The 115,343-nt window shown below is 50.2% G+C and carries 106 protein-coding genes (2 of these 106 cut by a window edge); 28 read left to right on the forward strand and 78 right to left on the reverse strand.

Translation table 11 applies throughout. From position 1 onward, the window contains the following. The 9 genes from ACFVSO_RS26680 to coxB all read right to left on the reverse strand — a co-directional run. Positions 1–860 carry the 5' portion of an ABC transporter ATP-binding protein gene (locus ACFVSO_RS26680; RefSeq protein ID WP_387479770.1) on the reverse strand. 85 nt of this gene lie to the left of the window's left edge, so the window shows 860 of its 945 coding nt (coding positions 1–860); its start codon is at positions 858–860; its stop codon lies off the left edge, out of view. Beyond that, complete coding sequence (locus ACFVSO_RS26685) at positions 857–1,261, reverse strand: GntR family transcriptional regulator (RefSeq protein ID WP_387479771.1); 405 nt, start codon at positions 1,259–1,261, stop codon at positions 857–859. Before ACFVSO_RS26685 ends, ACFVSO_RS26680 begins: the two co-directional genes overlap by 4 nt. Positions 1,262–1,281: 20 nt before the next feature. Next, positions 1,282–2,004, reverse strand: a complete 723-nt coding sequence (locus ACFVSO_RS26690; RefSeq protein WP_387479772.1) for a hypothetical protein — start codon at positions 2,002–2,004, stop codon at positions 1,282–1,284. A 364-nt stretch (positions 2,005–2,368) separates the two neighbouring features. Next, positions 2,369–2,830, reverse strand: a complete 462-nt coding sequence (locus ACFVSO_RS26695) for a DUF420 domain-containing protein (RefSeq protein ID WP_387479773.1) — start codon at positions 2,828–2,830, stop codon at positions 2,369–2,371. 48 nt (positions 2,831–2,878) lie between these two features. Further along, positions 2,879–3,799, reverse strand: a complete 921-nt coding sequence (ctaG, locus tag ACFVSO_RS26700) for a cytochrome c oxidase assembly factor CtaG (RefSeq protein WP_387479774.1) — start codon at positions 3,797–3,799, stop codon at positions 2,879–2,881. A gap of 100 nt (positions 3,800–3,899) precedes the next feature. Further along, the gene (locus ACFVSO_RS26705; RefSeq protein WP_387479775.1) at positions 3,900–4,217 is read right to left on the reverse strand and encodes a cytochrome C oxidase subunit IV family protein; all 318 of its coding nucleotides are present in this window, start codon (positions 4,215–4,217) and stop codon (positions 3,900–3,902) included. Between the two features lie 3 nt (positions 4,218–4,220). Beyond that, positions 4,221–4,838, reverse strand: a complete 618-nt coding sequence (locus ACFVSO_RS26710; protein ID WP_387479776.1) for a cytochrome (ubi)quinol oxidase subunit III — start codon at positions 4,836–4,838, stop codon at positions 4,221–4,223. Beyond that, on the reverse strand, positions 4,835–6,685 hold the full coding sequence (gene ctaD / locus ACFVSO_RS26715) for a cytochrome c oxidase subunit I (protein ID WP_387479882.1): 1,851 nt from the start codon (positions 6,683–6,685) through the stop codon (positions 4,835–4,837). The genes ACFVSO_RS26710 and ctaD overlap by 4 nt, the downstream gene beginning before the upstream one ends. 78 nt (positions 6,686–6,763) lie before the next feature. Continuing rightward, complete coding sequence (gene coxB, locus ACFVSO_RS26720; RefSeq protein WP_387479777.1) at positions 6,764–7,819, reverse strand: cytochrome c oxidase subunit II; 1,056 nt, start codon at positions 7,817–7,819, stop codon at positions 6,764–6,766. Between the two features lie 394 nt (positions 7,820–8,213). Here coxB and ACFVSO_RS26725 point away from each other — a divergent pair, with 394 nt between their 5' ends. Next, the gene (locus ACFVSO_RS26725) at positions 8,214–8,948 is read left to right on the forward strand and encodes a hypothetical protein (protein ID WP_387479778.1); all 735 of its coding nucleotides are present in this window, start codon (positions 8,214–8,216) and stop codon (positions 8,946–8,948) included. 83 nt (positions 8,949–9,031) lie between these two features. Here ACFVSO_RS26725 and ACFVSO_RS26730 read toward each other — a convergent pair whose 3' ends face one another. From ACFVSO_RS26730 to ACFVSO_RS26745, 4 genes are all read right to left on the reverse strand, one after another. Further along, positions 9,032–9,904, reverse strand: coding sequence for a DUF421 domain-containing protein (locus ACFVSO_RS26730; protein WP_387479779.1), 873 nt, complete (start codon positions 9,902–9,904; stop codon positions 9,032–9,034). Positions 9,905–10,336: 432 nt separating this feature from the next. Then, complete coding sequence (locus tag ACFVSO_RS26735) at positions 10,337–11,272, reverse strand: hypothetical protein (RefSeq protein WP_387479780.1); 936 nt, start codon at positions 11,270–11,272, stop codon at positions 10,337–10,339. A 22-nt stretch (positions 11,273–11,294) separates the two neighbouring features. Next, positions 11,295–11,495, reverse strand: a complete 201-nt coding sequence (locus tag ACFVSO_RS26740; RefSeq protein WP_387479781.1) for a copper ion binding protein — start codon at positions 11,493–11,495, stop codon at positions 11,295–11,297. 18 nt (positions 11,496–11,513) lie between these two features. Next, positions 11,514–11,849 (reverse strand): metal-sensitive transcriptional regulator, encoded by a 336-nt coding sequence (locus ACFVSO_RS26745; RefSeq protein WP_387479782.1) that lies wholly within the window; start codon positions 11,847–11,849, stop codon positions 11,514–11,516. A gap of 272 nt (positions 11,850–12,121) precedes the next feature. On the opposite strand from ACFVSO_RS26745, the gene ACFVSO_RS26750 reads away from it, so the two are divergent. After that, on the forward strand, positions 12,122–12,862 hold the full coding sequence (locus ACFVSO_RS26750; RefSeq protein WP_387479883.1) for a glycerophosphodiester phosphodiesterase: 741 nt from the start codon (positions 12,122–12,124) through the stop codon (positions 12,860–12,862). Positions 12,863–12,868: 6 nt separating this feature from the next. Continuing rightward, complete coding sequence (locus tag ACFVSO_RS26755) at positions 12,869–14,071, forward strand: MFS transporter (protein WP_387479783.1); 1,203 nt, start codon at positions 12,869–12,871, stop codon at positions 14,069–14,071. A gap of 66 nt (positions 14,072–14,137) precedes the next feature. Here the strand turns inward: ACFVSO_RS26755 and ACFVSO_RS26760 are convergent, their stop codons facing one another. The 8 genes from ACFVSO_RS26760 to ACFVSO_RS26795 form a co-directional block, all read right to left on the reverse strand. Beyond that, the gene (locus ACFVSO_RS26760) at positions 14,138–15,052 is read right to left on the reverse strand and encodes a YitT family protein (RefSeq protein ID WP_387479784.1); all 915 of its coding nucleotides are present in this window, start codon (positions 15,050–15,052) and stop codon (positions 14,138–14,140) included. Positions 15,053–15,079: 27 nt separating this feature from the next. After that, positions 15,080–15,358, reverse strand: a complete 279-nt coding sequence (locus ACFVSO_RS26765) for a hypothetical protein (protein WP_387479785.1) — start codon at positions 15,356–15,358, stop codon at positions 15,080–15,082. Between the two features lie 209 nt (positions 15,359–15,567). Next, positions 15,568–16,047 carry a glutathione peroxidase gene (locus ACFVSO_RS26770; protein WP_387479786.1) on the reverse strand — a complete coding sequence of 160 codons (480 nt, stop codon included), beginning with the start codon at positions 16,045–16,047 and terminating at the stop codon, positions 15,568–15,570. A gap of 137 nt (positions 16,048–16,184) precedes the next feature. Further along, the gene (locus ACFVSO_RS26775) at positions 16,185–16,646 is read right to left on the reverse strand and encodes a divergent PAP2 family protein (protein WP_387479787.1); all 462 of its coding nucleotides are present in this window, start codon (positions 16,644–16,646) and stop codon (positions 16,185–16,187) included. A gap of 185 nt (positions 16,647–16,831) precedes the next feature. Next, the gene (locus ACFVSO_RS26780) at positions 16,832–17,812 is read right to left on the reverse strand and encodes a siderophore ABC transporter substrate-binding protein (protein ID WP_387479884.1); all 981 of its coding nucleotides are present in this window, start codon (positions 17,810–17,812) and stop codon (positions 16,832–16,834) included. A 25-nt stretch (positions 17,813–17,837) separates the two neighbouring features. After that, positions 17,838–18,596: an iron ABC transporter ATP-binding protein gene (locus ACFVSO_RS26785; protein ID WP_387479788.1), complete on the reverse strand. Its 759-nt coding sequence runs from the start codon at positions 18,594–18,596 to the stop codon at positions 17,838–17,840. After that, complete coding sequence (locus ACFVSO_RS26790) at positions 18,593–19,537, reverse strand: iron chelate uptake ABC transporter family permease subunit (protein ID WP_387479789.1); 945 nt, start codon at positions 19,535–19,537, stop codon at positions 18,593–18,595. The genes ACFVSO_RS26785 and ACFVSO_RS26790 overlap by 4 nt, the downstream gene beginning before the upstream one ends. Further along, positions 19,527–20,480 (reverse strand): ABC transporter permease, encoded by a 954-nt coding sequence (locus tag ACFVSO_RS26795; RefSeq protein WP_387479790.1) that lies wholly within the window; start codon positions 20,478–20,480, stop codon positions 19,527–19,529. The genes ACFVSO_RS26790 and ACFVSO_RS26795 overlap by 11 nt, the downstream gene beginning before the upstream one ends. Before the next feature lie 322 nt (positions 20,481–20,802). Here ACFVSO_RS26795 and ACFVSO_RS26800 point away from each other — a divergent pair, with 322 nt between their 5' ends. Further along, complete coding sequence (locus ACFVSO_RS26800; protein ID WP_387479791.1) at positions 20,803–20,928, forward strand: DUF6254 family protein; 126 nt, start codon at positions 20,803–20,805, stop codon at positions 20,926–20,928. 67 nt (positions 20,929–20,995) lie between these two features. On the opposite strand, the gene ACFVSO_RS26805 is transcribed toward ACFVSO_RS26800, so the two are convergent. From ACFVSO_RS26805 to ACFVSO_RS26915, 23 genes are all read right to left on the reverse strand, one after another. Continuing rightward, positions 20,996–21,283 carry a HesB/YadR/YfhF family protein gene (locus tag ACFVSO_RS26805; RefSeq protein WP_387479792.1) on the reverse strand — a complete coding sequence of 96 codons (288 nt, stop codon included), beginning with the start codon at positions 21,281–21,283 and terminating at the stop codon, positions 20,996–20,998. Positions 21,284–21,402: 119 nt separating this feature from the next. Then, entirely contained in the window at positions 21,403–22,269 is an 867-nt protein-coding gene (locus ACFVSO_RS26810; protein ID WP_387479793.1) for an ABC transporter permease, read from the reverse strand. Then, complete coding sequence (locus ACFVSO_RS26815) at positions 22,266–23,210, reverse strand: ABC transporter ATP-binding protein (protein WP_387479794.1); 945 nt, start codon at positions 23,208–23,210, stop codon at positions 22,266–22,268. Before ACFVSO_RS26815 ends, ACFVSO_RS26810 begins: the two co-directional genes overlap by 4 nt. Continuing rightward, a complete protein-coding gene (locus tag ACFVSO_RS26820) occupies positions 23,210–23,416 on the reverse strand; it encodes a PLD nuclease N-terminal domain-containing protein (RefSeq protein ID WP_387479795.1) in 207 nt (68 codons plus the stop codon). Before ACFVSO_RS26820 ends, ACFVSO_RS26815 begins: the two co-directional genes overlap by 1 nt. 13 nt (positions 23,417–23,429) lie before the next feature. After that, positions 23,430–23,657 (reverse strand): sigmaY antisigma factor component, encoded by a 228-nt coding sequence (locus tag ACFVSO_RS26825; RefSeq protein WP_387479796.1) that lies wholly within the window; start codon positions 23,655–23,657, stop codon positions 23,430–23,432. Beyond that, complete coding sequence (locus ACFVSO_RS26830; RefSeq protein ID WP_387479797.1) at positions 23,642–23,983, reverse strand: YxlC family protein; 342 nt, start codon at positions 23,981–23,983, stop codon at positions 23,642–23,644. The genes ACFVSO_RS26825 and ACFVSO_RS26830 overlap by 16 nt, the downstream gene beginning before the upstream one ends. Then, a complete protein-coding gene (gene sigY / locus ACFVSO_RS26835) occupies positions 23,961–24,503 on the reverse strand; it encodes an RNA polymerase sigma factor SigY (RefSeq protein ID WP_387479798.1) in 543 nt (180 codons plus the stop codon). Before sigY ends, ACFVSO_RS26830 begins: the two co-directional genes overlap by 23 nt. Positions 24,504–24,689: 186 nt before the next feature. Continuing rightward, positions 24,690–26,300, reverse strand: coding sequence for a PH domain-containing protein (locus ACFVSO_RS26840; RefSeq protein ID WP_387479799.1), 1,611 nt, complete (start codon positions 26,298–26,300; stop codon positions 24,690–24,692). Further along, positions 26,293–26,772: a PH domain-containing protein gene (locus tag ACFVSO_RS26845; RefSeq protein ID WP_387479800.1), complete on the reverse strand. Its 480-nt coding sequence runs from the start codon at positions 26,770–26,772 to the stop codon at positions 26,293–26,295. Before ACFVSO_RS26845 ends, ACFVSO_RS26840 begins: the two co-directional genes overlap by 8 nt. A 57-nt stretch (positions 26,773–26,829) precedes the next feature. Further along, positions 26,830–27,315, reverse strand: a complete 486-nt coding sequence (locus ACFVSO_RS26850; RefSeq protein WP_387479801.1) for a hypothetical protein — start codon at positions 27,313–27,315, stop codon at positions 26,830–26,832. A gap of 17 nt (positions 27,316–27,332) precedes the next feature. Next, entirely contained in the window at positions 27,333–27,758 is a 426-nt protein-coding gene (locus ACFVSO_RS26855; RefSeq protein ID WP_387479802.1) for a hypothetical protein, read from the reverse strand. Continuing rightward, a complete protein-coding gene (locus ACFVSO_RS26860) occupies positions 27,755–27,901 on the reverse strand; it encodes a hypothetical protein (RefSeq protein ID WP_387479803.1) in 147 nt (48 codons plus the stop codon). Before ACFVSO_RS26860 ends, ACFVSO_RS26855 begins: the two co-directional genes overlap by 4 nt. Before the next feature lie 46 nt (positions 27,902–27,947). Next, positions 27,948–28,097, reverse strand: coding sequence for a hypothetical protein (locus ACFVSO_RS26865; RefSeq protein ID WP_387479804.1), 150 nt, complete (start codon positions 28,095–28,097; stop codon positions 27,948–27,950). A 51-nt stretch (positions 28,098–28,148) separates the two neighbouring features. Next, positions 28,149–29,045, reverse strand: coding sequence for a hypothetical protein (locus ACFVSO_RS26870; RefSeq protein ID WP_387479805.1), 897 nt, complete (start codon positions 29,043–29,045; stop codon positions 28,149–28,151). A gap of 5 nt (positions 29,046–29,050) precedes the next feature. Further along, positions 29,051–29,986, reverse strand: a complete 936-nt coding sequence (locus ACFVSO_RS26875; protein WP_387479806.1) for a type II secretion system F family protein — start codon at positions 29,984–29,986, stop codon at positions 29,051–29,053. Further along, a complete protein-coding gene (locus tag ACFVSO_RS26880; RefSeq protein WP_387479807.1) occupies positions 29,979–31,346 on the reverse strand; it encodes an ATPase, T2SS/T4P/T4SS family in 1,368 nt (455 codons plus the stop codon). The genes ACFVSO_RS26875 and ACFVSO_RS26880 overlap by 8 nt, the downstream gene beginning before the upstream one ends. Continuing rightward, complete coding sequence (locus tag ACFVSO_RS26885) at positions 31,343–32,203, reverse strand: P-loop NTPase family protein (protein ID WP_387479808.1); 861 nt, start codon at positions 32,201–32,203, stop codon at positions 31,343–31,345. Before ACFVSO_RS26885 ends, ACFVSO_RS26880 begins: the two co-directional genes overlap by 4 nt. After that, positions 32,187–32,936 carry an SAF domain-containing protein gene (locus ACFVSO_RS26890; RefSeq protein WP_387479809.1) on the reverse strand — a complete coding sequence of 250 codons (750 nt, stop codon included), beginning with the start codon at positions 32,934–32,936 and terminating at the stop codon, positions 32,187–32,189. The genes ACFVSO_RS26885 and ACFVSO_RS26890 overlap by 17 nt, the downstream gene beginning before the upstream one ends. Before the next feature lie 227 nt (positions 32,937–33,163). Next, positions 33,164–33,514: a type II toxin-antitoxin system PemK/MazF family toxin gene (locus ACFVSO_RS26895; RefSeq protein WP_087569551.1), complete on the reverse strand. Its 351-nt coding sequence runs from the start codon at positions 33,512–33,514 to the stop codon at positions 33,164–33,166. 3 nt (positions 33,515–33,517) lie between these two features. Further along, entirely contained in the window at positions 33,518–33,799 is a 282-nt protein-coding gene (locus tag ACFVSO_RS26900; protein WP_116048851.1) for a CopG family ribbon-helix-helix protein, read from the reverse strand. A 220-nt stretch (positions 33,800–34,019) separates the two neighbouring features. Further along, positions 34,020–35,207: an alanine racemase gene (gene alr / locus ACFVSO_RS26905; protein ID WP_387479810.1), complete on the reverse strand. Its 1,188-nt coding sequence runs from the start codon at positions 35,205–35,207 to the stop codon at positions 34,020–34,022. 158 nt (positions 35,208–35,365) lie between these two features. Next, on the reverse strand, positions 35,366–36,538 hold the full coding sequence (locus tag ACFVSO_RS26910) for a LolA family protein (RefSeq protein ID WP_387479811.1): 1,173 nt from the start codon (positions 36,536–36,538) through the stop codon (positions 35,366–35,368). Positions 36,539–36,656: 118 nt separating this feature from the next. Next, a complete protein-coding gene (locus ACFVSO_RS26915; protein ID WP_387479812.1) occupies positions 36,657–37,586 on the reverse strand; it encodes an AraC family transcriptional regulator in 930 nt (309 codons plus the stop codon). 133 nt (positions 37,587–37,719) lie between these two features. On the opposite strand from ACFVSO_RS26915, the gene ACFVSO_RS26920 reads away from it, so the two are divergent. After that, positions 37,720–38,811: a serine hydrolase domain-containing protein gene (locus ACFVSO_RS26920; protein ID WP_387479813.1), complete on the forward strand. Its 1,092-nt coding sequence runs from the start codon at positions 37,720–37,722 to the stop codon at positions 38,809–38,811. Positions 38,812–39,127: 316 nt separating this feature from the next. On the opposite strand, the gene ACFVSO_RS26925 is transcribed toward ACFVSO_RS26920, so the two are convergent. The 17 genes from ACFVSO_RS26925 to ACFVSO_RS27005 all read right to left on the reverse strand — a co-directional run bounded on the left by ACFVSO_RS26925 (position 39,128) and on the right by ACFVSO_RS27005 (position 72,791). Next, positions 39,128–40,525, reverse strand: coding sequence for a sulfatase family protein (locus ACFVSO_RS26925; RefSeq protein WP_387479814.1), 1,398 nt, complete (start codon positions 40,523–40,525; stop codon positions 39,128–39,130). A 29-nt stretch (positions 40,526–40,554) separates the two neighbouring features. Further along, positions 40,555–42,114, reverse strand: a complete 1,560-nt coding sequence (locus ACFVSO_RS26930) for an extracellular solute-binding protein (RefSeq protein ID WP_387479815.1) — start codon at positions 42,112–42,114, stop codon at positions 40,555–40,557. Positions 42,115–42,156: 42 nt separating this feature from the next. Then, positions 42,157–43,023, reverse strand: a complete 867-nt coding sequence (locus tag ACFVSO_RS26935) for a carbohydrate ABC transporter permease (protein ID WP_387479816.1) — start codon at positions 43,021–43,023, stop codon at positions 42,157–42,159. Positions 43,024–43,071: 48 nt separating this feature from the next. Further along, positions 43,072–44,022: an ABC transporter permease gene (locus ACFVSO_RS26940; protein WP_387479817.1), complete on the reverse strand. Its 951-nt coding sequence runs from the start codon at positions 44,020–44,022 to the stop codon at positions 43,072–43,074. Positions 44,023–44,260: 238 nt separating this feature from the next. Beyond that, positions 44,261–46,453 carry a helix-turn-helix domain-containing protein gene (locus ACFVSO_RS26945; RefSeq protein WP_387479818.1) on the reverse strand — a complete coding sequence of 731 codons (2,193 nt, stop codon included), beginning with the start codon at positions 46,451–46,453 and terminating at the stop codon, positions 44,261–44,263. Positions 46,454–46,946: 493 nt separating this feature from the next. Beyond that, a complete protein-coding gene (locus ACFVSO_RS26950; RefSeq protein ID WP_387479819.1) occupies positions 46,947–56,744 on the reverse strand; it encodes an S-layer homology domain-containing protein in 9,798 nt (3,265 codons plus the stop codon). Positions 56,745–56,974: 230 nt separating this feature from the next. Further along, complete coding sequence (locus ACFVSO_RS26955) at positions 56,975–57,163, reverse strand: S-layer homology domain-containing protein (RefSeq protein WP_387479820.1); 189 nt, start codon at positions 57,161–57,163, stop codon at positions 56,975–56,977. Between the two features lie 327 nt (positions 57,164–57,490). Further along, positions 57,491–58,165 (reverse strand): stalk domain-containing protein, encoded by a 675-nt coding sequence (locus ACFVSO_RS26960; RefSeq protein ID WP_387479821.1) that lies wholly within the window; start codon positions 58,163–58,165, stop codon positions 57,491–57,493. A 205-nt stretch (positions 58,166–58,370) separates the two neighbouring features. Next, a complete protein-coding gene (locus ACFVSO_RS26965) occupies positions 58,371–60,335 on the reverse strand; it encodes a beta-N-acetylhexosaminidase (protein ID WP_387479822.1) in 1,965 nt (654 codons plus the stop codon). Between the two features lie 29 nt (positions 60,336–60,364). After that, positions 60,365–62,641, reverse strand: a complete 2,277-nt coding sequence (locus tag ACFVSO_RS26970) for a beta-glucosidase family protein (protein ID WP_387479823.1) — start codon at positions 62,639–62,641, stop codon at positions 60,365–60,367. 31 nt (positions 62,642–62,672) lie between these two features. Next, entirely contained in the window at positions 62,673–65,207 is a 2,535-nt protein-coding gene (locus ACFVSO_RS26975) for a glycoside hydrolase family 3 N-terminal domain-containing protein (RefSeq protein WP_387479824.1), read from the reverse strand. Positions 65,208–65,222: 15 nt separating this feature from the next. Next, complete coding sequence (locus ACFVSO_RS26980) at positions 65,223–66,107, reverse strand: carbohydrate ABC transporter permease (RefSeq protein WP_387479825.1); 885 nt, start codon at positions 66,105–66,107, stop codon at positions 65,223–65,225. 14 nt (positions 66,108–66,121) lie between these two features. Further along, on the reverse strand, positions 66,122–66,991 hold the full coding sequence (locus ACFVSO_RS26985) for an ABC transporter permease (protein ID WP_387479885.1): 870 nt from the start codon (positions 66,989–66,991) through the stop codon (positions 66,122–66,124). A gap of 153 nt (positions 66,992–67,144) precedes the next feature. Further along, positions 67,145–68,746, reverse strand: coding sequence for an ABC transporter substrate-binding protein (locus ACFVSO_RS26990; protein WP_387479826.1), 1,602 nt, complete (start codon positions 68,744–68,746; stop codon positions 67,145–67,147). Positions 68,747–68,759: 13 nt separating this feature from the next. Further along, a complete protein-coding gene (locus ACFVSO_RS26995) occupies positions 68,760–70,397 on the reverse strand; it encodes a response regulator transcription factor (protein WP_387479827.1) in 1,638 nt (545 codons plus the stop codon). Further along, on the reverse strand, positions 70,372–72,156 hold the full coding sequence (locus tag ACFVSO_RS27000; protein WP_387479828.1) for a sensor histidine kinase: 1,785 nt from the start codon (positions 72,154–72,156) through the stop codon (positions 70,372–70,374). The genes ACFVSO_RS26995 and ACFVSO_RS27000 overlap by 26 nt, the downstream gene beginning before the upstream one ends. Positions 72,157–72,440: 284 nt before the next feature. Next, positions 72,441–72,791 (reverse strand): ArsR/SmtB family transcription factor, encoded by a 351-nt coding sequence (locus ACFVSO_RS27005; RefSeq protein ID WP_387479829.1) that lies wholly within the window; start codon positions 72,789–72,791, stop codon positions 72,441–72,443. Positions 72,792–72,903: 112 nt separating this feature from the next. On the opposite strand from ACFVSO_RS27005, the gene ACFVSO_RS27010 reads away from it, so the two are divergent. Continuing rightward, the gene (locus tag ACFVSO_RS27010; protein WP_387479830.1) at positions 72,904–74,271 is read left to right on the forward strand and encodes an MFS transporter; all 1,368 of its coding nucleotides are present in this window, start codon (positions 72,904–72,906) and stop codon (positions 74,269–74,271) included. Between the two features lie 85 nt (positions 74,272–74,356). Here the strand turns inward: ACFVSO_RS27010 and ACFVSO_RS27015 are convergent, their stop codons facing one another. Then, positions 74,357–74,899, reverse strand: coding sequence for a hypothetical protein (locus ACFVSO_RS27015; RefSeq protein ID WP_387479831.1), 543 nt, complete (start codon positions 74,897–74,899; stop codon positions 74,357–74,359). Between the two features lie 348 nt (positions 74,900–75,247). Here ACFVSO_RS27015 and ACFVSO_RS27020 point away from each other — a divergent pair, with 348 nt between their 5' ends. The 3 genes from ACFVSO_RS27020 (at position 75,248) to ACFVSO_RS27030 (ending at position 77,234) form a co-directional block, all read left to right on the forward strand. Then, positions 75,248–76,360, forward strand: coding sequence for a metallophosphoesterase (locus tag ACFVSO_RS27020; protein ID WP_387479832.1), 1,113 nt, complete (start codon positions 75,248–75,250; stop codon positions 76,358–76,360). Positions 76,361–76,532: 172 nt separating this feature from the next. Then, positions 76,533–76,739 (forward strand): helix-turn-helix transcriptional regulator, encoded by a 207-nt coding sequence (locus ACFVSO_RS27025; RefSeq protein WP_387479886.1) that lies wholly within the window; start codon positions 76,533–76,535, stop codon positions 76,737–76,739. After that, positions 76,740–77,234: a hypothetical protein gene (locus ACFVSO_RS27030; protein ID WP_387479833.1), complete on the forward strand. Its 495-nt coding sequence runs from the start codon at positions 76,740–76,742 to the stop codon at positions 77,232–77,234. A gap of 180 nt (positions 77,235–77,414) precedes the next feature. Here the strand turns inward: ACFVSO_RS27030 and ACFVSO_RS27035 are convergent, their stop codons facing one another. The 3 genes from ACFVSO_RS27035 to ACFVSO_RS27045 form a co-directional block, all read right to left on the reverse strand. Continuing rightward, the gene (locus tag ACFVSO_RS27035; RefSeq protein ID WP_387479834.1) at positions 77,415–79,694 is read right to left on the reverse strand and encodes a beta-glucosidase family protein; all 2,280 of its coding nucleotides are present in this window, start codon (positions 79,692–79,694) and stop codon (positions 77,415–77,417) included. A gap of 72 nt (positions 79,695–79,766) precedes the next feature. After that, on the reverse strand, positions 79,767–81,005 hold the full coding sequence (locus tag ACFVSO_RS27040; RefSeq protein ID WP_387479835.1) for a PTS sugar transporter subunit IIC: 1,239 nt from the start codon (positions 81,003–81,005) through the stop codon (positions 79,767–79,769). 243 nt (positions 81,006–81,248) lie between these two features. Continuing rightward, positions 81,249–83,756 (reverse strand): GH39 family glycosyl hydrolase, encoded by a 2,508-nt coding sequence (locus tag ACFVSO_RS27045; protein WP_387479836.1) that lies wholly within the window; start codon positions 83,754–83,756, stop codon positions 81,249–81,251. Here ACFVSO_RS27045 and ACFVSO_RS27050 point away from each other — a divergent pair. After that, on the forward strand, positions 83,727–83,996 hold the full coding sequence (locus ACFVSO_RS27050; RefSeq protein ID WP_387479837.1) for a hypothetical protein: 270 nt from the start codon (positions 83,727–83,729) through the stop codon (positions 83,994–83,996). The two genes, ACFVSO_RS27045 and ACFVSO_RS27050, sit on opposite strands and share 30 nt — an antisense overlap. 244 nt (positions 83,997–84,240) lie before the next feature. On the opposite strand, the gene ACFVSO_RS27055 is transcribed toward ACFVSO_RS27050, so the two are convergent. From ACFVSO_RS27055 to ACFVSO_RS27065, 3 genes are all read right to left on the reverse strand, one after another. After that, the gene (locus ACFVSO_RS27055; protein ID WP_387479838.1) at positions 84,241–85,896 is read right to left on the reverse strand and encodes an FAD-binding dehydrogenase; all 1,656 of its coding nucleotides are present in this window, start codon (positions 85,894–85,896) and stop codon (positions 84,241–84,243) included. 307 nt (positions 85,897–86,203) lie between these two features. Next, positions 86,204–86,503: a hypothetical protein gene (locus ACFVSO_RS27060; protein WP_387479839.1), complete on the reverse strand. Its 300-nt coding sequence runs from the start codon at positions 86,501–86,503 to the stop codon at positions 86,204–86,206. 53 nt (positions 86,504–86,556) lie between these two features. Beyond that, a complete protein-coding gene (locus ACFVSO_RS27065; RefSeq protein ID WP_387479840.1) occupies positions 86,557–87,981 on the reverse strand; it encodes a hypothetical protein in 1,425 nt (474 codons plus the stop codon). Between the two features lie 754 nt (positions 87,982–88,735). On the opposite strand from ACFVSO_RS27065, the gene ACFVSO_RS27070 reads away from it, so the two are divergent. After that, entirely contained in the window at positions 88,736–88,966 is a 231-nt protein-coding gene (locus tag ACFVSO_RS27070; protein ID WP_119801129.1) for a PspC domain-containing protein, read from the forward strand. A 53-nt stretch (positions 88,967–89,019) separates the two neighbouring features. Then, the gene (locus tag ACFVSO_RS27075) at positions 89,020–89,694 is read left to right on the forward strand and encodes a PspA/IM30 family protein (RefSeq protein WP_387479841.1); all 675 of its coding nucleotides are present in this window, start codon (positions 89,020–89,022) and stop codon (positions 89,692–89,694) included. A 53-nt stretch (positions 89,695–89,747) separates the two neighbouring features. On the opposite strand, the gene ACFVSO_RS27080 is transcribed toward ACFVSO_RS27075, so the two are convergent. Together ACFVSO_RS27080 and ACFVSO_RS27085 are read right to left on the reverse strand one after the other, a co-directional pair. Beyond that, positions 89,748–91,484: a sensor histidine kinase gene (locus tag ACFVSO_RS27080; protein WP_387479842.1), complete on the reverse strand. Its 1,737-nt coding sequence runs from the start codon at positions 91,482–91,484 to the stop codon at positions 89,748–89,750. Positions 91,485–91,501: 17 nt separating this feature from the next. Further along, positions 91,502–92,251 (reverse strand): response regulator transcription factor, encoded by a 750-nt coding sequence (locus ACFVSO_RS27085; protein ID WP_387479843.1) that lies wholly within the window; start codon positions 92,249–92,251, stop codon positions 91,502–91,504. A 219-nt stretch (positions 92,252–92,470) separates the two neighbouring features. On the opposite strand from ACFVSO_RS27085, the gene ACFVSO_RS27090 reads away from it, so the two are divergent. Continuing rightward, positions 92,471–93,493 carry a M23 family metallopeptidase gene (locus ACFVSO_RS27090; protein WP_387479844.1) on the forward strand — a complete coding sequence of 341 codons (1,023 nt, stop codon included), beginning with the start codon at positions 92,471–92,473 and terminating at the stop codon, positions 93,491–93,493. Between the two features lie 137 nt (positions 93,494–93,630). Here the strand turns inward: ACFVSO_RS27090 and ACFVSO_RS27095 are convergent, their stop codons facing one another. Then, a complete protein-coding gene (locus ACFVSO_RS27095; protein ID WP_387479845.1) occupies positions 93,631–94,401 on the reverse strand; it encodes an SDR family NAD(P)-dependent oxidoreductase in 771 nt (256 codons plus the stop codon). A gap of 177 nt (positions 94,402–94,578) precedes the next feature. Between ACFVSO_RS27095 and ACFVSO_RS27100 the strand changes: the two genes are divergently transcribed. Next, positions 94,579–95,355, forward strand: a complete 777-nt coding sequence (locus ACFVSO_RS27100; protein WP_387479846.1) for a TSUP family transporter — start codon at positions 94,579–94,581, stop codon at positions 95,353–95,355. Positions 95,356–95,570: 215 nt separating this feature from the next. Continuing rightward, positions 95,571–96,902 (forward strand): FAD-dependent oxidoreductase, encoded by a 1,332-nt coding sequence (locus tag ACFVSO_RS27105; protein ID WP_387479887.1) that lies wholly within the window; start codon positions 95,571–95,573, stop codon positions 96,900–96,902. A 494-nt stretch (positions 96,903–97,396) separates the two neighbouring features. Here ACFVSO_RS27105 and ACFVSO_RS27110 read toward each other — a convergent pair whose 3' ends face one another. Beyond that, positions 97,397–97,927, reverse strand: coding sequence for a type 1 glutamine amidotransferase domain-containing protein (locus ACFVSO_RS27110; RefSeq protein WP_387479847.1), 531 nt, complete (start codon positions 97,925–97,927; stop codon positions 97,397–97,399). Between the two features lie 223 nt (positions 97,928–98,150). On the opposite strand from ACFVSO_RS27110, the gene ACFVSO_RS27115 reads away from it, so the two are divergent. The 6 genes from ACFVSO_RS27115 to ACFVSO_RS27140 all read left to right on the forward strand — a co-directional run bounded on the left by ACFVSO_RS27115 (position 98,151) and on the right by ACFVSO_RS27140 (position 102,123). Next, complete coding sequence (locus ACFVSO_RS27115) at positions 98,151–99,389, forward strand: SPFH domain-containing protein (RefSeq protein WP_387479848.1); 1,239 nt, start codon at positions 98,151–98,153, stop codon at positions 99,387–99,389. Positions 99,390–99,396: 7 nt separating this feature from the next. Next, entirely contained in the window at positions 99,397–100,119 is a 723-nt protein-coding gene (locus tag ACFVSO_RS27120; RefSeq protein WP_387479849.1) for a hypothetical protein, read from the forward strand. A gap of 137 nt (positions 100,120–100,256) precedes the next feature. Next, entirely contained in the window at positions 100,257–100,613 is a 357-nt protein-coding gene (locus ACFVSO_RS27125) for a hypothetical protein (protein ID WP_387479850.1), read from the forward strand. A 44-nt stretch (positions 100,614–100,657) separates the two neighbouring features. Next, positions 100,658–101,089, forward strand: a complete 432-nt coding sequence (locus ACFVSO_RS27130) for a hypothetical protein (RefSeq protein WP_387479851.1) — start codon at positions 100,658–100,660, stop codon at positions 101,087–101,089. 67 nt (positions 101,090–101,156) lie between these two features. Next, positions 101,157–101,570 carry a hypothetical protein gene (locus ACFVSO_RS27135; protein WP_387479852.1) on the forward strand — a complete coding sequence of 138 codons (414 nt, stop codon included), beginning with the start codon at positions 101,157–101,159 and terminating at the stop codon, positions 101,568–101,570. A gap of 100 nt (positions 101,571–101,670) precedes the next feature. Continuing rightward, on the forward strand, positions 101,671–102,123 hold the full coding sequence (locus ACFVSO_RS27140) for a hypothetical protein (RefSeq protein ID WP_387479853.1): 453 nt from the start codon (positions 101,671–101,673) through the stop codon (positions 102,121–102,123). Between the two features lie 73 nt (positions 102,124–102,196). On the opposite strand, the gene ACFVSO_RS27145 is transcribed toward ACFVSO_RS27140, so the two are convergent. Continuing rightward, positions 102,197–102,886, reverse strand: a complete 690-nt coding sequence (locus ACFVSO_RS27145) for a M50 family metallopeptidase (RefSeq protein ID WP_387479854.1) — start codon at positions 102,884–102,886, stop codon at positions 102,197–102,199. Between the two features lie 108 nt (positions 102,887–102,994). Then, on the reverse strand, positions 102,995–103,891 hold the full coding sequence (locus tag ACFVSO_RS27150) for a LysR family transcriptional regulator (protein ID WP_387479855.1): 897 nt from the start codon (positions 103,889–103,891) through the stop codon (positions 102,995–102,997). A 108-nt stretch (positions 103,892–103,999) separates the two neighbouring features. Between ACFVSO_RS27150 and ACFVSO_RS27155 the strand changes: the two genes are divergently transcribed. The 6 genes from ACFVSO_RS27155 to ACFVSO_RS27180 all read left to right on the forward strand — a co-directional run bounded on the left by ACFVSO_RS27155 (position 104,000) and on the right by ACFVSO_RS27180 (position 110,528). After that, entirely contained in the window at positions 104,000–104,791 is a 792-nt protein-coding gene (locus ACFVSO_RS27155; RefSeq protein WP_387479856.1) for an ABC transporter ATP-binding protein, read from the forward strand. A gap of 53 nt (positions 104,792–104,844) precedes the next feature. After that, positions 104,845–105,648, forward strand: a complete 804-nt coding sequence (locus ACFVSO_RS27160; protein WP_387479857.1) for an ABC transporter permease — start codon at positions 104,845–104,847, stop codon at positions 105,646–105,648. A gap of 98 nt (positions 105,649–105,746) precedes the next feature. Next, a complete protein-coding gene (locus tag ACFVSO_RS27165; RefSeq protein WP_387479858.1) occupies positions 105,747–106,958 on the forward strand; it encodes an aminotransferase-like domain-containing protein in 1,212 nt (403 codons plus the stop codon). Positions 106,959–107,013: 55 nt separating this feature from the next. Beyond that, the gene (locus ACFVSO_RS27170) at positions 107,014–108,360 is read left to right on the forward strand and encodes an LLM class flavin-dependent oxidoreductase (RefSeq protein ID WP_387479859.1); all 1,347 of its coding nucleotides are present in this window, start codon (positions 107,014–107,016) and stop codon (positions 108,358–108,360) included. Between the two features lie 47 nt (positions 108,361–108,407). Beyond that, positions 108,408–109,448, forward strand: a complete 1,041-nt coding sequence (locus ACFVSO_RS27175; protein WP_387479860.1) for an aliphatic sulfonate ABC transporter substrate-binding protein — start codon at positions 108,408–108,410, stop codon at positions 109,446–109,448. Between the two features lie 189 nt (positions 109,449–109,637). Then, positions 109,638–110,528 carry a DUF4358 domain-containing protein gene (locus ACFVSO_RS27180; protein WP_387479861.1) on the forward strand — a complete coding sequence of 297 codons (891 nt, stop codon included), beginning with the start codon at positions 109,638–109,640 and terminating at the stop codon, positions 110,526–110,528. Positions 110,529–110,601: 73 nt separating this feature from the next. Here ACFVSO_RS27180 and ACFVSO_RS27185 read toward each other — a convergent pair whose 3' ends face one another. Together ACFVSO_RS27185 and ACFVSO_RS27190 are read right to left on the reverse strand one after the other, a co-directional pair. Continuing rightward, a complete protein-coding gene (locus ACFVSO_RS27185) occupies positions 110,602–112,347 on the reverse strand; it encodes an ABC transporter ATP-binding protein (RefSeq protein WP_387479862.1) in 1,746 nt (581 codons plus the stop codon). Continuing rightward, complete coding sequence (locus ACFVSO_RS27190; protein WP_387479863.1) at positions 112,337–113,179, reverse strand: MerR family transcriptional regulator; 843 nt, start codon at positions 113,177–113,179, stop codon at positions 112,337–112,339. Before ACFVSO_RS27190 ends, ACFVSO_RS27185 begins: the two co-directional genes overlap by 11 nt. A gap of 218 nt (positions 113,180–113,397) precedes the next feature. Between ACFVSO_RS27190 and ACFVSO_RS27195 the strand changes: the two genes are divergently transcribed. Further along, positions 113,398–113,706: a hypothetical protein gene (locus ACFVSO_RS27195; protein WP_387479864.1), complete on the forward strand. Its 309-nt coding sequence runs from the start codon at positions 113,398–113,400 to the stop codon at positions 113,704–113,706. A gap of 116 nt (positions 113,707–113,822) precedes the next feature. On the opposite strand, the gene ACFVSO_RS27200 is transcribed toward ACFVSO_RS27195, so the two are convergent. Beyond that, positions 113,823–114,410, reverse strand: coding sequence for a hypothetical protein (locus tag ACFVSO_RS27200; RefSeq protein ID WP_387479865.1), 588 nt, complete (start codon positions 114,408–114,410; stop codon positions 113,823–113,825). 111 nt (positions 114,411–114,521) lie between these two features. Then, positions 114,522–115,343, reverse strand: the 3' portion of a protein-coding gene (locus ACFVSO_RS27205; RefSeq protein WP_387479866.1) for a CobW family GTP-binding protein. It continues 189 nt past the right edge of the window; only the last 822 of its 1,011 coding nucleotides appear in the window; the start codon falls outside the window, past its right edge — the gene reads right to left on this strand; its stop codon occupies positions 114,522–114,524.

Consider the following 115,343-nt stretch of genomic DNA (forward strand, 5'->3'; position numbering starts at 1 on the left):
AGCGCTTGCTTGCTTAAAATTGTAATGCCTTTCGTCTCGCACCACTGCTCCGCTTGATAGGCTTCGCTGGTCGTAATTCGGAATGATTGGCCACCGACCGATTCCATTCCGCATTGACCCGGCATCTGAGAAGCAATCTGGCTAGTCAATCCTTCGCCTGAGACGAAGAAGGTAAACCAACTGCTGAACAATTCATCTTTCTCATAGACCCCAAGCACCCGGCCCTGTGCCATAAATACGATGTAATCCGCCAGCCGTTTCACTTCCTCTACGATGTGAGAGGTCATGAGAATCGTACGATCGCCAGGCTCCATATACCGGTGGAGAATCTCGATCATGGACTTCCAGGCCAGTGGATCAAGCCCAGAGGATGGTTCATCGAGGAGCAGCAGATCTGGCGCGTGGGCCAAGGCAATCGCGAATTCGCACTTGCGCCTCATCCCCTTCGACATCTTCCCAAGTGGCAGATTATCGTTGACCTGCAAGGCGAGCAGCAGCTCCTGATAGCGGTTCACATCCCAATTCTTATACCAGTAGCTGTTGAATCTAGCTTTCTCGAATGCCTTAAGCTTGTCGTCATGCTGCAGCGACTCCTCCGGCAAATAACCAATTTGCTGCTTGATCGGAGCATCATCTCCAGTGCCGATGATATGGTCCAGCACTGTCACCGTTCCATCCTGCGGCTTCTCCAGATCCAGAATCATGCGGAACAGCGTACTCTTTCCGCTGCCGTTCGGACCGACAATAGCTGTAATAAATCCCTTGGGAATATCCAGCGTAATAGGCCCCATCTTGAAATTCGGCTTGCGCTGCGCAATATCCTTGAACTGAATCGCCTGCTCCTCTTGCCAGTCGCTCATGATGTATCCCCTCCTTGCCCGTAGTGTCTATGAATCACTTCGTTGAAGAGCTCTATCAATTCTTCTTCCGAACATTGCATTCGCTTGCCCGCCGTTACGGCTTGATCAAGGGCATCGATCACCGCCGAGAGCCGGTGCCGGTCACGTTCTTGTTCTCCGACTTTCGCCACGTAAGTTCCGGTACCTTGCCTTGTTCGGAGCAGTCCCTCGCTCTCAAGATCGCTATATACTCGTTTTACCGTAATGACACTGCATTTGACCGTCTGAGCCAGCTCGCGGATCGAAGGCAGCAGCGTGCCTTCCTCCAGCTGGCCGCTTACAATCAATGCCCTTAGCTGGACTTCGATCTGATGATAGAGCGGCTCTGCACTTTGTTCATTAATCTGTATAGGCAGCCGCATCGCTTCACCCGCTTTCTCCTTTAACTGGTATAGCTCCTTGTTCTCAGTTTCTTCTCCATGGCTCTCCGTACGATCATGAATGATGCTGCGCCTAACAGAACCCCGATCAGCGGCAGCCACCAGCCGCCTTGTTGAATGATCTCATAGCTCAGAATCACCAGACTGTCTCTAGTTGTGTAAGAGTAAAGCACCATCCCCGCGAGCAATAGCAGCGAAATTACCATGCAAACCCAGAAGTACTTTATTCCCGAATACCCTGTCTCGAAGTAGAGATAAATAATGCCGATTGCAACCGATAGGCTGATCCAGAACAACGCGTACAAGACAAAATCCATCAGTCTCATATTTGCTCCCAGCGATCTGGCGAATAAGTAGTAACTTGTGAAAAATACGATCTTAGCTATTAGGCCATTAGTAAGGTATAATACGATCCGTCCCAGTGCGATTTGCTTAATCGTTATAGGCATCGTGCGCCATGCCGCCAGCTTTCTCGTAAAGGAATCCATCTTCCAATAAATCCCTGAATTTTGTGTAGACATTAATCCCAGCATCGGGAGCAGCGAGACCGTAATGAAATCCATGGCCCAGAATGCGAATGTACTATTATCCTCTCTCGAATCAGCGAACATCGGTACAAGAAATATGAGCAAGTATCCGATAAAGATGAGGGTAACGATGTGCTTCCACCTGATTCGTCTTAATTCTTCCTTCGCCAGACACCAAGCTCCTTGCCATGTGTTCATCTGGCAGCCTCCCTTCGGCAACCGTATATACTTGCTAATCACTGTGTATACTGTGCTGTGTTTATATACTGTATATATCTATATACACAGTATATGCACACCTCGGATTGTTGTCAATACATCTGCATCATTTTTTCAACAACTTTTTCCAAAGTCCCTTCCATACAAAAAAACAGCCCTCCATCTGGAAAACTGTCTCATCAAGCACTAGCTATCAAATATACGATTCGGACATATACACCGTTTACAAGCGTTTCTCTCACTCTGGCTTTCAAACGCACCACTTGCTCAAACAAGGCAAATGCCGCTACAATGCGCTTAATAGAAAAAAGCCACCCTTCCCAGGATGACTTTCTTCAATCGGTTACCCGAATATAGCTTCAAATAATGGCTTGGCATCAGCTGCCGGATACAATACGTACAGGATCGAATATACCGCTACACCGGTTATAGCTGTAATAAACCAAATAATCGAGGTGAATCTGCCAAACTTGCGATGCTTCTTGAACTTCTTCTTATAACCCAGCGTGATCGTCGTAATGCCGAACACAGCCGCAACCGTAGCAAGCACAATATGGAACAATAAGAATACAAGATAATACGGCTTCAGTCCATCCGGACCATTATAAGGCGTGCTGCCGATGATGAACGTTCTGGACGCATAAATAATAAAGAACAAAATTGCTGCAACAGCCGCGTACACCATCACCTTTTGATGCTGCTCCAGCTTCCGCTGTATCGCGAGGCGCCATCCGAACGCAACCAGAATGGCGCTAAGCACGATGAAGAACGTGCTGACTGTAGGCATAAGAATATTCAAGTCCATGTTAATCCTCTCCAACTTCAATAATTTAAGCGTGGGTCCATCTAGCCGTTAGGCTGTACCGGGATTGGTCCCTGGCGTGCCCGGATTCGGCAATTCGTCATCAGCATGATGCTCCCGCTTAAACCATTGCTTGAAGATGTAAGCGAGAATAATGCCGTACATAAGCTCCTGTACCAGCTTCATAATAATACCGCCCAGCTGCTGATCATCTACAACCCCAAGTGTATTAAAGAATTGAGGGCCGCCGAACTGCGCGATCAAAAGACTGGTATCGCTGCCTGGCATACAATAGCCCATAGCCGTCGCCCATACTTGCGGATCATTGTACGTAGCGTACATGCCCGCTGGCGAGAAGATAATAAGCGCACATGCTGGCGTAAGCAACACACCGTTCGCGAATACATATGCCATCTTCTTCACATGGGTCAGCTTATTCCATTCCGCAACGGGACTGGCAATCTGCCACCACATCATGAATGCGGTAATGAAGAGGATCACATAATATAAGCGATGCACCGTGAAGTTGGTCATGACGTAATCATGCACCATCGGTACATGATAGATCGAGAACAACATATTAAACGCTACTAACGTAACGATAGGATGCATTAGAAATCGAAGCTTCCTCCAGAAGCTAGCCGAAAACGCTGCGCGCCAGATAAATGCCGGAATCCCTAGCAAAATCATCGGCGGAACGATGAGATAAGAGACCGACATATTCACCATATGGAACGTAAACATCAAGTGACCAAGCAAATTAAAAGGACCGCCATGACAGAGGTATACCAGCACGATTGCCGATACAAAAAGCGTTTTTTGCATAACAGTAGCCGGGACTGCCCCTGGATGGCGCTTTTCCCTCCATGGCCCGATCAGATAGAAATAGAGGATGACCACCGCGGTCATCGCAAATAAAAACATAGGCGTCCACAACTCAGTGAAGGAGAAGTACTTGTTTAAGTCTAACACTAGAGGAGGCTCCTTTCTCATGCACTCAAGCATTTGTTACGAAAGAAGAGGGACCCAAACCGGGACCCTCCTCTGTTCAGTTATATATGGCGGTATTCGATTACCACCAAACCCAATATTCAGCCATGATCACGCAGGTAAATACTACGAATACACCGGACAGAATACCGATTAAAGCGAACACATGACCGCGATCTTTCATGTGCATCCAGAACGCCATCTGTACGAATACTTGAAGAACAGCCGTTCCGAGAAGAATGATATAGATAAAGTCTTTGTTGATCTCGCCGCTAATTACCGTTGCAAACGCGATGAACGTAAGCAGAATGGAGAAGATAAAAGCGACAATATGTTTCTTTGGACCTTCTACCTTGTGACGTTTGGTGTTTTGCTCCGTGGCGGAATGATTGCTTGCCATACGTTAAACCACCTTTCCCATCAGGTATACAACCGTAAAGATGAATACCCATACAACGTCGATAAAGTGCCAATACATACCGGCTACATATACTTTCGGTGCGGTAACAACAGTCAGTCCTTTTCTCGACAGCTGGATAATCAGCAGCGTAATCCACAGAATACCGAACAATACGTGCGCTCCGTGGAAGCCAACCAGCGTATAGAAGGAGGAGCTGAATGCGCTCGTTGTGAAACCATGGCCTTCATGTACATAATGTACGAACTCGTAAATTTCAAGGCCAAGGAAACCTGCGCCGAGCAATACAGTAACGATTAGCCAGTTAATCAGGCTTTTTACCTTCTGCTGATGCATCGCTTGAATCGCGAATACGCTCGTCAAACTGGACGTCAGCAGGATTGCGGTAGCGAAAGCTACCAGCTTTAAGTCGAACAAATGATTGGCGGACGGTCCGTCAAGCACTTGGTGACGGAGGGCAAGGAACGCTGCGAACAGCGTACCGAACAATACCGTCTCGCCGCCTAGGAACAGCCAGAAGCCAAGGACTTTATTGCGTCCCTCAAGGGTCGCCTTTTCCGGCTCATGAGGCAGTTGGCCTTCTACATGCGTGTGCGCGCTCATGCTTTCCCCCCTAGATCCTTCAGAATTTCTTCTTCCTCGATATGGAAGCCATGATCCTCAATCACCGAACGAAGCATCATACAGATCAGTGTAATGCCAAGGCCCACGATACCGATGAAGTGACCCATCGTCAAGCTGGTTCCAAGGAAGTGTCCCCAATCCGGCGAATACATGAAGCCGAAGCCTGCGATGAACAAGCCAAGACCCATAAAGAACGGCAGGATTGATGGTGATGGCATATGGATCGGCCCAATCGGTTCAGCAGGCGTCATGCCGCTGTGGCCGTCTTGCTTTTCTTTCCAGTATGCGTCATATCCGCGTACAAGCGGAGTTTGTGCAAAGTTGTACTCTGGCGGCGGCGATGCAATCGTCCACTCCAGCGTACGTCCGTCTTCCCAAGGATCGTTAGCTACGCCTTTAGGTTTAACGGCAGTTACTACGATGTTGATCAAGAACATAACTGTACCAATACCCATCATAAGTGCGCCAATGGTACTGATCATGTTCATTTCGTTGAAGCCAAGACCGTCCAGGTACTGCCAAATACGTCGCGGCATACCCAATAGACCAAGGAAATGCTGTATGAAGAACGTCAGGTGGAAGCCGATATAGAACATCCAGAACGTCCATTTGCCAAGCGATTCATTCAGAATGCGACCGAACATTTTCGGCCACCAGTAATGAAGACCTGAGAATAAGCCAAGTACCAAGCCGCCTACGATAACGTAGTGAAAATGCGCAACGACAAAGTACGAGTCATGGTACTGAAAGTCAGCCGGTGCTGCAGCAAGCATGACGCCTGTTACGCCGCCCATGACGAATGTCGGAATAAAGCCGACTGCGAACAAGTTCGCCGCTGTAAATTTGATGGAACCGCCCCACATTGTGAACAGCCAGTTAAAGATTTTAATACCTGTCGGTACCGCGATCAGCATCGTTGCGATGGAGAACAGCGCGTTCGCTACCGGACCAAGGCCCGCTGTGAACATGTGATGCGCCCATACCATGAAGCCCAGGAAGCCGATCAGGATGGTAGCGAATACCATGGAGCTGTATCCGAACAAACGCTTACGCGAGAACGTACTGATAACTTCGGAGATAATACCGAAGGCCGGCAGGATGAGGATATAAACCTCAGGATGCCCGAAAATCCAGAAAATATGCTCCCACAGAACAGCGTTGCCGCCTGCGGATGGATCAAAGAAATTCGCATCGAACAGTCGGTCGAACATGAGTGCCGCCAGACCTACTGTAAGAGCAGGGAAAGCGAACAGAATCAAAGCCGAAGTAATGAAGACTGTCCAAGTGAACATTGGCATACGCATGAACGTCATGCCTGGTGCACGCATGTTAATAATGGTAACAAGGAAGTTGATACCGCCGACTAGCGTACCGATACCTGCAATCTGCAAGCCTAGAACATAATAATCGACACCATGGTCACCGCTGTAAGTCGTTCCTGCAAGAGGAGCGTAGGATGTCCAGCCTGCGTCAGGCACATCGCCTACAATCCAGCTCACGTTCAGCAGGAGTCCGCCGAAGAGGAACGTCCAGAAGCCAAGCGAGTTCAGGAAAGGAAAGGCAACGTCGCGTGCTCCGATTTGAAGCGGAATGACCGCATTCATTAACGCAAATATCAATGGCATCGCTGCCAAGAAGATCATAGTTGTACCGTGCATGGTAAGCAGTTCGTTGTATGTATCTGCTCCGACGAACAAGTTTTGCGGCTTCCAGAGCTGAATCCGGATCAGAATGGCTTCCAGACCGCCTACAAGGAAGAAAAAGCCCCCTGCAATCAAATACAAAATACCGATTTTTTTATGGTCAACCGTTGTCAGCCAGTCCATAATGCCGCTGTAACGTTTGACCGCATGCGCGTGTGCATGAGCCAAGGTAGGTACCTCCTTCAATCACTGATGATGGTATTATTCGTAATCAAGCGTTAATTCAGAAAGATACTTCGCAATACCTTCAATCTCTTCTTCCGTCAGATCGTATTGATTGGACATCAGATTGCCTGGTTTCACGGCTTCGGGGTCCTTGATCCATTTGTGGAGATTGTTGTATACCGTATCTTCATGATCGTACTTCTGATCATCAGCGTCTACATTCACCAGGATGCCGCCAACGCTCTCGCGGCTGCCGATGCCTGTAAGGTTAGGGAATGCAGGTCCACCCATGTCGCCCACTGCGTGGCAAGTCAGACATTTGCTTTCGAATGCAGCCGCAATAGCCGGGTCGCTTGGAAGCGCTACAGGCTCTTGCAATGCAGCAGCCCAACGATCGAAGGAATCTGGGTTAACCGATTTTACTTTAAAGTCCATTAGGCCATGGGAAGGTCCGCACAACTCGGCGCATTTGCCCAAGTAAACGCCTTCTTTCGGCGCGGAGAAGTACATGAAGTTTACGTTACCGCCCGGGTTTGTATCGATTTTGCCTGCAAGAGACGGAATCCAGAACGAGTGAAGCACGTCAGCCGTCTTCGCTTCGATGGAAATCGTCTTGCCTGTTGGAATAACCAGCTCTTGAGCCGTCTTGATTCCAAGCTCAGGATACTCGAATTCCCACCAGTACTGATGCGAGGTCACGATAACTTTAACCGCATCTGGATCATCGCGGTAGTCCTTGGCTAGATTGAAGACCGATTGCACCGTTGGCACGCCAAGAATAATAAGCAGGATAATTGGAATGACTGTCCAAATAATCTCCAGCTTATGGCTTCCTTCCACTTGCTTCGGAATCGTCTTGTCTCCAGGACGTCTGCGGAAACGGATAATTACGTACAAAGAAATTGCAAATACGACAACAACTACGAGACCCATGATGATAATTGCTGTCTTCATCAGCCCGAATTGCTCTTCCGCTACTGGACCCTGAGGATTCAGCGTGGACAAGTCTTCCCGTCCGCAAGCGGCTAGCACTAATACCATCATGGCCATTAGTGGCGCAAGCCGTTTTACAAATTGCCACCGTTTCATCATTAATCAACCCCACTTTTGACGTTTTCGCAGCTGCCTGATTTTCACGTGGCAAGCGGCTTTGCTGCGTGTTTCACAGATGTTTTGACAACTCCTGCAACTTAAATCACTTTATTAAATATAAAGTTGGGAACCCTATTTGTCAATGTTCCACAGAGAGTTCACAAATTGTTCTCAAAGCTGTCAAAAACGCATATTTTCGCCGTTTTCGGGCTCTTGCGTTTGCCGTTTGAAGACTTCTTATCCTGTCGAATCGCCTATTAACAGCTTGCCTTTCTCTCCTACATTGTGCACCAAACCCATGGTCAATTATGTATGTCCCGCATAACGTATATTTACTTCGTCCGAACCTACACTATAGACAAGTCAACTTCACCTGAAATGGGGTCCGCGATCGATGATGAAACGAATGGCCTTTATCCTTCTGTCCGTAGCGGTCATAGCCGCGATGTCGGGCTGCAACTACGAGCAGCTTGTGCAGCAAAGCGATTATGACTACGGCAGCCGGCAGCCTGGCGATCCCAAGATGATTGGCGCCAAGGCTTACGGTGGCATGACGGGCAACACCCATCAGCATGACAATGCCTTCTTCGAATACAGTTCCATTCTATCCAATAAGATTAGCTCGTTAAACGGGGTTGCATCATCTATCGTGATGCTTACTGACAAAAACGCCTACGTCGCCCTGATGCTGGACTGGACGGCTGTAGGTACAAAGGGGTCAAGCGGTACAGAGGAACAGAACAATACGGGTACCAATACCGGCGTATACAATGCCGACAACGGCAGTCCTTATGGCAATGGCCGTGTCTTAGTCTCGCCGTATAATTCCTACTTCTCCGTCAATGACCATCATGACTTGTCTCCAGAACTGAAACAAACCATAGCTAAGCTCGTACGCGGCTACGTGCCTAGCGTTCAGGAAGTTCATATTTCGGCCAATATGGAATTCGTGAACTATTTCAATGAATACGCCAAGGAAGCATGGGGCGGACGTTCGCTTACGCCTTGGATTGATTCCTTCAATACGGTTGTGAAATACCACTTTGCTGGCGGCAAGGTGATGCCGGAGCCGATTACCAATCCTGGGCAGCAGCAGTTCCTCCCAGACTCCAATCAAGTGCGCAGATAATTTTTTTCTTCTATAATATATGCGTTTTGTTTGTATGCAGGGGCAGGCAATCGGATTTGCAACCGGATGCCTGCCCTCGCTCTTTAGTTTTCGGTACCTTTCTTGAGCCGCATGGCATCAATGCCCTGATTCAAATGATACAACGCCGATTCATATGCCTTGCGGTCCTTTTCGCTTTGTGACAATTGCCCGAGTCGTCTGAGCTCTTCCTGAAGCTGCCCCGTCAGTGATATAACCCGGTCCTTCGGCTTAGTGGCTGAAGGCTCAGGATACGTTCTGCCGTCAGCCGTCTGGAAAGTCACTTGTCCATCGCCTTCCAGCTGCGCCAGAAACACATCCTCAAGCTTCAGCTTGTAGCGCTTCAACTCGTGATTCAGCCAGTCCTCGGAATGTCCCGACACCTGCAGCTCCTCAGGAATGATATGTCCGTCCATAATGATTGAATACGGCTGGCTTTCCTTGCTCATCGTCCATCCTAGCATGGCGGGCGTTATCGGCTGATGCTCCTTTTTCAACTGAACGTTCAATTCTCCGCTGGATTCCATTACCGCAAATTCAACGTCCGCGACGCGATACACATCTTTCTGCCGCAGCTGCTCCAGCAGTTCATCCAGCGTGATACGCTCTTTCCGCATTTTTTTCTTGGAGAGCTGGCCGTTATGGATCAGTACCGTTCCTTTGCCGTCCACGACATTGCGAAGCCTCCTGCTCTTCAGGGTCCAAAGCTCGATACCAACCGAGAAGCTTACCCATACGACTAACGACACGATGCCCAAATACCAGAGGTTGTCCAAATCCAGAGAGATGTACGCGGCAATGTTACCGATGGAGATCCCCGTAATATATTCGAACAAAGACAACTCGGAAATTTGGCGTTTGCCCAGCACCTTCGTTAGGATGAATAAAATGACGATGGACGCCAATGTACGTAATATAATCTGCAGCCAGTCTGGCATATCGCATATCCCCCTTTTCCTCCTATAGGTTAACCAATAGCAGGAAAGTAATGCGCTTGTTGCAATTATCAAATCATTATGATATGATAGTAAGAATGTTATATTTAACCCCTATATATCCCCAGTAAGATTCAATTTTACCCTCTGAATTTTGATTTCTTGACTACAATTCCGGACTCATGTTTCACAAAGACGTAATTCTGATTCACACTGGCGCGGTCATTGGAGCCGCAAGGACGGAAAAGAGGTAGGGTTTCCGTTGTTTTGGGATACAACTAACACAGCTTGGCTTACATGTTGTTTGCAATTTGCAAGGGGATGTCACGTGCTGCTTTATTAGGAAGCGGACTGGTTAAATATAAATTATAAGGGCTGTCCAGCCAGCGACGCTTATCGTTGCCGGCAGGACAGCCCTGTCCAATTTCATGCACTTTATTGCACTTTGACAGTGAATGGAACGATAAAGGTTTCTCCCTCCCGTTGGAACTGCCCCCATATCCGGTACAGTCCTTCATCCGGAAAGCTGGTGACAAATCTGGCTTCCGGTCCGCTTCCGCGCTCATTCACAGGATGTACATGCAAATATTGCTCCAGATCCTCGCTAATGATGACCACGTGGCCGATTGCGCCCAGATAAGGCTGAAGATCAGTCAAAGGAACGCCAGTCTTTGGGTGCCGAAAATCAAAGACCAGCTCCGTTTCTTGTCCAGCCGCAAGTTCAGTTATTGCAAGTTCGACAACAGCTTTATCCGTTGACTTGATCCGCTCCTGATCGGCAATTAACCGTTCAAGCGTATACTCCCCGCTAACATGGAGTGTGGTGGACACCGTTGTATGGGCATAACCGGCAGGCTGGAAGTCAGCAAACAGCTTATACTTTCCTCCTGCTGGAAGAACGATATATTGTCTGAATAAGCCATTGCCCGCGTATTCGGGATGCACATGATCGAAGTAGCCGAGGTCTTCGCTAACGATAATCAAATGCAGCTTTCGCTCATGGTTGTCTTCGAACTTCTGGAGCGGCTCTCCCTCTGCATCGGCAATCTGCAAGTCAATTCCGATGGCTTGTCCAGCCACTGCTTCGCCAGGCTGAAAGCTCCACTCCGCATATAGCTGGCGATCTTCCGCTTCGTCGCTATGATGACCATGGTGATGCTCAGCCTGATCTGACCCAGGCTGTTTGCTTTTCTCGATTGTCCCGTGATGATGCTCATGTCCTTGATCTGACGCAATAATCGTCTGATTGTGACTGCTATAAGCTGCTCCTTGAACGCGATCGGCACTGAAGGCTCCCAGCGTTCCCGCCAAAATAAAAGCGAGGACCGCCACATAAGATTGGCGATCCCTTATCATCTTCTTTATTGTCATAGATGCTGCATACTCCCTCTAGTTAGACGACGTCGTAGCCCTGGTCTTCGATGGCTTCTTTAATTGCATCCAGGCTCAACTTCGACTCATCGTACTCAACTGTAACGTTCTTGCTAGCCAAATCCACTTTACCGCTTGCGCCTTTCTGAGATAACGCCTTCTCAATCGCGCTCACGCAATGTCCGCAGCTCATGCCTTCTACTTTCAATACTGTGTTTGCCATTATAGGATACCCTCTTTCTTATTTCATTAGTTTATTAATTGTAACTAGCAGTTCTTCAAGCACTTCCTGTTCACCCGCTTGAACCCGTTCGACAACGCAGCTCTTCATATGGCCTTCAAGCAGCAGCTTGGCCACGCTTCCCAAAGCGGACTGTGCAGCAGCGATCTGCGTCAGGACATCGTCGCAATAGGTGTCCTTTTCGATCATGCCCTTAATGCCGCGAATCTGTCCTTCGATCCGATTGAGTCTGGCGTTTAAGCCTTGCTTCATTTTATCGGAATGATGGCTCTTGCGCTCTTCCCCATGGGAGTGGCCACAGCCTTCTATTGCAATAGCCTCATCGATTTCTTCCATCCACGATACCTCCATAGGGTATTTTTCTTACACCTTTATCTTATCATACCCCTATAGGGTATGCAAATCTTTTTTTCGCACAGAAAATGGTACTATGACAAAGGTTCCGATTATGCTACGATCCAGATAATGGAGACGCACTCCTCTAGTATGTACACTTAGGCTGCTCTGCAGTCGCTTAACCTTATGATGACACGGGCATAACAACTTGCAAGCTATATTCATTACAGGTTCTTAAGGAACCAACTTTCTAACAGAGAGGAAGTGCTCTTATCCAACACACCATCAACTTTGCCCATCGGGGAGCAAGCGCTTATTGCCCGGAAAATACGATGGCCGCATTCCGCCATGCTATCGAGCTGGGCGCAACCGGTATTGAAACAGACGTCCAGCGCACGAAGGATGGACGACTCGTACTGATTCATGACGAATCATTGAAGCGCACAACAGGAGACGGCCGGCTGGTCAAGGATGTCGATTATAACGAACTGGCCGGTCTGGATGCCGGCAGCTGGTTCTCTGATTCTTATGCGGGCGAGCGAGTCCCTCTGCTGGACGAGCTGCTGGAGCTGGTGAAGAATACAGGACTGGTTATTAATCTGGAGCTCAAAAACGGTGTTGTCCCTTATAAAGGGATCGAAGCAGAAGTCATCGCTATGGTTCAGGAGCATGGCCTGGGCGATCGCATCATTCTATCAAGCTTCAATCACTATTCACTTGTATTATGCAAGAAGATAGCATCGGATATCAAGACGGGTATTCTCTATATGGAAGGACTGTATCAGCCATGGGAATACGCCAAGTCGATTCAGGCGAACGCTCTTCATGCCTACAAATTCGCAGTCCTGCCCGAATGGGTGCAGGAAGCCGCAGAGCATGGCATCGCTTATCATCCGTTCACCGTTAACGATGAAAATGAATTGGAGCGCCTGCTTGCCTTCGGAGTGTCTGGTATCATTACGGATTACCCGGATCGGCTGGATGCCATGATGAGACGAAGCGAGAGGAGCTAGCGCAGAATGAAAAAAACTTGGCTGCTTGGCTTAGGTATTTTCAGTATTAGCATTACATGGGCGTTGTACAACGCTTTTGTCCCGTTTTTCCTGGAAGAGTATATCTCAAGTCTAGCCTTGATCGGCTTCATGATGACGCTGGACAATTATTTTGCCATCTTCTTGCAGCCGATTATCGGCCGCAAGAGCGACAGCACCGACACGCGGTTCGGCAAGCGAATGCCGTTCCTTATCATCGGCATCCCGCTCGCTGCCGTATTCGGCGCGCTTATTCCATGGCACAACAGCCTGGTCATGCTGGTCGCCTTCATGATGCTGATGAATCTGTCCATGAGCTTATACCGCTCGCCTACGGTAGCGCTTATGCCGGATATTACCCCACCGTATAAGCGGTCGCAAGCGAGCGGCATTATTAACTTTATGGGCGGAGTAGGGTCGGTGCTCGCTTTCGCGGGCGGGGCTTATCTGTACAAGCAGCATAGCTCGCTGCCGTTCCTCTCTTCTTCTCTCTTGTCCTTGCTTTGTCTGGTTATCCTGCTCTGGGTGATTCGGGAGAAGAGAGACGCCCTTTCCTATCAGCCTGCGGAGCCGTTGGGAAAAACCTCGTTCCGGGGTGAATGGAACCGGCCAACTGTTATGCTGTTTTTCGCCCTCTTCTTCTGGTATTTCTCCTACCAAGGAGTGGAAGCACTCTTCTCTCTCTATGGGAAAAATCATCTCGGCATGACCAAGGACGAAGCAGTTCTCTCGCTTGCCTTCTTCTCGCTCTCCTTCGTTATAGCAGCTATCCCTGCAGGGCTGCTCGGCAAGCGATTCGGCAATAAACTTGTCATTATGGTCGGAATTATTGGGCTCATCGCTACATTCGGGTTCATTACACTGGTCGATTCCGTGCTGGCTTTGCGCATTTTGCTGATCTTCGGGGGTATCTTCTGGGCTTGCATCAACATTAATGCCTATCCTTTCATCGTGGCGCTTGGCAAAGAAAGCAGCATCGGGACCCGCACAGGCATCTATTACCTCGCTACCTCTCTTGCAGCCGTTTCCTCTCCGCCGCTAATGGGATCGCTTATCGATTGGTTCAGTTACTCCGCACTGTTCTATATCGCAGCCGGCGGCATGGTCTTTGCCCTGCTGTTCCTGCTCGGTGTGAAGGATGATGGCATAGCCAAGTCGCCTCCGTCAGAGACAACAGCTAACGCAGTCTAACCTATACGAACAAATAAGGGTTGCCTAGAACGGTCATGGAAGACCGATCAAGACAACCCTTAATCATTAGTGAATGCTGTTTTTACTGAAGTTGCCGCCCATTACATCGGATACATGCTCAACCGCGATAAACGCATTTTCGTCAACGGATTGCACGATTCCTTTCAGCTTGGCCAGCTCGAGACGAGATACGACACAATAGATAACCTTCGTATCCTCGCCGGAATATCCGCCTGTCGCTTGCAGCAGCGTCGTGCTGCGGCCAAGGCGATCGACGATGGATTGGGAGATTTCCTCGTATTCCTTCGAAATGATCGTCACCGACTTCGACTCCTCCAGACCTTCTACGACGATATCAATAACTTTAATCGCTATGTAGTAGGTGACCATGGAATACATGGCGGATGACCACTCGAATACAAATCCCGCAACAAGAAAGATGATGACATTGAATAACATAATGACTTGACCTACGGCCATCCGAAGCTTCTTCGAAATCAGGATGGAGACGACCTCAATTCCGTCCAGCGCGCCTCCATAACGTATAACGAGACCCACACCGGCACCCAGAATCATTCCGCCGAACAATACGGCAAGCAGCTTGTCATCCGGGAAGGCTTCCACATGATGCAGCATCGCCGTCGTCAGCGACATGACCGTAATGCCGTACAGTGTCGAGATGGCAAAGGTTTTGCCCAACTGCTTATAACCTAAGATTAGAAAAGGCACGTTGATTATAAACAAATACAAGCTCAGCGGCAGAGGCGTAAGGGCAGACAGCATGATTGACACGCCCGCAATGCCCCCGTCAATTATATCGAATGGAACCAGAAACAATTCTAACGCTACACCCATCATAACGGAGCCAATGGTTATGAAAATAAATCGTTTCACAATCTCCGCCATGGATAACTTTTTATGCTCTTTTATACTCGCCAATGGTGGCGCACCTCCATATCCTTGCGGCCCGGTCGATCCCATTCGATAACGCTATGCCTGAACGGCAGATTAATCGATGTATCCGGCTAAGCCCTTCTCCATAAAATAGTCCATCTCGCATTCTAAAATTTCTTCTACCTGAGGTTCTTCTAGCTGTACATCACGCTTGCTTACAATATAATCCGTCAGATCATCGATATCGATATCTACCTCGCCGTTCTTATCCGCTTTGGCATTCCCGATAAAGGCCTTTTCGTAACGCAGTACAAGTTCAATATATTTCCGCTCAACCTTGATGCGTTCCGCTATATAGGCAATCAATTCCTGCTCATTCACCTGTTCGCTCATGTCCACCCTCTCCTATCAGAATCCTCTTACTACTTAACCATTTTTTTATTATACACCCGAAAAGGCCTATTGCGCACCCTCCATATCATGACCGAATTTCATAGTCTCCATAACGGACTTTCGATTATTGCATATTGAATCTGCCCGAATGCGGGTCTGCGGACCAAAAAAGCCCTCTGCGTCTTATCGACTACAGAAGGCTTCCAGCACTAGGAGAGCAGGTTCACGATATCCTTTTCAATCTTGGCCGGCTCATCCGCCGAACCGTACCGCTTCACAACTCTCCCATCCCGGTCGACCAAAAACTTTGTGAAATTCCACTTGATCGCCTTTGATCCGAATACGCCGCGAGCCTCATTGGTCAGATGCTTGAATAAAGGATGCGCATCGCCGCCATTCACATTGATCTTGGAATAGAGCGGGAAGTTGACGCCAAAGTTCAATTCACAGGTTTGCGCGACTTCGCTGTCGGTCCCCTTCTCCTGATTGCCGAATTGCGAGCTAGGGAAACCAAGAACAGCGAAGCCTTGATCCTTATAATCATCATGCAGCTTCTGCAGGCCTTTGAACTGAGGTGCAAATCCGCATCCGGTCGCTGTATTCACAATAAGCATGACTTTGCCCTCATAAGGCGCTAACGTCTGCTGCTCGCCTCGAATCGACTTCACTTCAAAATCGTAAATGGACATATCCTATTCCTCCCTAACCGAATATCGATGATTTAATTAAATTGTATCCAATTTATTGGCCGCCGTCAATCTTTTCCGCCAGCGCACCAAAAAATCCCGACAGTCCTGTCGGGATTTACTATTATTTTAACCGTTTATTACCGTCGACCGAATGCCGCTCCGGCAAGTCCAATCAGCACGCCCAGCACCGCACCTGCCGCTACCTCTCCCGGCTGATGGCCCAGCGTCTCCTTCAGCTGTTCTTTGCGCCGCTTATGATAGATGCCGGGATGATGGCCCGCCAGCTTCTCTACATCGGCATCCAGATCATTAACTTGAATCGCGATTTCACCCGCATGACGGCGGATATTCATTGCATCATACATCACAATAATGCCTAACATAGAAGCAATGGCGAACTCAGGTGTTCGAATGCCGTGCTTGGATGCGGTATAGGCTGCCAGTGCGGCTACGCCGCTAGAGTGAGAGCTCGGCATTCCGCCGGAGCCGACGATCTTACGTACATCCCATTTCCCCGTTTTGCTGTAATGCCAAGGCAGCTTCAATAATTGCGCCGCTCCGACGGCTGCGAGAGCCGTCGTCAATCCTCGGTTGGACATGACCCCAATTACCTCCCGTTATAATGTCCATGTCAGTGTTCCCTGAAGTGATTACCTCCATTCGATCATAAGCGACACAGCTTATCCCGCTTGGTTTTTCACAGATTTGATTTCGCACGATACAACAAGGGCTGCTCCATTAGGTACGAAACCTATTGAAGCAGCCCTCATATGTTCAACTATTGTTATTTAATCGCTGCATTGATTTCATTCGCCATCTCGGCTACGGAGATCAGACCGCCGCCGGACAGGTACCAGAACTCAGGGTCCAGATACACGATGTTGCCTTCTTTGAAAGCTGTCGTGTTTTTCACCAAATCATTTTCAACCGTTTCTTTCGCGCCAGCTTCGCCGGCAATTGCTGCATTACGGTCTACGACGAACAGGTAATCCGGATTTTTCTCGGAAATGAACTCGAAGGAGATTTCATCGCCATGTGTGCTTACTTTAATGGATGGATCAACTGCGGCTACGCCAAAGACGTCATGGATGATGCCGAAGCGCGAGCCCGGACCATACGCGCTGATCTTGCCTTCGTTCGACAAGATGATCAGGCCGTTTTTGCCTGCAGCCGTTGCTTTGTCGTTTACAGCTTTCACTGTAGCATCAATGTCAGCCAGAGCCGCTTCAGCCTCGGCTTGCTTGCCGAAGATTTCAGCCAGCGTGTGTACGTTGGACTTGAACGATTCCATATAGTTCGACGTGTCTACGCCCATGTAGATCGTAGGAGCAATATCGCTCAGCTCTTCATAAGCGTCGGATTGACGACCGGAAATAATGATCAGGTCAGGGGAAATGCCATGAATCGTCTCGAAGTCAGGTTCTTTCAGCGAACCGGCATTTACATATTTCGAATCTTTATATTTTTCCAGATAGGAAGGAACGCCTGCTTGCGGAAGCGAAGCAACTTCAACGCCCAGCTTATCCAGCGTATCCAATGTACCGTAGTCGAATACAACCACTTTCGACGGACTCGCTTTCACCGTTGTTTCACCCAATTGATGTTTGACGACAATATCAGAAGCCGGAGCTTCTGCCGACGGGGATGGCGACGGCGAGCTGGAAGCATTGCCTCCTGTGTTTTTGCCGCCGTTATTGCCTCCGCATGCAGCAAGAGCCATAGCGAATACAAGCAGAATTGCGATTAGACCAAACCTTTTTTTCATCATGTTCACTCCTATTTATTCATCTTTATTTGAAATAGACGCCGATTCGGTTGCCGTTGACCAGCTCGATCGGAATGTCCATATCATAAATATCTTCTAATACGGCGTTGTCGATAATCGTTTCCGTAGGACCTTCCTTCACAACCTTGCCGTCCTTCAAAGCGACGATGTAATCGGAGTAGCAGGAAGCAAAGTTGATATCGTGAATGACGATGATCACCGTCTTGCCAAGCTCTTCGGCCAGCCTGCGCAGCACTTTCATAATTTGGACCGAATGCTTCATATCCAGATTGTTAAGCGGTTCGTCAAGAAGAATGTATTCGGTATTCTGCGCGATGACCATCGCGATGAAAGCACGCTGGTTTTGACCGCCGCTAAGCTGGTCCAAATACCTGTATTGCAGCTCCGTCAGATCCATATATGCGATCGCTTCATCAACCTTCTCCCAATCTTCCTTCTTCAGCTTCCCTTGCGAATAGGGGAAACGGCCGAAGCTGACCAGTTCTCTTACCGTCAGACGCAAATTCACCGTATTGGATTGTTTGAGGATAGAGATTTTTTTGGCAAGCTCGGTGCTTTTCCACTCCGAGATGTCCTTCCCGTCAATAAGCACCTTCCCGCTATCCTTTTGAAGCAGGCGGCTGATCATCGAGAGCAGCGTGCTCTTCCCCGCTCCGTTCGGACCGATAAAGGACGTGACGCTCCCTTGCCTGATCTTGAGCGATACTTTCTCGACTACCGGCTTGCCGGCGTAGGATTTGGATACCTCTTGAACCTCAATCATGATTTACTCTCCCTTAGAAGCAGATATAAGAAGTAAATTCCGCCGATAAAGTTGATAATGACGCTGACCGTCGTCTCGAAGGTAAAGACACGCTCGACAATCATCTGGCCTCCGACCAATGCGATAATGCTGATCAACATCGTGCTTGGCACAAGAATGCTGTGCCGGTAGGTTTTCATGAACTGATAGCCTACGTTGACAACAAGAAGGCCAAGGAATGTAATAGGGCCGACCAGCGCAGTCGATACTGCAATCAGAATGGCAACGATAACAAGCAGGTTCATCACCACGAAGTTGTACGGAATGCCGAGATTAACCGCATGCTCTCTGCCCAGCGACATCGCATCCAGATATTTCGAAAACCTTAGGGCATACAGAGCAACAAGCGCCAGGAGAATGATGGACAACACCAGCAAGTCGGAATTGACATTATTGAAGCTGGCGAACATCTTGCCTTGCACAACCAGGAAATCATTAGGGTCAATCAATACCTGCATGAAGGTGGTCATACTGCCGAACATCGTGCCCATGACAAGCCCGATCAGCAGCAGGAAAAACAAATTGCTGCGGCCTTCCCTTTTAAAGATCAACTTATAAAGGATGCCGACAAAAATCAGCATGATACCGACTGTAAATCCAAAGTTGAGCATTTTGTTCGTGCTAGGCAGACTGACGACGCCAAAGGCAAAAATAACGACGGTCTGGATAAGCATGTATAAAGAATCCAAGCCGATAACGTTCGGGGTCAATATCCGGTTATTCGTAATCGTCTGGAAAATTAATGTGGCATAAGCAATTGCGCCGCCAGTAAGCGTAATCGCAAGTACCTTCTTGATTCTGCGTTCCAGTGCGTAATCCCAGTTATGCGGCAGATCTACGAACAAGAAGGCGGCAATGACGCCAAGGGCCAAAGCGGCGAGCAATGTCAGTTTAAGCTTCATAGGCTCTTCTCCTCATCAGCAGATACAGGAATACGATACTTCCGATCACGCCGACAGTAAGCCCGATTGGTATTTCGTATGGATAGATGATCAGCCTGCCCACGATATCGCATACCAGCAAAAATACCGCCCCGAGTAAAGCTGTATGTACCAGGCTTTTCTTCAGATTGTCCCCTACATAAAGCGTTACGATATTCGGAATAATGAGGCCAAGGAACGGAATGATGCCGATCGTCAGAATGACGACAACCGATACCAGCGCCACGATAATGAGACCGACGTTGACCACGAATTTGTGATTGAGGCCCAGATTGACCGAAAACTCTTCCCCCATACCCGCAATTGTAAATTTGTTCGCGTACAGATAGGCGAAGATCAGCAGCGGAATGCTGATATACAAGAGCTCGTAGCGGCCTGTCATCATCGCCGACGTACTGCCTTGAAGCCAAGACGTCACATTCTGGATCATATCGTTTTTGTATGCAAAAAAAGTGGTGATCGAATTAATAATGCCGCCGAACATTAAGCCGACCAGCGGAATAAAAATGGTATCCTTGAATTTGATCCGGTCCAGAAACTTCATGAACACATAAGTGCCTGCCAGCGCAAAAGCAAAAGCGATCAGCATCTTCTGCATCGTCGTCGCAGAGGCGAAAACAAGAAGCGCCACCAATATCCCCAGCTTCGCAGCATCATCCGTGCCCGATGTTGTAGGCGATACGAATTTGTTGCGGCTAAGCTGCTGCATGATGAGACCGGCGATACTCATGCTAATCCCTGCAATAAGAAGACTGACCAGCCTTGGAATCCGGCTGATGGTGAACACCTGCCACTGCTTCTCCGTCATGCTGAACAGGTCTGTGATGGATAGATTTTCTGCTCCGATAAATAGCGATGTGACCGACAAGAGCACAAGCGCTGTGACTAACATCCATACTTTCATGTCTTATCCTCAGATCTGTCATCCGTTTATGAAATAAAATGAGATAGTGATTATCACGCTTAGTCATAAAAATAAGCTTCCGATAATCTCCGCTCACATGCGGTGATAATGATTATCATAAGCACAAAGCTATTATGCCATGCACCATTCCATACGTCAACCTTTTAGCGATAATAATTCTCAGTCTTAGCAAAATGGCTCCCTAATATGACAGAAAAGTGAACAATGGCTACTTGTTATTTCCAATTAGCCCTAGTCGGCAGCGCAGCGCATGAGATGAGGCGCTTTACGCCATTCTAACAAGAAGGAGGTGAATGCTCTTATGTCCACATCCAAAAACCGCAGAGAAAATGCTTGGCACCAGCGCAAGCACCAACAGCGTCCATCGCATGGGAAAGTCAAATCATTCGAGGAGTTAAGCGAGGAAGGCACTTCATCTAAATCCTAAACAAAAAAGCGGGCTCGCATACGGAAATCCGTTGCTTGCCCGCCATATATATCCCGCCGTTCAACCTTTAAGCGACGACCATTTTCACTTCTTCATACTTTTCGTCAAAGGAGATGCGAAGCTCCTTGTTCTCTACATACCAGACATTATCCTCTTCCATGTAAAAGAAGATACCCTCTACCTGCTGGCTAAGAACCGCATTTCTGGGTTCATCCTTCGTGATGCCAAGCGACAATCCTGGGTGCACGCTTCCGCAGCCTCCCAGCCGTACGAAGATACGTACACTATCCCCTTCGCTTAAATCCATCTGCTCTTTGTACCAACGTGCCGCATTCTGTTCCACAATCAGGTTCATCGCGTGCCAGCTCCTTTCATTCTGTCAGGATGCGCGCGGCATCCTTATTCCTCCATTATAACGCGAGATGCTTGTCTCTATCACGTTACATTTTACGGAATAATGACGTTTGCTAGCAGCTAGTCGCGTGCAGGCGCTCGCTTGAGAAGGACAACAGAAGCCGCCAGCAAAGCGGCAATCGCAATCAGTGAGGTTATGATCGCCCACCACGACGCAGGCTCCATCTGAAGCCAGCCCGAACTTGTCGCAGCCTGATAGGCCAGTCCAGTCAGAGCTCCCGGGCTCCATGCCATATACTTCGGAATCAAACCTGCCAGCACACTCAGCAGAATGGCTGCCCCAAGCGACGAAAAAGCAGCACCTGCCGCGCTCCGAAGTGCCGTGCTGAACAGTAGTGTCACAGTCAGTACAAAGGAAAACCAAAGGCCGTACAGGATAAAACTAAGCAAGAAAGGAACTACGTCCACATACTCAATTAAAAGCCATGTGTAGTACCATGCCGCCCCATAACCAAGGAGCAGCGATCCCCAAGCGAGCAGCATCATGCTCAGCCACTTGGACAGGATGTAAGAGGCATACGATACAGGTTTGACCAGCACAAGAGCGGACGCTCCGTTATTCCGCTCGCCGGAGACAATGCCCATGCAAGCCAACGCCAGAATCAAGATACCCATTACTCCGAATTGAGACAGCGTATCGGCAAGCACTTGAGAGCCGACGGCAGGGGGAATTTCGATCACCGTGCCTTCAGGCATGTTGCCCGCCTTTTCAATGATTATTGGCATATAGTAACTGAGCACTGGCTGCATAATACCGAGTACGGCAAAGACGATTGGCACCCATATCAGCTTAAAGCTTCTCAGCAGCTCCAGACATTCCTTGCCCAGCAGAGTCAAGAATATCGCTCCGCCTGAGCTTCGTTTGACGGATTTCAACACTCCCGTTCCGTGTTGTGTCCCGCTGTAAGTTTCGTTCATGCGGTTCATTCGCCCACCACCTTCATAAATAAATCCTCCAGAGACGAATAACCAACCTCAAGTCGGCTGAATGGAACCGAATGCCTTGTCAGTTCCTCTAGCAGTGCCTGCCGCGCCTCGTCCATATGAATGGCGGTCATATGAAGCCGGTTGCCGCGCATCTCCGCTTCACTTAGCCAGCTATAACGTACCTCTCCGTTTAGCGATTTCTCTACGAATGCTCTCGCCCAATCCATCCCTCGCGCATTGTCCTCATCCAGCTTCAGCTCGATAACCGGCTGGCGATGCTGGCTGCGAATCGACGACAGCGACCCTTGCAGGGCCACTTCGCCTGCGCGAATAATGACAACGTCATCGCATAGCTCTTCGGCATCATGCAGCACATGCGTGGAGAACAGAACAGTCATCTCCGACTTCAACTCCTTGAGCAGGCGCAGCACTTCCCGGCGTCCGAGCGGGTCCAGCGCTGATACCGGCTCATCCATGACTAGCAGCTTCGGTTGATGGACAAGCGCCTGCGCTAGTCCTAGCCGTTGCTTCATGCCGCCGGAATATCCGCCCAGCTTCCGCTTGGCTGCATCCGCAAGGCCTACCCGCTCCAGCATCTCAATTGCCCGCTTCTTGGCGTCGGAAGCGCTGAGTCCGCATAGACGGCCGGCATAGACCACATATTCCATGCCGCTCATCCAATTATGAAATGCGGGCATCTGAGGCAGGTAACCTATTAAGTTCCGCCGATCCTCTCCGGGCGCCAGCGAATGGAACCGCACTTCACCTGCCGTAGGAGCAAGCAGCCCTGTCAGCATTCGGATGGTCGTCGTCTTTCCTGCCCCATTGGGACCTAACAGCGCAATACATCTGCCCTCCTGTATGCTGAAATCGATCGATTTCACCGCTTGCATGGTGCCAAATGATTTGGTTAAGCCTTTGACTTGCATCAATTCTGCCATTATGAATTTCTCCTTCCGAACAGGAAGAACGCGATTGGGCCAATCAATTGGCCCAATATGATGATGAGCACCCACATCATCTTCGGACCTCTCGTCTCTTCTGTTTTTACGCAAAGCACAAGCGCAATGATCATTAATAGGAGCTGAAGAAGGATAAGCGGCACAATAAGTCCCATCAGTTGCGATAATTCCAATGTCTCTTTCATCAAACGCACCCCTTTATTTTTTATTTTGTGCAGAAGCCCGCAGCTTGTCCCAGACTCTGAGTCGAACGGTCAGCCAATAGAACAGGAGAGGGAACGGGCATTGAATCAATCCCCATAGCCCCCAAAACCATGGCATACTGCCTCTCTTGCGGGCATCCAGGAAGAGCCAGGTGGATTGTGTAATCATAAGAAGGGCAATGAGCAGCCAGAACAGCACCGAATGCTTCAGTTGTTCTTCCATTGCTTTCTCCCCTTCCACACATGAACGAAGCCGATATAACTGATTGCACTAATCGCCACAAGCAACTGCAGCGCTGCGAACCAGATCCAGTCGCGCTCAAGAATCCAGAGCATGCCCAGCAGAAGCATCGCCGCGATGAGCCAGAATAAAGCCAGATCGCGCCACAGCTTCTTGCGTAGCTCCTGCTTATGGGAAGCGACGAACGACTCGAACGGTCCAAGCTCGGGTTCGCTGCGCTCATACGCATCATCCATCTTTTGAAGCTCCGCTCCGATATGCTCCATGAACCATTGCTGATCCTCGTCATGAGCTTTGTTCTTCTTCATGGCCTGACAACTCCTTCCTGAGCTGTTTCATCCCTGCATGTATTCTCGACTTGACCGTACCCACAGGCGCATCCACCATCTCCGCAATCTCTTCCTGCGAATAACCGTAATAGTACTTCAGCAATACGGCCATCCGGAGCTTCTCATCCAGCTCGCCTATAGCCTGGAGCGCTTCTGGCCAATCGTTCATTCGGCTGAGTGTCTCATATCGAAGCGCCCTTAGCGCGCCTTCCTCTTCGATCCATTTGCGTTCCCTAGCGCTTCTTCTTCCCCGATCGATCGCAAGTCTGGATGCAATGGCAATTAGCCAGGTCGAAAATTTGGACTGCGCCCGGTACGTCCCTATTTTTTCAATCGCCTTCAGCATAGTGTCCTGTGTAATATCCTCCGCCCGGCTCTTATCCATCGTTAATTTAAGGGTGTATTGATAGAGAAAAGAATAGTGCTTGCGCAATAGCTCCGACAACGATCGGGTATCGCCTCTCACGGCTTGCTGTATCAGTCTGGTTTCATCGGTCACCGTGTGCACTCCCTTCCCACCTCCGCCCTTTAGTGATTAGACGACGGAGGTTCTCCATTCGTTCATTTGCTTCTCAAAAAAATATTTCCAATTATACAAAGCCTGTTATACACAGCAAAAAAGCAACGGCGGACATGCAGCGCATATCCTATTCGCCATTGCTTATGCTTGGAATAAGTATCTTTATTATAAGGTTTTGCCGCTTCGGCTATACCAGCTCCATACAGGCTGGACATCGCTATGATCCATTCCTGGCACCTTATAGCTGAAGGGGCTGCCCAGCACATGAACCGAGATTGCAGCGATTCCCTTCCGCCGCTGGGCATCAGACCGCTTCACGGACATCGTGACAATACGCGGCCGGCGGACATAATACGTGATGCGCTGCAGCGTTCGCCTTCTTAATGTCAGCTGACCGTCCTCCAGCAGCAAGCCGGCTGCCTTGTGGCAGCTGATCCGCCACCATAACACAATCGGAATCAGCAGAAGCGACCATGCGCCTATCGCACCAAAGTAGGCAATGCAAGCTCCGGTCAAAACAACCGCAAGCAGCAGCGGAATACGGATGTAATAGATCAACGCCTTCCGCGGCGATGGCGCAAGCTCCCTCGGCTCTGGCAGCTTCATGCCCGGTACGAATTGATCGATGAGCGCTTGGACCTCCGACACTTTAATGAACGGATGCAGCATCAGCTGCTCTTGCTTGTCGGACGATACCACTTGCAGCTTGACTTCCCCGTAGCCCCAAATCTGTCTGAGCCAGCTTTCGTTCACGATAACCGCCTGCACGTTTTTGGGATCGAACAGGATACTCTTCTTTTCCAGCAGCCCGTAGGTAAGTGACAGTTGCTTGCCGTCCCGGCGCATCGTAAAACCGCTGTACTTTAAAATATAAAGCAGGATCGACAGAACCCACGCAAACAAGATGACAAAAATGGCAAGCCCGGCAATAAAGAACGCATTCGACATTTGATTCACAGAGTCTTCCACGACCTGCTCGAAGAAGTGCTCCGGAAAAATCAGGTTCAGAAAGTCATCTGCGAAGGAATAAAGACCTGCGATGAACGCAATCGCAAGGCCGAAATTCAGTGACGTTGCAGCTGCTTGGAAAAGCTTGCCTGCGTCAAGCGTAACGGATGGCCCCGCTTCCTCTTGCCGATTCGCGTTACTTGCAGCTGCTCCAACCGATGGACCAGCTGTGCCTTCGTTTGACATGGACGACAGTGTAACCGATGGCGCTAGTTGCTGATCTACCGCTGCCGAAACAGTTGCAAAATCCTCTTGCCCATCACCCTCATTTCCAACGACCGCAACCTCTCGATCGATAACGTTCTTGGCTTGAACAGCGCCCGCCTCGGAATAACTTCGCAGCAATTGCTTGATACGGTTCGCTTCATCCTTGGACAGCGTCTCCAAAGTGCCGTCCGCCTTGTTATTCCCGCCCGGCGTCTCAATCTTGAGCTGCACGACGCCCAGAATGCGCTGAATAAGCGGCTGCTCGATATTGACGGAATGAATCCGCGTATAATAGATCGTCTTCTCTTGCCGGAAGAACAAACCCGAACGGATAATGATCCGATCCTCCTCCAGCCAGAAGCCGAATTTCTTCCATTGCAAAAACGCAATAAGCGCCATAAGCACAAGAAATCCGCCTACTCCCGCATACCAATACCAGCCCAAATTGGACCAATCCGGTTTGCGGAGCAGCACAATGACCATCACCGGCAGAAAACCTTTAATAACGGATAATACACCAAACAATATGTATGTAGGATGCAACATGCGGCGATCATTCATCGGCTTCTTCCACCCTTGCCAATTGTCCGATTCTCCGTTTCAGCGATTCCGCTTCCTCGCGTTTAATTCCGACGATCTGATGCGTCGTCGCCGCGGTCACAACTGACACAGAAGCAAGCCCGTACTTCCTCATAAGAGGTCCGCTGCCGATCTCGACATGCTGCACACGCACCATCGGCACAAGCACATTGCTAATAAAGATTAAACCCTTCTCAATCTCCAACTCTTCCTCGAACAGCTCATAACGGAATCTGGCATATTTCACCGATGGAATGAGCCAAGTAAACAGCACAAGGGACAATACCAATACACCGGCGCTAATCCATACCGGAATAAGCGTCCAATCCTTCCACAGCGCAATAATCAGATACGCCACGATCAACAGCAAAAAGATGCCATTGCCGATAAGCTCCGATATGCGATATACCTTCAAATAGTCACGATGGAGCCGATTTTTCAATTCACGATTCATACTGGATTCTTCCCTTCTTTAGTCCCCCTCCTATTACACCAATTTTCCATATTAACGTCAACCTGCAATCAGCTCCGCAGCCCCCCTTATTTCCCATTCGAGCGGCTCCATAACGGTGAATGCTCTGGGATAAACCACTTTTGCAATAATGACTACTCCTGGACTTCTTAGTTCTACTTCAAAGTTATAGTGTGGATTCCAATACTGATAGGGAAACGTCTCCTCTGAGTTAATTACATCAAATACCAGCACCTGCACCGGATGGCGGAGGAATGAATTTGGCAGCGGCTTGCCGCTGGCATCCAATTGCAAGTTTCGCTGCAAATATAACGCGGCTTCCCGGGAAGCTGCGGATTCGTCTATCCGTACGATTCCTTCGCTTAATGCCGTCTTATCCACTTGCTGCGCTGCCGCATGTGCCGCGCGGTTGATCGCGCGCTTGCCCTGGGACAACGTCTTCATCGCCATCTCTTCCTCGACCTGCATCAGATGAACCGTAATCCATAGCGACATCATCGCAAGAATAAGAACGAGCTTGTACAAGGATACGCCTCCTTCTGTTACGGAACGTACTCGCTCATTTTCATGCCGAATGCGCTCATCCGCTCATGGGGAGCTACGGGCTGAATACCGATTAGCGAATCAATAACAAATAAATTTTCATACGGATAGCTGATCGTAAGCGAGATGCCCGTTCCTCTCGGAACGGGATGGCTGGCATCAGTAGCCGACGCACCGGAAGTCGTCGCATACTGATAGCGAATATCCTGCTCCCGCAGGCCGAAGCTTGCCAGTCTCCGCATGGAATCCCGCTGCATGGCAGGACTAATATAGCCGTACGTCCCGCTTGCGCCGACCTCCAGCAAATAATCCACCTCTTGCTGAAGCACAGCCTGTCTCACAATAACAACATGCTTATAAATAGGGGAGAACATAATCCAACACAACATGGCGGCGAACAGAATAAATAGCAGCAATTGCTTCAAGGACTCATACCCTTGAGATACTCTCCCATTGCGTCGCCTGTCCGGCTGACGCCCTTATTCAATCCGTCGTCGCCCTCTGCAACGGCTGTATACACAACAACCGCCGTAATGATCAGAAGAAGCGTCATTAGTATCGCTCTCATTCTCCTCGCACCTCCACATTCGTCGCTATGCTGCGCCCACTACGCTCTACGGCAGCAAGGTATTGATTCTCGTATTTGCTGCGTTGCCCTGTGATTGGATTTGGCTTCTTGTACCCGTCGAATCCTGCGCGATAATCGTATTGAACAGAACAACTACAACAACAAGCATCATGACCGTCATCAAAATATTGCGCATCCCTGTCACCTCCTCCCGTTGCTAATCTTGAACTACCCTTGTCGCTTTCGCCTATCCCAACGACTGAAACAACTTCTGCCCTTCTCGTACCCATGGATAAATAAAGACCTGGAACGTATACAAGATTGGAATTCCTGCAATGATGAACAGCACGTAGGATGTCGATTCCTTACGGCTGTCCTTCGCAAGCTCAAGCTTTTCCTTGTAGTCCGATATCCGAATACGGAGCAGTTCATAATACTGGCTGCTCTCATGCTGCCGAATCGCATCGATCGTCTCGACGAAGCTCATCCCGTCATCCGTGCCGACCCTCAGCTTGAATTGCCGTAAGGCAAGGGCGGGATCGTGATACCATTCCGCAAGCAGGCGCTCCATATCTCCGCGCATCGCTTTTGTATAAGGCATGCATCTCATCAGCTTGGCATGGATATTCAGATGGGAATCCGCAAAATAAAGCAATTGATTGCTGACCACATAGATTTCCTTCGTAAATTGCAAGGATCTCATCTTCTGCGCAGCACGCAGCCAAGCCCCGTCCACATACAGCGCTCCCGCAAGCAATAACGGCAAGGCGACCAAAGCCTGCAGCCAGATCGACGTCAGTTCGCTTCGAAGCAATACAAGAGACAGAGTCCCTGTCGCCATCCCTATAGTCATGGCAAGCTGACGAAAGAGCATGTACCATGCGGGATCAAACGTTATGCCGCAACCCGCGAGAAGAAGCTCCCTTTCCTGATAAGCGGCTTGCTCCCTCTTAATGCCGCATAGGCGAAGCAAGCGATCTGGAGGTGCAGAGCTATGCAGCCTCAGAAAGGAAAGTCTCTTCCATCTAAACGAGCGTTCCGGCAGCAGCCTTAGCAGCATATACATCCCCGCTCCTGCGAAGAGGAACTGTCCCAGAATAGCCCCTGCCCCAATCCATCCGGCAATCCAATCGTACAATGCCATCACCCTTACATTTTTTTGCGTGAGAGCCAGAGGCCCATAAGAAATGATCCGAATATAAGAAGAAGCGCGTTCAGGAGCATGTCTCGTCCTTGCGGGTCCTGCAAATAATAGAAGTAAGCATTCGCTTGGTTGTAACGCAGATTGATGCCGATGAACAAGGCCAGGAACAGAATCGGCGTGAAGTTGGCTACCCTGATCTCTAGCAAGCGGTGCCGCTCCTGTTCATTCGCCCGGCGGGCCTTCCTCATATCGCCCAGCAGCTCCCTTAAGCTCTCCGTAACCGGGACACCCTCCGACAGCGCGACACGTAAAATTTGCACAAAATAATCCGACCATAAATGTCCGAGCGAAGCCCCCAGTATCCGCAAGCTTGCCTCGTCATCGCCTCTGACCGAGAGGTTGCGGTACAACTGCTCGAATACAGCTTGCATCGGTCCAAGCAACCTCTTCTCCTCAATTGTTCGCTGCAAGGCAATGCGGACATGGCGTTCTCCGGTTACTAAGTAACATTGATAGAACAGCTCCACAGCGGGCAAAAAATCAAGTTGGGCTCCCATTCTCCGATGAATCAGCAAACCTCTCAGCCAGATGTAAGGTGCCAATCCAACGATCAATCCGAATAGAAGCCCGCCCTTCGCCGTCTGAAAAAATAGGCCTCCCACCGCAACACCTCCTACAAGCAGCAACGTCGAGATTCCGAGAAAGGTATCTGCCCGCAGCTTCATTCTGAGCGTCTCCAGCAGCTCCGCTATATGTGTTATAAGCTTGGCATACGATTGGATCCGGCCTGCCAGCATGCTGCGCAAGCTGTAAGGCGATTCATAGGTCAGCCGGCTGCGAAGCTGCCGCTTGTCATCGACAGAATCCAGCAGTACGCGAAAGACTATATATAATAGAACAAAAAGCAGCAAACCTCCTGATAATAGCACAAGATCACCCATCCTCATCCCCCTTGCCGAGCCATGCGCCAGCACGATCCGATGGCGGATTCGGATAGAGCCAATCGTTCCTCGCCTCATCGTAGACCGCCCAATCCCGAATATGCACTTCACCGTCCCGCCATCCCATCTCACCAATGCGGGACACCACTCTGCGGCCGCCGATCAGCTTCATCTCCACACCAAGCTCAGTAACATATTCCGCAATTCGTTTCGTCAGCCGTTCGGGATTCATGCTCCTGCCATCCAGCATGCACATATCGGTAATAGCCTCCGGCACATCCTCCAGCCGATTGGCATGCACGGTCGTCATGCTGCCGGTATGTCCCCGCGTACATGCCCGCACGTAGATGTTGGCATCTTCGTCCCTGATCTCCGCATGGATAATGCGCTGGGGCGATTGGCGCAGGGCTAGCTTGAAGGCCTGTGCTGAATGATGAGCCTTGTCATCTTCCGCAGCTTCGTATTCAATAATATTCTTATTCGGAAAATCCCGGCCAAGCATCATCTCGTACCGGCCTTCAATGGTAATGATCCGCTCTTCATCTGGCAGCTCGGCAATAAGCGCTTTCATGAGATTGGTCTTGCCGGAGTTGGTCGGACCGATAATGACCAGATTGTATCTAGCCTTTAGTGAAGCCAGCAACAGCCGTACCATATATTCGCTAAGCGACTGATACGGTTCAGCAGCCAAAGCATCAAGCCGGAAATGGCGGACGGTATAGAAGCGGATAGTCAGAGTTGGACTGGACGTAAACCCGAAGCCGGTCATCGTCACGCGCGAGCCGTCCTGAAGCATGACCTCCGCCCATCGCTTCCGTGGATTAATCCGGTCATTGTTGTACAACACCAGGTTTTGCTGGATACGCTCGACATCATGCACGGTGACGAAGCTATAAGGTGATAACGAAGCCATGCCGCCACGCACCTCGTAGATTCTTGTCCCGACTACCTGCAGCTCTTCCAGACCGTCGCGGCTTGCCAGCACCAGCTCCAGCACATTCAGCCCTACCACTTCTGCAAATAACGCTTCCGCAAGCGTCGCATAGGGATGCTTCCACCCTGGCAGCGTATGAATGCGCAGGCGAATGAGCCGATCCTCAATCAAGGCTAGCACTTGCTCGCGTTCATGCGGAAATCCCAGCACGGCCCGATTGAGCGTCTCACTATACTTCCTTCGCTCTTCTTCCGTCATGCCTCTTGGCGCACTCAGATAGGACCTGATTTCCTCAGCAAGCCTATCGAAATCATCCGACCCCTTATCCGTCCGCTCCTGCGCGCTATTCTCTTCCCGCCTGGTTTCCTCGCTTTGCACTTTCGCTGCAAACTCCGCAATAGAGAATCTGTCCTGCACACCTTTCATGAGGAGCCTACTCCGTTCCGATGCACATTAAGCCTGCGGTACCATGGCTGTCTAACCATTGACGGGAATGCGCTCCGTACGCCATGGCGCTCCAGCAGCTTGACTGCCGGCTTCCTCATCGCCATCCTGCCCCCCGGGTCTTCTCTCAGCCATTCATCGTAACCGCCTCTGTCCAGACTGGCGAACAGCGAATCGTTCATTCTGAATTCTCCTATCGGTGCGGTTCCCAGCTCCTTACATATGTCGTTCATACGATAACCTCCCCTTCTCCATGGATAGTGAACAATGACACAATCGTACTGATTCGGCTGGACTTGGAAAAGCGGCGAGACGCTTCCGATCCAGCGCCGCCCGTCTTCCTGGAAATGCGACAGCGCAGGGGTCGTCACCAATACACGCGAGTCCGCTCGCCGAATGCTGCATATCGTGGCTGCATTATCCCAATATGCGCCAACATCCAGTACGACCAATCCGTATGTTTTCTCCGCTACGTCCAGCAGATGTTCAATCTCCTCCGCCCCGACAAACTCCGCTCCCTCCCGGTTTAAATTGCCGAACAGGACATGCAGATTAGCTCGTCCCCCCACCGCGTAATCCGCACTGCGGAGCATATCCGGCGTCAAGGAGGCCGAACGAAGCTCCGGCTGTAGTCTGTCGAGCGTCACGTCCGGCTCATCCTTCCCCAGAAAGCGATGAAGCTTCGCGCTCTTGAGGTTCAGGCACAGATATCCGACCTCTATGCCGCCTAGTTCCGCAAGCCTGTATGCAGTCGCGAAGGCCGCCGATGTCGTCCCGATATTAGGGGTTGTGCCAATAAAAGCGACTACCGGAGCCGCACCATTATTCCCGCTCACCATCCTCACCCTTTCCTTCCGCTTCACGTCCGTCCTTGATCCGGTCATAAGACTCCGGGCTGTACGCAATCACAACTTTGACGCTTCCGCTCTTGCACAGTCGGTCGATCTGAAGCCACTGCGCCTCCGTCAAATTAAGATTCACATATTCGATCATCGCATTGGCATCGCGCCTCGCCACATACATGCCATCCTTGTTGCCTTCGGCAAGCGACATCAGATGCGATTGTTCCAGACTGTCGACCTCCACATTGGCCGAGCTCTTCACCGATGCGACAACGACCGATTCCGGGAAGATGCGCAGCGACTCCTCCTCTGCGCCTGATGCATAGAGGAGAACCCGGTCGCCGGCGCGAATTCCGTTCGAGATGGAGCGAATGTACTCCTTCGGAATTTGAAAGGTCGACTCTCCCATCCGTGGATGCAGGTAATGCTCATTCAGCTTCCAGGAGAGAAGCGCCTCGCCTTTGCCGAGTGGCATGGCCGCTTCAATCCCCGAGGCCATATCTAACTCTGAGAACATGTCGCTCGTATAAGCGGCAATCGGCAACCGCGACAATTCCAGATCGCTCCGCTGGAGCCGCTCGCCGGCTGCTATGAATCGCTTGGGCACGATGACAGCTACCGTCTCCTGTTGTTCCAATTGATCTCGCTGCAGCACGTACAGTCCGTACACTAGCGCCGCCGACAGCATCGCTGCCGTCAGACTGAGCCATAAGCTCCTTCCTCTTCTCATCGCTACCCCTCCTCCGAGCAACAAAAAAAGAACGCATTCAGCAGCCGCTGCCGGCTAACTGATTGCGTTCTTCGCAATAGATTGCTCTACTATTCGTTCAAACATGAATTTGAGCCTATAATAGCAAACTCATCCTCAAATTGTCTACCCTTAATTTTGTGACCGATCCTGCCGGTCGGAAAACAAGCCGATTTGCTGTCCCATTCAGACAGCCGGCCTTTGTTATCTTAGAAGTCGATCAGGCCTACGCTGATCAACAAAGCGTCATCCACTTTGCGCATCGTCTCATCGTCCAGATGCGTGATTTTATCCGTTAAGCGCTGCTTGTCGATTGTGCGGATTTGCTCCAGCAGCACGACCGAATCTCGGTCGAAGCCATGAGTTGCCGCATCCATTTCGACATGCGTTGGCAGCTTTGCTTTCTGGATTTGAGCTGTAATGGCAGCTACGATTACAGTAGGGCTGAATCGGTTGCCAATGTCATTTTGAATGACGAGAACGGGACGGACTCCGCCCTGCTCCGAGCCGACGACTGGGGACAAATCGGCAAAAAACACATCTCCGCGTTTTACGATCAAGCTCTACACCCCGCTTACGAGACGGCCTAACGTATGGTCGGCTTCTTCCTCCGCTTGAAACGCTTCCGAGGCCATATTCAGGTTGATTTTTGCCATTTCCATATATCCGCGCTGCATGGATTCACGGATCTGGCGCTTTTTGCGTTCCACCAAATACAGCTTCATAGCTTGCCGAATAAACTCGCTGCGATTGGAGTTCTCCTTGGCTACGATACCATCGACCTCCTCGAGCAATTGATCGGGCAAGCTGATCATGATCCTTTTCGTATTATGCACATTGGCCACCGAACTCGCACCCCCAAGACTTTTCCAAAAACCCCTATTACACATTATGACAAATTCTTGCCATTACTATACTTCATCATTTGTATGCCTATCGTATATCAATTATGCTATATGCGCATTCTGCCCATATGAGGGCTGCTTAGATACATTCGATCTTCGCAGGCGCATTCCCTGCACGACATGATAAATAATTCAATTGGATATTCCAGCCATTCTCACCTTATGCCAAGTCGTTGCGCGACTTCACAACCGCTCCATTCTCCGTATAGACCCGCGGGACGCGCGCAGCAAGCATACAAACTACTTCATAATTAATTGTGCCAAGCTGGTCCGCCACTTCTTCCGCTGTAATGGAGGCACTCCCTTGCGTCCCGATCAGCACCACTTCTTCTCCTGCTACCACAGGAGCCGCACCGGGATGATTCCGAACAGGGTCCAGCGCAATCATACATTGATCCATGCAGATTGTGCCTAGAATGGGCGTCTTCACGCCGCGTACCAATCCATGCGCCTTGCCGCCCAGCATCCGGCTGTAGCCGTCTGCGTATCCGATCGGCAAAGTGCCAATAAGCTCTTCTTTTTCCGTAAAATACCGTGTGCCATAGCTAATTCCCCAACCTGGCGGCGCTGTCTTCGTCCAGACGATCTGCGTCTTCAGCGCAAGCACCGGCTTCAGCCCGACTCGCTCCTTGTTCACTTCTTCAGAAGGATACAAGCCGTACATGCCTATTCCGAGCCGCACCATATCGCCTGCCCATTGCGGTGTATCGATGCCTGCGGCACTATTGGCGGCATGCACGATCGGGATTCTCCAGCCTCGCTCCTTGACACCGTCCACAATGAATTGAAAGCGCTCATATTGCAGCTTCGTATAGGCTTTATCCGCCTCATCCGCCTTGGCATAGTGCGTGAACAATCCTTCGATCTCAAGCCCAGGCGTATTCAGCGACCGCTCAATGAAAGCAAGCGCCTCATCCTGTCCCAGCAAGCCAAGGCGACCCATGCCGGAGTCAATCTTCACATGCGCCTTCAGCCTGCGGCCATCCTTGTGATCTGGCAATTGCCCAGCAGCCTCCCGCACATCATCCCGGAATAAGCTGATCGTAATGTTATGCTCGCGCGCGATCGCCAGCGCATCCGCAGGTACGAATCCCAGCACAAGAATAGGCGACTGAATGCCGGCCCTGCGTAGTTGAAGCGCCTCGTCCAGAAACGCGACGCCCAAAAAATCTACGCCGAAGCGTTCAGCCGCCTCCGCTATTTCGACCGCTCCGTGACCGTACGCATTCGCTTTCACCGACGCCATCAGCTTGCATCCGGCCGGTATAGCCTCCCGTACAGCCTGTATGTTATGCCGAAGCGCATCCAATGATATCTCTGCCCAAGTCGGGCGATAATACGATTCCAAGTCGCTCACCTTCTCCTCAATGCCAAAAACGAAAACAGTCCGAGCAGCAAACATTAATAAAATAATGTTAAACGTTGCTGCTGGGACTGTCAATGAAATGAGCACCAGAAATGGCTAGTACCTCTTGGAAATTCGTGCGTCGCTTGGCAGACTGCAGGTTATTTATCCATTTCTCCTTGAACCGATTGCGCGATTTTCCTCATCTCGACATCCGGCAGATCGGCGCTGGAGAGACGGAACAGATTGCCTTGATACGTCCAGGTCAACGTCTGAAGCGAATTATCTTCGCTTGTCGTCAGCTCGCCTACCGTCGTGCCCAGATCAATTAGAACGCCCGGCACCAGTGAAGTTGCGATATCTTTCGGCTGTGTCTGAATGATTGTAAAGTTGAATGCACCGTCATATCTTGTGATTATGCCTTTGTTGCCGCCATAATCGATATCCATGCTATCCTTGAAGGCCACGCCTTCAGGGATATGCGATGGCGCCAGCGCTGTGAATGGAAGGGAACCTTCTCCAACATTACCTGTGGACGCGCTCTCGTCCGGGTTGCTGGCTTCCTCGTCGTCTGTGCCTTCCTTGTCAGGGTTTGCATTCTCATCAGGTGCTGTTGCTTCATCCGTCTCCTGCTCCGGTGTCGTAATCGTCGGCTGATCGCCGCCGCTGCCTGTCTCGCCGGAATTGTCCGTTGCCGGAGGTGTAGCGGCCATATTGGCTTGCGTCTCGAATACGCTCTTGTCGAATTTCTCGCCGAATTTGAACGTATCGAACTTCACGTCGACCATAACCGAAGCGTTCGTGTCGCTCACTTCCACTTGAACCGGGCTGAGGTCGTCTTTGTTCAGCCAAATCTTTTGACGGGCCAATGAGCCATTATTGTAATTCGCCATCACATCAAATACATACGCTTCGTCGTTCACGGCGAACTGTCTGGAGTTGTCAACAATAATGCTTTGAATGAGGGTTTGATACAGGTAGACCTGTCCCTGGTTTTGCGGCCAGTCGCTTTGGAACCGGAATACCTTATTCAGCTTCGGCGTCAGTACGAACACACCGTCGTCGTTGCGGAGCACGATTTGCGTAATATCCTTTTCTTCGTTCGTCAGCTTAATGCGGTAATAGTGCGGATTCTGATAGGAAACCTCCACTTGATACTCCAGCGGCTGCTGGCCGGTATGAAGCGTCATCGTCCCGCTTCCCTGATAGCTCTCCATGCTGCTCACTACTTTGTCGAGCTCCTTCACCACGGACTCGGCGTCCTTCGTACCGCAAGCAGACAATAGTAGTGAGAAGCACACAATAATTGCCGCGGTCCATGTCATGCGACGCATGAAATCATCCCCTCTGCACACATAGTATTTTACTGGCTGATACTATGCATATGAGGGGACTTGGACATTTATTCGGACTAGTTGTGAGCTTGGCTAAATAATTCTTTCCTGCTTCTTCCTACTTCGGCCGTACCGGAATACAGAAATCAAGCCCGAACAGAACCTGCGAGTCTGAAAGCGGCTTCCACAAGTTGATCACCATCGAATGCCGTGAACTATCCCACAAATAGGGACTGACCGGCAACCACTGGGTATGCGCCAAATAGATTAGATCACGTGTAACGTCGTCCCGCTCCTCCAGCCGAATGACAGCATACTTGCCGCCAGGTATGACAATCGGCTCAACTTCCTCGCCGACACCACATACCGCATCGGTCGTTACGCAAGCTGAGAAGCGGTGTCTTGAAGCAGGCGTAACATAGGGGTCGTTATGAACCAGGCCAATGTACATCGTATCTCGCCTATGCAAATCTCTCGCCATCAGCCACTGCCCCGCTTTCTCGTAGGCTTTCGCAACATCCTCATTGTACTTCCCAGTGTTGACTGTTCCTTGATAGCGGACGCATACCGCTTGCCGATCCGGGAAGTGCTCGATCCTTATGCGCAGTTGTGAGTACTTCCGCTCCAGCAGCTGCAGACGCTCCTCATGCTCGCCTTCTGGTACGCTTTGGCTCCAGAAACGCGAGGTAATCGCCTGCAGATGATACCGTCTGCGGTATTCCGTAGGGGACAAGCCGGTATAAGTGCGGAACGTTCGGGAAAAATGGGCGGAGGACTGCAAGCCGCTCTCCATCGCAATATCGGATATAGTCCGCTCGGGGTGAAAGGTAAGCAGCTTAGATGCCTTCTCGACGCGCAGCCTCGTAATAAAGCGATGCAAATTTTCATTCATGACCGCTTTGAAGATACGATGAAAATGATAGGGAGAAAAAGCCGACAGCTTGGATAACTCTTCCAAGGACAAGTCGGCTGTCAAATGCGTCTCAATGTAATCGGCGACCCGGTGAATATGGGCATGGTGCTCCTTCTCAATCAATAAGTTGCGCAACACGACCACCCAACTTTTTTTATCATAATTATATAGCAAAAATTGTTAAGAACCTAGCAAAAAATGAAAAGATTTGCTCCTTTCTGTCGGATAAAATGAGAGTCATTCCCATCCGAAAGTGAGGTCTATAAAAATGAATGTAAGAAAAAACATCGCTTGGGCCAGCTGGCTCATCATGCTTTCTGCCTTGCTGATTCTAAGCGGTTGTACTCGAACAGCTGGCGAAGTGAAGCAGACGGAACAGTCCGCTTATGACCAACAGTGGCAGACGGCGCTTCCGCAAGACCACGGCTTCGATTCCGCAAAGCTGGATGAGATTTTTGAGGACATCAAAAACAGACCGATTTATTCTGCCGTTGTCGTTAAAGATGGCTATATTGTCGGCGAGTATTACAAAGAGAATAATCCCGGCAAAGTGTATCCCGTGAATTCTGTAACCAAAAGTATCACATCGATTCTGATTGGCATTGCCATCGATCAAGGAAAAATCGAGTCTATCGACAAGCCCATATTCGATTATTATCCGGAATTGGCCGCACAAGAAACGGACCCGCTCAAAAAGAGCATCACGATTGCCCATCTGTTATCGATGACCTCCGGTTTCGATTGGCCGGAGTGGACTCCCGAGTGGAACTATTTTGTGTATCCAATGTTTAATGCGCCCGACTGGAGCACCTTCGTTCTGCAACGGGAAATGGCTAGCGCACCAGGAGAGAGATTTAATTACAATACTGGCGGCTCGCAAATTTTGGCCTCGATTCTTAAAATGGCAACCGGCAAGAGCGAGGCGGATTTTGGCAAGGAGGTTTTATTCGAGCCTCTTGGTATTACGCGTGAGCTGGATTGGCCAAGCAGCCCCGACGGTTCTAATTCGGGAGGATTCGGCTTGCAAATGACCGCGAGAGAACAGGCCAAGCTTGGTTATCTATATTTGCAGGGCGGCAAGTGGGAGAATAAGCAGATCGTACCAGAGCAATGGGTAGAGAAGTCAACCTCCATCCATTCTGACGGGAGCCCCCCTTTCGGAACTTACGGCTATCATTGGTGGGTGGGCTCACACGAAGGGGAATCTTACTTCCATGCAATGGGATATGCCGGTCAATACATTTTTGTCGCGCCAGAATCGAACCTAGTTGTCGTATTCAGCTCACAATCTCCGAACAACTCTGCAATGCCAATCCCGATTTTCACAAAAATGCTCGATGCGATCGAGAGATCGGCATAAACTCCCTATAGCTTGAGTGTGCTATCTGAAATGGAGATAGCTGTCCGCAGTATTACCGCATATACAGGTGCTGGCTCATAGCAAATAGCCAGTGCCTCAAGGCCACTGGCTATCCTCATCCTTACTTCGCGCTAAGTGTTACAGCTTCAGCTGTACCCCATGCACCAACTGGAGTGATCTCATTGTCGCCGCCGGCTGACAGCTTGGCTCCGTTCTGGAGCTTGAATACACCGACGCCTGCGGGCTGCCTTGCTCTTTGCTTGGAGCGAGCTCCAAAGCAAGCACGACCATTTCAGAATAATTGAAAGAGAGGTTGCTACAAGTCGTAGTAAGCGACTTTTCCTTTGCCAGCTGGACCTACCAGGTTAGATTGTCCAGAGCCGTACACCTGCTGTCTCACACCGTCAATAGCAGGATCGACATATTGCAAAAACCAATCTTCAAGTCCTGCGCGCATTTCCTCGAGCCTTTCCAGATGCTCAGGCTCATCGATCAAATTATGCTTCTCATCCGGATCATCCAATAGGCAGTAAAGCTCATGCGGTCCATAGGGATAACGGTGCACATATTTCCACTCTTTGCTGCGGATCATTCGAACCGGCCCATACTCATCAAAGATGACAACATGCTTATGCTCCGCCTTGTCTTCACCAAGCAAGTATGGCAGGAAGCTTAAGCCTGGAAGCTTGTTATCGCCATGCGGCGGCAAGCCAGCATATTCCAATAGGGTTGGCATAAAATCATAGCCGCTGACGAGCTCATCATTTACTATGCCTTGCGGTATGCTGCCTGGATGCGAGAATATCGCCGGTACTTTCACGGAGCTATCATACATGTTCTGCGGGTAGGTTCCGTTGCCTTTTCCCCAAATGCCATGATGACCGCAGTTATAGCCGTTATCGCTCATAAAGCAAATCATCGTGTTCTCACGCATATCCATTCTCTCTATTTGATTTATTATGCGCCCTATGTTTTCATCCATTGCAGTAATTGCCGCAAAATATCCTTGCAGATTCGTATTACGGTCATCCCAATAAGGCTCCGTTTTGATGTGCCACGGATGGAGCGGCTCCTGCGGACAGGATTCGAATGTGCTGCCTGCATAAGAGTCAACCAAATGCTGCGGATGGTTATTAATCCAAGGCGTATGCGGTGCTGTGTAATGCACGCTCAAATAAAATGGCTGCTCCGCGCTTTGTTTGGCCAGGAAATCGATCGCATCATCTGTAATTAGATCCGTTACATAACCAGGCTCATTCACGGGTTGACCGTCCCGTATCATCGGAGCGTTATAGTAACTGCCGCCGCCAAATTGGTGGACATACCAATGACTGAACCCCTTTTGCGGGTTTATGCTGTCGCCCAAATGCCACTTGCCGCTTATTGCGCATACATAGCCATGATCAGCAAGCATTTCAGTATAGGTAGGCTGCCCCTGCAAATACTGGATCGCTTTGTCGCCCATACTGCCCTCGCAAATCCAATCATGTACGCCATGCTGTGATGGTATGCGCCCGGTAAATAACGAGGCGCGCGCCGGTGAGCAAACAGGAGAGGTGCAGAAGAAATTCGAAAAACGAATTCCTTCTGCTGCCAGTCTGTCAAGGTTAGGCGTTCGAATATCGCTGTTGCCAGCGCAGCCCATGGCCCAAGCCCCCATATCATCACACAATATAAAGATCATATTAGGTCTTGTATTTTCACTAGTTGCCATACTCCACACTCCTTCCAATCTTCGAGGGGCTATTTTTGCTGCGCTTCATAAGCTGCGTTAACTGCAGCTAATACTTTATCTCCGCCCTGTTCGCGCCATTTTTTAGACAGCTCAGCCAAACCTTTATCAATATCAATCTTACCAGCGATCATGTCGAAGTAGTATTGATTAGCCAGCTCGCTCAAAATACCTTTTCCAAATACTGCGCCCATTTCAATTTCTTCAGGTGTTGTTACATTAACGAGATTCGGTACCAGATTGCTTGTAGCAATCTCGACAGATTCCTTGGCACGATCAGCTTGAGGCTCTGTATGCGGCAAGTAGTTTCTGGTAAGCGGCCATACTACGTTGCCCCATGCAAGCGGGTGCGACCAGCCGTTGGAAGCGAAGCTGTCTTTTGCGCGTTCTTCTTCATTGTAATTAACGTTGTCGCCATCCTTCGTATAATGGACGCCTTCAATACCAAGCTCCAGCAGTTCTCTGCCTTCAGGCGAAAGCATAAACTCCAAAAATTGTGCTGCCTTTTCAGGATCTTTTGCCTTCGTTGTAATCGCTGTAAACAGGCCGCCCTTAGGGTTTCCTACCATACCATGTTTGCCTTCAGGTCCTGCCGGCGGATTGATAAAGCCCAATTTTCCAGTTGGCGTTAATTCCTTCAAGCTTGTTTCAAGACGATTCACATGACGGAACAAATTAGCTACACTGAATCCCGCTTTACTTTGGAAAAACTTTTGCTCGCGCTGCTGTGTATCATTAAGCAAAAACTCAGGATCGATTAGCTTCTCTTTCCACAGCTTCTGAATATATTCAACTCCCGACTTGAATGCAGGATGCTCGAACACAGGGGCTACCTTGCCGTCATTGTCCAAAATCCAGTCTCCATAAGGAAGTCCATAAGCGTAGAATACAAAGTTAAAGGAGGTGTTAAAGCCATTTTCTTTGGTACCTGTCAAACCATACGTATCTTTTTTACCATTTTGATCTGGATCGCCGTTAACAATCGCTTTTAGTGCTTCATAGAACTCGTCTAATGTTTTTGGAGGAGCAATGTTCAATGTTTCCAACCAATCCGCACGGTATGTCATACTTACATTTGATTTTTCCTCGATGAACGGATAGCCATAAAATTTACCGTCAACTGCAGTCCAAGAAAATTGGCCTTCCAGCTTTTCTCTTACAGTCGGCATTTGCGGCAAGTAATCATTCAATGGGACAAGCAAACCTTCTTCCATCCATTGGCTCAAAGATGAAGACGGGTATTGTGCTGTAACCAAGTCAGGAAAGTCACCTGTAGCCATTGCTACATTTACTTTTTCAAAGCCGCCTTCCGGTACAAATTTAAGTTCCAGTTCAATGCCTAGTCGCTTATTAATTTCCGCAATAATACGGTCATCTGGCTGAATAGGCTTGGCTGCTGAATCACCTGGTGTTAAATATACGATCTTTACTGGTTTGCCGCCTTCTCCGTCAGTGCCGGAGCTTGATTTCGGCGATTTTCCGCCGCCATTATTCGAACAGCCTACAATCATGGCCACGATTAGAATGAGACTAAGAATCGATACGACTCTGCTTTTATTGTTATTTTTCATATAACTGCCCCCTTTGTTGTCAGATCTTAACCTGTCATAAAGCTATTCTTTTACCGCACCCAGTGTTGCACCTTGAACGAAGTAACGTTGAAAAAACGGATAAATAAGCATAACAGGAATGGTAGACACCATAATGGATGCCATTTTTATAGATTGCCCCAATAGAAACGGGCTATCACCGCCGGATTGATACACGGCTTCATTGTCAATGAGCATCGCTCGCATAAATAATTGAAGCGGCCATACATCTTTGTCTGTGATATACATAACTGCTGTGAAAAATTCATTCCATTTGGCAACCGCATAAAAAAGTGAGATTGTGGCAATTGCAGGCAGCGAGAGGGGTAATACGACCCGCACTAAAATTCGGAAATCGCCGCAGCCGTCTATGCGTGCTGCTTCTTCTAAACTTTCCGGTACAGAAGCCATAAATGATCGCATAATGATGAGGTTATAGGTTTGCACCATTAGCGGCATCATGAGAGCCCACACTGTATTCATCATGCCAAGCTGCTTCACAACGAGGTATGTGGGGATAATGCCTCCACTGAACATCATCGTAAATACAATTAAAAACATGATCGCTCTGCCGCCAGGCAAGTAGTTCTTGGATAACACATACGCTGCGAGTGTAGTAACAATCATACTCAAAATGGTGCCTACTACCGTAACAAAAATACTGACACCGTACGAGCTCCAAAGCTGCTTCATCCCTAAAATATACTCATAAGCTTCAAATGTAACCGTTTTCGGAAATAAGTGTACGCTGGATTGCATGCTTTCACTTATTGGGGTAATAGATACAATTAATGAGTCCCAGAAAGGAAACAGCGTCAATAATGTAATCAAACCTAGAAAAGTGTAATTGCATACCTGAAATAGTTTTGCGCCTAATCCAGAGTTTTCCATAATCTGCTTTCCTCCTTGCGCTAATTAGCCGCGTCCTCATGCTACTAATTAGAATATGCCTTGATCACCTTTCATACGAGCAAGCTGATTAGCTATAACGAGCAGTACAAAGTTAATAATCGATTTAAACAGTCCAAGTGCTGCCGCTAAACTGAACTTGCCATCTGCCAATCCCGTTCGATATACGTAAGTGTCTATAATATCAGCTACGCGATATACGCCAGAATGATACAATACAAAGATTTGTTCAAACCCGGCCTCCATTAAACCTCCGATACGCAAAATAAGCAAAATGATAATCGTTGTGCGGATACTCGGCAATGTCACATGCCAAATGCGCTGCATCCGGTTAGCGCCATCCATCCTGGCCGCTTCATAAAGGGAAGGATTGACACCTGCTAGAGCTGCCATATAGATAATGGTGTTCCAGCCAAATTCCTTCCAAATCATAGAGCCAACTAATGTAGAACGGAAATAGGATTCATCACTTAAAAACCCTATGCTTGATCCGCCGAGCGAGCGTATCACCTGATTGACGATGCCCGTGTCTGTCGACAGCAAATTAATAAGCAACCCGCCCATAATGACCCATGAAATAAAGTGAGGCAAATAAATAATCGTTTGAACCGTTCTCTTGAATACCATCTTGCGAACTTCGTTAAGAAGAAGAGCAACGAACAATGGCAATGGAAAACCAAAGACCAGTCTGTACAAGCTAATGACAATCGTGTTCCAAAATACTTCCCAAAACTTGTCTAGCTGCATCAGCGTCTGGAAATGCGTAAGACCTACCCATGGGCTGCCATTGATCCCTTTTAAAATGCTGAATTGTTTGAAAGCAATCGTTGCGCCGTACATCGGATAGTAATGAAAAATAATGTAATAGGCGATTGCCGGAAGCAGCATCAAATACAAATTGCGATAACGCAAAACTCGTCTGACGCCTTCCATTCTGCTGCTCTTTACCTGCACGCTCATTCTTGATGTAGGGGCTTCCAAATTGGTTAGCCTCCTTTCTTTTCGGTTTGTGAAAGCCCTTTCATCATACGGTGCATATCGTTTTTTCAACAAGAATCAATCGCTATGATTAGGCTTAATTTATCGAATTAATGCGGTATCATTTGATCAGAATAGCTTCATTTCTTACAATAAAGCGGCTATTTGGCGATTTAACTGAGAAAAAAAACGCCTAACGGCGTCCATAGCTTAGGATTGTTGAGCGTTGAATTCAAGGCATTTATAGCCGTTTTTCAATTTCTTTATTGCGGTACTCAGTCGGTGTCATACCTGTTAATTTTTTTAGAGTCCGATTCAAGCTTTGTTTATTGCTAAAACCAGACATTTCGGCAACTTCATTAATATTGTAGTCCGTTTCCGTTAACAAGCGGCAAGCTTCTTTAAAGCGAATTTCTGTTAAATAATCAATAAACGTCATGCCCGTCGTATCCTTAAACAGCTTGGATACGTAATTGCTGTTCATATAAATCATATCCGATACAAGCTGCAGACTGAGCGGCTCTTGATAATGCTCCCGAATATAGGCAACGAGCTTCATCATCACCTCAGAATGCTTCGAACTGCTTTTAGACTCGAGGCTTCTAGAGATACCCTTCATAATGTGCAGCAGGTAACTGCTAATCTCCTCCGTCGTCCGCAGCTTCATAAATTCATAATGCCATGAGCTGCTTTCCATTTCCTCTTCAGGCAGTGAAAGCTCTATTCGCAATTTAACTAAGGCATTGAAAAGATGCGACAAAATAACATGTTTCAAATACATGCCGGATTGCTCGTCCTGCTGCACCTGCTGGAGTATAATCCCTTTGGTTTCTACTGCTTTATCAAAATTGCCCGACTTCAATTCGCCGGTCAGACGCTCAATATATTGCTGGTAATTAATAAAAGAGTTGCGGTTGGCACGATTCACATTGAGATCATGGATCGATAAAATACTGCCCATACCCGAAATCTTCTCATAATTCAACACTTCCACAGCTTCCTCGTAAGAGAGATGAATATCAGTCAGCCGCTCATATTTGCCGCCTATTCCAATCGTGATGAATTCAAGCAGTTCGATATCCTCAGCAGTCTGTTGTTGTATTTTGGCGGCAAACCGCTTCATTTCCTCTACTTGCCGTTCTTCACTTAGCCAATCCTCATGATGCAAAATAAGCACATCATGCTTATGATAAGCACTTATATATGCCCCTTTGTATGTCTCAGCAATTAACTGCTCGCAAATCGTTCTAATCTGGAAATAAATCCAGTTTTTCATCTTCTCATCCACTTGCAGTGCAACATGATCGGTTACTAGATGAACCCTTAAAACAAGCACAATATAGTTAGCTTCGCCCAAATCCATATCGTAATAATGCAGCTGATCTCTCGTTACAGCTTCATCTGACAATTTGCCCGACAACAAATTCGTGAGCAAATGATCACGCAGCAGCAGCTCTTGGCTTTGAAATTTTTGACGGAATGTTGTATTTTCTAATTGAATAGCATCAATAGAAGTGCGAATATAACTAAATTCATCCTGATGCTTCTGCCGTCCTTCCGTATTCATGGCTAGAGCTTGTACCATGCTTCGTATCGGACGATAATGACGATTAGAAATAATAAAAGCGAGCAGCAGCCCCACGATGAGCCCGGTAGCCGAAATAATAAGGGTCATAATAATAACATCATAAGAGCGCTTAAATAAATCATTATAAGGATTAAGCGTTACATAGATCCAATCATTAAACGGTGAACGCAAATACGTAATGAACATATCCATGCCATCGATATTTTGCACAAAATAGCCATTCTTTTCATCACTGAAAGCCGACATATCTACCCAATCAAAGCGATCCAGCAACACACTTTTATCTTTATAGGACAGCACTTCTCCATCACTGTTCAAAATAGCCACATTGCCAAGCTTTCTATTATTGGTGTTCACTACGGCATTATAAAGAACATCTTCCTTCAAGTTGATCATTAATACGCCAAGCTTCTTTTGATTGCGCAGCGGTGTGCTGACCATATAACTAATCAAATGCTCCTCGCCGTTATCACGCGAAACTAGCCGGGTAGCTTCCCAGGAAGAAGTAAGCTTAGATTGAAGAAAGCGCTCTAATGTTTCTCGATTGGAAAACTCACTCAAGCCAGTGATGCCCGAGCTGGATATGAGCTTTTTATTGTTTGCGCTATATAGATAGATGGAATGAATATAATTGGAAGAAGTCAGCCTTGTCTCAAACGTCTGAGAGGTTTCAAGCAAAAAACGATATTCATCTTCCAGATTCCAAGGCAGCACGGCAGATTTAAGGATACTTGAATTCAAGCTGAGCGAAGTGGTCATCTGCTGTACTTCATGTAAGGACTGATCGACAATTTTGCTTGTTTGCAGCAGCAGCTCGTTATTGGCTCCAACAATTTCTTCTTTCAACAGGTTGGACGTATAGTTATACAGTAATAATGCCAGCAAGCTAATACTGACGATGATGACGACTGCAAGTTGAAGCAGTAAGCGCAAATAGGCCGATTTCTTCATGATATTCCCCCCGATGTATAAAACACTGCATAACAAGGTGACTGTCGCCGTCCTTATGGCGATCATACGTTTCATTCCGGAGAATATAAGAACAGCTATGGGCTAATCACTTATACTTTCTTATATTTGAATGAAAATTGAATGCGCTTTCATAATATCTGATAATTCTTATATAATAACAAAAAACTTGCTTATTCAGCACTATTTTTAAGTGCCAAATAAACAAGTTTTTTATTTCCAATTTATATAAATCTGTTAGAACATCATGTCTGATAAATTTTAGCTCCCATAGAGCTTCCGCTAGCGCTAGATTCGGAACATGCTTTTAATAAAATAAAATAAGGGCTCAAAGTCATTTTCCAATGACTTTGAGCCCTTATTATTATATTTACTGCTTTAAAATGTCTTTCAAATCTGAATTCAGCATGAGTAGCTTCCACAGCATAGCCGCTGTCTCGGATCGGGATGCCTCTGCATCAGGACGAAGCTCGCCCTTGTAGCCTTCAATGATTCCTGCCTTTGCTGCCAGAATAAGAGAACGCTGCGCGTAACTTGATACAATCGACCAATCCTCAAACTCTGCATTCCCTTTCTGCGGCAACGCAGAATCGTTGACGAGTCTCATGATCATCGTGATCATTTCCTCACGCGTAATCGTTGCATCTGGCTGGAAGCTTCCGTCTAGATACCCTTTAACGATACCATGCTTCGCCAGTATAGCTATTTCGTTTTGTGCCCAATGCCCATGTACATCTGTAAATGCCGAAGCGCTTTCGTTACCAGACTTAAGCATAAATAGTCTGACAATCATTTTAGAAAACTCTGCCCTTGAAATCGCATGGTTCGGCTTAAAACTGCCATCAGCATACCCGTTAATAACCCCTAGCCTTGCAAACCAATCAATCATATGCTGCGCCCAATGCTGGTTAGTATCCGAAAACTTCTTCCCGCTCGTACTCGTTGAACGAAGTCGATCTTGCATGGATTGCAGCAATTCTTTCCAATTGATTAGATCACTTTTGAAAATGGATATTACTGTCGGCTCCGGTGTTCCCGTCGGCTCCGCCGTCGGTGTCGACGTTGGTGTCGGCGTCGGCTTCGCTGTCGGCGTTGGCGTCGGCTTCGCTGTCGGCGTTGGCGTTGGCTTCGCTGTCGGCGTTGGCGTCGGCTTCGCTGTCGGCGTTGGCGTTGGCTTCGCTGTCGGCGTTGGCGTTGGCTTCGCTGTTGGCGTTGGCGTTGGCTTCGCTGTCGGCGTTGGCGTCGGCTTCGCTGTTGGCGTTGGCGTCGGCTTCGCTGTCGGCGTTGGCGTTGGTGTCGCTGTTGGCGTTGGCGTCGGCGTCGGTGTCGCTGTTGGCGTCGGCGTCGGTGTCGCTGTTGGCGTCGGCGTCGGTGTCGCTGTTGGCGTTGGCGTCGGTGTCGCTGTTGGCGTCGGCGTCGGCGTCGCTGTTGGCGTTGGTGTCGGTGTCGCTGTTGGCGTCGGCGTCGGCGTCGCTGTTGGCGTCGGCGTCGGCGTCGGTTTCACATCTTCTTTAATCTCAAATACAACAGGCGCCAGATCATACATCATCCCCGATGCCAACACCACTTTAGCAGCAACCTTATAAACACCCTCTGCCGTTAAAGTTTCCAGGCTTTGCTCAGCTTTACCGTCATAGACGATCTCTTTCCAATTGCCGTCATTCACTCTATACATCGCTTTGTCGATGTTGAAGCCATCCACTGTATATGGAGATAACGCCACTTCAACATTGCCGCTGTATGTTCCGTTGTCCCCTTTCTTCCCCTTCACTGTCAATTCGAGTTGCGGCTTGGAGGACTCTGTATTCGTAACTGCAAACTGATACGTCTTTTTCTGCGCTGCGGCACTGGCCGGCTCAACCTCAACCTGCCATTCATTCACGCTTCCCGCTGCTGATAACAATAACGGCTGATCGATTGAGACGAAGCCTTTATTCGTAGCCATAACCTCGCCATCTCGATCCATCACAGTTACGGTTGACTCGCTATTGGATGCCACCATAATAAGATGAGTCTTCTTCAGATCGTTAGCCCTCAACGCATAGCTGGTTTGGTTCGGGTCAAAATCTATGGCAATTCCGCTTAACTTGACTGTGCTTAATGTAGCATCCAACTGATCTGCACTTTCATGGAAGAATACGCCTTGGACAGATTCGCCGGTCTGGCTGAATTGTACGGCAATCGTTTTCTTCTCCTCGGCGGCAAAAGTCAATAAACTGGCCGCATCGCTTGCCACATACTTGGTCTCCAATATATTCCCTTCGGCATCCAGCAGATGAATGAGCGCATTGCCAGAAGCTACAGGTGCCATATTCATGTTCTGCATCATTACGTTCACGCTCGTATGAGAAGCCGTATTCGTCTGCTCCAGCGTCAGCAATACATGATTTTCATTGTATTTGACCGCTAGATTATCAAGCGTTATCTTCGCTTCATTGTCAGACTCATCAAACTCCTTCAATACTTCGTCTTGAGCATCCTCAACCCATGTGCGCATATAAACGGTAATCCCATTACTCGGTATTTCCTGGAGGCCATGCTTCGTCAAATAAGCGCCGACATCGAACTCTACGGTCTCCACATAGGCCCCTTGATCAATCAAATTCAAATCGTCTGAATCCGATAGCTCGATCACTTTTCCGATCAACGAATCGTCCGTATACTTGTTGTCTTCATAAAGCGCGAGCTTAACGACCCGCCCCTTATTGCCTAAAGTTGTTCCATTTTTATTATAAACTGGAATAGATAATGTGCGCTTTCCTTCCTCTTCCTTCATCACCTTGATTTTTGAAATTCCCGTATCCGGCATATCCAGCCGCAGTGTACCTGCTGTCGATATTTTTTCGCCATCGGCAAAGGTAACCTCGACCTGATACGGAGCATCTGCAATCGGCGATGGAACGGTGTGATAAGCAATTACATTTTGTCCGCTGTTCGGCACCAGTGACATACTGCCATAGCTCGTTAGGTCCCCGCTAACCGTAATATCTACCGACTGAATGGCAGATAAGCCTTGATTAATAATATGGAACTGAATCGGCAAGTCATAGCCCGCAACAACCTCACCTGGATTATATACAACATAATCCGCATTGAATTGGTTATGGTACGTTTCGCTTGCCGTATACATCGCACTAACCGTCTTGGATACCGTAACAGGAATCTCTTCTCCTCCCGCTTCGCCTTCCTCCTTCGGCGTAATGGTACCAACAACCTCGGTATCGGTTGTATATGTTGTGCCCAGCAATAATGCTTTAATTTCCGTACCCGAGCTGTTGCCGATATAAGCGGATATCGTATCAATTCCTGTATAATCCGGCATGGCTCCCAGCTCCATGACTCCCGACAGGTACAATTCTCCGCCGTCTAAGCCGAGCTTCACCGCCTTCAATACATCCCGGCTCATCACTTCCTCAGCATTCGTATCGACCTGCGTTTCCTTCCAGATTAACGACAAACGGTCAATCTGCTTGTGTGCCTGCGGCATTTTCACAAACGTGAAGTTCGGATTGATTCTAATATCATTGTAGGACTTCACAGCGCTCAGACTATCGACAAACTCCGAATGAACCTCGCCGTCCTGATTAACGGCAAGCATCCGAATATCTTCCGCAACGCTGTCTCCTTCACCGCTTGTCGCATGCCAAGCAATAATAAAGCGTTCAACTCCATCTGCGAAGACCGCGCTCGTTAATTGCGGATTCTCATTCGCGTTGCGATCATTTGTCACCTGTAAATTTTTCAAGATGCCTTTCGTCTTCCAAGCAGACGTCTGGGCCCCCGTATCCCGCTCCGTATCAATGACTGCATACACAATTTCATTGTCCGTGCCGGCTACGTATTGCTCTGCCGGTATTTGATTCACATTGCCTTTATTGACCGCGTACACAACAGCCGTTGTCCCGTCAGTCAGCGTTTCTGCGGATATCCCCATCACTGTACCATTCGTACCGTTATACAGTGTCTCGGCATCGCTCCACATTCCGCTGGCTGTGTCATATACCGTATAGACAATACTATCCGATTCAGAGAAATCAAGCGGATTGTCGACATTGGATGAATATACGCTGCGGTAAGCGACGACGACCTTGCCATTGCCAACGGAGACAATCGGCGCTACATCAGGGCTTTGATTATTCGTCAGCCGCTGTGTCGTCCATTTTGTTCCGTCATAGATGGACGCCATAATTTCAGCGCTGTTGTTCATCAGCAACATGTCGGCGCCAGTCAGCTCTTCTCCAGCTTCCTTCTTAATGGTATCCTTTTGCCTTACCCAGACCGCGGCGATCAGATTGCCTTCGCCTGCAAGCTGCAGCCCTGTATCTCCATAGCCCTTAAGCGCAGCATCGGCAACAATCTCTCCACGATGATCGTAACCGCCCTGACTGTTGCGAACCGCCCAAGCTGCAACCGTATCCTCAATATTCGTACTGTTGTTGTCGGAAAGGTATACGAACAGTGAGCCATCCGCGGCAACCTGCGGATTGGAGTACGGATACGCATTGGATTGCAGCACCTCCGTTCCGCTAGACGCTGCAGCCATCGTTCTTCTCTTCGCGCTGCTTGACGCTTGCCATGCGCGGGCATATTCGCTAAGGTAGCTGCGATCCTCCATCGTCTGCGAGCTGAGAACCTGCATCGGATCTTCGCCAATTGCATTCATATATGCGAGAATGGCTACTTCTGCATTGGCTGCAGTAAGCGGAGAGGCACCATTTTCTTTCCAATAGTCCTGAATTTTGTTCCAGTTTTTCGACAGCCATGTATGACTATAGCGTAAAGAAGCAAAGTCATGTTTAATCGAAATAAATAAAAACTTAAGCACGACGCGTATGCCAACGACACTCTCCAGCGTCAGCTTATTGCCATACAGTACCCGATCATTGCTGTTTTGCAAATAATCTCGATTCAGCCAAGTGCTGGTGTTTTCCAGTGTTATTCTACCGAACACGCCAATCTTGGCTGCGATAATCGAATAGTCAAAACCAATTCCGCCGAATGCTTCAATATAGGCAATTATACGCAGTGAGGTCAAATAATCGTTAACACTGTCCTGCCCAGGGTTGCTCCACGGTTGGCCTGGCAATTCATCGAATAATACGGAGGCTCTGAATCCAACCTCGACGCCGCCGCCAATCGTTAAGGAGAAGGTGACCGGCACAATACCGGCCTGAACATTCCACACCCACGAATACTCGAAGCCCCCTCCTGCATTGAACCCGCCGCCATGTACAACGGCCTCCCAAGCATCCGTATTCACATTGTATTTAATTTCTCCAATGTAGTATCCGCCTACATTGAATGGGATGCTGCTTCCGGAATGCCCGCTTTTATTAATTTGCGAGAATTGGCGTCTTTGTTCCTCCATAAAGCTGCCCATCGCAATTTTATACAAATCTCCGGCGCCAGGCGCAAAATTGTTAGTAGATTGGAAAAACTCAACATCGCTGCTGCCTTGCGTCGATTCCATTTTATTAAGAGAAGCCGACATAATCATTTTGAAAACCATCGGGTCATCCGTCGGGTACACTCTCATCGAAAGCGGACCAACATCCATTTTCATATTTCCTAATAAGCTCAGTGTTTCCAGAACTACTTTATCGTTATTGCTCGGACCCGTGGTGCTTCCAGTTGTACTGTTCATGTCGTCTTTCAGCTTCTGAATGCTGGAGCGCAGATTCGTTCTGCTTACATCAGCTACCCCGATCATATTGACGGGCTTTGACCTTCCCGGGAAGCTTTTGCGGAAACTGCCCGGCTTGTCATAAAGCTTGAAAAGAACCGATTCCGATCGCGCTTTTTCAAGCCAGATCGTATCTTTGTTCAATATTTGCACATGGCGCGTTAGCCATATATCCGAGAACGGATATTTGACCGTCTGGTAAGACTGACCTTGCGGCAGCAAACCTTTTGTAGTTTCCAATTCCGCGTAGGCTTCCTCATTCACTTCTTCGCCCCACCATAAGAGTTCTGTCGTCAAATCAATATGCGGGAAGTCATTATTGGGTCCAAATTTGCCTATGTAATCCCGAATATCCATTTTGGATCTAGGATCGCCATTGCTCACATATTGATTGACGATCACCGGCGTTGGCTGCTGGCTTTCATTGCCGATCATGCGGGCGATTTTATCGCCGATGGTGATACGATCAACCGGGCTTGCATCCCCGTCAAATGTTAATAGGCTCGGATTATAGCGATCATCTTCAAATTGAGCTTCTATTATAAATTCAAGCTTGTCCTTGGCGGATAAATTCGCCGCATTCTGCTCCCCGGCGGCAAGAGAATAAAAGTCTGTCGTATCGAATATAACTTCCAGCTTTCCGTCCCCTGCCAAAGCTTCTGTCACGCCCGTACCGCCAATTTCTGTCGCTTCGGCATAATATCCGTTCTTATATACACCGCCGCGGTACGTCACTTTTCCGGTATATGGCTTACCGTCGGGCATTTTAAAGAATACTTCGACCTTCGACAATTGGCGAAGCTGCAAGATATTGATCGGGTACAGCTCCATTAGCGCCGGATTTCCTTCCTTCGTTAGCAGTCTGTCCTGACTCAATACCCCTGTATAGGTCGTGCCGTCAAAGGCTGAAGTGACATAAACATCGCTCGCTATGCCGCTTTCCTCAAACAGCGCCAGCTCTCCGTTCGCATCGCTGGTCACGGTTTGTTCAGCGCCATCGCCGTTCGTATACGTCAAGATTGTCTCCGACTTCGGATAGAATTGGAATACATACAATTTGTCCTTTAACGTCTCCACCGTTACATCCAGCTCCGCGCTTATCCCTGTGCGGGCATGCGTTGCTGTAATTCTGGTATTGCCGTCATTCAAGCCAGCCAATAAAAACTTTTGCTTCGGCTGATACGAAGAATTGTTGAATCTTTCAATATCTTCGATATAACCGTTGCTGCGGTGATAGATTGCGCCCGTTTGATTGTTGCCGGACTTCCAAGCGATCTGATCCGTAATTTCGCCCAGATCCTCATAATCCTTATTGTTGATCCCCAGCTCATTGTTCAACGTAATATTGCGCTTCAATGCGAGAATCTGATCGCTCGTCATCTGCTTGATGCGGTCGATATTGCTCAGCGTATACGATGACATGGACTGACCGTCAATCTGCACTTGCAAGGCGTCGCTTTTGTACACTTGCAAAAATAACGAATCATACGACCATGTCGAATCCATGCTGTTCTTCACAGCTAGCGTAATCGCATAGACGTCCTTCATTCGCTTGCTTTCGGTCACCGGATCAATGTTCAGGCTATAGCTTCCGCCTGTTGCCGACACTTGCACATCGCTAAACTGGCCCGTCGCCTTATCGAACACGATACGGCTATCCGGAATCAGCACTCCGTTTTTCGTAATCTGGAATTCAAATTCCCCTTTGTTAATCGGATCGAAATTGTCCAGCCTCCATGTAATTGGCAGCTTGCCGACCGAATCGAGCACAAACTGCCCCATCGACTTGTCAAGCGTGACGATCGCCGCTTCCGACTTCACGACGATATAAGAAATTGCGGAAAGCGTAGATAGCTTATTTTCCGGATTGGCTGTACGAATGCGAACCGTATAGCTAGGCACATTGTTGCTTGAAATGTCCCTCATATATTGCCCCGGAATGATAAAGCTTGTGGCATTGATCAATTCAGCGGTAGCCGGAGCTTCCCAGGACTGAGCCGGCTGCCGGGCAGCAAGCTGAGCCTCGTCAAAAAATCCTTCGTAAAATTCAACCTTGAAGTTGGCAGCCTGTACCGCGCCATTCGCTCCAGCCAATTCTTTATAACGCTCCATCACGTTGGTAGACCAGATCACATTGGCATCCTTATGTTTGTTAACATACACACGATTGGCAAAGCTCGGAACAACCACTGCCGCAGAGCCGTCAGCGCTAATCGTAAACGGCTGCGAATTTACTGTAGCTTCAGCAACTTCTCCATTGTTCTTGGCCGCCAAGGTGAAAACAACCTCGCCTGCCGACTTGGGAGCAATCATTCCATCGGCCATAATCTCTGCAATCGAGGTGTCGCTGCTGCGCCATTCGAACTGATCAGGCGTCGCGTACGTAGCATCCAAAGGATACGTGAAGTCCAGCTTTGTTGCCGTTGCATCAATCAAATTGACTACATACGGCGTGCCGGATGGCCACGATGCAGGATAAGTAATGGCTAAATCCCCGGAAGCAATATATTTCGGCTTTGTCACTTGGAAGTTGACCGCCTGACTTCCCAGCATCCCGAAATCCTGCGAATTTCCAGTATTGATCGCACCTGGTGTCATATTGCGATTGTAGTAAACTTTCGCCCGGAGCTGCTTGCCGTCTGTCGCTGCATCCCCGTCCTTTAACGCATCATATACGCCTTGCGTAATCTGCAATTCCCCTTCCAGTACAGGAGGAGACAAAGGAAGCCCATCTTCGCCCAGCTTCCAATGCAGATCAAATACGCCATTCGCCCTGTCGCCAATCGAAATTTGGACTCGCTTGGCAATGTCCTCGGAAGTCGTCACCCCATCTAGCAGCCAATCGGCTTCTCCGTTGGCGGTACTGAGCTGCAGCGTCGCTTTCAATGTCTGTCCAATCGTATAATTGGCTTTGTCCAGCATCAGCGACTGAAAAGCATCGCCCCGCGCAGGACTGATCATAATATTAGGCGTATTTGTAAAGTCCATCCCCCATGGAATCGCAGCAATTTTACGATATTCAAAGGCATTCGGCCCTAGCAATACAGCCGATGTTTCATCCAAAGCATCGACCACCTTTAAATCATCGGGCGTCATCCCCTTGCCAACAACAGCCATATAGCCGCCAATGAGAGACTGGCTTGGATATGCCAAATCGTAAACTTCCGGTCTTTTAAAATCGGCAAAAGGCATGACATCCGGATAAGCAACGCCGCCTCCGGCAAGCGACAATCTTGGCATGCTCGCCGCATCTCTCGGCTGCTCGCGTGAAATGATATTGCTGTAAAGAACTTGAATGGGCACAATCTGCCCTGTCGTATAGGAGCCCTCCTTTGCCTTGACCTCCAGCATTGACGGCTCGTTCATCGAAGCATCTCGATCGGCGCGGTAGTAGCACGCTGCAAAGCCTGTACCGTTCAGCGAATCGCTTTTATAAAGACCCTGACCTGTGCCTAATGTAAAGGAAAGGTATCCGCCGCCTTCATACGCATGGGTAAACGGCACATAATCCCGGGCAGTCTCCAGATTATCAAAATCTATTCGATCCAAATTATTAAAGTCGGAGAAATGCAAATAATCCGCACGCCCATAGCTAACCCAGACATAATTCTGAAAGCCGCTGAGGGTGCCGCTGAAATCAGCTCTTCCGGATACGCAATACGGCTGGACAAAATTTCGTTGAGCATACAGATTCGAAAATTTAACCGTTTTTGTCGTTTCACCCGGTTGAAATTCGATCGTTCCTTGAATGACCTGATTGTTCCGCGGTTGAATACGAAGCGTGCTCTCCATCAGCTCATAGGAAAAGGATACTTTTTCCGTTTGCGCCCTGTTTAGTTGAAACGTGAAACTGACTTCTTCTGTAAATGAAACACTGGTTTTTTCCTCCAGCTTCGTGACCGATACTACCGTTTCATCCCCATAATCATAACCGGTTGTCGACGCAAGCCCTTTCGCTCCCACTACCGGGTTGCCATTTTCGTCGACAAAACGTAAACCGCCTTCTCCTTCGACTTGCGACAACAGCGAGTCGAGACTGTCCAGATGGTCATAGCTCAAGTTATCTCCGGCAGACAACAGCGTTGAGAGCTGCTCCTCAATCGCTATCATTTGTATTAGTGCGGCAAGCGTGATTGGTTCGCCATCCACTTCGGCGATTTGTGTCAAATCGGTACTCTCATCCGCTAATAATCGCTTCATCTCTTCCAGCGTATAGCTATTGCCGTTCAAAAAAATAGGGTGGCTCAGCAACTGACCGCTCGTGTCGATCAGACCAAGCTTCTGAATCATCTCCAGTATTGCAGGTGCCTGCTCGGCACCATATTCCTCCTCCAATAGGCGCAGCAGTTCGGTATTGTAGGGACTATTATCGCTGCGACCTCCTTCCGGCGCCATCGCAAATGCCGATGTCGTTATACTCGTCGTCATCAGCACTAGTACTAACAGACATGCAACTAATTTCTTAATTCGAACTACAGATCTCATACATTCCTTCCTTTCTACAAAGAATCTCCTGCTTTCGACAATACTTTGCATTATATAAAAAGAAGTCTATGCTTGTAGTCCTACGAAAGTAGTACGTCGTGAAAAAAAAGACGATTGACTAATTAAAATACAGTTGGAAGCCGGCATGTTCTCAAAACATATAACCCGCAAGAAAGGCATTGGTGCAATACCTTTCTTGCGGGTTGCTTGGTGCTGTTTGAGGATAATATTTATTTCAGACTATCCAGCAGTTGCTTCAAATCCGGATGAAGATTCAAAACATTTAGAATGACCGTAATCGCCTCTGCACGTGTTGCATTGCCCTTCGGATCAAAAAAGCCGTCTTCTTTCCCTTTGATGATTCCTGCTCTTCCGGCATCCTTAACTGCAGCTTGCGCTGAAGTGCTTATACTGGACATGTCTGCAATTCTGGATATAATAACGATCTTTCTTCACGGCTAATGGATTGATCCGATTTAAAGAAGCTCCATCTAAAATACGTGCGACATAAAAAAACAAAAATAAGGGAACAAACAATAATCAACCTCATATGTCATACTACTATCAATGACCTTCAAATGTTAAGCACCTTGACAAAGTAATTAGATGAAATTAATTGGAATCAGTTCTAAAAATATCTAAATATAATAAAAAAGACACAACTCGCATTGTCCCATTTCAGACAAGCAAGCTGTGCCGTAATTTCGCCTCTATGAGGTCCAAACTATTAGAGATGCATAAAGATTTTACTTATAATAAGAAGTGTTCAAAGGCACAAATACAGCCCCATCCGATTTAATCTTGAAATTCACGAACAGCGAGCTCACTCCGCCGATATCAGCTTCGATGGTGACAAGTCCGTCTGCGACTTTGATTACCTTTGTTTGCTTCAAGATAATATCGTTGTCGCTGTCCTTGATCTCGATATTCTCCAGATCCTCACCGACAGCCGCTATTTGAAGATATAGCTTTTGATGCTCTTTCTTCGGATACAGCATGAAGCTGCCGCTGCGGTCTCCAGATGCATTATTGAAATACGCTTCCTTGTAATTAATGCCTTTGTATGTCGTTTGGGCAGGGTCTTTGGTATGGTACATATCATCAAAGCCCTTTGCTATTGCAGTTCCATCGACTTTTTCGCCTAGGATGATTGTTTTTGTAGCTGTGTCATAATCAACTGCTATTCCCAGAGCATCAGAAATCGCCCGAATCGGAAAATAATTAGAGTTGTTATAATTAATCGGCACAATGGCATTCTGATTAGCGTCTCTCAGTTGGATTGGCTTGCCGTCTACCTTCACTTTAATTTCCGGATTCAAAAATGCCTTAATCTCTTGCAGCTTGGTTGCTGCCAATGCTCCGGTTCCCATGCTTACCAGCATGGCTGCGCTGATGACAGCAGCAAAAACGCCCTTCTTCAAACTTTTCACGCTCCCATATCGTTAGTTAAAAGCCCCCATAGAATACCTAATTCCTAATATGAAAACAAGAGGCTTTTGGTATATTTTTCATCCTGGGCAACATTGAATTAGCGTAAAAGCCCAACTCATCACAAAAAGGCTCTCGATTAAAGAGCTCTTTTTGCTTTATCTAAGATGCATAATTCCGTTTCCTATTGTTAAAAAGTTACGCGTTCTCCAGCTCCGCAAGCCTGTCTTCATACTGCTTCAGCAGCTTATGAAGATTGCGGGTGCTGGCTTCGAGGCCGCCCTTACGGTTGCGGATCAGCCATAGACGGTCGAACTCCGCAATGATGGAAGCAAGCTCGCTATGAAGATTGCGCAGCCATGCGAGCTCCGCTTCGCCATCCGGCAGCTCCAGGCCGAAGATAAAGCGATGCAAACCGGAGCCATGCTCGATCAAGGAGATCGCATGCGCAAGCTCTTGCGAGACAATCTCCGCGTCTCCCAGCTTCAACCGCAGCTCGCCAATCGCATCCTTCTGCTCCTTCAGCCATGCCAGCATATCGTCAGAGCGGTAGTCAAGCTGGAACGGTATGCCCCTGCCACCAATCTCCACAAGCAGCTTAATGATCATATCAGTCTCCGACAGCAGCTTTTCTTTCGTCGACAGCCCTCGGTTCAGCAGATGGTTTGTATACGTCATATTCTCCAGCGTGCTGTTCTCCAGGTTGATGTAACGCCCAAGCTCGAGAATCAGCTTGCCCGCATGCCCGGAGTCATCCTGCAGCATACAGTCCGTCACATACCGCTCCAACTGCTCATGCTGCTCCAGGTTGGCTTCCGTCTGCCATCCGGTGCCTGCGGCATAAGCATAAGCCGGATAGCTCATGACCAGCGGCTGCCAGTGGCCGGAATCGCCCCAATCCGTCACAATCATACCGGCAGCACCGTATGCCTTGCCGCTGCGGGCGGCATCGGCAATGTTCGTCAGCATATTGTCCGTCCGTCCCGTAATAGACGACCATGTGCTAGTGCCCGGGCAGACGTAATACGGCACGCCATGCCGCTGCAGCAGCTTGCCGTTCGCCTCGAACGAGGTATGGCTCTCATAGTTCCAGTCCAGCACCGTAACGTCCTTCGGAAGCAGCGGAATAATCTCGTCATGCTTGGTCAGAATATCGCCCCACATCAGCGTGCGTTTCCCATGGCTGCGAATGATCTCGAATACTTGCTCTGCATAATCCATATATACCTTGCCCACTCCAACCCCTTGGGCGCGTTCTTTGCTTTGCCCTTTGCCAAGGCCAAATGGCTCATCCATATTCACATTGACGTATTCTGATGTAAAATGCGGCAGCAGCTCGCCGAACATCGTGCGGACCAAATCGATCGACCGGCTATCGAGCGGATTGAGCGTAAGCGGCGGCAGCTTGATCGAGACCGGCGTTTCCTGCCCGCCCGGATGCTCCGCGAGGTCGGCGAATTCCGGCTTCGCTAGCCAAGGCCCCATGTGGCCGAGACAGTTCTGATTCGGCACCAGATCGATGAACCGCTCCTTCGCATAAGCATCCAGCTCGCGGAACTCCGCTCCGCTAATCGGCGTTGCCTCCGGAAAGGAATCCCGGAACGACTCATAGTCGAAGCAGAAGCCTTCCATATAAAGCTGCAAATGGTTCATTTTCAGCTCGGACATCCGGTCTATTAAGGGGTACAGCGTCTCCATCTTTGGAATTTTGTTGCGTCCAATATCCAGCATAAGGCCCCTGACCGGGAAGTCCGGCTCGTCCTCGATGCGGAAGCATGCGCAAGCGATCCCTTGGCGGGTGATCAGCTGCTCCAACGTAACGACCGCATAGTGCAAGCCTTCTACTGCGCTATAGCCAATTTCCAACCGTTCGCCGTTCCACTCCACCGTGTAGCCTTGGGTATGCAGCTCCGGACGGCATGCAATATGCAAAATTGTCGCGGGCACGGATCCAAGCGACTCCGCTCCCTCGATATCGCTTGCGCTGCCCTGTCTGCGCGCTACAACTGCCTCAAGTCTATCCTTCACGCGCACGACGGACTCTGCTCTCCTTGCCTCTTCGTTCAAGCTCTCTAGCGCAAAGTCAGCCGAGAAGGAACCGCTCCCTTCCCGCAGCTCAAGCTTGCGGGGCTGCGGGTATAACGGAAATAATGATATATTCATCTGTCCAGCCTCCTATCTCCTAGTTGATGTCAGTTGCTCTCAGCGGCATTTAACCCCTTGATCACTTCCGCCAGCCTCTCTTCCGTAAACTTACCTCCGCTGAAGGAGATCAGTCCCCGAAGTGGCATATGCGACATGAACGCCTGGAGCATCTCCTTGTGCTCTTCCCCGACTGCCCCGGCAAACGGAAGCATACTCATAAACTGCTGGACAAAGGCTTTTCCCTTCTCCGACTTCATCAAATCCGATACCGTGGAGTTGCGGTGAAAGACCAGCGACTGTGGGGTTGTGGAGTGAACGGTCACTCGTTCCGACAGCACGATCTCTCTCGAAGATTGGCCGATGAGTATATCGAACTCCCCCGTCTCTACTCGCCAGTCACTAACGTCGGCATCATAGAAGGCGAAGCTCCGTTTATCCAGCTCGAACGAAACCGTCTTCGTTTCCCCCGGAGCCAGCTCCACCTTTACGAAGCCCTTCAGCTCCTTGTCAGGACGGATCACTTCTGATTCAACGTCACGTACATACAGCTGCACAACTTCTTTGCCCGCCACAGAGCCGGTATTGCGTACCTTGACCGTCACGGTCAGCCTCTCTGTATCGGTCAGCTCGCGCTTGTCGAGGGCAAGCTCAGTATATTCGAATGTCGTATAGCTAAGCCCGTGTCCGAACGGGAACAAAGTCTCGATGTCCTTCTTGTCATAATAGCGGTAGCCCACGAAGATCCCTTCCCTGTATTCCACCTTGTCTCCCTCGCCCGGGTAAAACAAATAAGAAGGATTGTCGCTCAGCCTTACCGGGAAGGTCTCCGCCAGCTTGCCGGACGGATTGGCATCCCCGAATAGCAGATCGGCGATAGCGCCGCCCAGCGCCTGGCCTCCCAGGTACGCTTCGAGCACAGCTTTGGCGCTGCCAAGCCAAGGCATCTCTACGGGCGCGCCGTTGCTGAGCACGACGATAAGGTTCGGCTGAACCGCCGCCACCGCTTCGATCAGAGCCACTTGATTGGCTGGCATGCGCAGATGCTTGCGGTCGAACCCTTCCGATTCATAGCGCTTCGGCAATCCGGCGAACAATACGGCTACATCCGCCTGGGAAGCCTGCTCCAGTGCTTCCTTCGTCAGCTCCTCGGAGGTATCGTCCTGATTAAGCTCGTAACCCTGAGCATACGTCAGCTTCACGCCGACGCCTGCCGAGCGAGCCAATTCCTCGCTAATATCCTCTAGACGTGTTGGATTGATCTGGGAGCTGCCGCTGCCCTGATAGCGCGGCTCCTTCGCCAGAGCGCCGATGACCGCCAGCGTTCCGGTCCGTCTAAGCGGAAGAATGCCGTCTTCGTTTTTCAGCAGCACCATGCTTTCGCGAGCCACCTCGCGGGCCAGCTGATGATGGGAGGCAGGATCGAATACCGTTTCGGGCTTCCGACCGTCGACAGACTTGAAGATTACGCGAAGCAGCCGCTCTACAGCTTGATCCAGCTTCTCCATCGGCAGTGTGCCGCCCTTGACCGCTTCGATAATGGCGCGATCTCCCTCGCCATGGCTGGACGGCATCTCCAGCTCCATACCGGCAGCCAGTCCCTTCACCCGGTCGTTCACCGCGCCCCAATCCGAGACAACAAAGCCTTCATGGCCCCACTCTTCCTTCAATATCGTAGTCAGCAGCGTCTCATTCTCCGCAGCGAATTCGCCGTTCACCTTGTTGTATGAGCACATGACCGTCCATGGCTGAGACTGCTTGACCGCGCCCTCGAAGCTGGCCAGATAGATCTCCCGCAGCGTCCGCTCATCCACGATAGAATCAGAGGTCATCCGGCGATGCTCCTGATTGTTCGCGGCAAAATGCTTCAGCGAAGTGCCGACTCCCTCGCTTTGCACGCCCTTGATATGATAAGCCGCCATTTCCGAGGAGAGGTACGGGTCTTCGGAGAAATATTCGAAGTTGCGTCCGCACAGCGGGGAGCGCTTGATGTTCGCACCCGGCCCTAACAACACTGCTACATTCTCCGCTTGGCACTCCACGCCAAGCGCTTGCCCCATCCGTTCGATCAAGTCGCGGTTCCAAGAGCTGGCTACACCGACCGCAGACGGAAAGCATGTCGCTGGAACGCTGTCGAACAAGCCCAAATGGTCAGACGACGCGCGTTGCTTGCGCAAGCCATGCGGGCCGTCCGTCACCATAACGGACGGGATGCCAAGCCTCTCAATTCCTTTCGTATGCCAAGTATCGAGGCCCGAGCATAGCCCCGCCTTCTCCTCCAACGTCATCTCTTTGATTAGCGCCTTCATGTCGCGATTGTTCCCCATCGTAATTCCTCCCCGCATATTGATTGACCCCTTAACTCTTTGACTTACTGTCCGTCCATACGAATTCCGCCGCTTGCGCATCCCGGCTGCTTCCGCCGATATACAATTTGAACCGGCCCGGCTCTGCCCCGTATCCCTTGCCCGGGGACCAGTACACAAGCTCCGCTTCTCCGATCTCGAATACCGCTTCCCCGCTCTCGCCCGGCGCAAGCTGAAGCTTGCGGAAGCCCTTTAGCTCCTTGACTGGACGCACAATACTGCCATGGCAGTCCTGAATATAAAGCTGTACCGTCTCTTCCCCGGCGGCATCGCCGTTATTTGTCACCGTAACCGCAGCGGTAAGCTTCTCGGTCCCAGTAATCGCGGAACGGTCCAGCCTCAGCTCGGAATACTCGAATCGGCTGTAGCTTAAGCCATAGCCAAACGGATACAGCGGATCGTTCGGTCCGTCCAGATACTTTGATATATATTTGCTGTTCCGGTTCGCTTCCGTCAGCGGCCGGCCCGTTAGGAAGTGATTATAATAGACCGGAACCTGTCCCTGATGCGCCGGGAAACTCATCGTCAGCTTGCCTGACGGGTTGTACGCTCCCGTCAGGACATCTGCAATAGCAAGGCCGGCCTGCGAGCCGAGGAACCATGTCTCTACGATGGCGCTGACATTCGCAGCAAACCAATCAAGCACTAGCGGCCTGCCGTTCGTCAGCACCAGCACCGCAGGTTTGCCCAGCGCCACTACTGCTTCCGCAAGACGCTGCTGCGCCTCCGGCAAGTGAATGCTAAGACGGGACGCTGCCTCCCCGGACATGTCGCTGCTCTCTCCAAGAGCCAGCACGACGATATCTGCTTGTGCGCTAATCCGGACCGCTTCCTCTATTCCGCCTTCCAGCGGTTCGTTGACGCCGCTGCCCTGCGCATATAGCAATCGGTCCTCTTCAACGCCGCTGGCGACAAGTCCCTCATAGAGCGATACCGTCTCATGCCCGTAGCGGGAAAATTGCCATGGACCGAGCAGATCCTTGCTGTCCGCGAACGGACCGACCAGCGCAATCTTGCCGTCGTCCTTCGCCAGCGGCAGTACGCCGTCATTTTTGAGCAGCACAATGGACTTCTGAGCAAGCTCCCGGCTTGCCCGGAGATGATCCTCATGAAAGTGGTATTCCTGCTCCTTCTCCGGACGGATATAGCGGAACGGATCATCCATCAGCCCCAGCTTGTACTTCAGCCGCAGAATGCGGCGGGCAGCTGCATCAATCGTCTCCTCCGGCACGCTGCCCTCGCGAACCAGCTCCGCCAGATGCTCATAAGAGCGCGTCGCCATCTCGATATCCATCGTCGCATTCACAGCCATCTTCGCCGCTTCTCGCTCATCCTCGGCAAAGCCGTGCTGAACGATCTCGTCCACTGCGCCGTAGTCTGAGATCAGCACGCCGTCGAAGCCAAGCTCCTCGCGGAGCAGCCGCTTTAGAAGTTCCTCGCTGGCTGCAACCGGCACGCCTTGATAGATGTTGAAGGCGTTCATGACTGATGCGGCTCCCGCTTCAAGTCCGGCTTGGAATGGCGGCAGATAGACATTCCGCAGCGTTGCTTCGGACATGTCCACCGTATTGTAGTCGCGTCCCCCTTCGGAAGCGCCGTATCCGATAAAGTGCTTCAGGCAAGCGACAATCGTCTCCGCATGGAACAGCGATTCTCCTTGGAAGCCTTCGACCTGCGCTTTTGCAATAAGCGCACCCAGGTACGGGTCTTCTCCCGAGCCTTCCACTACGCGCCCCCAGCGCGGATCACGTCCGATATCGATCATCGGACCGTGATTGTACACCGTGCCCGACGCACTGGCTTCCTTCGCCGCAATGGCGCAAGCCTCCTTGATCGCTTCCATATCCCAGCTGCACGACCAAGCAAGCGGCACAGGGAACACCGTCTGCGAGCCGTGAATGATGTCCGCGTTGAACAGCAGCGGGATACCGTGCGGCGACTGCTCCACGGCGATCTTCTGCAGCTTGAACACGCGGCTGACATCGAATGCGCCGAGGACGGAGCCTGCCCGTCCCTCCGCAATAAGCTTCTCCGGCGGATCGGTCGCAACCGCGTTGCCGAACGAGAAGTTCGAGGCCAGCACCTGGAACATCTGGCCGATCTTATCCTCCAGCGTCATGCGTCCCAGGAGAGATTTGACCTCCAATTCAATCTCTTCGTCGGACCGTTCTCGTACCGACTCCTTCCGGTAAGGAACAATCTCCTCGATAAGCGCTTCCGACAGATGCGGGCCGCGCCCTCTTGCGCCTTGAAGCGGCAGCTTGCCAATGGCAGGGATATAGATATCCCCCTCAAAGGCATCCTCCTTGAACGCCAAGCGAACCTCAATTTCCTCCCCTGGCATCCAGAACGCCTTCGCCTTGGCTGTCAGACTGTTGCCTTCGACCGACAGCGTATCAATCTGTATAGGAATAGCGAGCGGCTCCGTCGCCATGTCCAGCGTATAGACGGCTTTCTTCGAAACTTTGAAATGAAGCTTCATCTTCATGGATGGCGTCTCTACAATTGCATGCCATAATCCGATCATATCGTGTTCTCCTCCTTAGCCTTTCACAGCGCCGATGGTCAAACCTTTGACAAAAAACTTCTGGAAAAACGGATACGCGATCAAGATCGGCAATATGCCGATAACCGCAATTGCCATGCGGAACGTCTCGCTCGGCAGCTGAGCGATAATGCTGCCCGAGCCCATGCTGGCATTACTGGACAGAAATTCGATATCGCTCATAATCCGGTTCAGCACGTTTTGCAGATTGAACAGTGCAGAGTCGGTCACGAATACAAGCCCATTGTTCCAATCATTCCAGTAAGCAAGCGCCTGGAACAGCCCGATCGTCGCCATGATCGGCAGCGACAGCTGGAGCACGATCTTGTAATAAATCGTGAATTCTCCCGCACCATCAATGCTCGCCGACTCCAGAACAGGCTTCGGAACGCTGTTCATGAAAAATGCGCGCATAAGCAGCACATTAAATCCGTTCATCAGCAGCCAAGGCACGATCTGAGCCAGCAGCGTGTTTTTAATATCAAATAATTGCGTGTAGACCATATAAGTAGGGACAAGGCCCCCGTTGAACAGCAGCGTAAAAAATACGATAAAAGCCAGCACCATACCGCCGGGCATATCTTTGCGGGACAGCGGGTATGCGAGCATGGAGGTCATCAGCAAGCTTGCCGTCGTGCCGATCACCGTCGTCAGAATCGTAATGCCGTAAGCATTAAAGATCATTTTCGAGTTTTGCCACAGGTAATCATAAGCGGCAAAGCTGAGACTGGAAGGAAAGAACGTATAACCTTCCGTCACAATTACCTTCGAATCGGTCACAGAGGAGGTGAACAGCAGCACAAACGGCAAGATGCACGCTAGCGCGAACAAGCCTAATATGATGTGCGCCGACCAGCGCCAGCCCCGGTATTCTTTCGTCATATGAATCTCCCTCCCTAGAACAAGGCGTTGTCCTTGTCGAACCTGCGCACAATATAGTTGGATACCAGCACCAGAATAAAGCCGACCAGCGATTGATAGAAACCTGCCGCCGCCGACATGCCGATGTCGCCAAGCTGCATCAGCCCGCGGAATACATAGGTGTCGATGACGTTCGTTGTTTCATACAGCGCGCCAGAATTCATAGGCACTTGATAGAATAGGCCAAAGTCGGAATAGAAAATGCGTCCGATGCCAAGCAGCGTCAGCATCGTGATGATCGGCGTGATCATCGGGAACGTAATTTTACGAATTTGCATCCACTTTGACGCACCGTCCAGCTCCGCCGCCTCGTAATACTCGCGGTCGATGCTTAAGATAGCCGCCAGGAAGATAATGCAGGAGTAGCCCGCTCCCTTCCAGATATGGACGACGGTCAAAATATACGGCCAATACTTCGGTTCCAGATACCACGAGATGGGATCAAGGCCAAGCATGGGCAGAATCGTCTTGTTAATAAAGCCTGCATCCACGCTGAGCATGGCGTATACGAGATAGCTGACCAAAATAATAGAGATTAGATAAGGCAGCAAGATCACGCTTTGATAGAAGCCCCTCGCCATCTTGCTTCTAATCTCGTTCAGCAGAATCGCAATGGCGATCGCAATCGCCAAACCGAGAACAATAAATACGGCATTGTAGAGCAGCGTATTTCTCGTAATGATGTAAGCGTCGGTCGTTTTGAACAAATATTCAAAATTTTTAAGACCGATCCAATCGCTCGCCCAGATGCCCTTGGCATAATTGATGTCCTTGAACGCGATCGACAGACCGAACATTGGCAAGTAGTTGTTAATGATCAGATAAGCCAGTCCCGGCAGCATCATAATGTATAGCGGGATAAATCTGCGCAGCCGGGCTCCTCTCTTGCGTCGTGTTGTCGTATTCACCCTATTCTCTCCCTCTCTATCCGAGACTGCCTGGAATAATAAGCCCGGCCAACTCGTCATTGGCCGGGCAGCAAGTGTGGCATTCCACTATTACTGAACCGAGTTGTTTTTTGCCCACTCATCCAATTGCTTTTGCTTCTCGGCGATAATCTTGTCCATGCCGGCCGATTTCAGCTTGGAGATGAACTCCGGCAGCAATTTGTCGGGATCCACGCTTCCCGTCTCCAGCGGCAGCTTATATTGGGTAACGACATTGGACACCGCCGCCACTTCCGTCTTCACCGCAGACGCATCGAATACAAAGCCAAGCGCCTTGGATGGCTTGGAGGTGCTGTTGAATTCCGCCGTCTTCTTCCAAATGTCCGGATCATCGGTCTTCATGACATACGACAGGAACTGGTTGCCGAACATCCAGCCCAGCATGTTGTAGCCGATTGTTGTAGCATCCTGGCCAGCAGGGTAGGAGATGATATGGTCGGCTTCGCCCTTCTCCTTCACATAATGCTTGCCTTCAATCCCCCAGTCGAACAGGTTGACGATATCAGCATCGGAATACATCAGGTTCAGGAACTGCATCGCTTTCTCCTGATGCTTGGAGTTTACCGGAATGCCCCATAGCGCATTGGTCACGTTGCTTGTTGTCGCTACCGGCGGCAGCAATTCCTTCGTAACCATCTGCGTGCCGGATGCCTTCGACTCCTGCGCGGCGAAGCCTGGTTTCTGCAGCGCCATATAAGAGAAGGCCTTGCCGGACTTGATCAGCTCGAACGTTGTTGTCTTGTTCGTAGCCGCATCCGGCAGGATGTAGCCTTCCAGATACCACTTGCGGATACGGTCGATAAATGCCTTATATTCCGGCATCTCGTACATATTAACGATCTTCAGATCGTTATCGTAATTAGGCAATACGCCCATAAAGTCGCCAAGCGGATCGAAGAACACATGGTTCTCACGGAAGGACTGACCGACTCCGCCCGGTACGAGCGGTACAATATGAGGCTCGCTCGCCTTAATCGTTTTGAACAGGTTCTCAACATCGTCCAATGTCTGAATCGCTTCGATATCGATGTTGTACTTGTCTACCAAATCCTTGCGCATCGTGAGGCCATAGCTGCCCGCCAAGTCGCGCACGGTCGGCACGCTGTAGATTTGGCCGTTAATTTTGGTTGCGTTCAGATACTTCTCGTCGAACGCTTGTTTGATGCCTTCGCCATGCTTATTCAGCAGCTCATCCAGTTCGATAAGCTGACCTTTGGCAACCATGTTGCTGTACATTAAGCCGGAGACAAAGGTAAGGTCGAGTGTCTCGCCGCCGCTGAAGATCAGGTTCATGCGCTGAGCCCATTCGCCTGCGTTGATCGGCAGGAACTTGACCCGCACTTTAATTTTCTCCTCGGAGATTTTATTAATCTCATCCTCTACCAGTTGCAAGTCTTGCTGGGAGGTGCTGACGAGCGGGAAGGCTACCGTAATTTCCTCTACTTTCTCGTCCGGTTTGCTCCCTGTATTCGCGCTGCTGCCCGGCTGATTGCCGTTGCCTGCTCCATTGTTGCCCTTGCCGCAAGCCGACAGAACCAGGACAAAGCACAACAGCAGCAGAGTTGCCCCTCGCATGATGTTTTTCATTTTGTTCTCCCCCGCTTTTCGTATAATGGTTGGTGCTGTGTTCATTGTACGACCGCGAGCCGTCATGACTCTGCCCTCTTTACGACTTCCCACTGTCACTTTCACGACTTGCGGGCCGGGGACTAGCAGCTTGCTGCTGGCTGCGGTATTCCAGCGGGCTCAGGTTCAAATACTTCTTGAACATTCTGGAGAAATGCGAGAAGTTGGCGTAACCGACCTTGCTGGCAATCGTGCTGACCGACAGTTCCGTTTGCGCCAGCAGACCCGCCGCTAAGGTAAGCCGTTGCTGCAGCACATAATCGGATACTGACATACCGGTCTCTTTCTTGAATATCCGCGTCAAATAATCCGGGTTTAAGTAGACATGACTCGCAATATCGTCCCTGGAAATATCCTCGGAGAGATGCTCATGAATGAAAGCCTTGGCCTTCTCCGTTACACTCTGCGTCTGGTCGAGTGCACTGTCGAACTGGATCGACTTGTCCACGATATGGCGAATCCAATCCAAGGCATCGGTCGACGTGCGCGTCGCCGCAGCATGCAGCGTTATGGAGTCGTTGTCCCCAAATAGCTGATGCGCCTGGATGCCTTTTACTTGCAGCACATAATAGACCATCTGCTGAAAGTCTTGTATGAATTGATTCAATCGGTCGAAGTCCAGTCCGCCGGATGCGACCTGCATCCCCATATAATCTTCAACCGCCAGCAGCAACGGCTCGCGCGCGCCTTCCTTCAATAGAATGGACCAGGTTCCGATGTCGGGCGGCATGCCTCCTGAGGACAAGATTTGCGGGTCCTGCAAGGAGAATACCCCTTGATCATGAGCCACATTGTTCTCATCCAGCTTGCGCAGTCGAAGGAACATGTAAGCCAGCTGGTCGGGATGGGCTGTCTCTCCGATATAACACGATACACCCGCGAAGAAGTACGTGCGGCAAGCCTCGATCCATTGCTCGCAGCCTGCTCTCAGCTTCTCGTTCACCGCTGATTGCGACTCCAGATTCATCATGGCGAGCATATAGCCGTCGCCAAGCGAAATCAGCAAACCGTTTTCCAGCTCATTCAGGAGCAGTTCCTCCGCCGACTTGCGGATGGCGTACTCCATAATTTTTTCATCACGCAGCGTAATTTTTTTATGCCATCTCCGCACATGAATCAGCACCGGCAGAAAACGCATTTCATTCGTATAGGGAATATTGCGCTCTTCCGCGGCCTTTCTGATCGCTTCCGCATCTCCGGGGATGGCCTGGTTCAAGATGTCCAGCCAAAACCGCTCCACAAGCAGCGGCTGATACTGGACCCAATACTTCCCGTATTGGCTGAACTCGCTGTTCCGGTTATCCTGATCCAGCTTACGTATCGCCCTCTTGATCGTCTCCTCCAAATCCGGATACGGAATCGGCTTCAGCAAATAATCCAGGCTTCCCAGCTGGATCGCTTGCTTGGCGTACCCGAAGTCCGCATGGCAGGTGAGAAAGATCGTCTCCGTCCGGGGATAATGCCGTCTTACCCATTCCAGCAGCTCAAGTCCTGTGGCCTGCGGCATCTCGATATCGCACAGCAGGATATCAATCCTCTCCTGTCCGAATATGCCCTTCGCCTGCTCCGCGCTATGAGCAGTGAATACCTTGCTGATGCCGATAGCAGACCATTGCACACCCGACTTCAGCCCTTCCACTGCGATGAGCTCATCATCTACGATTAGAAGCTGACACATCGTCCTTCTCCTCCTTCTGAGACGAATCCGCTCTGAGCGGTATGCCCATCTCCACCACAGCTCCATGCGGTTCGTCATTATAGCAATCCATCCACGAGCGGTCCCCGTACTGCAATCTCAGCCGCTCCCGGGCATTCCATAATCCGATATGCTCGCCCTTCTCGTCCACTAGCTGCTTGCCCGACCGAATCGACTCCAGCGCCTCATCGGAAAATCCGGGGCCATTGTCGCGAACCGACAGGATAACCGTCGGCTCTTCCTCCAAGCCGCTAAGCATCGCTTCGATCGTCACCGTATTGGTGCCCTCCATCCGCACCGCATGCTTCACCACATTTTCCACAAAGGTCTGCAAGAGCAGTGGCGGAACCTGTGTTTCTTGCAAATATTCCGGCACATCGATCTCAATCACCAGACGATGCGGGAATCTGAGCTGCTGGATGCGCAGGAAGTTGCGGACATGCTTCAGCTCGTCTCTTAACAGCACAAGAGATTGATTACTTTGCAGCGTATAGCGGAAATAGTGGACCAGACACATCGTCATCTCTTGGATGAGGCTGTACTGCTTCACCTGCGCCAGATTGTACACAATATTTAATGAGTTCATGAAAAAATGAGGGTTGATCTGTAATTGAAGATGCTTCAGCTCCGCGCGTTGCTTGCTGATCTGCTCTTCGTAGATATGAATTTTCAATTCCTCAATTTGCGTAATCATATGATTGAAGGTTCGGTTCACTAGCTGAAATTCATCCTGTACGGAAGATTCCTCAATCTTCGTATTGAAATTGCCCTCTCCAATACGCCGCATTGCTTTAGTCATCTTCTGAAGCGGAAGCAGCAGCACCTTGCGAAGAAACCATAGGCTGAGCGGCAGCATAACAAGAGCGATCAGGATTACGACCAAAGCAGCCTTTGCCAAGTAAGGGAGATTCTCCAGAATGAGCCTGTCCGGCACCACCGAAACCAGATTGAAGCTGCCTTTCACAGAGGATTCGCCAACGACCAGATAATCCTCATCCGTCCCGGACAAGTAGTGGTTCTCGAACCCCCGGGTAAAGTCTAGTCCAGCATGAGCCAGCTCCTCCGTGCTGGATAAGATTTGCCCCTCACCGCCTACAATAAGAGAAGCGCCCCGGTCTCCCGCATGCATAGCGCTAAGCGGCTTCAGCATCGACTTCGCCTTCACCCAGGCGCCTATATAGAGATTGCCGTCCCCGAACAGGCGCAGGATGTAGAACTCGTCATTCATCTGCTGCACCCGCCATTTGTTGTTCAGATGAGTCGGCTGCTCCGCCAGTCCGATAGCAAGCTGCTCTACCGTTGCCCTGATGTTGGTCAGCTCCTTGTAGCTCATCTCGTCACGAAAGGTTTCTACACTATCCCGTCTAGGGATCGAGTAGACAAAAAAACCGTCAATATAGGGATAGACGATCAGATCCGAAGTCAGTCTCCGCGACACGCTGCTCTTCGCCATCATGTATTCATCCTCCGGGCTCGCCTCCCCCATGGCCAGCAGATTGGGCTCCGTCAGCATCAGACCCATCAAATGACGCTCCGTTTCGGAGAGCTGGTCATCGATCTGCTTCATGAAGACGGATACCAGGTTTTTGTTCGAATTCGCTACTTGGTTGTGAATGACATTCACGCTATACCGATTGTTGTAGATCAGCAGCGCGATCAATGGAATGGTTATACAGAGAAGGCCAAGCACCAGCCTGACCCTAATTGTTTGCCATGGGATACCGCCAAGCCGTCCCCTCATGCGCGATCACCCTTTTCTGTTCGGTTATCCGGCAGCTATCATTATCCGCAAAATCGTCCCTCTATCCTAACGCCTCTGCTCATTATGAGCTACCCGCCATACGACTATTCAATAGTACTTTCACGACTCTAATAGCTGCAAGAGACGCTGTTCTTTCTTCAGCACGACAAAAAAGACGCAGTCCGCTTGGCTGACTTAGCCAGGCAAGAATACTGCGCCATAAGGAACGATTCGGCTTCTTCAAGTTGATTCTATACAAACTTCTATAATAAGAAGGTTATTCATCAGTCTGATGAATGCTCCGGGCTTATGATGCGCTCCTTCTCTCCCGAGTTCTCATACGCTTCCAGAATAGAAGAGAGCAACCCTGGGAATCTCGCCTCCAGATCTACAGCACGCAGCGAGATAAGCCGTTGCGTGCCGACACAGCGTACATAGATGATGCCAGCCTCCCTCAGCGTACGGACATGGTGAGATTGTGTGGACTTGGCTACAGGCAATTCAAATTCACCGCAGGCTCTCTCCGGTACATCGCGTAGCTGAGAGACGATCATAAGCCGGAGAGGATCGCTTAAGGCATACAATACAGAGGATAAATGGATATCTGCACGGTCGGGATGCACTAATATTTTCATGTCTATAGCCCCCTGCAAAAATATAATGTAGATGATTGCATTATACCATAACGCGTGCTATGATTCTATTGTTCGATAACAATCGAACTTTAAAAATTGGAGGTGAAACCCCATGACTAAGCAAACTCATCATTCGGCTGAGCAAGGAGCTATGAAAGAAGGCGCTGTACTCGGACTGCTCGGCATTACCATTGTCGTCGTCATCATGAACACGATGATGTTTAATCTGGCTTTGCCGGATGTAGCGGAAGCCTTTCAGCTTTCGGCATCCTCAACCTCATGGATTGTAACGGGGTACTCCATCGTATTTGCGATCTCGTCCATTACGTACAGCCGACTGGCTGACTTCGTTCCAATTCGTAGACTTTTCATCATCGGCATATTGTCACTCAGTCTTGCCGCTATCGCAGGCTTGTTCAGCAATAGCTTCCTTATGCTGATCGGCGCGCGCGTTGTTCAAGCTTCGGGTGCAGGCTCGATCCCCGCGCTGTCACTGGTGCTGATCTCGCGTTATGTTCCGCTTGAACGCAGAGGGAAAGCAATGGCGCTGATTATGTCCTCGGTATCTTTAGGACTCGGTCTTGGTCCTGTAGTTGGAGGCGCAGTCGTCGAATACATAGGCTGGCATGTTCTATTCGTGCTGACCGCTGTCACGATTGTACTTGTCCCTTTATTTGCGGCTTACATCCCGAAGGAAAAGATGAAAAAAGGCTCCTTCGACGCGATTGGCGCCATCTTCATCGGCGTTGGTACAACAGGTCTGCTTCTGTTCCTGACGAACCAATCCTTTATCGCGCTGGCTCTCGGTCTAATATCTATCATCTTGTTTATTGTGCGCATCCGCACCGCAGCCAATCCGTTCGTGCTGCCGTCGCTCTTCCGCAACCGCTCGTATTTGATCCTGGGCGGGGTCGGCATCGCCGCATACCTATGCAGCTTTGCGACGCTGTTTCTTATGCCGCAAATTCTCGTGAAGCAATATGGACTAAGCGCTATTGAGGCGGGGCTGATCATCTTCCCGGGCGCTATGCTCGCGATGTTCGTTTCCAGACGTGTGGGACAGTATATTGATACGAACGGCAACTGCACCATCATCCGCTATATCCCGCTGTTCCTGCTGGCTGCGGTCGTGCTGTTCGCCCTGTTCGAAGGGTTGTCTTACTGGGCGATCCTGTTCATCTATATGCTGCTCAGCACTAGCTTTACGATTCTATCCAGCAGCGTCTCGAACGAGATGTCCCGTATTCTGGAGCCGTCCCAGATCGGTTCGGGACTTGGCCTGTTCCAGCTCCTGCAATTTTTCAGCGGCGCCTTCGGCGTGGCCATAGCGGCAAGCGCGCTGGTCTGGCAGAAGAACCTGTCTCTCTCCCATGCCTACAGCAATATTTACTGGGGATTGACCGTTGTTGTGTTGGCCGCTATCGCGTGCTCGATGCTGTACTTCAGAAGCACGTTCCGTAAAGCGCAGGTTCAATCCTAAAAAGTGATATCCTCAGAACGAAAAGCCCAAGACAATCGCCAACCGGCAGTTGCTTGGGCTTTCTTGATCTATCACAAGTTCAAGTTTACAATGAATTTTTCACAACATCGAGCGTACGAACATATTCGCTCGCAAGTATAGCTTGGTTCTCTGCATGAACCACTTGAATCTCGATAGCATCAGACTCGGTTAAACGGGCTTCAATATCTTCATCTTGCAAGCTGGCTGCCGCCGGAATCGAGATCGATACACTGCCTCTATGTTCTGCCGAAGGCTCTAAGGCAACGGGTTCCGATTGCTCTCCGTTTACACGAAGATGCTCCAAGCCGACCAGTTCCCTCCACTTCTCATCATGAATGAGGATTTCAATATATACCTTCTTTGAAGCGGGAGCTTCATTCTCAAGTAGATACTCGAACGTTACGAGCTTATCCTTACCGTCAACTTCTGTAATTGTAGCTTTCGTCTGGTCCTGTAAAAACCGTATAGGTTCATCTGTATGATCCTCTATATGTTTCTCCATAAGATCCTCTGTTTTGTGATCCGGATAGGACTTCTCGCTTCCTTCATTAGAACACCCCCATAGCAATCCTGCAACGATCAGCATTAATACTGACTTAACGTACATGGCTTTACAACCTCCCGCTTCGTACATAGCGTCTCTTCTTGTTAAGCCTAGCATAAAGGGGAAAATTGTAAATAGTTATCGGATGATCGAAACAAGTGTAACGCAATCCACCGCACCGCTAGCCATATCGCGCTCCATTGACCTTTTGAGGCTCATTTTTGATTACTTGCGATGAAGAAGCCGCTATAACAGGATAGAATGCCGAACACATGCGACAGGAAGTGGATGGCACAAACTCGGTATCATGCTGCGATGCATGAAGACCGCTGCCTCCTCTGGAGACAGGTAAATTTTTAGTTCATGCATGACGGATGATATAATGGGACTAACATCTTAAAGGAGGGCACCATGTTTATTGCAATCGGCATTGTTTTTCTGTTGTTATACGGACTTATTGTGTTCTACATAGGCTGGAGCGGCTGGTCTTGGATGAGGCCTTCGGTATCCCGGCGATTCCGTCTGCTCTATATTGCCGCACTTATCTTCCTGGCTGCTTCCTTTATTCTCGCCAGAGTGTTCGCCGGCTCGGCCATTCTGAACATTATCGGCTCCTATTGGCTGGCTATCTTCAGCTTGCTTGTGCTGATGCTGCCCGTCGTTCATCTGATCGTCTGGCTCTCCAGACTAACCTCCCTTCCTCGCCATCATGTACAGAAGTGGGCCGGCATCGTCACACTCACAGCGTTGCTCCTGCTCATTGGCTATGGCAGCTACAATGCGTATACGCCTACCGTTCGCTCTTACGATATCAGCATCGACAAGCCAGGTCCCGAAAGCGGCGAGCTGAAAATCGCGATGGCTTCGGATATGCACTTCGGCTACTTGTCTGGCAAAAAACACGCCATCCGGCTCGTCGAGGAGATCAATGCGCTGCAGCCGGATATCGTGCTATTCCCGGGGGACATTATCGATGACGATATCGTGCCTTACAAGAAGAAAGGGATCGGCGAGATACTCGCCGGGATCAAGGCGCCTTATGGCGTCTATGCATCGCTGGGGAACCATGACCGGTTCAACGGCGAGATGCAGGAGCTGATCGATCTTCTGGAAGAAAGCGGCATGACGGTGCTGTACGACGAATACGTGGAAATTGAGGACTGGCTTACCTTGATTGGCCGCAAAGACTATAGTGACAAGGAGCGCGCTGAGCTCGCGGAGCTGACCAAGGGCGTCAATTCTTCGAATACCCTGATGCTGCTTGACCATCAGCCGCTTGGCTTCGATATCGCGCAGCGGCAAGGCATCGACCTGGTCGTCTCCGGCCACACCCATCGCGGACAGATCGCGCCTGCGCATCTGGTTACCCAGCGATTATTCGAAAATGATTGGGGCTACCTGCAAAAGGATCAGCTTCATTCCATCGTCTCCTCCGGCTTCGGCTTCTGGGGACCTCCGATTCGGATCGGATCGCAAGCGGAAGTTGTTCTCATTCATGCTACATTCTCGAATAAGGCAGATTAATCGCCTTCATCAACAACGGGATGCCTCTAATCGAGGTATCCCGTTATTTGTTTTTTATCCGGCATGAGAACCTGAATCAGGAAAAGATTGACATGCAGCATGAATGTAAAGTACACTTTACGTAAAGTTCACTTTACATTTCATGAAACTTCCGTGATTGGAGGGATTCCTTATTAAAAATCGTATCCGGTCATTGCGATCCGATCATGGCATGACGCAGGAGCAGCTTGGTGAAATCATCGGTGTCTCCCGACAATCGGTCATCGCAATCGAAACGATGAAATACAACCCGTCTCTGGAGCTCGCGTTCAAAATCGCCAAAGCGTTCCGTATGCAAATCGAGGATGTATTTCTATTTGAAGAAAAGGGGGAGAAGTAGATGGTTTATCTCGGTATATACGGAGGGCTTCTGTTCGGAATAGCAGGATGGTATTTCGGCAGACGCGCCGCCGCCAAAAACAACGGACTGGATGAGATGCACGCTTATATGGCAAGCAAATCCCGCTCGATCTCCTGGTACTTCACGATTACGGCTATCTATGTTCTGATGTCGCTGGAAGTATTCGGTCTGTCGATCGGCACGATCCCGTCGCTGGCGATTCTGCTGTTCGTCCATCTGGGCAGTTGGGGGCTGACCTTCTTCATCCTTCATGCGCGCATGACGGAGGACCCTGATGAAGGAAGAAACAGCAAACTTCAACTTGTACTGAGTATTGCAATCGGCGTATCCTTTCTGTTGTTGTTCGCGATTATTTCCGCTGTGACAGGCGAGTGGCGCTTCCTGCTTGCCGCTATCCTGCCCGTTCTGATGAATGTGCTCGTTATGATATCCATTCGGAAGAAGCAAGCGGGCAACGGCCAGAAGGCGGGGTAAGAGCTGGCGCTACTGGCCAACGGGAACAGTCCGCGCTTACAAAATGAAAAAGGGGCGTATCCCTCCGCCATCTAAAATGATGACCTTTGGGATAGCCCCTCTATGTGATAAAGAAAACGACAAACATGACTTCTTCATGGTCTGGTCAAGCGGGCATTAATCCAGTTGAATCGGATTCGATTACCCTCTGCGCACTTGCTCGAATTCCGAGATCATCGCTTCTGTCACCGCATCCGGCGTATTCTCTTTCAGCCAGACCTGCCCGAACATCTGAATGACTTTAATGACGGGGAAATCGCCCCAGAATCCGATAAATTCTTCATTCAACACTACTTTGTCTACCACATGCTCGTTCATAGCATTTAGGGTCCGCTCCAGAATGTCGCGCGCGTCAGTGTCGCTGATCCAGTCATTCAGCAGACTGAACTTATGGAACGAGATCTCCTCTTTCCCGAAGTTGCAATAAAGCCGCTCACGAAGCCGAATATCCCGCGAGGAGCTGCCGGCCGATAGCTGGAAGTAGCCCGTTTCAGCCACCCATTTGCCCCACTTCGTGTTGTAATAGGCGAATTCACGTTCCTCCAGTTCGAAGGAAACCTCCTTCGACTCTCCAGGCTCAAGCGCGATCTTCGTGAACGCCTTAAGCTCCTGATCCGGCCTGATCCACTTGCATTCCTCATCATGGACGTATAGCTGCACAACCTCTTGTCCGAATACCGATCCTGTGTTGGTCACGCTGAAGGACACCGTGACGCCGCGCTCATGCTGGACCGCCTTCATCCCGGCATAAGCGAAAGTCGTGTACGACAGTCCGTGGCCGAACGGGAATTGCGGAGCAAGCTCCTTCTTGTCATAGTAGCGGTAGCCGACGAACAGTCCCTCCCGGTAATAGAGCTTGCCGTTCTCGCCGCGAATTCTCATATAAGAAGGGTTGTCGGATAGCTTGACAGGGAACGTCTCCGACAGCTTGCCGGACGGATTCACATGGCCAAGCAATATCTCTGCGATCGCCCGTCCGCTGCCTTGTCCGGTCAGCCACATATGAATGATGCCTGGTACATGCTGTACCCATGGGCGCATGGCGAGAGCGGTGCCGCTGCTTGTAATGACGACGCAGCGCGGCTGAACGGCGGCAACGGCCTGGATCAGCTTCACCTGATGAGCAGGCAGATCAATCCCGCTCAAATCATGCATCTCCGATTCCGCATACTCCGGCTGGCCGACGAACAGTATCGCCATTTCCGCAGCAGCAGCCAGCTTCGCGCTTTCCTCGATCAGGGCATCATCGATGATATCCTGCTGAGGGTATCCATCCGCATAGGTGAAGGCAATCTCGTCTCCCGCAAGCTTACGAAGCTCGTCAAGCGGAATATCAACGAACGTCGGTGTAACCTCGGCACTGCCTGCGCCCTGAATGCGAGGCTGTTTTGCGAAACGTCCAATGACAGCGATAGACTTGACCGCTTCGCGGTTGATCGGCAGAATGCTGCTGTCGTTCTTAAGCAGAACAATGCTTTCAGCCGCAGCCCTTCTTGCAAGCGTGTGATAATCGGAGGAGGTTGCTGCACCGCCAGCTGATTCGGTGGCTGCCGTCGTCTTGCGAACCAGTTCCACTATTCTGCGCACAGAAGCGTTCAGCTTATCTTCCGACAGCGCTCCGCTCTGCACGGCAGCAACGATAGCTTTGGCGTTGTAGTCTGCAGGACCTGGCATCTCCAGATCAAGGCCAGCTTTGAGACCTCGAATCCGGTCGTTAACAGCCGTCCAATCGGACAGCACGACACCGTCATATCCCCATTCCTCGCGCAGGATATCATTCAGCAGATGCTCATTTTCGCTGGCATACGTGCCATTCAGCAAGTTATATGAGCACATGATGGTCCATGGATTAGCTTTTCGCACAATCCGTTCGAAGGCGCTGAGATAGATTTCGCGAAGCGTTCTCTCATCTACCTCCGAACTGGTCACCATCTTCTCGTGCTCCTGATTGTTGCAGGCAAAATGCTTCACCGAAGCGCCAACGCCCTGGCTTTGCAGTCCGTTCACAAATGCTGCGCCCAGCTCGCCAGACAGACAAGGGTCCTCCGAATAATATTCGAAATTACGGCCTCCCAGCGGTGTACGCTTCATGTTAATGCCCGGGCCAAGCAACAGCTCCACGCCCATCTCTCTGCCTTCGGCGCCAAGAGCAACGCCGATCTCCCTAAGCAGCTCCGTATTCCATGAGGAGCCGATTGCCGAGCCGGTAGGATAGCAGGTTGCCGGCAAGTTCTGACTGGTAATGCCCATTTCCTCATCGCTGCTGGTCTTCCGAATGCCGTTGGTTCCGTCGTACATATGAATAGCCGGGATGCCGAGCCGGTCGATGCCTTTGGTCATCCACATATTGAGTCCGGCACACAAGGCGGCCTTCTCCTCCAGCGTCATTTCTTTTATCAGGTCTTCGGCAGTATGTTTCATTATTCTCCCACTCCTTTATTATAGCTTGCGGCTTACTCTTGATCGTTCGCAGCTTCTTTCGTGCTGGCTGCTTTACGCTTGAGCTTCCGCATCCTCTTTCTTGCGCTCTTGCAGATCATATACTTTGTAGAACGGGTACCATACGACGAACATAATCAACAGGACAAAGGCGAGCAGCACCAATCCATTGATGCCGGATACAATATAAGTCGAAATGCCGATTGGCGTATACCAGAGCTGGAACAGCTGGCTCGGTATATCTGCGAGTCCCCAATCCAGAGCCAAATAGACGATAACCGGGATGATAATGCCGTTAATCCACATTGGCACCATCAGAATCGGATTGAACGCAATTGGAGCGCCATAGATGACCGGCTCGTTAATGTTGAAGAGTGAAGGCACGACCGTCGCTTTGCCGATGGAGCTCAGCTTCTTCGACTTGGCGAACAGGAACAGAATAGCCAGCGGCAGCGTTGCGCCTAATCCCCCCACGCCTACCCAGCCGGAGAAAAACGTCTCGAACGTATTGATATTAATAGGGTCCATTCCTTTAGCCACAAGCGCGGCATTCTCCTCAATCGCCGGGAACCAGATCGCATAGAAAATCGGAACCATCACCCAAGGACTGACACCGAAGGAATAGAGCACTACCCCGATAAAGTTGAACAAAACGAACCCGGCCAGCGTCTGGCTGATCGCATTCAACGGTTCAAACACACTAATAATGAGTGCAAAGATATCGAAGTGAAGCTGGTAAATCAGAACCCATCCTCCTGCCAGAATAATAGCGATCGGTACAAGGAAATCGAACCAGTCCACAATAAATTCGGGCAGCTTGGTATCCTTGCTGAACAAGGAGAACCGGTTGAATACATTCATGACGACCGCCACGACAATACCGACGAGCAGTGCCGCAACCATGCCTGTCGGACCAAAGCGCTCCAGCACGAACTGCACGGAGCCGTCCTCGCCGAACGTTGGACTAAGCAGCATCAGGAACAGGGACAGGCCCGTAAAGCCCGAGATGAGCTTAATCTTGTGTCGCTCCTTCTTCTGCATAACCATATAAGGCGTCAGGAAAGAAATAAACAGCCCCAGCAATCCGAAACTGAACGTCGTAATCGGCGTCAAATCCGGCATTGCGGGTATAAAATCCTTCAATATCGAAACCAGCGTAATTAACGAACCGATAAAGATCATCGGCAGCGTCACCATAATTGCTTCTTGTATCGAGTCCACCCACACATTTTTGGTGATGGCCTCCATTCGCGGAGCAAATTTTTCCGTCATCCATTTCATCAGACGATCCATCCGCAAATCCCCCTATACAATTTGATTGCCTCATATGATTGCTTATTTAGTATAAAATTGTTTGATAGCGCTTTCTTGTCGTTATTTGCCCTGGATAGGTCGTTATTTTGCCGTATTATCGCTTGTTAGCTATAGATTGCCTAGAGGAAATTGTACCTATACAGCAAAAAACACCCCTGCCTCAGGGGTGCTTGTTGTCTATGATGATTTTCCTCCAAGAGCATATCGTCCATGCCTGCTTGGCTATTCGTAAATCGGTTCAAGGAGATACATCGCTACGCCATGCGGCGAGAGCGTGCAGTTCAGCTCATATCGTCCATGTGCCTCAATCGTTGTCGCCGCAATGGCCGGTCCGCTTCTTCCTTCCAAATACTCCAATTCTTCATGTGTAGGGTGCAGAGGCGCGCCGAGCTTTACCCACTCGTCGAATACAGAGCCGCAATCCCGATCCAGACGATAGCTTGTCAGCTTGTAGATTCCCGTCAGCCCTTCCAGCAGTACTGTGATGGCTCTATGCCCGTTCTCCTCAAAGACAGAATAACGGCTCAGTTCCGTCAAGCCTGACCAATCCCCGCTTGCGAACAGCTTGTCGACATGCGTGTAATAATAGAACAAAAGCTGCAGTCCGCCTCTCTGCCTCCCAGTCACGATATATCCGTCACCCTTGGCTATGAGTCGTTCTCCCAGCTTGCCCAGCAGCTTCAGCGCAAAATACCCCGGCTTCTTCAGGCCATCCCGATTCACTAGACCGAAACCTCCGTAGAATGGTGATGGCGGGACAACACTCTCCTCGAACACATCCGTGAACGACCAGAAGGCTATCGCATCCATCGTCCCGATTGTCGCTGCGGCATGGTGGATGACAAATGGCGCCATAAACATCGTATCGTGAATCAGATTCCGGTCGTATAACGAGAAGTTCCACTCTGTCATATACAGCTCCAGAGACGGCGATTTCTCTATGCCAAGCTTGGACCTCAGCCTGACTACGCTGTCAAGGTAATAGGAAGGCGGCATGATTCTCGTAAGCTTGTCGGCCTCATCCTTCCGCTGCGGGTACTCCGAATAGACATGGAAGGAGAAGAAGTCAAGCGGAACGCTTCTATCCTGGCAATAAGCCATGAAGTCCTCTGTCCATTCGTCATTCCATAATGAACCGTAGCCAAGCGCAGGCCCGCCAACCTTCAAGCTGGAATCGACGGCCTTGATGGCTCGTGCGGTTGCTTCATAGAAGAAGAAATATTCTTCCTTGCTCCCTGCCCAGCAGACTCCGGACAGGTCGGGCTCATTCCATACCTCGAAGTACCATTGCCTCACTTCCTCGATGCCGTACCGGTTGAGACAGTGAATGAGAAAGGCACGGACCAAGCCGTTCCACTTGTTCTGATCCGCGGGCGGGGAGATGTTGCCTCTCCACCAGAAAATCGTCTCCCCTGATCGGCGCAGCAGGCTCGGCATGAAGCCGAGCTCAACGAACGGACGAATGCCTGCCTCCAGCAAGAAGTCGTAAAGCTTATCTACATAAGCCCAGTTATAGATCGGCTCGCCTTCCTCGTTCTCCTGGTAAACCATCATTTCATCGTTGAAAATACCATGAAAGCGGATGTGGCTGAACCGCATCTCCCTCTGCATCTCCATAAACTGCTCACGCCAATCGTAGCGCAATCCCTCCGCCGCTCTTCCCGCTGTCGTCACTTTGTTCCAGTGCGGCGCATAAGGCGTACCCTCCGCAGCGGCATCAATCGAGAGGAGCACCTCCTCTTCCGCAGCGACCGGCGAGAGACGATGGCCTGTTTCCCGATCCTTCGACTCATCTTGCTCCAGATAACGGAACAGCGATTTCATCGCCTGAATGGTATCGGTCTCATAATAATCGCCGCTTGAGGATTCTTCATAGGTTAACGGCTTGCGATTCCCTTGTGCCGACCCGGCATTCAACGCCGATTCCCGATAGACGCTGGGCGTGCAGCCGAACTTTTCCTTGAAATATTTATTGAACAGCTTGACGTTCGCAAATCCGCAATCCAGCGCGATCTGTGTCATGCTGTTGCCGGTTTCCGTCAAGGCGGCAGCCGCCTTCTCCAAACGGACGGAGGTCAGATACTTCTGGAATGGCACTCCGATCTTATCGCTGAAAAAATGAGAGAAATAATGCAAGCTCAGATGTTCCTGATCAGCCATCGTCTGCAGCGTAATTTTTTGGCTGTAATGGCTGTCTACATATTGAAGGACACGGCTCAGCCTTATATAATCGTAATCCTTGGCATCTTTGTTGCCGACTTGTCCCGCATCCTTGGCGAAGTATCGCTGCAAGCATCCCGCCAGCAGTTGCAGGCTTCCCAGCGCAAAGCTTCGATAGCCTGGAGCTTTCTTGCTGGTTTCCCACGCCATCCGCGCCAGCTCGCTGCGGATCCGGTCGAACGCCCCACGATGGCTTCCTTCTCCTTGATCCGAGATGCAGTTCAGGCTGACTCCATCGCCAAGCAGCTCAGGATTGAATTGCAATGTAAGCAGCACATTGTCCTGTATCGTTCGCTCAATCTGATGGACGGCCATACTGTTAATCGCAATGATCCCGTCCTGCCCCAGCTCATATTGTTTCTGATCCACATGGACGATAACGGTTCCTTGCAGCACATAAATCAATTCGAGCTCTTTGTGCCAATGAAACGGGATATGCTCAACGCTGTTGACGAAGAGACGGATCGGCAAGTCATCCTGATGTTCAATCATTTCGTAGTAATAACGCATGGCCCGTACTCCCTTCCATCCTTCTATTATGGATGGATTGAAGGGCGGCTACAACAGCTTTGCAAAGAAATCCGTAACAATCTTGACCGCTTCAACGGCGAGATCCAAGAGCTGATCGATCTTCTGGAGGAAAGCGGTATGAAGGTGCTGTACGACCAATACGTCGAAGTTGAGGACAGGCTCGCTTTGATCGGTCGCAAAGACTATAGCGATAAGGACCGGGCAGAGCTCGCGGAGTGACTGAAAGCGTGAACCCCTCAAATGCTCTGATGTTGCTGTACCATCAACCGCTTGGCTTCGATATTGCGCAGCAATAAGACATCGACCTGGTCGTATTCGGCCATACCCATCGCGGCCAAGCTTCTGAAAAAATAGTCAGAGCGCCAGCCCTCTGACATAGAAAGTAAAGAAGCCTTCGAATCCACTTTGAAAGTGGAACGAAGACTCCTTTCATCAATAAACTAAATGATTGAACCTATAAACTCTACAGCACTTCGGAGGCTGCCCGCCCAGCCGCTCTGCCGGAGAACAGGCAGCCGCCAAGGAATGTTCCTTCCAGCGCACGATAGCCGTGCACACCTCCGCCGCCAAAACCGGAAGCTTCTCCCGCCGCATAAAGCCCTTGAATCCGCTCGCCTGTGGCATTCAGCACGCGGCCTGACAGGTCGGTCTGGAGCCCGCCCAGCGTCTTGCGGCTGACAATGCTTAGCCTCACGGCAATCAGCGGTCCGTTCTTCGGGTCCAGCAGCTTATGCGGCTTCGCCGTGCGGATCAGCTTGTCGCCAATATAGTTGCGGGCACCGCGAATCGCCGTCACCTGTAAGTCCTTCGTAAACGCATGATCCATCTCCCGATCACGCGCGATAAGCTGTCGTTCGATGGCTGACGCATCAAGCAGGCGACTGCTGACCAGCTTGTTCATGCCGTCGACCAGTTCCTTGATCTCGCGGGCGATGACGAAGTCCTCCCCCTTATCCATGAAAGCCTGAACCGGCCCCGGCGCGCCTGGCAGCACTCGTGACAGCACCTTGCGAACACTCTTGCCGGTCAAATCCGGGTTTTGCTCCGAACCGGACAATGCAAATTCCTTCTCGATAATCTTTTGCGTCAGAATGAACCAGGAATAATCATAACCGCTGTTCTGAATCGCTTCCAGCGTGCCAAGCGTATCAAAGCCGGGGAAGTTCGGCGCGGGAAAGCGGTTGCCAGTAGCATCAAGCCAGATCGACGAAGGTCCCGGAAGGATGCGAATGCCATGATCACTCCATATGGGGTTCCAGTTCTTCAGCCCCTCCGTATAATGCCACATCCGGTCGCGGTTCACGATGCGTCCGCCCGCTTCCTCCGTGATCCCAAGCATTCGCCCGTCCACATGGGCCGGCACGCCGGACAACATGCGCGCAGGAGGCTGGCCCAGTCTGCTCGGCCAGTTGCGCCGAACCAGCTCATGGTTGCCGCCAATGCCTCCGCTTGTGACGAGCACCGCTCCCGCTTCATACTCAAACGTATCCGCAATCTCTCTTGAGCTTGCTTCACCTCGCGCGGCATTGGTGGGAATTAAAATGGAACCGCTTGCACCAACAATCGCGCCATTCCGTTGAATCAGCTGATCGATTCGATGGCGCGGACGGTAATCGATTCTGCCTTGTGCGATATGTTCTCGGACCCGCCGTTCGAATGGCGCTACAATACCGGGGCCTGTGCCCCATACGATATGAAAGCGCGGCACCGAGTTGCCATGCCCATCTGCCAAGTAACCACCCCGCTCCGCCCAGCCGACCATCGGGAAGAACCGAACGCCCATGCCATGCAGCCAAGCCCGTTTTTCACCTGAAGCGAAATCGACATAGGCTTCAGCCCATTGCTTGCCCCAGTAATCTTCATCCTCGTCGCGGTCAAAGCCTGCTGAGCCAAGCCAGTCCTGCCAAGCCAATTCCCTGGAGTCCCGAATGCCCAGCCTGCGCTGCTCCGGCGAGTTGACCAGGAACAACCCTCCAAACGACCACCAGGCTTGGCCGCCAAGCGAAGCCTCCGGCTCCTGATCCAGCAGCGCAACCTTCTTGCCAGCATCTGCAAGCTCCGCTGCCGCTACAAGTCCTGCAAGCCCCGCGCCTATCACGATCGCGTCCGATCGATGCATCCTATACCCCTCCATTGACCTATTTCTTCTATCATCTTATGCAAGGAAGGAAATGACAATAGCTAATTTAGGCGAGATAACGGATGATTGTTATTTCACTGAGCTTAACCCCATATTTTCGAATACATTGGCTTATTCATGATCTCCGCCAGCTTGTCGGATGATATTTCCATGATAAGATAATCGCCTACGGCATGCGGTATCGGAATGCTGATGCCTAAAGCATTCGTAGTGAAGTAGCTGGAAGCGCCGAAAGGACGTTTAGTTGGGATCCAACACAAAAAAGCAGCCATTCGGCTGCTTTTTCTCAAGGCTTCAAAAGCTGTTCCACTCTTTTTTCGTGTTGCGCAAGTTCATTCCGTAAGCTGGAAATTTCAAATTCCAGTGCCTCCCGTATACGATGGATAGAATAGGTCAAAAAAATGGATAGCAAACTGGCAGTAAAGATTAGAAACAGAAAAAAATATAAAGCCATATCAAAATCTGCTGTATGTTGATGTCGCCGATCAATTAATATAATCACTCCATAACAACTAAAAATAATGACAACGATACTAAAAACCGCATTCAGGATAGTGAACTTTTTTAGTATTTCCGTTGAGTACATGATGTCCTCCTATGAATGGAATGGCGGTTAAATTGTCCTCATTCCATATATACTTATTGTGTTGAAGTATAATTCAATTGAAAATCTTTCGAAATTGGAGTACTTGAATAATTGTCCCAATTAAACATATCGAAACTGACCTTTAATGCACCAATTTGATTTTGTGAGCCATTGGAATTCTGAATATAATTCAAGATGGCATGATAAGTAAAATAGTCCCCATTATTGTTAGCCCCACTATGATTTGTACTCTCTTCGAACTGATAATCAGAAAGTTTCTCACCAACTGCAAACGTATCGCTATTTTGCAGACTCACCCCCGCACTCCCCAATGTTACTGTTCCAGTACTGGATGACATCGTATTAATGTATCCAAGTACAGTCGTGTAAGTAGATGCTCCAGGCAATGAGGAAAGTGCTTTTTTCAATAATTGCGCTGTGATTTGATCACCTACCTTTTTAATTCCTGTAAGACCCGAGTACTTATACATCCGTCCTTGCTGTTCCGTTTTAACAAAAACAGATCTGTTTCCACTAGCAAAAGAAATTTGTAAATTCCGATAAACAAAAACATTATTTCCATAGTAGGTGTAATTCCCAACACGTTGATGCTCAGCAACTTTAAATGAAGCAATCCATCTCGAGTCTTGCGACTTTACATTTACATATTTATATTCAACATATGGCAAAGAATAACTCTGGTAATGCTCTCCACCGATATAAATTGAATGGTAAAAAGTGGTTGGATTCGTCCACATCGTATATTGATCTAGCCCCATTATCTGGGCATCACTTATTCCCATCTGACTCAATAACTGTTGATCGCTTTGAAGTTCCAACTTCTCGCCTGTGTTAGCAATGTCTAGGAACCAGTACATATCTTTCCGGGAGTCTCCTTTTGTAAAATCACCTGCTTCCAAGTGACTAAAGACCTTCGGAAGGGTATCTTCAAAAATATACAATTCTTTGTTTGAATCCAGAAGATAAATCTTCAAATTAGCGCCAGACGTAACAGTAGCCTTTGCTTCTGCAGTCGATGCTACCAAAAAGTTATCCTTTTGATCGTCATTAAATATTTCGAAAAGTAAAATTTCAAAATTCTTTGTGGTGTCTTTTAAGTCGCCGACAACACTATTAGCCCCCCGTTGTGATTTATACCCGGCGTGCAGTGTTCCACCGGCATTCATGCCTGTCTCTTTTCCATTGTTAAGAACTGTGGCTTCGAAACTTATTTCATTCTTAATAATACTGACGTTCGATAACTTCATGCTTACATCATTTAATGAGCGAGCGCTACTTAACGAAGTTCTATTGGATGGAGGTCCCGTCAACGTTTTATTAAAATCGTCTACAGATAAATTTATTCCGTTCAAAGTAATTGAGGATTTGGAATCAGATTGGAAATCTGCAGCGCTTACGATATTGAAAGTGAACAGCATGCTGAATGCGACTAATACGGATAACATTCGAGTTTTCATACATAGTCTCCTTTTAATTAAAATTGGTAATACAGCATAGATTAATCAAGCTTATGTCTATTGTGTAAGCACCAATATTTGATTTGTTCCCTCCTCCCTTCAATTTTTCTTTGAGTTTTAAAAGGATAAATTATCCTCATTTGTTAAAACACCACCAACTGGGAGTTGGTTGCAGAAAATATAAAAAACCAAAAAAATTATTTACATCTTTATAGTCACTAAAATGATCGCTTATTAGCTTAATCTCACGCATCGAAAGTTTATAAAAACTTTCCTCGCCTCCTATTGGCTTGCCGTGTTCGCCTGATTATCGCCTATCACAACAAAAAGCTAACTAACAATGGCGGTTGACCTAATGAATGCGATATTCCACACATAATCGACAGTTTCGAATGCGGTTGATGTTTCTTGCGAAATACACGAATTACCGTTGCTCTCCGATCATCTTTGTTAATTGAAGTAGACATTCATCTCCATACCAATCTTATGCTTCCGTTCAACTTACCTTTACATTAGGTTACTTTTATCCGATCTATTAAAATTGATATCTCCATATACTGTAAAGCTGAAAAATGGAAGGCAGAGAGCATTTGCATGTTTAGAATTCCCCCTTTCCATTAACCACCCCGCCGTCCGTCCCAGTCCCTCCCCGACTCAAGGCCAGCATGAAGAATAGACCCGGGACCGTTACCGGAAGGCGGCGTACCCGGTAGAATAAAGACATAGAAACGAGCGAGAGGAAAGGATGAGGAACATGAGAAAACTATTCCGATCTAACACGGACAATAAATTGACTGGACTTTGCGGAGGCATCGCTGAATATTTCGGCATCGACTCCACCATTGTAAGATTGCTGGTCGTCATCACCGCATTCTTCAGCTTCGGAGCAGTAGTGGTGCTGTACTTCATAGGTACGATTCTTGTACCGAAGGCGCCGCTAGGCGATATGTCCTTCATGAATAACTATAATCACAAGCATTACTAAACTAAGCTGTACAAACAACCAAACTACAAACACAATCTAAGGAGAGATGAGATATGGGAATTTTGCAACGCGTCGTGAATATGACTAGAGCTGCTGCTAATGAAATGCTGGACAAGGTAGAAAATCCGGTGATGATGCTGAATCATTACTTAAGAGATTTGGACGAGGAAATTGACCGCGCCGAGCGCGCTTTGGTACAGCAACAGGCACAGGAGCGCATGATGGGCTCCAAATTCGAAGAGCTGAATACGCAAGCCCGTTATTATGAGGAAAAAGCGGTACAGGCAGCTACGGAAGGCCGCGAGGCTGAAGCCCGTACTGCTCTGGAAGCGAAGCTGCTGTATCAGGAGCAAGCGGAGGATACGGATCGACTGCGCGGTATCGCGGGGCAAGCCGCAATCGACTTGCAGCTGCGTGTTGAATCGCTGAAGGAAGAAAAAACGCGTCTGCAAAGCAAACGCGCTGAGCTGGTTGCCCGTGTTCGTCAGTCATCGGCACAAGCTGGCGGCAACGGATTCGCTGCCCCTCATCTGCAAGGCAGCGCCGCTGCACGCGGTTTTGAGCGAATCGAGCAGAAGGTGATGGAGTGGGAAGCTTCACGCGAGCTTTCCAAAACATCCGCCGGCAGCTACGTCAGCCCTGCTGTCCATGACCAGAAGCAAGAACAACGCAATGCGCAAGTCGAAGAACAGCTGCAACGCCTGCTGCAGAAGCAATCCGGCAGCTAGCCTTCATATAGATGAAGAACGCCCCGCTACCTGGCCGGGCGTTCTTTCTTCTGTTATCCCCTTGGCCAACTAACCCTAATAGTCGTGCCTTGACCCGGAGCGGTATCAACTGTAATATGTCCGCCCATCGCTTCTACCAGATCCTTCGCTATCGCCATCCCAAGTCCCGTACCTTCTGCCATCGCCATACTGTCTGTCCCACGGTAATAACGGTCGAACAGCCTACCTGCCATTTGCTCATCCATTCCTATGCCATTATCGGAGAACAGAATAGAAATGCATTCCGCTTGATCCTCATTCATGACCGTAACCGTCAATTGCGTATCTGGCGGATTATGCAGCAAGGCGTTAGCCGTTAAGTTCATGACTACGCGCTCCAGCCATGGCGCATGCAGCGTTATAGATATATCATGCCTCCACGGCACAAACCTTACCCTATGGTTGTCAAAAGAAGGATGGGACGCAGCTTGTTCGACCGAACGGCGAAGCCAACTGTTCAGTTCAATCTCTTCTCCTTGCGGCGGCTGCACGCCTGCGCTAATCCGGTACGTAATGGCAAGATCATTGATCAGCGTATCCATATGCGCGGATTTCTCCAGCATCGTTCTGGAGAACTGGCGCACTTCCTCCGCACTCCATTCATACCGCTCTTCCGATAGCATATGAGCATAACCTTTGATGGATGAGAGCGGCGTCTTCAAATCATGAGTGATGCCCGTTATCCACTCTTCTCGCAGACTCTTGTTCTGCACGCGAAGTTCCCGGTCTCTGAGCAACGTAGCAGATAATCGCTCAATGGAGTGAAGCACGTCTGAAAATATGCGGTACCGCGGCCTCCATCCGCCTTGGCGCCCGCGGCTTCTCGGAATTCCTTTCCTGTCTGCCGGTTCCTTATATTCCCCTTTGCCCAATAGATCAAGCCATGCCAGCATATGCAGCATAGGAGATCCGAATCGATGAGCATTCCATAAGGATAATAAGAAGAAGACCAGCACCAAAGCGAGGAACATTGCCGAGACGGCAATCAGCAGCACTTTACTCTCAGGCGGAAGCATTGCCGTATCGGATCGCGCACGCTCATACGCATTTGGCATAGCAACGAGCCATGTTCTGTCCGTGACATGGTCATAGATCGAATCGATATAATAACTGTAGCGTTCCGTATATATGGTTCGAAGGGCCAGTTCATGAACGCTGTATCGATCCGTCACATCATGCGGTTTATTGTAGGAAGCCAATTCAACTCCATCTCGATTCAGCAACTGCAGATATCCGCCAAGCACCTGCAGACGACTAGCGACCCCTTCCGGCAAACGCAATTTCTCGTGTTCATCAAATCTCCCCTGTGACGCGACTGCTTCTAGGATCGGTCCAATCTCGTTTTTTACGCCGTAGACAACAGTGTAGACCCGCCCATGTTTCTCCTGAATCCACAGATATAGATGATAAGGAAATGAGCTTTTGCCCAGCCAATAAGATACGATCTCGCCTGGCGCATATTTCAGCGGCACATCCTTTGGCGCATTATAGGACGTCTCCACTACGCCATTCTCATCCAAGCTTTGCAACCAGCCATTATTCTCTTTCACTTGCTCCAGCAGCTCCGGATCGAACCGAATGCCCTCAGGCGTCAGCTTCGATGATTCTACTAGCCTCTCCAGACCGACAGTTGAAAAATCCTTCGTGATGCTTATCTCAGCATAACGATGCGTAATCCATAGGAATCCCGCAGTTACGATTAGCAGTGCGACAACGCCAGCGATCGACAGCTGAAGCGTAAATCGCAACATAAGCCGCCTCTTCATAGTCATAGATGTCCCTTTTCCTGTTCTGGCTTATTAACCAGCTTATAGCCCATGCCTCTTACATTAACGATAAACTTCGGGCGGGAAGGATCTTCCTCTATTCTCTCCCGAATACGATGGATATGCACCATTACCGTATTGTCGTCATTCAGCGCATCGACGCCCCATACCTGCTGATACAGCTCGCTTTTGCCAAAAATCCGGTTCGGATGCTTGCACAGATAGAGCAGCAGTTGAAAAACAAGAGCAGGACAGGATACGGATTGGCCGTTCACGACCAGCTCTCCCGCTTCTTCATAGACCTGAAATCTGCCGTAATCATAGACGGTTGCTCGCCGCCCGTCGCCCAGAACCTTCCCCTGCTCGTTGGGCCTGAGCGCCGCCATATATCTCCGCAGCTGGGAACGAATTCGTGCCACAACCTCCATCGGATTGAACGGCTTCGTAATATAATCGTCTCCGCCTACGGCGAATCCGGATAGCTTGTCAAAATCGGAGGTTCGCGCTGTCAGGAACAAGATGGGCGCATCCGTATATTGCCTGAGAAATGGTGCTGCCTCCAGGCCGCTGCGTCCCGGCATCATCACATCGAGCACTATAAGATGATAGGTCTTCGCAGCGCATGATTCCAAGGCCTCCTCTGCGGAACGAACCGTATCGATATCGGTGAAGCCTTCTTTACGCAATACGGTTTTCATCATTTCAAGTATAGCGAGCTCGTCATCGACAAGCAGAATAGAAGCGTCGTTCATAATCGTCCTCCCATAGGTGTCCAGCTTTGCTTCTATTTTAACATGACGGGTATGAACCTACTTCGATAGCTGTCTTAACGGAGTCTTAATTTTCCTAGCTGCGCAATCAGCAATCCTTAAGATTCCGTTTAGGTTCTGTTTCATGCGCCTTTAAACTGAGGTGCTACGATGTAGATGACAAAAGGGTAAAACTGAACGAGATAAAAGGAGTGGGGACGTATGAAAAGCCAAATGCCAAGACGCTACAGAATCGTTGGAGCGATTCTCGCAACAGGTGCTATTGCGGGGATGCTAACCGCTTGCGGAGGGGAAGCCAAGCCTGCTGCCACGCCGCAAGCATCACAGGTTAGTCCGGGAGGGGAACAAGTGGAGAATGAAACGGGCCAGATAGAGGCCGCCAACTTGGCAAAAGCTATGCTGGATGGCGAATACTCGCGCATCTATAAGCAATTATCCCAAGAATTTCGATCTCAAGTAGGCGAGGAGGAATTCAAAGCGATAGCTGCAGATGCTACAGCAGGAATTGAATCCTTTAAGGAATCCAGTTCACTGAGGCTGAATGGTCTGGAGCAGCGGTTATGGTTAAGCACCTCTAATGAAGTGGGGATGTTTGCCGCATTTGACGAAGAAAACGTAATTGTAGCCCTTCAATTCCAGGCACTAGAGCAGCATGCCGATACCGACCAACTCTATACGAAGGCCACCTATGATTGGCCTATGCACGGGGAATGGTTCGTGTTTTGGGGCGGAACGAATGTATTCGACAACTATCATTATGCGCATCCTTCCCAGCGATACGCCTATGATTTAATTCAAGAGAAAAATGGCATGTCGTACGAAGGAGATCCCACCAAGAACGGAAGCTATTATGCTTTCGGACAGGATGTGGTCGCCCCTGCCGACGGAACAGTCGTTGAAGTTGTCAACGATATCGCAGATAACGAGCCTGTCGGGGTGATGAACGAAAAAGACCCTGCTGGCAATGTCGTCGTTATCGATCATGGAGAAGAGTACAGCTACCTCGCCCATTTGAAAAAAGGATCAGCCACGGTTAAAGTCGGCGACCAAGTGAAACGTGGCGACAAAATCGGCGAAGTCGGCAATTCCGGCAACTCCAGTGAAGCGCATATGCACTTCCAGGTATCGGACGGCAGCGACTTGTTCGAATCCTCCTCCATTCGCATCAAATGGTCAAATGAACTCGAACCGATTCGCGGAAAAACGATTAGCGCTCAAAAATAACGTTTAACGTACAAAGACTGCCCCTTAGTTGTCTGCATCTCCAACGCTAGATTCTCTCTAGAAACGGAGGTACAGTTCGGTGAGAACGGCAGTCTTTGTTCTTTATCGAGGATGCTCGTTTAACGTTATGTTATCAGCTACTCTTCGTATATCATCCGCCTGGTCATGCCGCCATCCACAGTCAGATGGGTGCCTGTTACGAAATCATTGTCCGGGTGGGTCAAATAAAAGCATGCCTTGACGATATCCACGGGCCTACCTACGCGTCCCGCTGGATGTTGGGCATGATCCTCAGAGCGGAGAGCGTTGTAATCCCCGGTCTCAATCCATCCGGGACAAATCGCATTCACGCGGATATGATCCGGACCAAGGGAGACCGCCATCGCATGCGTCAGTCCCAGAATACCGGCTTTGGATGCCGCGTATGCTTCTGAATTCGGCTCCGACATATGCGCCCGAGTAGAAGAAAGATTAACAATGGCGCCGCCGCCACGCTTTTTCATCTGAACCGCAGCCTCGCGGGAGCAGAGGAAGGTCCCCCGCAAATTAGTATGGATAACGCTATCCCATTCATCCAGCTCCAGCTCGTAAGGCGACTTCCAAATGCCGAAGCCAGCGTTGTTGATCAGGATATCGATGCCCGTGGCCAGCTCTTCGACTTCCGCAAACATGCTGGAGATATCGCCAGGGATGCTTAGATCGGCTGTGACCGAGATCGCTTTCCAGCCTTCCTCTCCGAGCTGCGCTGAAGTTGCTGCCAGACCGCTTTCATTACGATCGGCTATGACGACGCGCGCTCCGCTTCTCGCATAGGCCAGCGCAAGCGCTTGTCCGATCCCCGCTCCCGCTCCTGTAATGAGAACGACCTTACCTGCAAAACGTGTCTGTACCTGCTCTAATCCCGGCATTCTGCTCCTCCTTCATGATCTGTAATCGCTCCATGCGTCCTGATCTCTTGTTATTATAGCTCTTCCAATCCATGGTTCAAAATGTGAATCGCATCTGGCGAAAGGGCAAAAAATACGATATGATTTGTCAGCATACATCAAATGATCAGTCTGATAAAAAGAACGGGATGAACCACTATGGGCATAGAATGGGAATGGACTTGGCAAGTTATATTGATTATCGTCGCAGGGGGTTTTATTGCGGCATTCGTTGACTCTGTTGTAGGCGGTGGCGGTCTGATTGCCGTCCCGGCACTGCTGGCAGCAGGTCTGCCGCCGCATCTGGCGCTCGGAACGAACAAGCTCGCCGGATCGATGTCTTCGCTTACGAGTACGATCGCTTTTTTCCGGTCCGGGCATGTGGACCTCCGATTATCTGGCAAGCTCGTGCCATTAACTGCAATCGGAGCGGTGGCAGGTACGCTGCTTTTGCAGCTTGTCCCTTCGGATTGGCTGCGTCCGCTGGTCATTGTCATGCTTTTGCTGGTGACGCTCTACACGCTCTTCCGGAAGGACTGGGGAGCGGTCAGCACCATGCGAGCATTATCTCACCGAAGCTGGGTTGCTATGGCGGCTGCCGCATTGCTGCTTGGCGGGTATGACGGATTTTTTGGACCGGGAACGGGCTCTTTCCTAATCTTCGCGTTCCTCTTGATCGGTCTGGATTTTGTAAAGGCGGCAGGGAATGCAAAGCTCCTTAACTTCACCAGCAACTTCTTCTCCTTGATTGCTTTTATTGCGCTTGGCTCAGTGGCTTACGAAGTAGGATTACTAATGGGCGGAGCTATGGTCCTGGGTTCCATTGCGGGATCGAGAGTAGCGATTAAACAGGGAGCACGGTATGTAAGACCGTTATTTATCGGCGTCAGCGCATTGCTGATCGCAAGGCAGATATGGGTGATGGCGGTGGGGTAATGGACCCTCCGCCATCTTTTCGTCACATGTTGTGAAAAAAATCACATAATTCTTTTCGAAGCTATTGCGCTCCTCTTTCCGATCGCATATGATATTAACAAATAGATGATTGTGAATCATTTCACATTATAAAATAGATTGTGAAAAGATTCACTTGGCGAAGGGTGAAGCTAGCGTCCTTCGTTCCACACAAGGAGGAGATTGGAATGAGAAACATGAACATTGCTGTTATCGGATGCACGCACGCTGGCACGGCCGCTATTACTGGAATGGCTAAGCAATACCCTGACGCCCAAATTACCGTCTTCGAGCGGAATGATAACATCTCCTTCCTGTCGTGCGGCATCGCGCTTCATGTCGGCGGTGTCGTGAAGGATTCGAAGGGGCTGTTCTACTCGTCGCCTGAGAAAATGGAAGAGCTTGGCGTAACCATGAAGGTCCGCCACGATGTGCTTGATGTAGATGCCGATGCCAAGACGTTAAGAGCGAAAAACCTGCAAACCGGCGAAGAATTCGTTCACTCGTACGATAAGCTGGTCGTCACGACCGGATCGTGGCCGATTATTCCTCAGCTGGAGGGCATCGATCTGGAGAACGTCGTCTTGTGCAAAAACTACAATCACGCACAAGCCATCATTCAGAAAGCTAGACTTGCCCGCCGCATCGCCGTCATCGGTGCGGGTTATATCGGAATCGAGCTAGTTGAAGCCTTCGAGATGCTTGGCAAAAACGTCACGTTAATCGATAACATGGAGCGTGTGCTCTACAAATATTTGGATCGGGAGTTTACAGATGTCGCGGAACGCGCATTCGCTGATCAAGGCGTGAAGCTTGCGCTGGGTGAGACGGTCACATCGTTCCAAGGCAACGCGAAAGGCGAAGTGAAAGCCGTTGTAACGAACACTGGGGTACATGAAGCGGATATGGTCGTCCTGTGCATGGGCTTCCGGCCAAATACGGAGCTGCTGAAAGGGCAGGTCGATATGCTTCCGAACGGCGCGATCATCGTCGACGAATATATGCGCACCAGCAAGCCCGACGTATTCGCCGCAGGAGACAGCTGCGCAGTCAAATATAACCCAACAGGGGAGCATGCCTACATCCCGCTTGCCACCAACGCTGTCCGTATGGGCACGCTCGTCGCCAGGAACCTTGTTGAACCTACCGTCAAATATCTCGGCACGCAGGGCACATCGGGCATTAAAATCTATGACTACAACATCGCTTCGACTGGCATGACGGAAACCGCTGCAATCGCTGCGGGATTGAACGTGAAAAATGTCACAATCATTGATAATGACAAGCCGGAGTTCATGCCAACGTACGAGAAGGTTACGCTTAAGGTGGTCTATGAGGCAGCCAGCGGCAAAATACTCGGCGCCCAGCTGCTTTCGAAAATCGATCTGACCCAGTCGATCAATACGCTGTCGGTCTGCATCCAAAACGGCATGACCATGGATGAGCTCAGCTTCGTCGACTTCTTCTTCCAGCCGCATTACAACAAGCCATGGAATCTGCTGAACCAAGCAGGCCTGCAGGCGGTGTAAGTCGCGAATGGAAGGGACAATATGACTTAATTGCAGGAAGCGGGATGGTGCGTGCTTGCGCGGAACCCTGTATTCTTTAAGTGACTGTACGCGGGGATATAGGTCGATGAGACCAACTAAGTCCTTTACGCGCACATATCCGAGCCTTAAGTCGTTCTAATCGACCTATTGGCTTGAATCGGCTGGACTCGGGGCTTTAAGTCGGTGAAATCGACTTATTCAGTCACCCGCACCATTTCCGAGCTATTAAGTCGATCTGAACGACTTGCAGCGCTTGAAGCGGCTGGACTCGGGGCTTTAAGTCGGTGAAATCGACTTATAGGGTTGGTAGCGACCACCGCCCTCCCCACACTCGCCCATTGCATACTGGATGTATGGAGCAGCAGCATTAAAGATATGTACACCCGACAGCAAAGACGGTACGCACCAACTACGAAAGGCGACGCGGGATTCATCCCGGCGTCGCCTTTTTATATGAATATAGTGCCTAACTCCTACCACGCATTCACGCCGATCTTCTCCAGAATCTCGCTAATAAATGCAGGCTCGTCCTCCGGTGTACGTGATGTGATCAAATTCTGATCCACGACAACTTTCTTATCGATAAAACGGCCGCCCACCTTCTCCACCTCGGATGCGATGCCTGGATACGACGTCAAGGTGCGTCCCTCTAATACTCCGGCTGCAGCCAGAATTTGCGGACCATGGCAAATCGCGGCGATTGTGATGCCGGCAGAGTCGGCCTCCTGAACAAATTGTTGGACCTTCTCGTTGTCCATCAGCTTGCCCGGGGAGCTTCCGCCAGGAATGATGACGGCCGCATAATCGCTTGCTTTTGCTTCATCAATGGAAAGGTGAGACGTATATACGATCGTTCCCTTCTTGCCTTTCAGCTCCTCACCCGCCCGCTCGCTGATGATTACAGTCTCATGACCGTTCTTCACCATTTCATCGAACGGATTTTTCATTTCCGAATCCTCGAACCCGTCCGCCAGCAAAAACGCAACCTTCTTTGCATTCGTCATTATTAATCGCTCCTCTCGAATCTGGAATACGTATACTTTACCCTCTTCACCTTGATTTGAAGCAATTGGATTCTACCCCTAAAAAATATCGCATCCATATCTTCTCAATCTCGTATATCAAAATGGGACAAACTTCTAGCCCTATCGACCTTTATCCATTAATATAGGAAGAGATAGTTACAGGGACCATTTTCCCATATTACATAAAAGAGGTGATGACGCAATGTCCTTGATTGATATCGTCAAATATGACGGCACGCCGGATGTGTACGCATGGAAATTTCCGCATCAGGAGCTGGGCACTTGGACGCAGCTGATTGTCAATCAATCGCAGGAAGCGATCCTGTTCAAAGGAGGCAAGGCGTTAGACAGCTTCGGGCCAGGAAGACATACGCTTAGCACAGCCAATATTCCGCTTTTGAACCATATTGTCAACCTGCCGTTTGGCGGCAAGTCGCCGTTTACCGCAGAAGTATGGTTCGTCAACAAAGGCAGCGTCCTTGATATTAAATGGGGTACAGCCACTCCGATTCAGGTGAAGGACCCCCTGTATCATATTTTGGTTCCTGTGCGCGCTTTTGGCCATTTCGGACTGACCGTCGAGGATAGCCGGAAATTCCTGATCAAGATGGTCGGAACGCTTGGAGAGTTTACGAAGGAATCGTTATCCAAGCATATTCGCGGTGTAATGATGATGAATATTACCGAAATAATTACATCGTATCTGATTCATAAAAAAGTAAGCTCTTTGGAAATTAACGCGTATATCAGCGAAATTTCTTCGCATGCGCAGGCTAAAATCGCAGATGTGTTGGATGAATTCGGAATCAAAATCCATCATTTCTACATCGAAAATGTCAGCGTGCCGGATGGCGATCCCTCCATTGAGAAACTTCGCAGTCTGCTGAACAAGAGACTGGAGATGGAAATGGTCGGCTTCTCGTATCAACAGCAGCGCTCCCTCGACATTCTGGAAGGCGCTGCAAAAAATCCGGGCAGCGTTCATCCGCTCTTTGTCGGCGCAAATCTGGGGGGCACGCTTGGCGGCACGTTCAGCGGCCAGATGGATCGTGTCAGCGACGCCATGAACGCATCGCCTCCTCCTGCTCTTGCGAAATGTCCGCATTGCGGAGCGAGCGGCTCGGCGGGAGTGCCCTTTTGCAGCAATTGCGGCAAAAGCATGCGTGAAAAGGAGCCAGCGGCTCCGGAGCCCCCGGCCAAAAAGGTCCCTCATTGCGACAAATGTGGAACCGCTATAGCCGAAAACGCCAAGTTCTGCGCCAATTGCGGCGACAAGTATCATGCATGCCCGTCTTGCGGAGCCGATACGGCAGAGGACAGTGCGAAATGTAATGAATGTGGAACGGCGCTGCCGAAGTCTTGTGTAAGCTGCAAAGAAACGATACTCGGCGGATCTGCATTCTGCAGCCATTGCGGCACAAGCCAGAAGCAAGGAGGGTGATCATTTAATGACGATACGTCCGCAAGCTTTAAATTCAATTATCTTCCTGCTTATTGCAGGGCTTACGTTGTTCATTTATTTTGGACTTAATCCGATTGTTACCTGGGACTTGCGCCAGATCCTGGCGCTCTCAGCCATTCTATTGGCGGAACTGGTAGCTTGGCTGATGATATCCCGGTTAATTCAAGGCTCACGAGCAGGATACCAAGGTTCTTACATGACATACGGAATGATAGCCGGTCTCTATTTCGTTGCCGCTGTTGTTGCGGCATTCCTTGCTTTCCTTCCGCTCGGCGTGTATATCACGCTCCATGGCGTGCTGCTGCTTGTTGCGATCATCGCATCTGCGCTGGTCCGTGTGTCTTACTCCCATATACAGAATGTTGAACAAGGGGACAGCGAGCGGACTGCAGATTGGAAGCTTATGCTGACAGCAGCGCGGAATGCAAAGCTTGCGCTACAGCGATGGGAACCATCAGAACGTTCAAAAGTGGCACCCGTCCTTGATTCGCTAATTGATGATATCGCGTATAGCGATCCTGCATCCCTTCCCGCTCTTGCGGAGCTGGAATATACGATGCAGCTGGATATCCAGTATATCAATGGCGTCATCGAATCGGCGAAGCAGCCCAATGCGCAAAACGAATCCGCAGACCAGCTCATCGGTTCCATTCATCATCTGCGAGAACAAGTGAAAGCCCGCAACCTGCAACTGATTGCGAGCAAATAATGGAGGGTACGGGAAGATATGCGTGGTTTCGGTTACTTTTTTCAATTATATTGACAGTCGCTGGCGTTATCTACTCACTGTTTTCAATGATCTTTACGCCCATTATTATATCGCAAATTTCTTCACAGTCTGATCCTGTGTCAGCCGGCATCTTCTTTATCTTAATCCTTTTCATCATGTTCTATCTTCCTAGTTTCGGACTCTTTTACTTCGGTCATCGCATTCGGAAGAAGCTGAAGCGCAAGAATGAAGCAGAAGCTGCGGCCTATGCCGCTGCACAGTACAATCCGGTATACCATGTCCCGCCTGTTCAACAGCGCGTGGAAACCAAAACAGTCATCAATGTCGTAGAATCCAAGCCTGCTCCCGCCCCGAAAAAAGCGGCTTCCGTGTCCGTCGAATGCAAAGGCTGCGGCGCTCGGAGTGCTGTAGTTAAAGGAGAAAGTGCGTCTTGCGACTATTGCGGATCGCCTCTGGCCGCAAGCGCTCAATAAATTGTCGATTGCACCGATAAGTAACGGAGGATGAAATTTAACCTATGCGTATAATCAGAACAGTAATAGGGTTTATTTTACTCGCCATCGGTATCCTGTATGCCATTCTCTCTATTCTAGCAACCATTGAGATGAGCCCGGGCAATACCTCTGGAGAGATAGTTGGACATTACATTGGCCAGCTCTTGCTTTTCTATGGTCCATCCTTTCTGCTCCTATACTTTGGCTATCGGTTGATCAGAAAGAAGAAGCCGAAGAAACAGGATTTGCCGGTGCAGCCTAACCCTGCTTCATTTATTCCGCCCGTGCAGAATCAAGTCCATACCGTTATCAAAACTGTAGAAACCAAGCCGACACCGCCACCGGCTCCGAAAAAGACCGTGTCCGTGGAATGCAAAGGCTGCGGGGCCCGAAAGGCTGTTGCTGTAGGCGAAAGCTCTCCTTGCGACTATTGCGGTTCGCCTTTAACGGCATAAGCTTACAACACACAGCCTAAGATTTTTTTCATGCTGATTGCCAGCTCGTATCGGAGGTACAAAAGTTATGCGTGGTTTTAAATATGCAATGTCTATGGTCATGACCATATTCGGTACGGTTTACATCCTGCTTTCCGTCGGATTTACATTGATTTTAATCATGCAACTTCCTAACGGAGAAGCTCTTTCCATCGTACAGATCATCCTGTTCCTGCTCATGAATTCGCCTCCTGTCTTGCTATTGTACTTTGGACATCGCATCAGAAAAAAATGGTATGCCGAGCAACATGCAGCACTGCCGGCTCAGCCGATGTCCTTTACTACGCCCGAGGCGATCATTAAAGTAAAACCAACACCGGCTCCGGCCCCAAAAAAGACCGTATCAGCGGAATGCAAAGGCTGCGGGGCTCGGATGGCTATCATAAAAGACGAGGTTTCGTCTTGCGACTATTGCGGCTCTCCAATATCTGCGGCCAACTAAAAACATCTATACCGCTTGCTCTAACGGCTGGAATGTAAAACGATCGTTGCCCCGCAGCCTGCAACTAGTTGCCAGTAAATGATGGAGGGGTTGAAATTTTATGCGTTTCTTCTCACATATCCTGACCATTTTTGGTGTCTTATTCGCCATTGCTTCGCTTTTGTTCACAGTTGTAGTTGGCCTGATCACCTCAGAAACAGGCGACTCTGATCTTTCTGCATCCATTTCAGCACTTGTCTTCATGTTTTATATACCAGCGTTCCTGCTACTGTTCTTCGGCCATCGTATCCGGAAAAATCTGCGGTTGAAGATGGCGGCCCCGCCTCAGCCTGCACCTGAACCTAGTCCGGTTCAAGTCATTCAACCGCAGGTTCAGCGGCGTGTAGAAACAAGAACTGTGGTCAATGTCGTGGAATCCAGGCCCGCGCCCGCTCCGAAAAAAGCGGTGTCCGTATCCGTGGAATGCAAAGGCTGCGGCGCACGTAAAGCTGTCATAACAGGCGAAAGCTCGACATGCGACTATTGTGGCTCGCCATTAACGGCAAGAGGCTAAAGGCAGCGCGTTGGCAGCAAAAAAAGGCAGGCCCGGCGTTTCATATGCCAGGCCTGCCTTCCTTATTTATAACTTAGGCCATAAGCTTCTGCTCCTGCCCTCTTCTTCTTCCCAGCAACCGGCTAAGCGAGACGCGCGCACACCACAAAGCAAAAGCGACAAATACGAGTCCCCATAGCAAGGCTGGTACACCTGTCGCTTTGGCAAGGTTGGTCGCATCGCCCGCAGAGCCTGGCGTTTGCAGCGCCAGATAAAGAATGACAAATGCGGAGACAACCGATTCCACCAGGCACAGAAACGCAATCAGCAAGTAATAGCCCTGCTGCAGCCATCTCGGAGCCAAAAAAGCGACTGCGGCCGTCACAGCCGCAAAGCCAACGCTCCACGCCAGACCGTAGCCGTTGCGGACGAACAGAATAGCCGCGAGCCCGGCCATCAGAGCTATGATCGTCAGGCCCGTTTTCAAATTATCCTTACGGTAGAGCACGAACAGCAGCATCGCGAATAGCGAAGCCCCCACATACCCTGCCAGACCAATCGGTATGATCATCCATCCCTCTTGAAACTGCGTCCATGTCACTCCGCTCTGATCCGCATACAGATGAATTTCCATCACCCGCCCCTGCAGCAGCAACGCGGCTAACCCATGCGACAACTCATGCACCAGCGTATTCACATTGCGAAAAAACTCCGAAAACGGAATGAAACGCGTCAACACTAGAACAACAATAAACAGCAATGCCGTACGAAACCATGAAAACAATAAAGTCCCCCCTCTATGTTGAAAATAGTCCATTATCCCTACCTTATCATCCTCACGGGATTCCAATATCTACTATACCATTAACCGCATCGTCAGACCCGATTAACGTTATTCGAACCGGGACATCCGCTTGTATTTCTCCACCTGCATCAGAAACTCGCTCAAAAACGCCTCGCTTGCCGCCGACATGCCTTTTCGGTCATGGGCCCAATACAAATGGACGGCCGGCTTCTCTTCGATCGGGATCGGGACAATCTTGCCCATCGCGACATGCGGATCGTTTCTTAGCGAGATATCCATAGAGAAGCTGATCGCAATACCCTCGGCTGTTACGTATTTAGCCGCTTCCGTTCCTTTCGAATGAAACAGCTGCTTCGGCGTACCGTAGCTCAGCAACAATTCCTTCATGTGCCCTGACACGCCGACGAGCGGATAATGGAGAATATCGGCAAATGAGATGCTTTTCTTCGCAGCAAGCGGCGACTGCACCCCAACGCATGCCATGATCTCGCACGAGAGGAAGCGCTCTGCCCTTAGATGTTTATTCGCGTATTCTCCCGTAATGCCCATCAGCCCCAGGTCCAACCTTCCTTCCAGCAGCTTCTCTTCAATGCCGCCGGAATGCTCCTCCAGAATCTCCAGCTCGACATGCGGATGCCGAATGGCGAAAGCGGACAGCGTGCGCGGCAAGAAGCTGGTGCAAATGCCCGAGATAGATCCGATCATCAGCTTGCCTCGAAGCACTTCCGTATGCTCATTCGCGGCCGCCTTCAATTCATGAAGCTGAGCTAGAATATGTCTGGCTTTGGCAATGACCGCTTCGCCAGCTTCGGTAGGCACCGTGCCGCCTCTCATACGGTGGAATAGCTGTACGCCAACCTCCTGCTCCAGCGCTGACACTGACTGGCTGATGTTGGGCTGCGAGACATGAAGCTTCTCAGCGGCTATGGAAAAAGATCCGGTACTGGCGATTTCGACAATATATTGCAGCTGCTCGATTCTCATATGAACCCCCGTAGTATAAGTTGAAATTATACGACAATAACTATTAACTATTTTACATTACCCCTATGAATATGAGTTAATAATATCAGTTTATATCCTACTATTTCAATGAGATTAGGTGATATATTGTCAACCAAAGGCGAGTTGATCATTCAAGACGTGAATAAAAGCTTTGATCGCGAGGGTTATAGTCTCCACGTCCTCTCCCATATCCGTGCCCATGTGAAGCCAAGCCAATTCGTGTCGCTCATCGGTCCGAGCGGCTGCGGCAAAAGCACGTTGCTCAAAATTATAGCCGGACTCGATACCGACTATGACGGCAGCGTCTCCTTAAGCGGCAAGCCCGTTATCCGTCCCGGCAAAGATAAAGGATTTATTTTTCAGGAGCATCGATTGTTCCCGTGGCTGACCGCCGAACAGAACATTGCGGCAGATCTGTCGCTTAAGGATACAGCCGTCAGAGCGCAGGTAGACAGCATGATCGAACTGGTGAAGCTCAAAGGCTTCGAGAGAGCATACCCTCGCGAGCTGTCTGGAGGCATGTCCCAGCGGGTCGCCATCGCACGCGCCCTGCTTAGACAGCCCGATGTGCTGCTGCTGGACGAGCCGTTTGGCGCGCTGGACGCCTTCACACGGAGCCACCTGCAGGAAGCGCTGCTTGAGATATGGGCCAGGAACAAGACGACCATGGTGCTCGTCACGCATGACATCGATGAAGCGGTATTTTTGTCAGACAGAGTATTCGTCATGGGTGCAGGTCCTGGAACTATTAAGAGCGAGATCGCAATCGATTTGCCCCATCCCCGCAGCCGGACAGGCTCAGCCTTCCAGCAGCTTAGAGCCAGCGTCATGACCGCACTGCATCAGTCCGAAACAACAGAGCAGGACTGGGAGATTTAACAATATCCACCCAGCAGATCGCATGGCATCAGGCACCTGAAAGGAGCAACCGCATGAACAAGGCAACACGGCCCGCCGCCCGCAAGAAACGAAGGAACGGCCTAAGAAGATCGCTTATCGGCTTTATTGTACCGATAGCTCTGCTGCTCATCTGGCAGCTTGCGTCGGGCGCGGGCTTCATCTCGGCACAGTTGTTCCCTGCCCCGAGTTCCATTTTGAAGGATTTCTACGACTTGGTTGCATCGGGAGAATATTTCGGTCATTTGAAAATCAGCGTCTACCGTGCACTGTTGGGATTTGCAATCGGAGGCTCAGCGGGACTCGTTATCGGGCTTGCCGTAGGCTTGTCCAAACGCACGGAGGAAGCGCTTGATCCGACGCTTCAGATGCTTCGCACCGTTCCGCTGCTCGCGATTACGCCGCTCTTCATTCTTTGGTTCGGTTTCGGTGAGCTGTCGAAAGTGCTGCTAATCGCAGTCGGCGCTTTCTTCCCGCTCTACGTCAATACGTTCCTGGGCGTCCGCAGTGTGGACGTCAAGCTGTTCGATGTTGCCCGCATTCTGGAGTTCAGCCGTGCCAAGCAGATTCGCAGGCTCGTGCTGCCAGCTGCGCTGCCGAATGTGCTGCTTGGCCTTCGGCTGTCGCTCGGCATGGCATGGCTGTGCCTTGTCGTAGCCGAGCTGATGGGTGCAGACCGCGGCATCGGTTACCTGATTCAGGATGCGCGATCTTTCATGCAGACTGGCGTCGTATTCGTTGGCGTATTCACGTTCGCCATCGTCGGCAAGCTGGCGGATTCATTCGTCCGATTGCTGGAGAACAAGTTGCTGAAGTGGCAAGACAGTTATAGAGGGTAGGCAGTCCCATCGCGAATGACCCGGAAGTAATGTTCATTAACGGAAGTTGAACTCTGCGTTTGGCTCCGCAACGATTATATACGAGGTGGAATTAAGCTATGACAAACGTACCCTTGAAACCTTATTCCTTTGCCAGCAGGCTGCCGGCCATCGCTCCAATGGGGGCTGCCCAAGCTGCCAAGAAGCGCCAGGTGATTCCGCTATCCTTTGGGTCGCCGCATTCAGATACGTTCCCATATAAGCCATTAATCGGGGCTGCGACGGACGCAATCTGGACCCATGGCCGCGAATCGCTCCAATATGGCGGCGCAGGAGGCCCCGGCATTGTGCTGGACTGGGTTGCGCAGCGTTCCGCGCTCCGCTCGATTCACATCGATGCCAGCCAGGTTCTGATGACATACGGCTCGCAGCAGGCGCTTGATTACGTGGCCCGCGCCCTGCTCGATCCGGGTGACCATGCGTGGCTGGAGGGACCGACTTACTTCGGAGCGGTCAGCACATTCCGCACAGCAGAGGCGGAGCTTACTTCCTTCCCGATCGATGAGAACGGCCTCATCGTAGAAGAAGTAGAGCGAGCTCTTCAGGAAGCCGAGCGGCTGGGCAGGCCGATGCCGAAACTCCTCTATACGATGCCAAACTTTCATAATCCCGGAGGAATCAGCCTATCGCTTGAGCGACGGCAGAAGCTGGGCGAGCTGGCCTACCGCTATAACTTTTATATTTTGGAGGACGACGCCTATACAGAGCTCTCCTATAACGAACAGTCGCTTCCCGCTATCTATTCCTTTGCGCCGGAAAGGACGATTTACCTTAGCACCTTCTCGAAGATTATCGCCCCCGGCATTCGGCTTGGCTGGGCGATTGCGAGCCAGGACACGATTGCCAGAGTGAATACCTTTTTCCAAGGAAGCAAGGCCAGTGTCTTCTCGCAAGAAATTGTCGCGCAGCTGCTGACTAGACTTCCATTCGACGAGCATTTGAACCAATTGAACGATCTGTACCGCAATAACCGCGATGCAATGGTAGAAGCGCTGAAAACCCACTTCGGTGACGACGTGACCTTCAGCATACCGGATGGAGGCTTCTTCATATGGCTAACCTTCCCCGAAGGAGTCAATACCGGCGAATTCGTCAAGGATGCGGAGGAGCGTGGCGTCAGCTTCATTGACGGCAAACAGTTTTATATCGACGGGGGCGGCGCCCGCCATGCGCGGCTGTCTTTCAGCTATTGCGGCAAGGAGCAAATCCGGGAAGGCGTGGCGTTGCTCGCGCAATCCTACTATAGCTATCTCGATAACCGCCATCATTAATCCGGCTTTAATCGCCCGATATCCCACATCATGAAAGGTTAGGTGTACCTTAAACGTGAACCGACAACGGAAACAAATGAGCCTTGGAGCCTTCCTGTTCAGCTTCGGCCATCACTTTGCCGCATGGCGCCATCATCTGACGGAAGCGGACAGCGTCATCGATTTGAATTTCTACAAGCGGAATGCGCAGGCAGCAGAACGGGGCAAGATGGATATGATCTTCTTCGCCGACGCCCTCTCGCTGCCTGACAAAGAGGATGTCGTGCATGACGTCAGCTCCGTCTACCCGGATGCCTCTACCGTCATCTCGGCCTTGGCTGGCGTTACAGAACGGATTGGACTGGCCGCGACGGTATCGACGACATTCAATGAGCCTTTCAACCTTGCGCGGAGATTCGCCACATTAGATCATTTGACAGGAGGCAGAACGGCCTGGAACGTTGTGACTTCGACCAAAAACACGGAAGCGCGCAACTTTGGAGCCGATAATCTGCCGCACCATGGCAACCGTTACGAACGGGCGCATGACTTTCTGAATGCGGTCAATGCCCTATGGGATAGCTGGGAAGAAAGCGCCCTGGTCTTCGACAAGGAAAACGGTCAATTCGCCGACACCACGAGAATTCATGCTACGCTGCACGACGGACCGTTCTTTCGAGTGCAAGGACCACTGAATATTCCACGGCCTCCGCAAGGAAAACCGGTAATTGTCGAAGCCGGAACATCTGAGGCCGGACAAAAGCTGGCCGCACAAACCGCAGACGTCGTATTCACGGCTTGCGCCGATCTGCGGCAAGCCCAGCAATTCTACGGCCAATTGAAATCTCAGCTGGCAGCGTTCAACCGTCAGCCTGATGAACTGAAGGTAATGCCGGGCGTTATGTTCTTCCTGGGAGATACGGTAGAAGAAGCAAAGGCCCGAGAAGCCGAGTTCCACGAGCTGATCGTGCCGGAAGCGAGCACCTCGTATCTCTCCCGCTTGCTGAACTACGATTTGAGCGGATATCCGGTTGACGGTCCGCTGCCGGACATCCCGGCCGAAGGCAATTCCAGCAGAGCCAAAATGGTAATGGAGAAAGCAAAGCAAGACGGGCTTTCAATCCGCGAGCTCGGCTTATACTTCTCCGTAGCGCGCGGCCATCTGACTGTGACCGGAACAGCGGAGCAGATTGCGGACAAGCTGCAAGAGTGGTTCGAAAGCGAGGCCTGTGACGGCTTCAACATTATGCCCCCTTACTTGCCAGGCGGACTGGAGCAATTCGTCGATCGCGTCATTCCACTGCTGCAAGCACGAGGCCTGTTCCGTACCGACTATGAAGGAAACACGCTCCGCGAGCATCTTGGATTAAGTCGTCCTGACAGCCGGTATAGCTTGCTGGAAACAAACAGGCAATCATCTTAGAGCAACTAAAATGGATTATTCCATCATGATGGAGGAGGCTTCACTCTATGAAAACCAACCGCACATCTTTGCTGCTTATCTTATCCGCTATTATCGCTCTTTCCGTATTGGCAGCTTGCGGCAAATCGTCATCGGGCAATGATCCGGACAATGCGAACAACGGCAGCAGCAACGGAACAAAAAGCGCCGAAGGCGTCGTCGTCTCGATCGAGTCCAGCCAGATCGGACCGATTCTGATTGCGAAGGAAAAAGGATTCTTCGAAGAGGAATTCGCCAAACTCGGCGCTACCGTCAACTATCAGCCGCTGCAAAGCTCGTCGCAATTCCTGGAGGGCATTGCCGCAGGCAGACTCGACTTTGCCCGTATCGGCTACATTGGCACCATTACCGGGCAGACCGCAAATATTCCGTTCCTGTCGATTAGCGAAGGTAGCGACGGCGCAGGAGATGGCATTTTGGTTCAACAGGATAGCCCTATTCAATCCGCTGCTGACTTGAAGGACAAAAAAATCGCCGTTGCCAAAGGCAGCAGCTCATGGGGACTCATCTTGCGCGCGCTCGACAAAGAAGGACTGAAAGCGTCCGACGTAGAGATGATCAACCTGCAGCCGGATGAAGCGCAAAGCGCCTTCCAGTCTGGCAAGGTAGACGCCTGGGCGGTATGGGAGCCTGCGCGCTCCAACCAAGTGAATAACTTCGGCGCCAAAATCGTCGCCGATTCTAAGAGTATCGGTGCTTATACGCCAGGCTACAATATCGTACGTGCCAAGTTCGCAGAGGAGCATCCGGATCTGGTTGTCGCCTATCTGAAGGCCTATGAACGCGCACTCCGTTGGGAGAACCAAAATCTCGACGAAGCGATTGCCCTCCTGGCAGGGTTGAAAAAACTTGATGAAGAGACCGTCCGTGTCTCCATTGCGAACAACCTTCCTCTTAACCTGCCAATATCCGACACGGCGAATGAGAGTCAGCAAAGAACGGCAGATATTTTGCTTGAGCTGGGTGAGATCAAACAACAGGTCGACGTGACCGCTGTAGTGGACAATTCGTTCATTACAAAAGCGCTGGAGGAACTCAAAGCTGAATAATCAGCCATCTTGCATCTGCAATATCAAGCAGGGAGACCGCTAATAGGTGGTCCCCTGCTGTTTTCGTCCACATCTGCTCGCTTTATTTGATGAACGATCCTTCAAATAAATTCGCAACTTTTCCTTTTGTCCAAGCGTCCTTACTAGTAATAAGTTTACATAACCTATGACGAAAAACGGGAGAAGATCATGTTGATCAACAAGAAACGTTTGAATCTAGCCCTGCTTGCGCTTGCTATCTCACTCGCGCTGTCCGCTTGCGGCAGCGGCAATTCGAACAACAATTCCCATACAGGGCCTGGCGCCAGCGAAGATCCGGCAGTGACGACAATGCCTTCTGCGACACCAGAACCAGAGCCAACTGCAACCCCTGATCCCGGGGAAGACGGCTCATCTGACATAGAAGAGCAGCCGTCCCAAGCGCCATCGGAGCCTTCGGCAGAGACGCCAAAGCCTACAGAGACGCCTATCGTCACGGCCAAGCCAAGTGTGAAGCCTTCCGCTACAGTCAAGCCAACTCAGCAGCCATCCGTGAGGCCAACCGGAAAGCCGACACCGCAGCCTTCGCCAAAACCAAGCGCGAAGCCTTCCGCTACACCGAAGCCAACTTCATCGCCGAGCCCAACACCACAGCCGACGAAGCAGCCCTCACCGACGCCAACAGAAAAGCCGAATCCAGCTCCAACGATTACGGCGCAGAATATCGTGGATAAGATTACGGCCGATCTCGAATTTGTCGGTCAGGTAACGATTGAGAAAGCCATGGTTCCCGACTTCTACAACGGCATTGATCCGGACAGCCTCCTGGATGAAGGGATCTTTCAGCAAGCGAGCTTTATGATCTCCGCCAGCGAATTCTCGGTTGTAAAGCTGAAGTCCGCTGACCAATACGATACGATAAAGGAAGCCTTCGAATTCCGTGCAGCGGCCGTGCAGAAAACCTTTGAGGAATATTTGCCGGACCAGTACGAGCTGGCCAAAAACTTTAAGATCGTGAAGAACGGCAACTATGTCCTCTTCTGCATCTCCAGCAAGCAGGACGAAGTGATCGACATCTTCAATGGTTTTTTCAAAAAATAAGCTCTCCTAATCATAAACAGCGGCCGACGATTATACGTCAGCCGCTGTTTTTTTGTAGGCCCGTGCTAAGTAACTACATAGCCTGATTGTCGATAAATTGCTGCTCCACCAGCTTTGCATACAGCTCATGAGTTTGCAGCAGTTCAGCATGGGTGCCTTGGCCGGTCACCTCGCCTTTCTCCAGCACAATGATTTTGTCCGCATTGCTGATCGTAGACAGCCGGTGTGCGATGACTAGCGTCGTTCTAGCCTTCATGAGTTCGTTCAGCGCTTCCTGAACCAGCTTCTCCGAATCACTGTCCAGATGCGCGGTCGCTTCATCCAGCAACAGAATATCGGGATCGCGCAGCAGCGCTCTTGCGATCGCCAGACGCTGGCGTTGGCCGCCGGACAGCTTCACGCCTCTCTCGCCTACCTCTGTCTCCAAGCCCTGCGGCAGCGAGGCGATAAATTCAGTGAGATTGGATTGCACGAGCGCCTCTCTAATTCGGGATTCATCTGCTTCTGCGAGACCATACGTGAGATTATGGCGAATCGTCCCCGCCATCATCGGGCTATCCTGAGAGACATATGCGATGCGGCTGCGCCAGCCGTCGAGTCCGATATCCGCGATCGGCACATCTCCATAACGAATGATGCCGTCACTAGGATCATAGAATCGCTCGATGAGGGAAAATAACGTCGTCTTGCCGGTTCCGCTTGGTCCTACAATGGCAGTCATGCCGCCGGGCTGTGCCTGGAAGGTTAGATTTTTGACGATCGGCCTATCAGGCGAATAGGCAAAGCTGACTCCATCAAAAGCCAATGTCAGATCCTTACTGAGTGCGAACGGCTGGCCCTTCGCACCGGTCACCGATGCCCTCGACGACTCCGCAGGCTCCTCCAGCAGCTCAATGATGCGCATTGATGCGCCCATCGCCTTCTGGAATTGCGTGAAGAATGACGCCATCTGCGTGAACGGCATGACGATTTGAAACATATACAAAATTATCGCTACCAATTCGCCCGTGGACAAGGAATTTTGCGCGACTCTGACGCCGCCGTAGCCGATTAGCAGTACAAGAATAAGCAACATAATCGTCATCATGAGTGGTGATACGATCGACATAATCTTCGCTTCCTGCAAGCCGAAGCGGAACAGGCTCTTAATCCGTCCTTTGCCTTGCTTGTACTCTACCTCTTCCGCCAGCGAAGCCTTGACGAGCCGGATATCGGACAATACCCGCCCGAGGTCGCCTTGGAACAGCGCCGTCTCGTCCTGCATGGACTTGGAAATTTTGAACATCTTGCTGCCGAGCGGCCATAGAATAAGCATCGCGAGCGGCACGGCGATGAACATCAGCACTGTCATCTTCCAGTCGATATAGAGCAGAATCGCGATGCCCCCGATAATGGAGACGATGCCTCCGAGGAACGAGATCACATGGCTAATAATGAAATCCTTAATGACATTCGTATCATTCGTCACGCGGCTCATCGTCTCTCCGGACGTATTCCGGTCGTAGAATGGAACCGGAAGGCGGAGCACACGCTCCCACAGTTCCTTGCGAATGCCTCCGATAATGAACTGGCCGACGTAAGACATCGTATAGACCGAGAAGCCGGACGATACGGTCTGTACAATAAATATGGCTGCAAGCGACACAATCGTGAAGGTCTCCAGCGCCGATGCCGACAGCTGCTCCACCACATCCTTTGTCAGCAGCGGAATAAGCAGCGACATGGCGGTCTCCAGCAGTCCCAGTACGATAGCCGCCGCTATGATCCATTTGGCGGGCCTATGCTTGCCAATCAATGAGAAAAACGGTTTAATGTCCATCGGATTCCCCCCCATCCTCCTGATTCTCTTTCTCTTTCTCTTTCTCCTTCTCTCTCTTCTCAAGCTCCTCCATGACAGTCTGCAAAAAAGTCTCCTCTTCCTTGGATAGACTAATCTGGAACAGAACCGGGTCAAGGCTCTGCTCAATCTCCTGCTCCAGCTTCGAGAGCTCCTGCTTGCTCAACTGGCTTATCGCTGGTGCCAGCACCTCGGTCACGATCTGTACCATCTTACTGCCGACAGCCAGCACCTCTGGATCGGTCGGACTTTTGCCGGCCTTGCAATGCGACAGAAGCTCGACCAGCGTAAGGGTCATTATGCGCTCCCGCTCCAGCCTGACCTCCTCATCCACGCCCACATGGTAGATCGCATCTACCAGAACAGAAGGCATGCGCTCGGACAAATATTGCTTCTGGCCCTCTTCATTCTGAATGTTGTGAATGAACATGAGCAGCAAGCCGCTATCCAGCTTTTCCGTTCCGTCCACATAGGTTCTAAGCCGCTCTATTGTAAAGATCGCCTGATCCAGCTGCTGCCGTTTCTTCTTGAGCATCTCGTATTGAAGTGACAGCGACTGCTCCAGATCAGCCCCTGGCTCTGCGAAGTGCTCTGCAATTTCCTCCAGGCTGAAATCCAAATATTTCAGCGTCAATATTTGCTGCAGCCGAAGCAAATCCCGTTCCGTGTAATAGCGATGACCCTGTGCATTGCGGCCGGAGGGCGTAAGCAGCTCTTTCCGGTCATAAAATCTAAGCGTGCGCTCCGTCACCCCGGTCAGCTTGGCGAATGCCCCGATGGCGTAGGTCTTTTCCGTAGCCGATTGACTCTCCATCCTGTCGTCCTCCTCCCTCTATGATACGAGCATATCACTTGACGTAACGTCAAGCGCAAGCCTTTTTTTCAAAAAAAAACCTTGGCTCATCATAGCTTGTCAGCTTCGGTCGAATGATGGATAAGCACCTCGATAATTTTGGTTTTAATTACAGCATTCCTCTATATAATGAACTGTGGCTCTTCAGCTACCTATCCCGTTCGGAAGGAGCGATTAATGTGGAGAACAACTCGGTTCCGCCGCCATTCAGCGAAGGCAGCCCTCAGCAAGCATACCATCAGCATGTCTTGCAGCAGTCTCAGGACACTGCGCCTATCGTGTCGGTCAAGGAATGGATGCTCACCATGCTGCTTATGATCATTCCTGTTGTGAACATTATCATGATGTTCGTATTCGCCTTCGGGGAAGGCAACCCGTCGAAGCAAAATTACTTCAAGGCAGCGCTCATATGGGCGGCCATCATACTGGCCTTTTATCTGTTAATTGTCGTGCTATTGTTCGGGACGATTTTTGCGACGACCTTTTAGAATGGCCTTTCAAGCCTGGCACCTGCCAGCGACCGCTTCCCAAAGCGCGCATATAAAAAAGGCATAGGAGCCTGCCAGAACCTCTCTGGCAAACTTCTATGCCTGCGTGCATGCAATCAGGATTTCTTCCCTTTAGGCGCCGTCTTCTCTGGCGCAGCGGTTGGCAGAGGCGTCGCTTCCTTCTCCGGCGCAGCCGTTGGCTGCGGAGTAGGCTCCTCGCGGCGCTCCTCACTTCTTTCCTTCCAGTGATGCTTCTCCTTGTCGCCGTGAGCCTTCTCGAGCTCCTCGCGAAGCTGATCCTCGGTTTTACCTTTTGTCTCGATGCCATGCTTCTCCGCAATCTTCTGCAGATGCTCCAGACGCTTCGCCCGATGCTCCGCTTTGAAGGCTTCCCACTTCTCCTTATTGGCTTCCTTGGCAACAAGAAGCTCCTTCTTCAGCTGATCCGCGGATTTGCCATCTGTCGAGATGCCGAAGTAGACAGCCATCTCCTGCAATTTCTTCAGCCGGTAAGCTTCAAATTGCTCCTTGGACATCCCGCCGCGATGATGCTTCATATCCTTTTCGTCCTGAAGGACCGGCCCTTCAAGCATCTGGGTCACGGACTGATGGTCCGCATAGATGGCTGTATGGGACGAGCCTACGGAGGCTGCTGCGATGCCGATTGCGGCCGCCATTATCAGGTATATGTTGACCTTCTTCATTTGCTGTCTCACCCTTCTGTCGCAATGTATGTGGAGCGGATGCGTGTGCGCATTCCCCTCATTTGGAGTATTGTTCCCATACACAACGTCGGATAGACATGATTCAACAATTTATGACTTGGCCGTCATCTCCTCAATCATCTTCAGCAGCTCCGCCTTGGAGAAGTGCTCGCCAATAAATACAGCGACATCATTCACTTGACCCTGAGGCTCGATCCGCATGAAATCAGATTCCTTATACGCATATTGGAACAGATAACGGCTCCCGCTGGACATATCCGAGAAGGATACCACTCCCTTCGCGCGATAGATGGAATCCGGCAATTGCTGCAATAACGCTTCGAACGCCTCGCTCTGAACGGGGCCGTCCAAATAATGGGTGTACGCCATGACATGTCCATGGCTGTGATGATGCTCGTGATTCTCGCTATGCTCGCCGTGTCCGTTCTGCTCCTGCACATGCCGGTCGGCCATCTCTTGGAGGGCCGTTTCACTCATCCACTCCCAGTCGGTTATCCCGCAACGAACGGTCGGCATAATTGCCGCATGCGCATTCAGCTCCCTAAGCAATTGCTGCGCTTCCACCAGCTGATCTGGCGCCAAACGGTCGGTCTTGTTCAGCAACAGGAGCGTCGCGCATCTAATCTGTTCCACCATGAGCTTGTAGGTGCGTCCCTTGCCCAGCTTTCTTCGCTCCAGCAGCTCAGGTCCGTCTACGACTGTAATGACGGAGCGGAGCTCCAAGGAAGCATACATCGCCGCATCGGTTACCCCGTCGAGCGTCTCCATCGGATTGGCTGCGCCTGTCGACTCGATGATGATGGCATCAGGATGATGCAGGCCGATCAAGGATGCAATCTCCACCCCTAGATCGCCGCGAATGGAGCAGCAGATGCAGCCGCCTAGCATCTCAGCCATCGGAACATCGCGGTC

Origin of the sequence: Paenibacillus sp. NPDC057967 (assembly GCF_042887015.1) — a bacterium.
Classification (GTDB): Bacteria; Bacillota; Bacilli; order Paenibacillales; family Paenibacillaceae; genus Pristimantibacillus.

Bases quoted from the DNA above. Each gene is read 5' to 3' on its own strand.
- ACFVSO_RS26685 (WP_387479771.1), bottom strand. From the start codon at position 1,261: ATGCGGCTGCCTATACAGATTAATGAACAAAGTGCAGAGCCGCTCTAT.
- ACFVSO_RS26690 (WP_387479772.1), bottom strand. From the start codon at position 2,004: ATGAACACATGGCAAGGAGCTTGGTGTCTGGCGAAGGAAGAATTAAGA.
- ACFVSO_RS26695 (WP_387479773.1), bottom strand. From the start codon at position 2,830: ATGGACTTGAATATTCTTATGCCTACAGTCAGCACGTTCTTCATCGTG.
- ACFVSO_RS26705 (WP_387479775.1), bottom strand. From the start codon at position 4,217: ATGGCAAGCAATCATTCCGCCACGGAGCAAAACACCAAACGTCACAAG.
- ACFVSO_RS26710 (WP_387479776.1), bottom strand. From the start codon at position 4,838: ATGAGCGCGCACACGCATGTAGAAGGCCAACTGCCTCATGAGCCGGAA.
- ctaD (WP_387479882.1), bottom strand. From the start codon at position 6,685: ATGGACTGGCTGACAACGGTTGACCATAAAAAAATCGGTATTTTGTAT.
- coxB (WP_387479777.1), bottom strand. From the start codon at position 7,819: ATGATGAAACGGTGGCAATTTGTAAAACGGCTTGCGCCACTAATGGCC.
- ACFVSO_RS26725 (WP_387479778.1), top strand. From the start codon at position 8,214: ATGATGAAACGAATGGCCTTTATCCTTCTGTCCGTAGCGGTCATAGCC.
- ACFVSO_RS26730 (WP_387479779.1), bottom strand. From the start codon at position 9,904: ATGCCAGACTGGCTGCAGATTATATTACGTACATTGGCGTCCATCGTC.
- ACFVSO_RS26735 (WP_387479780.1), bottom strand. From the start codon at position 11,272: ATGACAATAAAGAAGATGATAAGGGATCGCCAATCTTATGTGGCGGTC.
- ACFVSO_RS26740 (WP_387479781.1), bottom strand. From the start codon at position 11,495: ATGGCAAACACAGTATTGAAAGTAGAAGGCATGAGCTGCGGACATTGC.
- ACFVSO_RS26745 (WP_387479782.1), bottom strand. From the start codon at position 11,849: ATGGAAGAAATCGATGAGGCTATTGCAATAGAAGGCTGTGGCCACTCC.
- ACFVSO_RS26755 (WP_387479783.1), top strand. From the start codon at position 12,869: ATGAAAAAAACTTGGCTGCTTGGCTTAGGTATTTTCAGTATTAGCATT.
- ACFVSO_RS26760 (WP_387479784.1), bottom strand. From the start codon at position 15,052: ATGGGATCGACCGGGCCGCAAGGATATGGAGGTGCGCCACCATTGGCG.
- ACFVSO_RS26765 (WP_387479785.1), bottom strand. From the start codon at position 15,358: ATGAGCGAACAGGTGAATGAGCAGGAATTGATTGCCTATATAGCGGAA.
- ACFVSO_RS26770 (WP_387479786.1), bottom strand. From the start codon at position 16,047: ATGTCCATTTACGATTTTGAAGTGAAGTCGATTCGAGGCGAGCAGCAG.
- ACFVSO_RS26775 (WP_387479787.1), bottom strand. From the start codon at position 16,646: ATGTCCAACCGAGGATTGACGACGGCTCTCGCAGCCGTCGGAGCGGCG.
- ACFVSO_RS26780 (WP_387479884.1), bottom strand. From the start codon at position 17,812: ATGAAAAAAAGGTTTGGTCTAATCGCAATTCTGCTTGTATTCGCTATG.
- ACFVSO_RS26785 (WP_387479788.1), bottom strand. From the start codon at position 18,596: ATGATTGAGGTTCAAGAGGTATCCAAATCCTACGCCGGCAAGCCGGTA.
- ACFVSO_RS26790 (WP_387479789.1), bottom strand. From the start codon at position 19,537: ATGAAGCTTAAACTGACATTGCTCGCCGCTTTGGCCCTTGGCGTCATT.
- ACFVSO_RS26795 (WP_387479790.1), bottom strand. From the start codon at position 20,480: ATGAAAGTATGGATGTTAGTCACAGCGCTTGTGCTCTTGTCGGTCACA.
- ACFVSO_RS26800 (WP_387479791.1), top strand. From the start codon at position 20,803: ATGTCCACATCCAAAAACCGCAGAGAAAATGCTTGGCACCAGCGCAAG.
- ACFVSO_RS26805 (WP_387479792.1), bottom strand. From the start codon at position 21,283: ATGAACCTGATTGTGGAACAGAATGCGGCACGTTGGTACAAAGAGCAG.
- ACFVSO_RS26810 (WP_387479793.1), bottom strand. From the start codon at position 22,269: ATGAACCGCATGAACGAAACTTACAGCGGGACACAACACGGAACGGGA.
- ACFVSO_RS26815 (WP_387479794.1), bottom strand. From the start codon at position 23,210: ATGGCAGAATTGATGCAAGTCAAAGGCTTAACCAAATCATTTGGCACC.
- ACFVSO_RS26820 (WP_387479795.1), bottom strand. From the start codon at position 23,416: ATGAAAGAGACATTGGAATTATCGCAACTGATGGGACTTATTGTGCCG.
- ACFVSO_RS26825 (WP_387479796.1), bottom strand. From the start codon at position 23,657: ATGGAAGAACAACTGAAGCATTCGGTGCTGTTCTGGCTGCTCATTGCC.
- ACFVSO_RS26830 (WP_387479797.1), bottom strand. From the start codon at position 23,983: ATGAAGAAGAACAAAGCTCATGACGAGGATCAGCAATGGTTCATGGAG.
- ACFVSO_RS26840 (WP_387479799.1), bottom strand. From the start codon at position 26,300: ATGAATGATCGCCGCATGTTGCATCCTACATACATATTGTTTGGTGTA.
- ACFVSO_RS26845 (WP_387479800.1), bottom strand. From the start codon at position 26,772: ATGAATCGTGAATTGAAAAATCGGCTCCATCGTGACTATTTGAAGGTA.
- ACFVSO_RS26860 (WP_387479803.1), bottom strand. From the start codon at position 27,901: ATGAGAGCGATACTAATGACGCTTCTTCTGATCATTACGGCGGTTGTT.
- ACFVSO_RS26865 (WP_387479804.1), bottom strand. From the start codon at position 28,097: ATGCGCAATATTTTGATGACGGTCATGATGCTTGTTGTTGTAGTTGTT.
- ACFVSO_RS26870 (WP_387479805.1), bottom strand. From the start codon at position 29,045: ATGGCATTGTACGATTGGATTGCCGGATGGATTGGGGCAGGGGCTATT.
- ACFVSO_RS26875 (WP_387479806.1), bottom strand. From the start codon at position 29,986: ATGGGTGATCTTGTGCTATTATCAGGAGGTTTGCTGCTTTTTGTTCTA.
- ACFVSO_RS26880 (WP_387479807.1), bottom strand. From the start codon at position 31,346: ATGAAAGGTGTGCAGGACAGATTCTCTATTGCGGAGTTTGCAGCGAAA.
- ACFVSO_RS26885 (WP_387479808.1), bottom strand. From the start codon at position 32,203: ATGGTGAGCGGGAATAATGGTGCGGCTCCGGTAGTCGCTTTTATTGGC.
- ACFVSO_RS26890 (WP_387479809.1), bottom strand. From the start codon at position 32,936: ATGAGAAGAGGAAGGAGCTTATGGCTCAGTCTGACGGCAGCGATGCTG.
- ACFVSO_RS26910 (WP_387479811.1), bottom strand. From the start codon at position 36,538: ATGCGTCGCATGACATGGACCGCGGCAATTATTGTGTGCTTCTCACTA.
- ACFVSO_RS26920 (WP_387479813.1), top strand. From the start codon at position 37,720: ATGAATGTAAGAAAAAACATCGCTTGGGCCAGCTGGCTCATCATGCTT.
- ACFVSO_RS26925 (WP_387479814.1), bottom strand. From the start codon at position 40,525: ATGGCAACTAGTGAAAATACAAGACCTAATATGATCTTTATATTGTGT.
- ACFVSO_RS26930 (WP_387479815.1), bottom strand. From the start codon at position 42,114: ATGAAAAATAACAATAAAAGCAGAGTCGTATCGATTCTTAGTCTCATT.
- ACFVSO_RS26935 (WP_387479816.1), bottom strand. From the start codon at position 43,023: ATGGAAAACTCTGGATTAGGCGCAAAACTATTTCAGGTATGCAATTAC.
- ACFVSO_RS26950 (WP_387479819.1), bottom strand. From the start codon at position 56,744: ATGAGATCTGTAGTTCGAATTAAGAAATTAGTTGCATGTCTGTTAGTA.
- ACFVSO_RS26955 (WP_387479820.1), bottom strand. From the start codon at position 57,163: ATGTCCAGTATAAGCACTTCAGCGCAAGCTGCAGTTAAGGATGCCGGA.
- ACFVSO_RS26965 (WP_387479822.1), bottom strand. From the start codon at position 60,335: ATGAATATATCATTATTTCCGTTATACCCGCAGCCCCGCAAGCTTGAG.
- ACFVSO_RS26970 (WP_387479823.1), bottom strand. From the start codon at position 62,641: ATGGGGAACAATCGCGACATGAAGGCGCTAATCAAAGAGATGACGTTG.
- ACFVSO_RS26975 (WP_387479824.1), bottom strand. From the start codon at position 65,207: ATGATCGGATTATGGCATGCAATTGTAGAGACGCCATCCATGAAGATG.
- ACFVSO_RS26980 (WP_387479825.1), bottom strand. From the start codon at position 66,107: ATGACGAAAGAATACCGGGGCTGGCGCTGGTCGGCGCACATCATATTA.
- ACFVSO_RS26985 (WP_387479885.1), bottom strand. From the start codon at position 66,991: ATGATGCTGCCGGGACTGGCTTATCTGATCATTAACAACTACTTGCCA.
- ACFVSO_RS26990 (WP_387479826.1), bottom strand. From the start codon at position 68,746: ATGACGGCTCGCGGTCGTACAATGAACACAGCACCAACCATTATACGA.
- ACFVSO_RS26995 (WP_387479827.1), bottom strand. From the start codon at position 70,397: ATGTGTCAGCTTCTAATCGTAGATGATGAGCTCATCGCAGTGGAAGGG.
- ACFVSO_RS27000 (WP_387479828.1), bottom strand. From the start codon at position 72,156: ATGAGGGGACGGCTTGGCGGTATCCCATGGCAAACAATTAGGGTCAGG.
- ACFVSO_RS27005 (WP_387479829.1), bottom strand. From the start codon at position 72,791: ATGAAAATATTAGTGCATCCCGACCGTGCAGATATCCATTTATCCTCT.
- ACFVSO_RS27010 (WP_387479830.1), top strand. From the start codon at position 72,904: ATGACTAAGCAAACTCATCATTCGGCTGAGCAAGGAGCTATGAAAGAA.
- ACFVSO_RS27015 (WP_387479831.1), bottom strand. From the start codon at position 74,899: ATGTACGTTAAGTCAGTATTAATGCTGATCGTTGCAGGATTGCTATGG.
- ACFVSO_RS27020 (WP_387479832.1), top strand. From the start codon at position 75,248: ATGTTTATTGCAATCGGCATTGTTTTTCTGTTGTTATACGGACTTATT.
- ACFVSO_RS27030 (WP_387479833.1), top strand. From the start codon at position 76,740: ATGGTTTATCTCGGTATATACGGAGGGCTTCTGTTCGGAATAGCAGGA.
- ACFVSO_RS27035 (WP_387479834.1), bottom strand. From the start codon at position 79,694: ATGAAACATACTGCCGAAGACCTGATAAAAGAAATGACGCTGGAGGAG.
- ACFVSO_RS27040 (WP_387479835.1), bottom strand. From the start codon at position 81,005: ATGGATCGTCTGATGAAATGGATGACGGAAAAATTTGCTCCGCGAATG.
- ACFVSO_RS27050 (WP_387479837.1), top strand. From the start codon at position 83,727: ATGTTCAATCATTTCGTAGTAATAACGCATGGCCCGTACTCCCTTCCA.
- ACFVSO_RS27045 (WP_387479836.1), bottom strand. From the start codon at position 83,756: ATGCGTTATTACTACGAAATGATTGAACATCAGGATGACTTGCCGATC.
- ACFVSO_RS27055 (WP_387479838.1), bottom strand. From the start codon at position 85,896: ATGCATCGATCGGACGCGATCGTGATAGGCGCGGGGCTTGCAGGACTT.
- ACFVSO_RS27060 (WP_387479839.1), bottom strand. From the start codon at position 86,503: ATGTACTCAACGGAAATACTAAAAAAGTTCACTATCCTGAATGCGGTT.
- ACFVSO_RS27065 (WP_387479840.1), bottom strand. From the start codon at position 87,981: ATGAAAACTCGAATGTTATCCGTATTAGTCGCATTCAGCATGCTGTTC.
- ACFVSO_RS27070 (WP_119801129.1), top strand. From the start codon at position 88,736: ATGAGAAAACTATTCCGATCTAACACGGACAATAAATTGACTGGACTT.
- ACFVSO_RS27075 (WP_387479841.1), top strand. From the start codon at position 89,020: ATGGGAATTTTGCAACGCGTCGTGAATATGACTAGAGCTGCTGCTAAT.
- ACFVSO_RS27080 (WP_387479842.1), bottom strand. From the start codon at position 91,484: ATGTTGCGATTTACGCTTCAGCTGTCGATCGCTGGCGTTGTCGCACTG.
- ACFVSO_RS27085 (WP_387479843.1), bottom strand. From the start codon at position 92,251: ATGAACGACGCTTCTATTCTGCTTGTCGATGACGAGCTCGCTATACTT.
- ACFVSO_RS27090 (WP_387479844.1), top strand. From the start codon at position 92,471: ATGAAAAGCCAAATGCCAAGACGCTACAGAATCGTTGGAGCGATTCTC.
- ACFVSO_RS27095 (WP_387479845.1), bottom strand. From the start codon at position 94,401: ATGCCGGGATTAGAGCAGGTACAGACACGTTTTGCAGGTAAGGTCGTT.
- ACFVSO_RS27100 (WP_387479846.1), top strand. From the start codon at position 94,579: ATGGGCATAGAATGGGAATGGACTTGGCAAGTTATATTGATTATCGTC.
- ACFVSO_RS27105 (WP_387479887.1), top strand. From the start codon at position 95,571: ATGAACATTGCTGTTATCGGATGCACGCACGCTGGCACGGCCGCTATT.
- ACFVSO_RS27110 (WP_387479847.1), bottom strand. From the start codon at position 97,927: ATGACGAATGCAAAGAAGGTTGCGTTTTTGCTGGCGGACGGGTTCGAG.
- ACFVSO_RS27115 (WP_387479848.1), top strand. From the start codon at position 98,151: ATGTCCTTGATTGATATCGTCAAATATGACGGCACGCCGGATGTGTAC.
- ACFVSO_RS27120 (WP_387479849.1), top strand. From the start codon at position 99,397: ATGACGATACGTCCGCAAGCTTTAAATTCAATTATCTTCCTGCTTATT.
- ACFVSO_RS27130 (WP_387479851.1), top strand. From the start codon at position 100,658: ATGCGTATAATCAGAACAGTAATAGGGTTTATTTTACTCGCCATCGGT.
- ACFVSO_RS27135 (WP_387479852.1), top strand. From the start codon at position 101,157: ATGCGTGGTTTTAAATATGCAATGTCTATGGTCATGACCATATTCGGT.
- ACFVSO_RS27140 (WP_387479853.1), top strand. From the start codon at position 101,671: ATGCGTTTCTTCTCACATATCCTGACCATTTTTGGTGTCTTATTCGCC.
- ACFVSO_RS27150 (WP_387479855.1), bottom strand. From the start codon at position 103,891: ATGAGAATCGAGCAGCTGCAATATATTGTCGAAATCGCCAGTACCGGA.
- ACFVSO_RS27155 (WP_387479856.1), top strand. From the start codon at position 104,000: ATGAGATTAGGTGATATATTGTCAACCAAAGGCGAGTTGATCATTCAA.
- ACFVSO_RS27160 (WP_387479857.1), top strand. From the start codon at position 104,845: ATGAACAAGGCAACACGGCCCGCCGCCCGCAAGAAACGAAGGAACGGC.
- ACFVSO_RS27165 (WP_387479858.1), top strand. From the start codon at position 105,747: ATGACAAACGTACCCTTGAAACCTTATTCCTTTGCCAGCAGGCTGCCG.
- ACFVSO_RS27175 (WP_387479860.1), top strand. From the start codon at position 108,408: ATGAAAACCAACCGCACATCTTTGCTGCTTATCTTATCCGCTATTATC.
- ACFVSO_RS27180 (WP_387479861.1), top strand. From the start codon at position 109,638: ATGTTGATCAACAAGAAACGTTTGAATCTAGCCCTGCTTGCGCTTGCT.
- ACFVSO_RS27185 (WP_387479862.1), bottom strand. From the start codon at position 112,347: ATGGACATTAAACCGTTTTTCTCATTGATTGGCAAGCATAGGCCCGCC.
- ACFVSO_RS27190 (WP_387479863.1), bottom strand. From the start codon at position 113,179: ATGGAGAGTCAATCGGCTACGGAAAAGACCTACGCCATCGGGGCATTC.
- ACFVSO_RS27200 (WP_387479865.1), bottom strand. From the start codon at position 114,410: ATGAAGAAGGTCAACATATACCTGATAATGGCGGCCGCAATCGGCATC.